The following is a 113,893-nucleotide window of genomic DNA, read 5'->3' on the forward strand; positions in this document are numbered from 1 at the left end:
GGTCCGATCAGCAGCACACCCGCGAGGAATCCGGCCAGGTGGGCCTCCCAGGCCACGCCTGCGTCTCCGGCTCCAGGGATCAGCGCCCCGCCCGTGAAAGCCATGATCACATTGATGAGGATCCACGCGCCGCCCATGCCCGTCACGGCCTGCGACAACATCCTGCCCGGACGCCCCTGCCCGCCGATCAGACGCGCCGCCGCGCCCATCAGGCCGGAGGCCGCACCCGACGCGCCCACCATCGCGGCGTCCTGTCCCCAATGGAACGCGGCGAAGCCCAGACAGGCCAGCACGCCGCACGTCAGGTAGAAGAGGAAGAAGGAGGCCACGCCGCTGGCCCTCTGGCCCAGGTAGCGCCCGACCGGCGCGCCGAACGCCAGCACGAAGGCGGCGTTCATCAGCGCGTGGCTCCAGCTGCCGTGCAGAAACTGCGAGCTGAGCAGGCCGACGTAGTGGCCCTCCAGCAGGCGCGCCGGCGAGAACGCCAACACATCGGTCGCGAAGGGAAAGGCCCTCTGCAGCATGTAGAGGACGACGATCGACACCGTGAGCGTCACCACGGGCCAGGGCGCGTTGACGATCGGCTCCGGCGACGGCCGGTATCGGGGCTCGTCAGGCTTCGGCGATCGCGATCCGCCCGGCGCAGGGGCTTCGAAGTAAACAGCGTTCATCGGCACCTTATGTAAGATGTCTCGCGGGCATACGCGAGCGCGGCGCTTTCGCGCCTTGCCGACGCCGCAGTGCTTCGCGATGTTGCGCGGCTCGATTTCTAGGAACCGCGTTCTCTTGATGACCCGTCTCTGGGGCCTGCGCCCCGTTCTCGCCGCAGCGATCGCCCTCTCCCTCGCGCAACCCACCCTGGCTCAGGCGCCCGTCGCCGCGCCGGCGCAGGCTGTCGCCCGGCTTGCGCCCGGAGAATGGCCCCAGGCCCGGTCCGACCTGAAGGCCGACGCGGCCTATCGGTTCGGCGCGCTGCCCAACGGCATGCGTTATGCGATCCGTCGCCAGACCGTTCCGGCCGGCCAGGCCGCCTTCCGGCTGTGGTTCGCCACCGGCTCGCTGATGGAGACCGACGCGCAGCAGGGGCTGGCCCACTTCCTCGAGCACATGGCCTTCAATGGCAGCAAGGAGGTGAAGGAAGGCGAGATGGTGAAGATCCTCGAGCGCCTGGGACTGGCGTTCGGCGCCGACACCAACGCCTCGACCGGCTTCTCCGAGACCACCTACAAGCTGGACCTCCCCCGCACCGACGCCGAGACGGTCGACACGTCGCTGAAGCTGCTGCGGGAAGCCGCGTTCAACCTCACCATCGATCCGGCGGCCGTCGATCGCGAGCGCGGCATCGTCCTGGCGGAAGAGCGCGCCCGCGACACCCCCGGCTACCGGGTGCTGGTGGCGCGGATGAACTTCCAGATGAAGGGCCAGCGTCTGCCCACCCGCCTGCCGATCGGCAAGGTCGAGGTGCTGCGGACCGCGCCGGCCAGCCAGATCGTCGACTATTATAACACCTGGTACCGGCCAGAGCGGGCCGTGTTCGTGGCGGTGGGCGACTTCGACGTCGACGCCATGGAGGCCAAGATCAAGGCCGCGTTCGGCGCCTGGACCGCCAAGGCGCCCGCGCGGCCCGAGCCCGACCAGGGCCCGGTGGCCCCGCGTGGCCCCGAAGCCAAGCTGGTTGTCGACCCCGGCGTCACTCAGACCCTGCAGGTGACATGGCTGAGCCCGCCCGACCTGTCTCTGGACACCGAGGCCAAGCGCCGTCGCGACCTGATCGAGAACCTGGGCCTGTCGGTGTTGAACCGCCGCTACTCGGCCCTGTCGCGCGGTGCGAACCCGCCGTTCCTGGGCGCCGGCGCCGGCAAGTTCGAACAGGACGACGCCGTCGAGGTGGTCTCCGTCGGCGTCAACGCCGAGGCCGGCCGCTGGCGTGAGGCCCTGGCCGCCGCCGAGCAGGAGCAACGCCGGCTGACGCAGTACGGCGTCCAGCAGGGCGAGCTTGACCGTGAGATCGAGGAGGTCCGCGCCAACCTGAAGGCCGCCGTCGCCGGCGCCGCCACCCGCCGCCCCGCCGACCTCGCGGCCGAAGTGCTGGAGTCGCTGTCGGACCACACCGTCGTCACCTCCCCGGCCGAAGACCTGGCCATGTTCGAGCGCGCGGTCGCCGGCCTGAAGGCCGAGACCGTCAACGCGGTGATCAAGTCCACCTTCCGAGGCCAGGGCCCGCTGGTGTTCATGGCCTCGCCCACGCCCATCGAAGGCGGCGAGCCCGCCGTCCTGGCGGCGCTGACGAGTTCGCAGAAGGTCGCGGTCGCGCCGCCCGCTCAGCAGCTGGCGCTGACCTGGCCCTACGAAAGCTTCGGGCCGCCCGGCAAGGTCGTCGAGCGCCGTGAAGTCGCCGACCTGGGGCTGACCTTCGTGCGCTTCGCCAACGGCGCGCGCCTGACCGTCAAGCCCACCACCTTCCGCGACGACGAGGTCCTGGTCCGCGTGAATGTCGGCTCCGGCATGCTCAACCTGCCCCGCGACCGCCAGAGCCCGTTCTGGGCCTCCAGCGCCCTGATCGAGGGCGGTCTGAAGAAGATCGGCGTCGAGGAGATGGAGCGTGTGCTCGCCTCCAAGGTCTATGGCGGCCGCTTCAACTTCAGCGACGACGCCTTCGTTCTGTCGGGAAGCACCCGCACCGGCGACCTGCCCACGCAGATGCAGGTGCTGGCCGCCTACCTGTCAGAACCGGCATGGCGCGACGCGGCCTTCGCGCGCATCCAGGCCGCCGGCAAGACGATCCATGACCAGTACGAATCCACCAACAACGGCGTCCTGTCTCGTGACCTGCCCGGCCTGATCCATTCGGGCGACCGGCGCTGGACCTTCCCGTCGCGCGAGCAGATCGCCGCCGGCAAGATCTCCGACGTCCAGGCGGCGGTGGCGCCCGATCTGAGCCAGGGTCCCATCGAGGTGGTGATCGTGGGGGACATCAACGTCGATCAGGCGGTCGCGGCCACCGCCTCCACCTTCGCCGCCCTGCCCGCCCGGGCCGAGCCCAAGCCCATCCCGGCCGCACAGCGCGCCGTGGCGTTCCCGAAGGGCGCGCCCACGCCGGTCACGCTCACCCACAAGGGGCGCGCCGACCAGGCCATCGGCTACATCGCCTGGGCTACCACCGACTACTGGACCAACCCGCAGCGGGCGCGCGAGACCGCGGTGCTGCGCGAGATCATGAAGCTGCGGATCACCGATGAACTCCGCGAGGCGCAGGGCGTCACCTACTCGCCCGACGTGAACTCGCAGCACAGCCTGGTCTGGACCGGCTGGGGCTACATCGCCGCCAACGTCGAGGCGCCGCCCGAGAAGCTCCCGGGCTTCTTCGACGACGCCCTCAAGATCGCCGCCGATCTCCGGACCAAGGAGGTCGAGGCCGACGAACTCGAGCGGGCCAAGAAGCCGCGCATCGAGTCGCTGCAACGCGCCCGGGTGACCAACGGCTACTGGGTGAGCGAGCTGTCCGGCGCCCAGTTCGACCCGCGCCGCCTGGACCTGATCCGCGAGATCATCCCGGGCACGGAGAAGGTCACGGCCGCCGACGTGAAGCGCGCCGCCGAGCAGTGGCTGAAACCCGAGGCGGCCTACCGGGTCGTGGTGACGCCCGCGGCCGGCGGCGCCGCCGCGCCCTGACCTTCCCTCCCTTGATGGGGAGGGACAGGCCGCGCCAGCGGCCAGGGTGAGGGCGTGAAGGCCAGAACGCGGGCGTAGGGGAGTATCGCTACTCCCGCGATCTGTCCCTCGCCCTCAAGGGCGGGACGCTACGCCGCCGCCCGGCCATCCTCGTAGACCGGCGCATCGTCCGCCGGCAGGAACGCCTTGCCGCGGATCGCGTCCGAGATCTTCTCGGCGATCATGATCGTGGGCGCGTTGGTGTTGCCGCCCACCAGGGTCGGCATGACCGACGCATCGACCACCCTCAGGCCGCTCAGGCCCTGCACGCGGCAGTCGGCGTCGACCACCGCCATGGCGTCGCCCGCCGCGCCCATCCGGCAGGTGCCGACCGGATGATAGATCGTCTCGGCCGAGCGCCGGATCCACGCGTCGATGTCGGCGTCCGACTGTACGCCGGCCCCCGGCGAGTACTCATCCTTGATGTAGGGCTTGAGCGCGGCCTGGGCGGCCACCTCGCGCATCATCCGCACGCCCTCGCGCATGGCGCGGCGGTCTTCCTCGGCCGAGAGGTAGTTGGCGAAGATCGCCGGATCGGCCAGCGGGTCGGAACTGCGCAGACCCACCTTGCCGCGAGACTCGGGGCGAAGCTGGCAGACGTGGAACGTGAAGCCGTCCTTCTGGACCGCCACCTTGCCGTGATCCTGCATGATCGCCAGCACGGTGTGGACCTGCAGATCGGGGCGGTCGAGGTCGGGCCGCGAACGCAGGAACGCGCCGGACTCCAGCATGTTCTGCGCGCCCAGACCCTTGCGCTGGAACAGGTACTCCAGTCCGATCGCCAGCGTCTTGATGCCCTTGCGCATCGAATAGATCGTGATCGGCTTGGGGCACTCCCACGACATGCAGACGTCCAGGTGGTCCTGCAGGTTCTCGCCCACGCCCGGCAGCTCGTGCACCGACTTGATGCCGTGCTTCGCCAGGTCTTCCCCGCGGCCGATGCCCGACAGCTGCAGGATATGCGGCGACTGCACCGCGCCCGCCGACAGGATCACCTCGGCGTCGGCGTAGACCGTCTGCGGCCCGGCCTCGGTGACGATCTCGACGCCCACGGCCTTGCCGCCCTCGACCACGATCCGGGTCGTCCGGGCGCCGGTCAGGCAGGTGAGATTGGGACGGTTCAGCGCGGGATAGAGATAGGCCCGCGCCGCGCTCCAGCGCTCGCCCTTGTGGATGGTCAGCTGATACGGCCCCCACCCTTCCTGCTGATAGCCGTTGAAGTCCTTGGTCAGCGGGTGGCCCGCCTGGGCGCCCGCTTCGATGGCGGCGCGATAGATCGGATTGGGCGAGGCAGCCTTGGAGACGTGCAGCGGGCCGTCGCCGCCGTGCCACGCGTCACCCCCGCCCTGCAGGCTTTCCGAGCGCTTGAAGTAGGGCAGCACGTCGGCATAGCCCCAGCCGCCCAGGCCCATCTGGCGCCACTGGTCGTAGTCGCGCGCGTGGCCGCGGATGTAGATCATGCCGTTGATCGACGACGAGCCGCCCCAGCCCTTGCCGCGCGGCCACCAGAGTTTGCGGTTGTCGAGGTTCGGCTCTTCCTCGGTCCAGAAGCCCCAGTTGAACGGCCCCTGCTTGCTGATCAGGCCGCCCACGCCCGCGGGCATCGTCACCATCAGCGACTTGTCCTTGCCGCCGGCCTCCAGCAGCAGGACCTTCGTGGTCCCGTCCTCGGTCAGGCGGTTCGCCAGCACGCAGCCCGCGGAACCCGCGCCGATGATGATGTAGTCGTAGCGATCGGCCACGGCGGCCTCCCTAAACGTCGTTCAGTTCCGGGCAACCTGACAAAGCCGGCTCACCGAAACAAGGCTGCCGCCCAACAAAAATGACGCCAGCGTCACCTTCCCTCAGGTGAGCGCGCTCTAGGCCATCCCCAGCCAGAGGATCGCGAGCAGGAAGAACGTCAGCGCGATGAACGAGAAGATCAGCAGGAACCAGGTGCGCCATAGGGTCGAGAACCACCGCAGCCCGTAGGCGCCCTGCAGCTGGTAGTACATGTGCATGGGGACGATGACCGTTGAGGCTGCAAGCGCCAACCCGCCGATCGCGCCGCCGACCCGGCCAAGCGCCGCCACCACCATGATCAGAAGCGACATGAACGTCAGCGAGTAGAGAACGAAGACCCCATGATCATATAGCGTGAAGCCGCGTTTCCAGAGGAAGAGCAGCGCCACGAACGGGATCGATATAGGGATCAGCAGGAACGAGAACTTGTAGAAGGTCTGCTGCAGCTTGTAGATCGCCAGCTCGGGGTTATCGAGCTTATGCTTGATCTTCTCGTCCAGCTTCTTCGAGCCGGTCGAGATGCCCAGATTGCCCGACTCCTTCTTCAGGTCGGCCTTGATCTCGGTCTGGATCTCTTCGCGAATTTGCCCCACCGGCACGCCATTGTCCTTCCCGACACGCTGCTTGGCCAGGGCGACGTTCTTCTCCGCAGTCCTGACAGCGGCTTCGGCCACCGCCTTTTCCTCGGGTGGCGCATTCGCCAGCGCGACCTTGGCGTTGGCCAGTTCGCTGTTGCGCCGCGCCAGGTCGACCGCGGCGGCCGCCTGCTCGCCCAGTTCCCCGCTCTCGGGCGCCGGCGCGTAGCTCAGGGCCATGAACATCACGAACACGGTGAACAGGAACATCGCCAGCGGCGAGACGTAGCGGGTTCGCTTGCCCAGGCACCATTCGCGGGTCAGCTGGCCCGGCCGGAAGACCAGCCGGGGCAACGTGCGCCATGTGCGGCTGTCGAAGTGCATCACCCCGTGCAGCAGTTCTTCGCCCAGGTGCAGCAGGGTGCGGTGGACGTGACTGGCGTTGCCGCAGTTGTGGCAGAACCGTCCGATCGTCTCGGTCCCGCAGTCGGCGCAGGCGCTGTGGGGATCGCCGGCCTTGCCGGTCGGCGTCTCGAACGTCGAGCCGATCAGCCCGCCCGTCGCGGCGCCGCCGACCGCTTCCAAATCCACCATCACTGCCCCCGCAACGCCGGCGGAATGTGACGGGATTGGCCTCGGGCAGCAATATTGCTGCCCGATAACAACCGGATCCGGCGGTCAGGCGCCGTTGCTTCTAGCGCCCCTGCCAGTTCGGCGCGCGCTTCTGGGCGAACGCCAGCGGGCCCTCCTTGAAGTCCTCCGACGTGTAGAGCGCGGCGATCGCCGGATACTTGTTCTGCCCCTTCAGCGCGGCCTCCAGGCTGGGCTCGTCGAGGCCCTTGTAAACCGCCTCCTTCGAGGCGCGGATCGACATCGGCCCCAGCTCGCAGATCGACTTGGCGAGGGCGCGGGCGGCGTCCATCAGGTCCTGCGGCGCGGTCACCTCGTGGACGAAGCCCAGTTCCTTGCCCTCGGCGGCCGAGACCCGGCGCGCGGTCAGGATCATGCCCATCGCCCGCTTGGTCCCGATGGCGCGCGGCAGTCGGTGCAGGCCCCCGGCCAGCGCCGCCAGGCCCACCCGCGGCTCGGGCAGCGCGAACACCGCATTCTCCGACGCCAGGATGATGTCGCACGCCAGCGCGATCTCGAACCCGCCGCCCATGGCGACGCCGTTCACCGCCGCGATCAGCGGCTTGGTCAGGTCGAACCGCGAGGTCAGGCCCGCGAAGCCCGACGGCGGGCTCTTCATCACCCCGCCGGTCGCCTGGTGCTTGAGATCGTTGCCGGCCGAGAAGGCCCGGTCGCCCGCCCCGGTGACGATGCCCACCCACTGGTCAGGATCGGCGGCGAAGGCGTTCAGCGCGTCGTCCATCTCGAAGTGCGCCGGCGAGTGCATGGCGTTCATGACGTCCGGCCGGTTCAGCGTGATGACCGTGACCGGCCCTTCCCGGTCGACTTTGATGAATTCGTAGGTCATGGCGTTCTCCCGTTTGGCGTCGACCCTCGGGGGGCGCCGTCACGTCCGTCAAGCCGCGGGTCGGCTAAAGCGCCTCGACCAGAGCCACGGCCAGCGCCCCGGCCAGCGCGTTGCGCAGGTCGCCGCCCGTCGCGCCATTGAACAGCCGATCGACGTCGGGATGGTCGATGAACTCCAGCTCCAGCAGACAGGCCCGGCAGGCGTTGGACGAAGTCCCCAGCTTCACATCGCGCAGGGCGCCCAGCCCCGCCATCTTCACCCCCGGCGGCGGGGCATAGGCCTCACCGTTCGCGGCCTGGGTGTAGCGCGCCGAGCGCAGCTTGCACTTCGGGTCGTAGGCCTGCATCGACGAGAGCGCCGCGGCCACGATGGCCCCCGCGAACGCCGCATCCGCCGCCACATTCAGGTTGCGCAGCCCGCTGGACGGCACGCCGGGGCCCTCCTGAGGCGAAGCGCGGCCGGCGGTCAGCACCGTCTTGGCCTGCATGTACTTGCGGTCGATGTAGGCCTCTGTCCCGCGCACGGTCCCGTTCCAGCCGTTGAAGTGAAGGCTGAGATAGAGGTCGGCGTCATAGGCGGCCGCCTTCCCCGCCCGGTCATCGAGCGAGAGGTTCACGTCGGCGTCGCGGGTCATGAAGACGTCCAGCGACTTTCCCAACGCCGCCGCCCGCTCGCGACCCGAACCGTTGGTCAGCGACCACCGGATCCGACGCGCCACATCCAGCGTCAGGGTCTTCTCCATCACCCCGCTGGGCGACTGCGCATGGTTCCAGTCGCTGCCGCCGATGTTCTGGCTGCCGCCGTGTCCGGGATCGAGGACGATAACTCCCATCTGCCCCTCCATCGCTGAGGCGCAGACGTTCCCACGGCGAAGCTGACCGAGCAATCTTCAGTTGCGCGGCCGGCTCGGTTCACCCCTGCGGCGCAGCTAGGCGACCTGCGTCAGCTCGCGCCGATATCGCTTCCAGTTCTCGACATAGTGGGCGGAGCCCATGGCCATCCGCGCCGCCTGCTCGGGCGAGAGCTCGCGCACCACCTTCCCCGGCGCGCCCATGACCAGCGAATTGTCCGGGATCTCCTTGCCCTCGGTGATCAGGCAGTTGGCGCCGATCAGGCAGTTCTTCCCGATCACCGCGCCGTTCAGGATCACCGAGCCGATCCCCACCAGGGTGTTGTCCCCGATCGTGCAGCCGTGGAGCATCACCATATGGCCCACGGTCACGTTCGCGCCGATAGTCAGCGGCGAGCCGGTGTCGGTGTGACAGACGCTGCCGTCCTGGATGTTCGAACCTTCGCCCACGATGATCGGGTCGTTGTCGCCCCGAAGCGTCGCGCCCCACCAGACCGACGCGTTCTTCTTCAGAATCACTCGGCCCATAACCGCAGCTGTCGGCGCAATCCAGTATTCGTCATCATTTGGTAGCTCAGGTGTCACATTGCCTAAGTTGTAGACAGCCAATTCCTCACCCCTCTTCTTTCGGCGATCGGGCCTTTAACGACTCGTAAAGGACGTTACCCTCATTCTAGTCGGGCGATTCGAGCAGGCGAAAGCCTCTCGAAGGCCGCCGCGGAGGTTTCGCCTCCGTGTTCTCGCGCTGGACGGAGTGGATGGCGCCGGGTCTGTTGTTCCATCGGGTTGTTTCACCCGGATCCGCAGATAGCGAGGGACCGCCCAAGTCCTGTTTGGGACGTCTCGCACGCCGCCGCCGCATCGTTCTCACCCAAGCATTCGAAGGGCGCTCCCACACGGGACGCCCTTTTTTCTTGCCCCCTGAGGAGGCCTTATGAGCAAGCGGGCTCTGAAGCGACAAGTGCGCGAAGGCGCGTTCGACGCCGGTCAATTTGCGGGGGACGATAAGATTCGCCGGTTGCCCGTCGACAGGGGCTGGTCACCGCTCCAGCACCACAACGACGACCGCGAACAGGCCTATCTCAAGACGATCAAGGCCAAGTCGCCCGGCCAGCAGCAACTGATCGACGCCATCGACGCCAAGAACCTGGTTCTGGCGCTGGGCCCGGCCGGCACCGGCAAGACCTACCTCGCCATCGCCAAGGCGGTGGAGGCGCTGGAAGCGGGCCGCGTCGGCCGCATCGTCCTCTCACGCCCCGCCGTCGAGGCGGGCGAGAGCATCGGCTTCCTGCCCGGCGACGCCGAGGACAAGCTCGCGCCCTACCTGCGCCCGCTCTACGACGCGCTGTCGGACCGCCTCTCGATGAAGCGGGTTCGGGCGCTGATGCAGGAAGGCGCCATCGAAATCGCGCCGGTCGGCTTCATGCGCGGCCGGACGCTGAACAACGCCTTTGTCGTGATCGACGAGGCCCAGAACTGCACCTACACCCAGCTCAAGATGCTGCTCACCCGGCTGGGCTGGCACTCGACCATGGTCGTGACGGGCGACCCGGACCAGTCGGACCTGCTGCCCGAGTTCTCGGGCCTGGGCCCCGTAGCCGCCAAGCTGGAAGACGTCGGCAACATCGCCGTCGTCCGCCTGGCCGACCGCGACATCGTCCGCCACCCGCTGGTCGCCGAGATGCTGGGGGTTCTCTAGCCTCCAACCTCTGAACGTCATGGCCGGGCTTGTCCGGCCACCCAGAAGCGCCGCCGGTTCCTTGGGGACCGCGGCGGCGCCGCTGCGGCGCGCAGATCTCGACGCCTGCGTTTCTGCCCCCGGACAAGCTCAGGAATGACGCGAGGCGCTTGGGGAAACTAAGCCGCCGGCTGGTCCTCGAACGCGGCCATCTGGTCGCCAAGCGCCTTCTGGAACGCCGGCCTCGCTTCGCAGCGCATCACATAGGCCGCCAGGTTCGGATGCTCTGCGACCAGATCGGTGTGGCGGGGGATGCGCAAGACCGTGACCATCATCAGGTCGCCGACGGTGAACCGGCCGTCCAGGTAGTCCTTGTCGCTCAGCGCCGCCGACAGCTCGGCCAGGCGCTTTCTGACCATGGGTTCCAGCGCCGCGCGGCGGCCCGGCATCCAGGGCTGGTCGGCGAAGAACAGGTCCATGCTGGTCAGCTCCTGGATCACCGGCTCGATCGTGTTCAGCGCCGAGAACAGCCAGCAGGTCGCGCCCGCCCGCCGCTTGGGATCTCGCGGCAGCAGCGCCTCGCTCTTTTCGGCGACATGCAGCGCGATGGCGCCGGACTCGAACATGACGAGGTCGTCCTCGACATAGATCGGAATCTGGCCGTAGGGCTGCATGGCGCGAAACTCCGGCAGGTCGCGCTCCGGGCCCACATTCACCAGACGCGGCTCATAGGGCAGACCGGCCTCCTCAAGCGCCCAGCGCACTCTCAGGTCGCGGACCAGCCCACGGGCGAAATCAGGAACCCAGCGGTACGAATAGACGGCGATCATCGGGTCTGCTCCTTGAGATAGGCTTCTGCGCTTTCGAACACCGAGCTCCACCCGCCGATGTGGCTGTCGCGCAGCGCGATGTCGGTGAACGGGGTCTGGTGGAAGGTCTGCCGCGTACGGCCGTCACCCAGGTCTTCGAAGGTCATTGTGACCACGGTCACCGGTTCGGGCTCGCCGTTACGCCATTGGAAGGTCTTCACGATGCGGCGGCCGGGCTCGACCTCGAGGTAGCGTCCGCCCATGGTCCGGTCTCCGTCGGCCGGCATGTGGACCGTGGCGCTCCACTCGCCGCCGACCCGGAAATCCAGCTGCACGTCGACGCAGCGCGAGCCGCGAGGCCCGTACCATTCGATCATGTGCTCCCGCTGCGACCACATCGCAAAGACCAGGGCGACGGGCGCCCTGAAGGTGCGCTCAATGAACAGCTCGTCGTCGGCCGTCGGGCGGCGCGCCACGTCACTGGGCATCGGCCGACCCCTTCACCAGATCGGCCAGATAGGCCTCCATCTTGTCGAAGCCGCCCTCCCAGAAGGCCCGGTAGCGGGCGAGCCAGCCGTCCAGCTCCTTCAACGGCTCCGGCTGGAGTCGGCACGGGCGCCACTGCGCCTCACGCCCCCGCGAGATCAGGCCTGCCCCTTCCAGCACCTTCAGGTGCCGCGAGACCGCCGGCAGGCTGATATCGAAGGGTTCGGCCAGCTCGCCGACGGTGGCCTCGCCTGTCGAGAGCCGCGCCAGAATGGCGCGCCGCGTCGGGTCGGCCAGCGCCGAGAACGTGGCGGTCAGCGGATCTACGGACATCGCACTTAGCACTCTCGTTAAATAACGTACTCGTTAAATACAAACGGCCGTCCCCCGTCAAGCCCGCCCTTGCGGACTTGAGGCCGGCCGAATAGATAGTTCGTCAACCTAACTAGTTTGGCGCCTATGCGCGACACGCCCGCCGACATCATCGCCCTGGCCGAAGCGCTGCGTCCCGCCGTGCTGCGTCTCTCGCGCCGCCTGCGTCAGGAGGCGCAAAAGGCCGGCCTGTCGGCGCAGGACGCCATGCTGCTGGGCCATATCCGCAAGCACCCCGGCATCGGTGTCAGCGGCCTGGCGGAAGCCGAGCGCACCTCGCGCCCCACCATGAGCGCACACGTGAAGCGTCTTGAGGCCGCCGGCCTCGTGGCCCGCAGCGACCACGCCGACGACGGGCGCCGCTCGGGCCTGGCGATCACGGCCGCGGGGACCCGCAAGCTCGATATCATCCGCCGCGAGCGCAACGACTGGCTCGCCGCCCGCCTTTCGCGCCTGACGCCCGCCGACCGCCAGATCCTGGAGGCTGCCGCCCCCGCCCTCCTCCGGCTGATCGACGCATGAGTCCGTCCGACGAGACCGTCGAGGGCGCGCCGCCGCCCGAGGCCGCCACCCCCAAGGACACCGGCGCGATCACCCGCGGCTGGGTCGTGCCCGCCATCATCGGCTCGGCCCTGCTGATGCAGACCCTGAACGCCACGGTGATCACCAACGCGCTGCCGGCCATGGCCAAGAGCTTCGGTGTCGAGCCCGTGCGGCTCTCCATCGCCATCACGGTCTACATGCTGTCGGCGGCGATTTTCCTGCCGCTGTCGGGCTGGCTGGCCGACCGGTTCGGGGCCAAGCGCATCTTCCTGGCCTCGATCGTCCTCTATGCGTCGGGCTCCCTGGCCTGCGCCTTCGCCGGCAACCTCGAGACGATGATCGCCGCGCGGTTCATCCAGGGCGCGGCCGGGGCCACCCTCATGCCCGTCGGCCGCCTGGTCCTGCTGCGCACGACGCCCAAGTCCGAGTTGGTCGGCGCGATGTCGGTGGTCACCATGCCGGCCCTCTTGGGGCCGGTGATCGGCCCCGTGTTGGGCGGCGCCATCGTCACCTTCGCCGACTGGCCCTGGATCTTCCTGATCAACCTGCCCATCGCGGTGGCCGGCTTCTTCCTGGTCCGCGCTTTCGTGCCCGAAGTGAAGGAACAGGCGGTCCCGCGCATCGACACCCCCGGCATCCTGCTGACCGGGCTGGGCCTGGCCGCCCTGATCTTCGGCTTCGAGAACATCGGCCGCGACACGCTTCAGCCGTGGGTGGTTGGAGGCCTGTTCGCAGTGGGCGCGCTGAGCCTCGCCGTCTATGGCTGGCACGCCAAACGGACCCCGCACGCCGTCATCGACCTCTCCATCTTCCGCAAGAAGACCTTCGCGGCGGCGACCATCGGCGGCGGCTTCATGCGGACCGCGATGGGCGCCAACCCCTTCCTCCTGGCGATGCTGCTGCAGGTGGCGTTCGGGATGAGCGCGTTCGCGGCCGGCACGATGACCTTCGTCTCGGCGGTGGGCGCCCTGGCCATGAAGACCACCGCCCCGCCCATCCTGCGCCGGTTCGGCTTCCGCACTGTGCTTCTGGTGAACGCCGTCATCGTGGGCGCGGGCTTCGCCGTCATCTCGCTGTTCCGGCCCGAGTGGCCGCACTGGGTGATCATGGTCGTGCTGGGCGTCAGCGGCTTCTTCCGCTCGCTGCAGTTCTCGTCCCTGAACGGCCTGGCCTACGCCGAGATCGAGTCCGAGGAAATGAGCCGCGCGGCCACCACGTCGTCGATGGTGCAGCAGCTGGTGCAGTCCATCGGCATCGGCCTGTCGGCCAGCCTGCTGCACCTGCTGATGACCCTGCAGGGCGAGACCCGCCTGACCGCCGAGGTGGTCGGGCCCGCCTTCGCGATCGCCGGGGCCTTCACCATGGTCTCCATGCTGTGGTTCTGGCGTCTGCCTGCGGATGCCGGGGATGAGATGAACGGTCGAAAGGCGACCTAGGAAACACCTCGCGCGCCGATTATCCTGTCAGCTGGATTTTCTGCTGCCAGAGCCGCCTTCCATGAAATTTCTTGCCGCTGTCGCCGCTGCCATTCTCGCGACAGCCACCCCGGCCCTGGCCGCGGCATCCAGCGCGCCCGCTCGCCCCGAGGCGACCCAACGCGTCGTGCTGCCGACCGACGTGCGGCCCGACCGCTACGCGATCCGCGTCACGCCGGACGCCGCCGCGCTGACGTTCACGGGGCACGTCGACATCGACGTCACCGTCGTCAGGCCAACCAGCAAGATCGTGCTCAACGCCGCCGACCTCACCTTCGGCACGGTCACCCTTTCGGGCGTCGACGGCGCGCCGAAGATCATCCTCGACGACGAGGAACAGACCGCCGCCTTCGACTTCGGCAAGACCCTGGCGCCCGGCAAGCACCGGCTCTCGATCGACTACGCCGGCAAGATCTATCAGCAGGCCTCGGGCCTGTTCGCCCTCGACTATGAGGACGCCGCCGGCGCGAAGAAGCGGGCCCTCTTCACCCAGTTCGAGAACTCCGACGCCCGCCGCTTCGCGCCCATGTGGGACGAGCCCGGCGTGAAGGCCGTCTTCTCGCTGGCGATCGAGACCCCCGAGGGTCAGATGCCGGTCTCCAACATGCCGGTCGAAGAAGCGGTCACGCCGCCCGGAGGCTTCACCACCGTCTACTTCGCCGACAGTCCGAAGATGAGCAGCTATCTGCTGTTCATGGCGCTGGGCGACTTCGAGCGCGTCTCGCAGAAGGTGGCCGGCGTGGACGTGGGCGTGGTGGTCCGCCGCGGCGACACCGAGAAGGCGAAGTACGCCCTCGATGCGGCCGTGAAGCTGCTGCCCTACTACGACGAGTGGTTCGGCACGCCCTACCCGCTGCCCAAGCTGGACCTGGTGGCCGGCCCCGGTCGCAGCCAGTTCTTCGCCGCGATGGAGAACTGGGGCGCCATCTTCTACTTCGACTATGCGCTCCTCTTGGATCCCAATCTGTCCACCGAGGCCGACAGGCAGAACGTCTTCATCACCGTGGCCCACGAGGTGGCCCACCAGTGGTTCGGCAACCTCGTCACCATGGGCTGGTGGGACGATCTCTGGCTGAACGAGTCCTTCGCCTCGTGGATGGAGAACAAGGCCACCGACCACTTCCATCCCGAATGGAACGTCTGGCTGCTCACCCAGGCCGGGCAGCAGAGCGCCATGCGCCTCGACAGCCGAGCGGGCACGCACCCGGTGATCGCCGAAATCCCCGACGTCTTCGCCGCCGCCAACGCCTTCGACAGCATCACCTACAACAAGGGCCAGGCGGTGGTCCGGATGCTGGAAACCTATGTCGGCGAGGAGGCCTTCCGCGCCGGCGTGCGCCGCTACATCGCTAGGCATGCCTACCAGAACGCCGCCAGCGACGACCTGTGGAAAGCGCTGGACGAGGCCGCGCCGGGCAAGGCCGTGGCCGACATGGCCCACGACTTCCTGCTGCAGCCCGGCGTCCCGCTGATCCAGGCCCGGGAAGCCGCCGGCGGCATCGCCCTCACCCAGGGCCGCTTCGCCGCCGACGACAGCCAGAAAAGCCCCCAGACGTGGCGCACGCCGGTCAAGGTGACGGGCCACGACGGCAAGAGCTGGCAGGGCGTGGTCAGCGCGTCTTCCGCCGTGACGGCTCCGGTCCCGGCGCCCGCGGTCGTGAACGCCGGCCAGACCAGCTACGCCCGCACGGCCTACGCGCCGGCGCTGTGGGCGAAGCTCGCGCCCCGGTTCGCCGCCCTTCCCGCCGCCGACCAGCTGGGCCTGCTCTACGACAGCCGCGCCCTGGGCGAGGCGGGCGTCGCGCCGATGAGCGACTTCCTGGCGCTGGCCAGGAACGCCCCCGCCGACGCCGATCCGATCGTCGTCACCACCCTGGCCGACCAGTTGGCCGCCCTGGACTGGCTGTATGGCGGCCGACCCAACCAAGCCGCCTTCCGCGCCTTCGCCGGCTCGCGCCTCGCGCCGATCGCCCAGCGCCTGGGCTGGGACGCCAAGGCCGGTGAGGCCGACAACGTGGCGGGCGCCCGCCGCGCGGTGCTGGTGGCTCTTGGCCAGTTCGGCGACCCCGCGGTCGTGGCCGAAGCGCGCCGCCGCTTCGCAGACCCCGCCGCCCTCACCGGCGCCGGTCGTCGCACCGTCCTCGACATCGTCGCGGCCAACGCTGACGCTTCAGCCTGGGAGGCGATCTACGCCCAGGCCAAGGCCAGCAAGGACATCACCGACCGCGGACGGTTGTTCAGCTATCTGGGCGCCAGCCGGGACCCGGCCCTGGCGGATCGCGCCCTCAAGCTCGCCCTGTCCGGCGAAGTCACCTCGTCCGAGGCGCCCGGCATCATCGCGGCGGTGGCCGGCGAGTTCCCCGAGAAGGCCTACGACTTCGCCATCGCCAACCGCGCGAAGGTCGACGAGCTGCTCGAACCCACCAGCCGCACGTCCTACTACGCCGACTTGGCCCAGGGCTCCCGCGACCCGGCCATGCTGCAGAAGCTGGAGACGCTGGCCGCCACCGTCCCGGCCTCGGCCCGCGGCGAGGTGAAGAAGGCCGAAGGCGCCGTCCGCTACCGCGTCGGCGTCATCGCCAAGCAGGTCCCCGAGATGGACCGCTGGCTGGCCACAGGCGCGGTTCGGCCGCCAGCGGCAAAGCCCGCCGCACGCGCAGCATCGCGCCCGACGCCGCCGGCCTCACAGCGCGTATGGGGAACACCCGGCTCGCCCTGAGCCGCGATTACTCCGCCGCCAGCAGCGCCTTGCCGGCCGTGAACGACGTCTTGAGCGCCAGTTCCGCCTTGGCCTGCTCGTACTCGTCCGCGAGGCGGGCCACCAGATCGGCCACGCTGGGCACGTCCTTGACCGCGCCGATGCCCTGGCCGCAGCCCCAGATGTCGCGCCAGGCCTTGGACTTCTGGTTCCCGCCCGAGCCGAAGTTCATGGCCGACGGGTCCGACTTGGGCAGGTCGTTGGGGTCCAGCCCCGCCGCGATGACCGAGGGCGCCAGGTAGTTGCCGTGCACGCCGGTGAAGAGGTTGGTGTAGACGATGTCCTCCCCCGTGCTCGCGACGATCATGTCCTTGTACCCTTGGGCGGCGGCCGCCTCCTTCGTGGCGATGAACACCGAGCCGGCGTAGCCCAGGTCCGCGCCCATCGCCTGGGCGCCCAGGATGGCGTGACCGGTGGCGATGGCGCCCGACAGCGCGATCGGACCGTCGAACCACTCCCGCAGGCTCTGGACCAGGGCGAACGGCGAGAGCGTCCCGGCATGGCCGCCCGCGCCCGCGGCCACGGGGATCAGGCCGTCGGCGCCCTTCTCGATCGCCTTGCGGGCGAAGCGGTCGGTGATCACGTCGTGCAGCACGATGCCGCCTGACGCGTGGACCGCCTGGTTCACGTCCTCGCGCGCGCCCAGCGAGGTGATGACGATCGGCGCCTTCCACTTGCTGGAAGCCTCCACGTCATGCTCCAGCCGGTCGTTGGTCTTGTGGACGATGTGGTTCACCGCGAAGGGCGCCGAGGGCGTGTCCGGGTGGTCGCGGTCCCAGATGGCCAGCTCTTCGGTGATCTGGTGCAGCCATTCGTGCAGCAGCGAGGCCGGCCGCGCGTTCAGCGCCGGGAACGAGCCCACGATCCCCGCCTTGCACTGGGCGATCACCAGCTCGGGCACCGAGATGATGAACAGCGGGCTGGCGATCAGCGGCAGACGGAGACGGTCGCGGAGAACGGGCGGCAGAGCCATGGCGTGCGGATCCTCGGACTTGGTTATATTTACGTTGTAAGTTCAGACTTGCCGGGGCGCAAGAGGCCCGGCCGCGCGGCCCGGTCAGGCCGCCGACGGAAACGTCGGGAAGCGGTCCATGGCGGGCACGATGTCACAGCTGAAGTCCACCTCGAGCGACGGGTCAGGCTCGCCGACGCCGCAGTAGGCCCGCTTGACGTGGTGTGAGCCAAGCTTGTCCTTACGGACGAACACCGCGCCGGGGATCGGGTTCATCCGCTCCAGCACGTGGTCGGGGATGGCGTCGCCGACGACGATCTCCTCGGCCCCCCGCTGCGCGCACTCGATCAGGGCGGTCTCGACGGCGGCCAGCCGGGCGATGTCGTCGTGATCGACGCCCACGTCGGGCTGATCCTCGTAGGCCAGCAGGCGGCGCAGGATCTGGTAGGCGTTGGACCAGTTCTTCGCGTGCGCCTGCAGCTTCGCGGCCACCGCCATCCGCTCGCAGACGAACAGGTTGATCGCCGCCCCCACCCCGGCCGCGTCCGGCAGCGCGCCCGGATTGAACTGCCGCGCATACGACGCCATCAGCTCCAGCCCGCCGCGATAGGTGTCCCAGGACTCCATCGCCTCGGCGTTGCCCACATGGACGTTGGCGCCCTTGGCGACCGAGGTGGCGACGATGTGCGGGGCGCGCGAAAACAGCACGTCGCCGTTCGACAGCGCATGCGCCAGCATGAAGAAGTAGCTGTAGGCAAACCGCGGCACGGGCCCGGCGATGGCCGGCAGCGCCGAGCGCTTCACCAGCCAGCATTCCGGGAACACGTGGTTCTGGATCACGAAGGCCAGGCAGTTGCCGAACTGGCCAGTTGCGAAGCGCTGCTCGTCCTCGTCGAAGTCATAGAACTTGCCGGTGATGGCGTTGTCCTTGGTCTCGTCCATCAGCAGCCACGGCGCCTGGATCATCACCAGCGCCGGATCGTCCTTCAGACGCCGCGCATAGGCGATCAGCTGGTCGGGGACCGCCAGGTCGTCGTCCGAGATGCTCACCACCACCTCGCCGCGGGCCTCGCGCAGCGTCGTCAGGATGTTGGGATGGGCCCCGAGGTTCTTCGGCTGGCGGATCACCCGCACCTGCGGATGGGCCGCGGCGTACCGCGCCAGGATCTGCGGCGTCTCGTCCGTGGAACAGTTGTCCGAGACCACGACCTCGTAGTCGATCCCGGCCGCGTCGAACGCCTCCAGGTGATGGGTCAGGTAGCGATCCAGGTAGCGGGCGCGGTTGTAGGTCGCCAGGCACAAGCTCAGCAGCGGCGTGGTGGGCGATCCCGACATTGCCGGAGACTCCGGGAGGCGCCGCGAGTCGTCAACGCAGGGGCGCAACGACCCTGGTCCGCGCGACCCGATTCCTCCCCCTGCGTGATCTTGACGGTCGTGGCGGGGCGCGCGCAATTCGCGCCATGGCCGACATCGCCCGTCTCGACCCTGGAATCACGCCGGCCGGCGAGGACGCCTGGCGCGCCCTGGTCGCCAAGACCCTGGGCGACAAGCCCTTCGAAAGCCTGACGAACACGACCGTCGAAGGCCTGCCGATCGCCCCGCTCTATGCGGCGGCCGACCAGCCCGCGGCCTTCCCGACGCGCCCCTTCGACGGCGAGCGCCCTTGGGAGGTGCGCACGCTCTCGGCCCAGGCCGATCCGGCCCGCGTCAACGCCGAGCTGCTGGCCGACCTCGAAGGCGGGGCCGCCTCGGTCATCGTCCGCGGACACGCCACCGCCGAGGCGCTCACCCGCGCGCTGAAGGACGTCATCGTCGAGCTGGCCCCCGTGGGCCTCGACGCCGGCTTCCACGGCGCCAAGGCGGCCGATGGCCTGCACGCGGTCGCGAAATCGTCGCCGGGCGCCAAGCTGAACTTCCACATGGATCCCCTCAGCGCCTTCGCCGAGGCGGGTGTCAGCCCCGGCCCGATCGAAAGCCACCTCGTCAGCTGCGCCACCGTGGCCGCCCGCCATATCCAGACCTACCCGCAGGCCCAGCTGTTCCTGGCGTCGGGCCGCGTGGCGCACGAGGCCGGCGGCGGCGAGGCGCTGGAAGTGGCCGTGGCCGCCGCCTCCGCCCTGGCCTACGCCAAGGCCCTGGTCCGCGCGGGCGTCCCCGTCGCCGACGCGTTCGGCCGCATCACGCTCGGCCTCAGCGCCGACGCCGACTACTTCCTGACCCTGGCCAAGCTGCGCGCCGCCCGCGTCGTCTTCGCCCGCATCGCCACCGCGTCCGGCGGCCAGGCCGAGGCCCGCGTCGAGGCCCGCACCTCGCGCCGCATGCTGACGGCCCAGGACCCCTGGACCAACATGATCCGCCTGACCGCCGCCGGCTTCGGCGCGGCGGCCGGGGGCGCCGACGCCGTGGTGCTGGGCGCCTTCACCGACGCCATCGGCCTGCCCACGGCGTTCGCGCGGCGCCAGAGCCGCAACACCCAGCTGGTCCTGATGGAAGAGGCCGCCATCGGCCGCGTCGTGGATCCGGCGGCAGGCTCGGGCTACTTCGAAAGCCTCACCGACCAGCTGGCCCGCGCCGCCTGGGCGAAGTTCCAGGCCATCGAAGCGGCCGGCGGGATCATCGCCGCCCTGGAAAAAGGCCTCATCGCCCGCGAGGTCGCCGCCGCCGTCGAGACCCGTGGCGACCCGAAGATCCTGGGCGTCACCGCCTATCCGCCCACCGACAAGCAGGCTGTCGAGGTCGATCCCGGCCCGCCCGCCGCCCTCGACCTCGCCGGCGCCCGCCTGCCGGGCCCCGACGGCAAGTGCCCGGCGCTGACGCCGGTGCGGACGTCCGAAAAGCACGAGGTGGCGGCATGAGCGCGTTCCCCGACTTCGCCACCCTGCCCCTGGACGGCGTCGGCCTGACGGTCGCCCCGCCCCAGGCCGCGCCCTGGTCCACGCCCGAGGGCATCGACGTCCGCGCCGCCTACGGCCCCGACGACATCAAGGGCATGACCGAACTGGGCGGCTTCCCGGGCCTCGCGCCGTTCGTCCGCGGCCCCTACCCGACCATGTACGCCACCAACCCCTGGACGGTGCGCCAGTACGCCGGCTTCTCCACCGCCGAGGACTCCAACGCCTTCTATCGCCGCAACCTGGCCGCCGGTCAGAAGGGCCTGTCGGTCGCCTTCGACCTGGCCACCCATCGCGGCTACGACAGCGATCACCCCCGCGTCACCGGCGACGTCGGCATGGCGGGCGTGGCGATCGACTCGATCCTCGACATGCGCACCCTGTTCGACGGCATCCCGCTCGACCAGATGAGCGTGTCGATGACGATGAACGGCGCGGTTCTGCCGATCCTGGCGCTCTACATCGTGGCGGCCGAGGAACAGGGCGTCCCGCACGAGAAGCTGTCGGGCACGATCCAGAACGACATCCTGAAGGAGTTCCTGACCCGGAACACCTACATCTACCCGCCGATCCCCTCGATGCGGATCATCGCCGACATCTTCGCCTACACGTCGAAGGAGATGCCGCGGTTCAACTCGATCTCGATCAGCGGCTACCACATGCAGGAAGCCGGGGCGACGCTGGACCTGGAGCTGGCCTACACCCTGGCCGACGGCATCGAATACGTCCGCGCCGGCGTGGCGGCGGGCATGACGGTCGACCAGTTCGCGCCGCGCCTGTCGTTCTTCTGGTGCGCCGGCATGAACATGTTCATGGAGGTGGCCAAGCAGCGCGCCAGCCGCCTGCTGTGGGCCAAGCTGATGAAGGCCGAGTTCGACCCCAAGGATCAGCGCTCGCTGGCCCTTCGCGCCCACACCCAGACCAGCGGCTGGAGCCTGGCGGCCCAGGACGTCTTCAACAACGTGCCGCGCACCGCTATCGAGGCCATGGGCGCCACGGGCGGCCAGACCCAGAGCCTGCACACCAACAGCCTCGACGAGGCGCTGGCGTTGCCCACCGACTTCTCGGCCCGGATCGCCCGCAACACCCAGCTCTTCCTGCAGATGGAGAGCGGCCAGAACCGGGTGATCGACCCCTGGGGCGGCAGCTACTACGTCGAGCGCCTGACGGCCGACCTGGCCGAGCGCGCGCTGACCCACATCGCCGAGGTGGAAGCCCTGGGCGGCATGGCCAAGGCCATCTCCGAGGGCCTGCCCAAGCGCCGGGTCGAGGAAGCCGCCGCCCGCACCCAGGCCCGCATCGACAGCGCCCAGCAGAGCGTGGTCGGCGTCAACCGCTACAAGCCCGACGTGCCCGACGACATCCCGGTGCTGAAGGTCGACAACACCGCCGTCCGCAACGCCCAGATCGAGAAGCTCAACCGCCTGAAGCGCGAGCGCGATCCCGAGGCCGTGGCCGCCGCGCTCGACGCCCTGACCGACGGCGCGGCCGGCAAGGCCAACCTGCTGGAGCTGGCGGTGAACGCCGCCCGCGCGCACGCCACCGTGGGCGAGATCAGCTACGCGCTCGAAAAGGTGTTCGGCCGCCACAAGGCTCACGCCGACGCCGTGAAGGGCGTCTACCTGCGCGAGGCCGGGTCCACGCCCGCCGGCGAACGCGCCAAAGCGATGGCCGAGGCGTTCCGCCAGGCCGACGGCAAGAAGCCCCGCATCATGGTCGCCAAGATGGGCCAGGACGGCCACGACCGCGGCCAGAAGGTGATCGCCTCGGGCTTCGCCGACCTGGGCTTCGAGGTCGAGATCGGCGACCTGTTCCAGACACCGGCCGAAGCGGCGGCTGAAGCCGTGGAGACCGGGGTGCACGCGGTGGGCGCCAGTTCACTGGCCGCCGGCCACCTCACCCTGGTGCCCGAACTGAAGGCCGAACTCGCCAAGCTGGGCCGGCCCGACATCCTGGTGTTCGTGGGCGGCGTCATCCCGCCCGAGGACTACAAGGCCCTGGAAGACATGGGCGTCTCCGCCATCTTCCCGCCAGGCACGGTGATCCCCGAGGCCGCGATCACCGTCCTGGACCGCCTGAACGAACAGCTGGGCTACACGCAGTAGGCGGCCCCCCTTCGTCGGTAAGGCAGACTGCGCTAGCCTTTGCGGATGCAGCTCAATCACCTGCACCTGCATGTGGTCTCGGTCGACGAGGCGGCGGCGTTCTACACCGGTCACTTCGGATTCCGGCCGCATGTCCGCCAGGACGACGGCACCCTGTTCCTGCGCGACGCGGGCGGCCTGGATCTGGCGCTGGCGGCCGGACCGCCCGACAACTTCCCGCCCTGGGCTCACTTCGGCTTCAGGCTGGACAACGCCGATGCTGTCCGAAGCCTCTACGCCCGCCTCCAGGCCGCCGATGTCACCATTCGCCACCCTCTGGACGAAGAACCCGACTTCGTCTGGTTCCGATGCGCCGATCCCGACGGCCACCTGATCGAGGTTTACTGGGAGCCCTAGACTACGCCGCGCCAGTGGCGCCGGGCCTCAGCGCTCATCCCGGCACAGCAGCCAGTAATTCACCGGCGTCGCGACCCGGCTGAGCAGGGTCGAGGTCACCAGGCCGCCCATGATGGCGATCGCCAGGGGCGAGTAGAGTCCCGAACGCTCCAGCGCCAGCGGCAGCAGGCCCAGGATCGCCGTCACCGAGGTCAGCAGCACCGGCAGGAAGCGCACCTCGCCCGCCTTTTCGATGGCCTCGCGCGTCGCCACGCCCTGGCGGCGCAGTTGTTCGGTGAAATCGACCAGCAGGATCGAATTCTTGATCTCGATCCCGATCAGCGCGATCAGGCCGATGGTGGCCGTGAACGAGAGCGAATTCCCCGTCAGCCACAGCGCCGCCACTGCCCCGAACAGCCCCAGCGGGATCACCCCGGCGACCACCACGGCGGTGCGGAACTTGCCGAACTCCAGCACCAGCACCGCCAGGATTCCGAAGATCGCGATCAGGATCGCCGCGCCCAGGCCCGAGAAGCTTTCCGCCTGCGCCTCGGCCTGGCCGCCGAACTCCAGCACATAGCCGGGCGGCAACGGCAGGTCGCGCTTCAGGCGCGCAGCGACGTCATCGGTGACGCCGCTGGCCAGGAAGCCGGTCGCCACCTCGCTGCTCACCGTCACGGTCCGCATCCGGTCGAACCGGTTGATCCGCGCCGGGCTGGTGGTGAACCGTGGCTCGGCCACCGAGGCCAGCTGGGTCGCCGCCCCGGCGGTCGGCAGATAGATGCGCTTGAGCGCGTCCAGTTCGTTGCGCTCGCCCATGGGCAGCCGCACCCGCACCGCATAGTCGTCCCCGTCGGGATCGCGGAACCGCGCCGTCTCCTCGCCCGACAGCGCCAGGCGGGCCGCCCGCCGCGCCGCGCCCGCCGGTATGCCTAGGGCCGCCGCCTTGGCCTCGTCCAATCCAAGGTCCAGGTCGGTCCGGTCGAGCCGCAGGGGATTGTTCACGTCCCGCGCGCCCGGCGTCGCCTTCAGGATCACCTCGGCCCGCGCCGCCAACGCCTTCAGCACCTCCAGATTCTCGCCTCGGATTCGCACCGCGATCGGACTGTCCACGGGCGGGCCGTTCTCGAAGGTGATCACGCTGATCCGAGCGCCGGGATAGCGGTCGAAGTCGGCCCGCAGGCGGTCCAGCAGCTTCAGGCTCTCCCCCGGCTCCCAGGCCTTCATCGAGGCGAACACCTCGGCGTAGCTCGTCTGGGTCTGGCGCTGGTTCTGGTTGTAGAAGATCTGCGGATTGCCCCGGCCCAGATTGGCCGCCGCCCAGACCACCTTGGGCTCGCGCGCCAGCCGCGCCTCGACGAACCGCAGGACTTCGTCGGTTCGCCTCAGCGAGGTCCCGTCCGGGGTCTCGATCCGCACCAGGAACTGCGGGGTCTCGGCCGGCGGGAACAGGCTCGACCCGATAGCGCGCAGCATCGGCAGCGTGCTCAGGCAGATCACCCCCAGCACCGCCAGCGTCACCCAGGGCCGCGCCAGCGCACGGTGCAGCACCGGGGTGTAGAGCCGATGGATGCCGCCGTTCACCCACTGCAGGACCCGGTTGCCCTCGGGATCCTCATGACGTGACAGGAAGCGGCTGGCCAGGAACGGGATGATGGTCAGCGAGACCAGCAGCGACGCGCCCACCGTGCACAGCACGGTCATCGGCAGCGAGCGGATGTAGGCCCCCGCGCCGCCCGGCAACGCCAGCAGCGGCAGGAAGGCCAGCATCAGCGTCGCGGTGCAGCCGATCACCGCCAGGGCGATCTGCCGGGTCGCGGTGATCGCCGCCTCGGTGCGGTCCATGCCCATGCGAAGGTGCCGGGCAATGTTCTCGGTCACCACGATGCTGTCGTCGACCAGCAGGCCCAGCGACAGTACGAAGCCCGCGATCGAGAGCTGATTCACCGTGAAACCCAGCATCTGCAGCATCGCCAGGCCGATCAGCAGCGATAGCGGGATCGACACCATCACCACCCCGCTGGCCCGCAGGCCCAGCGGCAGCAGCGTGATCAGCACCAGGCCCAGCGCCAGCCCGAAGTCGCGATAGAGCGCCCGCAGCCGATGATTGACGTTGTCGGCCTGGATGAAGGCCCGCTCCAGCTTCACCCCGCCGGGCAGAATCTTCTCGAACGCCGCCAGCTCGGCCTCGACGCCCTCGGTCACCCGGCGCACATCGACGCCGTCCTTCTGCGCCACGGTCACGAAGACCGCCCGCTTGCCCTGGAAGCGCGTCAGGTGGTTCGCCTCCTGCTGCGCCCAGCCGACAGTCGCCACGTCGCGCACGCGCACCACCTGGCCGCCCGCCTCGCGAACGGGCGCGGCGGCCACCGCCTCCAGGTCGCGGAAGGCGCCCCCGGTCTTGACGTTGAACCGCCGCTCGCCGGCATGCACCGCGCCGATCGGCGCTTCCGCGCCGGCCGCGCGCAACGCGTCCGCCACGGCTGTCGCCGGCAGCCGAAGTTCCGCCAGCCGCGCGGTGTCCAGTGCGACGCGCACCTCCGAGGGCGGCGCGCCCCAGATCTCGGCCCGTCGTACGCCGGGCGCGCGGTCCAGCCGCTCCCTGAGCTGATCCGCCGCCTTCTCCAGCCGCCGCGTCGGCAGCGTCTCGCTGACCAGCGCCACCTGCACGATCGCCACTTCGGTGGTCCGCGCCCGGCGCACCTCCAGCTCGACCAGCCCCGCGGGCAGCGAGGGCCGCAGCGCGTTCACCTCGCGCACGACCTCGTCGTACTTCCGCTCCGGATTCACGCTCCAGTCGAATTCGACGTTCACCGAGCCCGCGCCATCCAGGCTGGTCGAGGCGATGTCGTCCACGTCGTCGAGGCCGGCCAGCACGTCCTCGATCGGATCGACGACCAGTTGCTCGATCTCGGCCGGCTCGGCGCCCGGCATCACCGCCCGCACGAACACCACCGGGATCGGGAAGTGTGGGTCCTCCGAGCGCGGCGTCGTCATCAGCGCGTTCAGACCCAGCAGGGTCAGCAGACCGAACGCGACCAGCGTGAACTGCCAGCGACGAACCGCGAAGTCGGCGATATCGAACCTCACCGGGCGGCCACGGCCGGCAGCTTTGCGGGATCGACCACCAGCACGGCCTGGCCGTCACTGACGAACCCCGCCCCGGCTGTGATCACCCTGGCGCCCGGCGGCAACCCGGAGACCCGCGCGAAGTCGCCCTCGAAGCCCTCGAACGTCACCGCCCGGCGGCGGGCCTTGCCCTGGGCGTCCACGACCAGAACGCTGGCGGCGCGATCCTTGGCCTCGAGAATGGCCTCGGCCGGAACGCGCGTCGCCTGGGCGCCGACCTCAGATCCCACGGCGACGCTCGCGCTCGCCACCTGGCCGCTCAACGCCTGGGCGCTTGGCGGCAGGGCCACCTCGATCTCCACGCCCGCGGTCAGCGCGTTCGCGCTCCGCCCCACACGCAGCACCTGTCCGACGACTGTCGCAGCCCCGCCCCCGAGATCGACGCGGACTGTATCGCCCACCTTCACCCGGCCGGCCTGCCGATCCGGCGCGTTGGCCCGCAGGACCAGCCCGCTACGCTCGTCGGCCACGGTGATCACCGTCTGGCCCGGCTGAACGACCTCGCCGGCCTGCGCCGTGCGGGTGAGCACCACGCCCTCCACCGGCGAGACCAGGCTGGCCCAGCGTCGATCGAACGCGGCCGCCGACATCCCGGCCTGGGCCGCCTTCAAAGCGCTGGCGCTGTCGTCCAGCCGCTGCCGGCTGACAAAGCCCTGGTCGAAAAGGGTTCGGGCGCGCGCCATGTCGCGCTCCGCGCGCTCCAGATCGGCCTTCGCGCGCTGCTCGGCCGCCGCCACGCCGGTGGGGTCGAGCCTGGCCACCACCTGACCGGCGCGGACCCTGTCGCCCGCCTCGACGTCCAGCCGGGTCATGACGCCCGGCACGCGGAAGGACAGATCCATCTCGCGACGCCGCTCGATCCGGCCGGTGAAGGTCAGGGTCTCGGACCCATTCGCCGCCCCGATCTGCACCGCCTCGACCGGGGCCGGCGGCGGCGCTGAGTTTGCGGGCGCGTCGGCCTTTCCGCACGAGGTCAACATCAGCGTCAGGACTGCCGACATTCCCATCCAGCCCCGATCGCGCATCTCGTCCTTCATAGCCGATCAATGATCGTCTATCAGTGATCGACGATCGGTTTCGTTGTCAAGCGGCGGCAACGGTGACAGGAGCAACACCATGAAGGCGGGGACGAGATCGCCGCCCAAGCGCAAGGGGCTGGGGCCGGAGCGGCGGGAGGAGATCCTCGACGCGGCGCTGCGGCTGTTCGCCCAGTATGGCCTCTACGGGGTTTCAACCCGCCAGATCGCGAGCGCCGTCGGCATTTCCCAGCCCACGCTCTATGCCTATTTCCCTTCGAAGCATGACCTCGCCGCCGCGCTGCATGACCGGGCCTTCACCGACCTGCACGCCCGGCTCGTCGCCAGCCTGGCCCTGCCGCGCACGCGCGACGGCTTCCGCGTGGCGCTTCGCATCTATGTGGACTTCGGGTTGGACAATCCGGACGCCTACAGATTGGCCTTCATGCTGGAAGACCCGCTAGGCAGAACACCGCGCCCGGACGATCACGCCGTGCCACCCGCGGCCCATGCCACGTTCGGCGTGATGCGCACCTGGGTCGGTGAACTTCACGCGAAGGGGTTGGCCAGTTCGGATGACCCCGAACGTCTCGCCCAGTCGCTTTGGGCGGCGCTGCATGGCCTGGTCGCCCTGCTCCTCGCGCGCCCTCAGTTCCCCTGGGTCGAGTGGGAGACCCTGATCCAGGGCCACATCGACCTGCTGCTCAACGCCGCCGTCACGGTCGACCCCCGCCGCGCTTGAGCGCCAGCCGCCCGACCTACTTCGTCCAGTACGGCGTCTTGGCCTTGAACCAGCTCTTGGAGACCTTGCCGTACATCACCAGGTTCTCGTCCACCGCCTCGGCGACCGCGAAGTCAACAGCCGTGCTGCAGAGCGAATAGGCTTCCAGCGGCGTGAGGCCCTTCTTCGCGACCAGGAACTTCACCGTCTCCTCGACGGCGCGCCGCAGCGCCACGTCGAGGTCCAGATCCATGCCCATGATGTAGTAGTTCTCCGCGTCCTCGGCCCACGGGATCATCCCCTTCCCCACGCCCTTGTGGACGATGAACTGCAGCGTCGGCGTCAGCGACGCTTCGATCGCGTTGCCCGAGACCTCGCCGTCGCCCTGTTGGGCATGGCTGTCGCCCGTGACGAACAGGGCGCCGGGCTGCAGCACCGGCAGGTAGAGGGTGGAGCCCGCCACCAGCTTGGCGAAGTCGAGATTGCCGCCGAACTCGCCGGGCGCGCGCGAACCTACTTTCCGCGGCTCGCCGGGCGCCACCGCCATGATCCCCATGAACGGCTTCAGGGGGGTCTCAACCCCGGGCGCGTTCAGGGCGACGTTCCGCTTCATGTCGAACTTGATGATCCGCGCGGAACGCTCCTTGAGGATGGTCGGAGCGACGCCGCCGGGGCCGGGGCTGTTCACGCCATAGGGCACACGGTGCTCGAGCTTGAGGATCCGCACCTCCAGCATGTCGCCCGGCTCGGCGCCCTCGACAAAGATCGGCCCGGTCAGGATGTGGCCGGCCCAACCGTTCTGCACGGTGGCCTTGGCGATCGCCTTGACGTCGTCGAGGACCTCCTCGGGCCTGATCCCGGCCTGGCCGAAGAAGGCCACGGGATCCTCGGTGACGCCGCCGTGCGAGATCGTGTCGATGCGCACGACCTGCCCCGACTTGATCTTGAGGACAGGCGGCGTATCGGCCGAGATGAAGCCCCGCTTCACATTCTCCACCGTCGAGCGGAGGACGTGGTCGGGCTTCGGCTGGGCCGCGGCAGGCGCCATGGAGGTGAGCGCCAGGGCGGCGGTGGCAAGAAGGACTCGGCAGATCGCGGTCATCGACATTCCTCTCGAAGGATGATGGCGACGTCCCGCCTCGGCGGGACGCCGGGCAATGGGGTCAGTAGGCGATGCGGACGCCGACCTTGAAGGCGCGGCCGATCAGGTCGTAGGCCGTGCCGTTGATGCTGATGGCGACGATCGGCGGCTGTTTGTCGAACAGGTTGTCGACGGTGAGATAGCCCTGCACCCGCTTCGCGGGTTCATCGATGAAGGTGTACTGGACGTTGGCGTTCCAGTAGGTCGCCGCGGGCCAGTAGTTCTGGTTGATGCTGTTGGACAGCTTCGCCGTGGCCAGGAACTCCGGCGAGCCGGCGGTCAGCCCGTCCAATCCGATCGCCGTGGCGCTGAAGCGGATCTCGTTCGTGTAGCGCACCATCAGATTGGTGGTGAGCCGCCCGTTCCGATAGGTGGCCAGGCCGTTCCAGGACCACCGGGGCGTGCCCGTGACGCCGGACGTATCGATGTCGGTGGTCGTCGTGATGGTGCGATATTCCGCGATCCAGGTGCCCAGGGCCCGCACGCTCAGCTGGCCCGGCAGGTCGAAGGCCTCCAGGGGCACGGCGTAGGCCACCTCGATGTCGACGCCGTGCGTCTTCAGGGCGTTGAGGTTCTGCTGCGGGACGTTCACGCGGCTGACGCCGATCGGGCTGCTCGAGTCCAGCACCACGAACTTCGAGAGTTCCGGATCCTTGCGCAGCAGCACCGCGTCCAGGATGTCCTGGATGTTCTGGGTCGCGATCACGTCCTTGATCTCGATGTCCCAGTAGTCGACCGAAAGGCGCAGGCCCGAGCTCCAGCCCCAGCTTGGCTGAAAGACCAGACCGGCCGTCAGGGTGTCGCCGGTTTCCGGGACCAGGTCCGGGTTGCCGACGGTGTTGGACTTTGTGAACCCCGAGGCCCCTGTGACCCGGTTGACCACATTGGGATTGCCTTCCGAGCCCGGGTTGAACAGTTCGTTGATGTTGGGGGCGCGGATGTCCCGCGACCGGGTGGCCCGGAAGCGGAGGAAGTCGGTCACGTCCCAGGTCCCGCCGACCTTCCAGGTGGTGACGGCCCCAGACGTCGAGTAGTCGGTCCGACGCACCGCGCCGTTGAGCTCCAGCGATTTGGCGAGCGGCATATCCCGTACGATGGGAACTCCCACCTCGGCATAGGCCTCCTTCACCTCGATCGCCCCGTCGTAGAGCGAATAGTTCTGGTTCATCAGCGCCAGTTTCTGGCAGTCGAGGCAGTTCACCACATCGGCGGTGTCACGCCTCCATTCGACGCCCGCGGCGACCGAGACCTCGCCGGCCGGAAGCCGGAACGGCGCGCCCGCGATGTTGGCCGCGATGTCGTACTGGCGGAACTGCATGTCCGCGTTGGAGGCGGAGTTGAAGTACTTCAGCGCCGCCTGGTTCTGCTCCAGGTTGGTCCCGAAGATGTCGTAGGGCACGCAGTTCGGCGACAGGTTGGCGATCAGCCGCGCCTTCACGATGGCGTTCTGCGCGTTGAAGTACGGGGCGGTCGCGACCGGGCCGCACATCGGCTGGCCGTCGGGGCCGCGAACAACATAGGCCGAGTGGGCGCGCCATCTGTGGTGGTTTACGCAACCACTTCGCAGAACAATCGACAGCTGGATGCAGGCATGAGGCCGGTTACTGGGCTGAACACCTGGGGCCAAGGCCCGGAGCAGGATCGACGTCGAAGACTGCCGAACGTTGAGCGCGCGTGAACGGGCCAAGCCCACGTTTCACCCAAAGGTCAGCCAACCGGGTCGCAGAGTCGCGCATCGAAGTCGCCGCTGGCGATCGAGGGCGCGAGCGGCGACCCCGCCCCCGATGCGGCCGAGGGCCCAGTTCAGCCCCTCGCCGCGCGCCGACTCTAGTTCCCCAGCGGCGTGTTCTCGTTCGGGCCGTCGCTTTGCTGGCGGCGGCGGTTGGGCAGCATCGATTGGGCCGCGGCCAGTTCCATGCGGTCCAGACCGCCGTCCCCGTTCTTGTCGATCTTGGGGAACGCCATGGCGATCATGTTGCCCATCTGGCCCTTGAGCTCAGTCTTCTGGAGCTTGCCGTCGATGTTGTCGTCCATCATGCCGATCAGGCGGGTCTGGGCGAAGCGGGCGTCGCTGTCGACCTGCTTTTCGGCCGTCTCATCCAGCCAGCGGAAGGAGAGCGAAGTGAACAGCATCTCCTCGTGGCTCTGCTCGCCCCAGGTGACCTTGATGTTCGGGTCCGGGTTGGCCGGGTTGGTCTTGGAGTTGTCGTAGACGTAGTTGGCAATCAGCCGCGAGCCGGCCGGGATCTTGATCGGCTCGGCGAAGGTATAGCTGCGCTGCCAGTTGAAGTCGTAGCGCGGCAGGGTGAGCAGCAGCTTCTTCTTGCCGTCGGGCGTCTGCAGCCACAGGTCGGACGAGTAGGCCCGGTAGTGGGCGTGCGGGAACGCCGAGTAGAGCAGCGCGTCGTTGGGGAACTCTACGTAGGCCACTTCCTTGTGGCGCTTGCTGTTCGGAGCGATCGTGATGGTCGGGTCGATCACCACCACGCCGCGCATGATGTACTTGGGCATGTCCTCGCGGAAGTAGACGCCGATCTGGGTGTTATCGACCGTCTCCTTGCCGTAGGGCGTGTAGTGCATCTGGTAGCCGACGGCGCCGCCGGCCGGGAGGTAGGTGCCCACCTCGCCCGAGAACACGTTCGACTCGGCGCCGACCGCATAGCCGCCGACCGACCCGCGCCAGCGGGTTTCCGACGCCGTCTCGCCAGCCTTCGGCACATCCTTCATCCAGCCGGTGAGCACATGGTGCACGGCCTGGCGGTCGCCCGGCTTCACCGTCGTGGCGCGGATCCACTTGCCCTGGGTCAGAGGATTCTCGGTGAACGGGCGCTGGTAGTCGACGATGCCCGAGGCCGGAACCTTGTAGGCCGGGATGTTGAGGATCAGGTCGGGCTTGCCCAGCGGCCATTCCGCCGCCGTGTGCCGCGTGCCGGCCAGCGGGTCGGCGCCTTCGCCGCGCGGCGCACCAGCCTCGACCCAGTGGACCAGCGTCTTGATCTCGGCCGGGGTCAGGTTCTTCGTGTCGGAGAATTTGCTGACGTGCGGATCGGCGTTGTAGGGCGGCATCCGGTCGGTGCGGATCACCTCGCGGATCATCGGCGAGAAGCCCTTCACCATCTCATAGCTGGTCAGCTTCATCGGGCCGATGCCGCCGTCCTGGTGGCAGCCGACGCAGTTCTTCTCGAGGATCGGCGCCACGTCTTTGACGTAGGTGAGCTTGGCGCCCGCGCCCCGCGAGGGGAACGCGATCGGGGCGCCCAGCGCGCCCGTAGCCGCGGGAGCCGCGCGCCCGGCGGCGAGGGCGTCGAGCGCCGCGGCCACGCCACTCACCGGGCCGCGGTAGGCGACGGTCCAGGTCTTGGGGTTGATGACGTAGGCTTCGGCCGAGCGGGTGACGCCCAGGCTCTCGCCGATCAGCTGGTTGGGATCGAGCAGGACCGGCATGACGTAGCCGACGCTCGAAGCCTCGGCCAGGATCGCCTCGCGACTGTCCTTCAGACTGGAGTTCAGGAGCCGGAACTCGACGCCCTTGGCGCCATAGCTGTCGGCCAGGGTCTTCAATTGCGGCGCGAGGCCACGGATCACCGCGTCGCCGTTGGCCTGTGTGACCAGCACCACGGCGCTGGCGTCGTTCATCCGATACAGCTCGTGGGCTTCCAGGTTGGCGTCCACCAGCATGAAGTTGTCGACGCTGGCCGGCGCCGTGGCCGAAGCGTTGACCTGCGACCCCGTCAGGGCCGCCTGCTGGGTGTCGCTGGCGCAGCCGGTCACGAGCGCCGTGGTGGCCAGAAGGCCGATCAGGCCGAGACGCGTGGTCATGGTAGCTCCCCAATCTCTATCGTTCGGCGGACGCGCCAAAGCGTGAGCCGCTCGTCATCTTCGCCGCAGCAGATTACACCATTATTTCGAAAACCTTTTGCGCCCCTAAGAGGGGGCGGGGCACGTCCGGGCTCAGTCGCCGCCCTGGACCTTCCCGCCCTTGGCGCCGACGATCATCTTGACCAAGGCTTCCGTGACCTTGGGCTCGAGACCTTCGGTGTGGCCCTTGTCCATCCGCACCACGTCGGCGACGACGCGGCCGTCCCTGCACTTGGGATAGACGTAGACCTCGCTCTTCCCGGGCCCGGCCTTCATGCCCCAGACCTTGTAGCCGGCGCGGCTGAAGTCCCAGACGTGCCCGGGCTTGTCATCGACGATGTCCTTCTCGCGGATCCGCGCGCCGCAACCGTACTTCGTCGCCCAGGGCGAGGTTTCCGGCAGGCTGTCGATCTCCCACTGGCCGACTGCGAAGATGTGGCTGAAATCGCAGGCGGGCGGCGTGTCGTTGGCCATCGGGTTCGGACCGGCGGGACGCGGGTCAGGCGGCGAGCCATCGGCCTTGGGCGGGCCGAACTGCTTCACGAAGGGCGCCTGGCCGATGCGGCCGCCGGACAGGCTGAGCCAGCCGTCGACCTTGCCCTTGAAGTAGTCGCTGCAGACGATGCGGCGCGAGGTGAACCCGCCCTGGCTATGCCCGGCCAGCCACATCGACTTCACATTGGCCTTGCCGAAGCTGTCGAAGACGAAGTCGGTGATGTTCTGCAGGTGGGCGTCGTCGGCCGCACCGTCCCAGCGGCGCACCGGCGTGGCCGTCGCCGCCGTGGGCGTGGCCACAACCAGCCGGTGCTTCTGGACGTAGTCCGAGGCGGGGAAGTAGTGACGCTGCCAGTTCCCGACCGACCCGGCCCCGTGGAGATTGAGGATGAAGGTGACCTTCTCGCCAGGCTTCAGGTCGCAGGGATAGTCCAGCCAGAACTTGCGCCCCGTCTTGGCGTCGGTCGCGTTGCCCAGGTCGGCCAGCGGTCCCGGAACGCAGGCCGTGCCCTCGCACCTCACGGGCTGCGGCGTCGTGCACGCCACCCCGCCCACGTCCCGCGCCAGCGCCGGTCCGCCTGTCGCCAGGACTCCCAGCGCCGCCCCCAAGGCAATCTGCAACGTCTTCATTGTGGCTCGCTCCCTGATTGGTCCGCGTAGTGGCCGCAGCACTTTGCCGCCTTATTTCAGGGTCTCCCAAGCGCTCAGGTCATCCGGCGCGGTTGACGCCGCCGGGCCTCGCCGCCGATCCTGCGCGGGGGAGTATCACCATCATGGCGTCGAACGAGATCTGGCAGTGGCCGGCCGTGGACACGGCGGCGGCGATCCGAACCGGCCAGGTCAGCGCGCTGGAGGTGACTGAAGCCCATGTCGCCCGCCTCCAGGCCGCCAACCCGGCGCTGAACGCCGTCGTTGTCGACCTGACCGACCAGGCCCTGGACGCCGCCCGCGCCGCCGACGCGGCCCAGGCCTCCGGCGCCGAGCTTGGGACGCTTCACGGCGTGCCCGTGACCATCAAGATTAACATCGACGTCGAGGGCCAGGCCAACTCCAACGGCGTCGTGGCGCTGAAGGACAACATCGCCCCGGGCGACGCGCCCGTAACCGCCAACCTCAGGCAGGCCGGCGCGATCATCCTGGGGCTCACCAACACGCCCGAGTTCTCGATGCGGGCGTTCACCGACAACCCGCTGCACGGCCAGACGTGGAACCCGTGGGACCGCGCGATCACCTGCGGCGGGTCCTCGGGCGGCGCGGCCGCGGCGGTGGCGGCCGGGATCGGCTGGATCGCGCACGGCAACGACATCGGCGGCTCGCTGCGTTGGCCGGCCTTCTGCACCGGCACCGCCACCATCCGCCCCAGCCAGGGACGCGTGCCCGCCTTCAACCCCTCGGCGCCGGTCGAGCGCCCGCCGATGGCGCAGTTGATGTCCGTCCAGGGCCCCCTATGCCGCGATGTGGCCGACGTGCGGCTCGCGCTCTCCGTGATGAGCCGCCGCGACGTTCGCGACCCCTGGTGGGTTCCCGCCCCCCTCGAGGGCCCGCCCGTCCGCAAGCGGGTCGCGAAGGCGAAGATCCCCGCCAGCATGGACTGCAACGCCGAGGTCCTGGCGCTCATCGACCGCGCCGCCGGTTGGCTGGCGGATGCCGGCTACGAGGTCGTGGAGCTCGACGTCCCCGACATCGACGAGACGTTCAAGGTGTGGGTCGATCTCATCTCGACCGAGATCACGGTGATGCAGCTCAAGCAGTACCGTGAACAGGGCGGGCCGCTGTTCCAGGGCGCGCTGGACGGCATCCTGACGATGGCGACGATCCTGGACGGGCCGGGCTACATGCAGGCCGTGGCCTACCGCGCCCGCCTGATGCGACGCTGGTTCGAGTTCCTTGAGGAGTGGCCCATCATCCTGGCGCCCGTCTCCGTCCAGCCGACGCCGGCCTTCGACGCCGACCTCGTCAGCACCGAGGCGGTCCGGCGCATCTTCAGCAACGACCTGCGCTTCAACATGGCCGTCAGCGCGCTGGGCGTGCCGGTCGCCACCACGCCGATCGGCTACGTCGACGGCGCGCCGATCGGCGTCCAGCTGATCGGGCAGCGCTTCCGCGAGGATGTCTGCCTGGACGCCGCCGCCGCGATCGAGGCCCGGCTGGGACTTCCCGTCCACGACCTCTGGGCGCGCTGACCCAAGCCTTTCGAGCCGGCTTGCACCGCCTCGCACCGGGCTGCATCGCGATGCAACCTAGACTCGGCCCAAACAAGCTTCACTATACAACTTTCTGGTGTATTTCGATTGACTCGGCCGCGGCGCGGCGCGTAGCGTCAGCTCGGCTAGTACAAATGTTCAGGAGCTTTTCTCCAAGGTGGGGCAAGTAACTTGCACCGCCCTTTCCAGTGCTGCGAAGCCAACAGCCTAGCAAACGAGGAGGACGCGGATGGCCAAGCAACCGCGCGCGAAGACCGATTTTGTCATCAAGGACCTGGTGGTCAGTATTCCGTCCGCCACCGGCGCCGGAGGACGTTCTTTCCTTCCCGCCGATGACGGCGAACCTTTGCCCTGGTGGATCTCGCCGGTGGCCGGGGTTCTGGGCAAGGAGCACATCCTGGAGATCGCCCGCGAGACGGTCCGCGTGGCCCTGAAGGACCAGGCGGCGCTGGACAGCATCGGCCTCGCGTTCCAGGCGGGCGCCCGTGAGGGCAACCCGGCGCTCCGCGAAGCGATCCACGACGTCGGCTCGGCGGTGGTCGCCAGCGCGGTGTGGGCCGACCTTGCCCGGGCCGGCGCCCGCACCAACGGCGCCGGCGGCGGCGTGGGCCTGCCCAACCCGGACTGCGTCGGCTCGTCGCTCGAGACCATCCCCACGCCGATCACGCCGATCGTGCACGTGGGCATGGAGGCCCACCGCGTCTCCGATCTGCCCAAGATGCGCAAGCAGCTCGCGATCGCCGTCGAGAAGCTCGACAAGATCTCGGCCAGCTACGCCCCTCGGGGCGATGACATCCCGGCGGTGAAGAAGCACCTCGAAGGGGCGCTTCAGAGCCTCGGGCGCTGAGGGATCGGCCCGCCATGGCCGGACGGCTCGCCGAGCTCTCGCTGCGGGCCATCCGCACCGTGGCGGCGCTTCCCACCTCTGACGTCAGCCTGATCGCCCGGCGGCTCTACGCCTATGGCGCGGCGCCGTTCGGGCGTGACGCCGAACTCGCCTTCGGACCGGGAGACAACGCGCTCTCGGTCCTGGGTCTCGCCCCCGGCGGCGCGGTGCGTGAGCGGCTGGCGCAGCCCTACGAGGCTTCGACCCATCCAGGCTGGCTCAGCTTTCGGCGCGTAGGCCGCGACGTGGGCGAGACGCCCGACTGCAAGCTCTATGTCAGCCCGCGCCCGGAGGCCCTGGCAGACGCTTTCCCGGTCATCGCTGAGACCTTCGCCCGCCTCGACGTCGGGTCGTTCAAGGTCGGCCGCGGCGCAGCCGGACTGCTGCGGGCGGACAAGATCGTGGCCTATTTCGACGACCCGGATCATCTCGGCAGGGTGGCCGTGGCCCTGGCGCGCGCCCTTCGCGGCGCGCCGCCCCAGGGCGCAGCGTTCACCGCCGAGATCGCCGGCGACGGGCTCCTCTCCTGGGGGCGAGACCCCTGCCCCGTCGCCGGCGCCCAACCCCAGAGCTGGCGCTCGTGGATCACCGACCGAATGGCCGAGGCGATCGTCGCGGTCCGCCGGCCGGGTGTTGACCCGACGCCGGCCGTCTCGGCCCACCTGGCCGAGCAGGGCGTCCGCGACTGGGTGATGGCATGAGCCAGCCTCACACCGGCCTCTCGGACATCCTGTTCATGCTGCCGCCCGACGCTCAGCTTGTAGAGGTCGGCGACCTGTCGCTGCGGCTGCAGGCCAAGATCGGCCCCGCGCCGCCCGGGCACGTCGTGGTGAGCCGGCCGGGATTCCGGGTAACCACCCGGCTGGTCAGCGCCGAACTCGCCCGCCTGATGGGCCGCTTCCGCGAGCCGCGCAGCTTCGTGGACGCCGTCCTCGACTTCAGCCAGGCCGAGGCGCGGGACCCCTTCACGACGCTGGAGGACGCCTTCGACGCCCTGGCCACCCTGGTCGACGGCCGGGTGCTGGTGCCGGCCGATTCCCCCGAGGCCCAGGCCATCGCCCCCAGCCTCGCCGCCGGCCAGGCGTTCGGCGACTACGAGATCGTATCCCTGGTCCAGGCCCTGGAGGACAGCGAGGTCTATCGTGCTCTGGCGCCCGACGAGACGCCGGCGGCCCTGAAGATCGCCCGGTCCGGCGGCAAGCTGTCGTTCGCGCGTGAGACCCGCATCCTGGAACAGTTGGGCGGCGGGGACAGCCCCCGGCTGCTGGAGTTGGGGGAGGCGCACGATCGACGCTTCCTGGCCATGGAGTGGCGGTCGGGGGCGCCCATCGCCGCGGCCGCCCAGCAGGCCCGCGCCAGCGGCGACCGCCGTCGCCTCCATCGGATGGTCAGCGAACTGCTGGCGGCCTACGGGCGACTCCATGCCCGCGGCGTCGTCCATGGCGACATCCATCCGGGCAACATCCTGATGGCAGAGGACGGGCGCATCACCCTGCTGGACTTCGGCCGCGCCCGCGTGGGCGTGACCGGCGGGGCCGACATCTCGCGCGCTGGCATAACTCACTTCTACGAGCCCGAGATGGCGGCGGCCCTCGCCGCCGATCGTCTGCCGCCGGCGGCCACGCCGAAAGGGGAGCAGGCCGCCGTCGCCGCATTAGCCTATCTGCTGCTGACGGGCCTGCCGACGGTGGACGCCACCGCCGAGCATGCCGAGCTCCTGGTCCGGATCGCGCGCCGCCCGCCCCTGCCGTTCACCGCCCGCGGCATCGACGCCTGGCCCGCGGCCGAGGCGGTGCTGGCCCGAGCACTGGCCAAGGACCCGGCGGAGCGCTTCCTCACGATGGCCGCCTTCGCCGAGGCCTTCGCCGAGGCCGCTCCGGCCCGCCATCGGACCCGCCGCCCGCCGGCTGCAGACGCCTTGCTGGGCGCAGCGCTGGATCGCGCCGGGCAGGTCTGGGCCGACGCCAGCGAGCCGGAGGCGCTGCGCCTGGGCTGGCTGGCGCTGCGCGCGGCGCTGGCCTGGGACGACGCCGACCTGCTGGCCGCCGCCGACGTCTGGTCGGCCCGCGCCGGCGACGGCTGGACGGCCCAGGCCGCGCGCGCCCACGTGGCCCGTGCGCGCTGCGACCGATCCGGCGAGGCCCGGGCGCTGGAAGCCTTCACCCAACGCGCGCCGGTCGGGGACGCGCCGCTGGCCGTGCTGGCGCGGCTGATGGAGGGCGCGGGCGCGCGCGACATCGACCCCACTCCCTTCGCGACATGGGCCGCCGATCGGCTGTACGCGGCGATGGTGGCGGGCCGCCCCGTGATGGGCCACCACCTGGCGCTGGCCCGCGCGGGCCTCCTGCCGCAACCCGACATGCTGGGCGCGCTGGCCGCGCTGCCGCTGGGCGCCGGCGACACCGACCTTTGGGCCCTGGCCCACGACGCCTACGCCGAACCGGCCTTCGCCGAGCGCGCCGCAGTCGCGGCCCGACGCTCCAACGACATCTACGACCTTCTGCGCGTCCATCAGCTCACCGGCGAGGCCGACTGGCTGACCGCCGCCCGGCGCCAGGCGCACACCGCCGCACGCCACGCGGCGCCCGGATCGCCCGACCTCGGCGTCGCCTTACGGCTGATCGAGCTGGAGACGCCATGCCGCAGCCTCCGGCCTCCGTTCGATTGGCTCTAGACTGACCTTACGGAGAGCGAGGAACTTCCGCGGCAACGATCTTAATGCTCGCGAGGAAAGACTATGGGCGAAGCCTACATCATCGACGCCTGCCGCACGCCGCGCGGTATCGGCAAGGTTGGCAAGGGCGCCCTTGCGGACCATCACCCGCAACACCTGGGCGCCACCGTCCTGGCCGCGCTGCGCGACCGCAACAACCTGAACACCGCCGACGTCGATGACGTGATCTGGGGCACCTCGTCCCAGCGCGGCAAGCAGGGCGGCGACATGGGCCGCATGGCGGCGCTCGACGCCGGCTATGACATCAAGGCCTCGGGCGTCACGCTCGACCGCTACTGCGGCTCGGGCATCACCGCGGTGAACCTGGCCGCGGCCCAGATCATGTCGGGCATGGAAGACCTGGTGATCGCCGGCGGCTGCGAGATGATGTCGTACACGGCCTCCAGCGCGCCGAAGCCGGATCCGGAAGCCGGCCCCATGCTGATGGACTCGGGCAACCTGCGCCTGCGCGCCAAGCACCCGCAGAGCCACCAAGGGATCTGCGCCGACGCCATCGCCACCCTGGAAGGCATCAGCCGCGAGGCGCTGGACGAGTTGGCCTATGTCAGCCAGCAGCGCGCCGCCAAGGCGATCGCTGAGGGTCGCTTCGACCGCGCCCTGATCCCGGTGCTGCGTGAGGACGGCTCGGTCGCCCTCGACCACGAGGAGTTCCCCCGTCCGCAGACCACGCTGGAAGGCCTGGCCAGCCTGAAGCCGTCGTTCGAAGCGATGGCCAACATGCCGCTGGACAGCAAGGGCACCACGTTCGCGGGCCTGATCAACCAGGTCTACCCCGACCTCAAGATCAAGCACTTCCACCATGCCGGGAACTCCTCGGGCGTCGTGGACGGCTCGGGCGCCGTGCTGCTGGCCTCGGCTGATTACGCCAAGAAGAACGGCCTGAAGCCCCGCGCCCGCGTCGTGGCCATGGCCAACGTCGGCGACAGCCCGACGCTGATGCTGAACGCCCCGGTCCCCGCGGCCCAGAAGGTGTTGAAGAAGGCCGGCCTGACGGTCGACGACATCGACCTGTGGGAAATCAACGAGGCTTTCGCGGTGGTCGCCGAGAAGTTCATCCGCGACCTGAAGCTCGACCGCGAAAAGGTGAATGTGAACGGCGGCGCCATGGCGCTGGGCCACCCGATCGGCGCCACCGGCTCGATCCTGATCGGCACCATCGTCGACGAGCTGGAGCGCCGCGACCTCAAGCGCGGCCTGGTCACCATGTGCGCCGCCGGCGGCATGGCTCCGGCCATCATCGTCGAGCGCGTCTAGTGGCGGTGTTGAGCCGCCAGCGTCGCTTCGTCACGCCGCAAGCCGACGAGACGATCGAACAGCTGGCGGCTCGCGCCCTGCCGGACGAGCCGCTGGAGTCCGCGGTCGACCGCATCAAGGCCTGGAACCTGCACATCTTCGCGATGCGCCGGCCGCCGGGCCTGATGCTGGGGTCGGACGTGGTCTTCGTGGAGCCGCCGGTGGCCCAGGCCTAAGGCCGCCGCATGGATGAGGCGATCATCGTCGGCGCCGACATCGTCGCCGGCCACGACGGGTCGGCCGAGATCGTCGTGCGGCTGCTCTACCCAGATGGGTGCGAACTGCCGGTCGTGCTGGACGAGGACACGGGGTTGAAACTGATGGAGGCCTGCGGGGCGTCGAGCCTCGAAGACCTCTACGGCCAGTCCTGGCGCAGGATCGTGCCGGACGCCTGAGGGAGAGACCCTCAAGAGGGAGACTTGGGATGTTCGACGTGATCGTGCGCGGCGGGACCGTGGTGGATGGGTCGGGGGCTCCCGGCTTCCAGGGCGACGTCGCCATCAAGGACGGCAAGATCGCCGCCGTCGGCCAGGTCTCGGGCGAGGCGCGCCAGATCGTGGACGCCACCGGACGGGTCGTGGCCCCCGGCTTCATCGACCCGCACACCCACTTCGACGTCCAGCTGCTCTGGGACGGCGCGGCCCGTCCGGCGCTGGAGCACGGCGTCACCTGCGTGGTCCCCGGCAACTGCTCGCTGTCGCTGGCGCCGCTGAAGGCGCACGACCGCCGCGCCGTCGTCGGCATGTTCCAGCAGATCGAGGAGATGCCCCCCGAGGCCTTCACCACCGCCTTCGAGTGGACCTGGGAAGACTTCGCCGGCTACCGCGCCGCCATCGAGAAGAGTCTGTCGATCAACGTGGCCCCGCTGGTGGGCCACAGCGTCATCCGCCTCTGGGTGATGGGCTCCGCCGCGCAGGAGCGCGCCGCCACGCCCGACGAGATCGCCAAGATGCAGGACCTGCTGCGCGAGTGCCTCGAGGCGGGCGCCGTGGGCCTGTCGACCAGCTTCGTCGATGTCGACGAGAACGGGCGCCCGGTGCCCAGCCGCTTCGCCCAGTTCGAGGAACTGGACGCGCTGTCGGCGGTCCTGGGCGAGTTCGGCCGCATGCTGCAGTGCGTGCCGGAGTTCTACGCCACCGACATCACGATCGCCCGCATCGACCAGCTGGCCGAGCTGAGCCTCAAGCACAACATCCCGACCACCTTCTCACCGCTGTTCGACACCTCGGCGGTGCCCGACAACGCGCCGCGCGCCATCAAGCGGGTCGAGGAGCAGTTCGCCCGCGGCGCCCGCGTGTGGCCCCAGATGCAGACCCGGCCCATCGACATCAGCTTCAGCCTGCTGCGCCCCAGCCTGTTCTTCGCCCGCCTGCCCCGCTGGGTGCGGATCCTGCGCCAGCCGCTGGAACAGCGCCTGGCCGCGCTGCGCGACCCCGACACCGTTGGAAAGATGGTCGCCGACCTGGGTCCCGACGGCGGCGAGGCGATGATGGGCCGCCTGGTGGTCCGCGGCGGCGACGCCGCGCCGGCCGAGATCGTCGGCAAGACGCTGTCCGAGGTGGCCAAGGCCCGCGGCGAGGTCCCGGCGCTGGCGCTCATCAACCTCAGCCTCGAGAACGGCCTGGACGTCGCCTTCCTGTCCGCCAGTCAGGGCCACCAGCTCACCGACCGCATCGGCCCCATGCTGGCCCACCCGCTGGTCCACATCGGCGCCAGCGACGGCGGCGCGCACCTGTCCTCGTTCTCCACCTACGGCGACACCGGCTACCTGTTCTCCGAGTTCGTCCGCACGGCGGGCGCCATGAGCCTGGAGAAGGCGGTCGCCAAGATCACCTCCGAGACGGCTGACATCTGGGGCCTGAAGGACCGCGGTCGGCTGCAACCCGGCCTCGCCGCCGACATCGTGGTCTTCGACGCCGACACTATCGACCGCTGCGAAGAAGTCCCGGCCTTCGACATGCCGGGCGACGGCATGCGCTACGTCCGCGCCGCGCGTGGCGTCGACACGGTGCTGGTCAATGGCGAAGTGGCCTATACGGGCGGCGCCTACACCGAGGCGAAGTCGGGCGTCGTCTGCGTCTGACCGCCGGCTGAGAGCGGAACGGATGCGAATCCACATCGCCACCGACCACGCGGGCCTCGACTTCAGCCGCGCGCTGCAGCGGCGCCTGGCCGACGCGGGCCATGAGGTGATCGACCACGGCCCGCAGACCTACGACCCGCTCGACGACTACCCGAGTTTCTGCATCGGCGCGGCCGCGGCGGTGGTCGCCGACCAGAAGGCCGGCGTGGAGGCCCTCGGCGTTGTCTTCGGCGGATCCGGCAACGGCGAGCAGATGGCGGCCAACAAGGTGGAGGGCGTTCGCGCCGCCCTCGTCTGGAGCCGCGCGACGGCCGAGCTGGCCCGCCAGCACAACGACGCCAACGTGATCGCGATCGGCGCGCGCCAGCACAGCGTGGAGGAGGCGATGGCGTTCATCGACGTCTTCATCGCGACCCCGTTCAGCGGCGAGGCGCGCCACGCCCGTCGCATCGCGCAGCTCGCCGAGTACGAGACGACGGGCGCGATCGCGGGCCACGAAATCCGCTGAGCCGGTTGAGCGGCGTCCGCGAAATGTCGCGGCGGCGTGTCACGAACCGACCCCTCGGGCGTTAGCGATCACAACCATCGCCTTCAAAGCCCAGGGATACCCACCATGCCCACCGACAAAGGCGCGCCCCCGCGCGCCAACGAGACGACTGCCGGCGCCGGCGGCGAGACCCACCAGACGGCCTCAGCGACCGATGCGCGGCTGACCACGAACCACGGCGTCCCGGTCAGCGACAACCAGAACTCGCTGAGGGGCGGCGCGCGCGGCCCGACCCTGCTGGAGGACTTCATCCTCCGGGAGAAGATCCAGCACTTCGACCACGAGCGGATCCCGGAGCGCATCGTCCACGCCCGCGGCTCGGCCGCCCACGGCTACTTCGAGCTGACCAAGTCGCTGTCGAAGTTCACGCGCGCCAAGATCCTCACCGAGGTCGGCGAGAAGACCGAGGTGTTCGCCCGCTTCTCCACCGTGGCCGGCGGCGCCGGCTCGGTCGACACCCCGCGCGACGTGCGTGGTTTCGCCGTGAAGCTCTACACGAAGGAGGGCAATTGGGACCTCGTGGGCAACAACATCCCGGTGTTCTTCATCCAAGACGCCATCAAGTTCCCCGACCTGGTCCACGCGGTGAAGATGGAGGCCGACCGCGGCTATCCGCAGGCCGCCAGCGCCCATGACACCTTCTGGGACTTCATCGGCCTGATGCCCGAGAGCACCCACATGATCATGTGGGCCATGTCCGACCGAACCATCCCGCGCAGCCTGCGCATGATGGAGGGCTTCGGCGTCAACACCTTCCGGCTGCTGAACGACAAGGACGAGGCCACCTTCGTGAAGTTCCACTGGCGGCCCAAGCTGGGGACCCAGTCCACCTGCTGGGACGAGGCCGTGAAGATCGCCGGCGCCGATCCGGACTATCACCGTCGCGACCTCTTCGAGGCCATTGACACCGGAAACTTCCCCGAGTGGGAGTTCGGCGTGCAGCTGCTGAGCCAGGAAGACGCCGACGCGCTGCCCTTCGACATCCTGGACGCCACCAAGCTGATCCCGGAAGAGCTGTTCCCGATCCAGGTGGTCGGACGGATGGTGCTGGACCGCAACCCCGACAACTTCTTCGCCGAGACCGAGCAGGCCGCCTTCCTGCCCACCAACATGCCCCCCGGCATCGACGTCTCGGAAGACCCGCTGCTGCAGGGCCGCCTGTTCTCCTACCAGGACACCCAGCTGTCCCGCCTGGGCACGGTGAACTTCCACCAGTTGCCGATCAACCAGGCCAAGGGCTGCCCCTTCCAGAACTTCCAGCGCGACGGCCACATGCAGACCCAGGTTTTCCAGGGCCGGGGCAACTACGAGCCCAACAGCCTGGCCGACGCTGGCGAGGACGGCGGGCCGCGCGAGGATCCTGTGGGTGGTTTCCGCAGCTTCGCGGCGCCCGTCGAGGGGACCAAGGTGCGGCTGCGCGCCGAAACCTTCGCCGACCACTTCAGCCACGCCCGGCTGTTCTATCGCTCGCAGACCCCGATCGAACAGGCGCACCTGGCCAGCGCCCTGGTCTTCGAACTGTCCAAGTGCAGCTTCGAGCACGTCCGCAACCGCATCCTCGGCAATCTCCAGAACGTCGATGAAGACCTGGCGGCCCGCGTCGCCGACGGTCTCGCCATGCCGCTGCCGCCAAAGAACGCCGCGGCCGTCGAGCCCATCGACATGGACGCCTCGCCCCTGCTCCGCATCGTGGGCAAGTACCCCGAAACCCTGCAGGGCCGCGCCGTCGGCATCCTGGTGACGGACGGGGCCGATGGGGCTGTGGTCGAGGCCGTCAAGGCCGCGGCCTTGGCCGAAGGCGCGGCGGTGAAGATCATCGCGCCCAAGGTGGGCGGGGCGAAGCTCAAGGGCGGCAAGCTCATGAAGGCGGATGGCCAGTTGGCCGGCATGCCTTCGGTGCTGTTCGACGCCGTGGCCCTGGTCCTGTCCGAGGAAGGCTGCGCCGATCTCCTCGGCGAGAGCGCCGCCGTGGACTTCGTCTCCAACGCCTTCGTGCACCTCAAGGCGATTGGCTTCACGCCCGAGGCCCAGCCGTTGCTCGACAAGGCGAATGTCGAGGCCGACGCCGGGATCGTGGATCTGTCAGGCGGGGCCGACGGCTTCGTTGCTCCCGCCCGCACCCGCCAGTGGGATCGGGAGCCCAACGTCCGAAAACTCGCCTAAACAACAGGCCGCCGCGGGGCGCGAACACTTAACAAGACGTTAACGCGCCCCGCGAAAGTCTTTAGACCAAGACTACGCGCCCATCTTCCGCCCCATTTATTCTGCAACTCGCGGAACAATGTACTGCAACCCTTTGTTGGAGGGTTGGCGTCGCAAAAGGCGGCGTCCCGAATAGGAACAAGCCTCACTATAAACCTGGGTGCGATCACTATGTTCGCCAGCGCCGTGACATCGAATGTGGGACTAGCCCGCGAGCTCTCCGATGCCCGGGCCCGGCTTGCCGACCAGGAACGCCAGATCCAGGAACTGAATCACCGGGTCGCCAACAGCCTGCAACTGGCCGCCGACATGCTGGTGTTCGAGCAGTTGCGCTCGCGCGACCCGCTCGCCCAGGCGGCGCTCGAGGCCAGCCGCGCGCGGCTGGTCGCCGTGGGCGAGCTTCACCGCTATCTGTACGAGCACGCCGACGCGCCGTCGGTCGAGATGACCCCGTTCCTCACCGGCCTCTGCCAGGCGGTGTCGGCCTCCACCGGGCTCAAGTGCCGGGTCCAGTCCGACCTCACCAGCGTCCCCGGCGATATGGCCCAACAGCTGGCGATCGCCATCAACGAGTTCGCGATCAACGCCGCCAAGCACGCGTACGAAGGTAAGCCGGGCGGGCGTCTGACGGTCACGAGCCGTCGGGACGGTCACGAACTGGTCCTGACCGTCGCCGACGAAGGTAAGGGCATGAGCGACGGCCGATCCGCCAACGGCGGCCTGGGCATGTCGATCGTGGCCGCCATCGTGCGCGACCTGAAGGGCGTGCTGACCGTCCAGAGCGACCGCGGCGCCGCCTTCACGATCCGCACGCCCCTGCCGTCGGCGAGGCGTGCCCTGGTCGAGCGCTCGTTCCAGTCCTGGGCTGATCTTTAGCTGGACGCCGGCGACCTCGGGGGCCTTCGCGACTCGGCCGCTGCGCCTGCACCTGAGCGCCTGCGACACTGCAACCCATCGCCGAACGACCTCGCGAGGCCTAGACCCCGCCCCCCGCTGTGAGCCGCAGCCGGCGAGGCGCTTTCCCTTCGCCGGTCGTCGCCTCGCCTCGTCGTTGCCGGCCAGGGACCTGACCGGGGGCATGACCTCCGCCGTTCCGGCACGCCGACGTTCAGGAGTTTGGTCTGCGTGCGCACCCGCGCAGGCTGATCTCCGGGCCGCCGACCCGGTCCCGCCGCCAAGCCCCTCGGGGCGCTAGGTGTCTGTGGATCGGGTCGGCGTGACCCACGCGCCGGCGTCTACTGGGCCGTATCGGCCAGCTGGGGATACATGCAGATCAGGTTCTTGGCGCCCTGCTTCAGCTCTTCGATGGCTTCATCCACGTGCGCCCGCTGGGCCTGCAGCTGCTCGATCCGCTTCTTGTGGATGCGCAGCGCCTCGGCGTCCTGAGCGGTGGCCCCTTCCTCGTCGTAGGTGTCGAGGATGTCCCGGATCTCGGCGATCGACAGACCCACGCGGCGGCCGCGCAGGATCAGCTGCAGTCGCGCGCGGTCCTTGTAGGAATAGACCCGCGCCGTGTCCCGGCGGGCCGGCGAGAGCAGGCCCTGCTCCTCATAGAACCGAAGCGCCCGCGGCGTGGCGTTGAACTCGCGGCACAGCTGGGTGATCGAATAGGTCCGGTACGGCGGACGCTTCAGGTTCAGCAGCAGGCTCATGGCGCTCTCCCTCACAGCCCCAGCACGAGCCGGGCGATGATGTCTCTTTGGATCTCGTTGGAGCCGCCATAGATCGAGGCGGCCCGGTTGTTCAGATAGCGTGGCATCGCAACAAGGCCCTCGTGGGGCCCCACGGCTTCGACGTTAGACCCCGGCTCGCGCGCCTGGGGCTGATCGACATGGGCATAGGCCCCAAGGGCGGCGATGGAGATCTCATCCAACCGCTGCATGGCCTCTGTGCCATTGATCTTGAGCATGGACGACGCCGGCCCGGGGTTCTTGCCGCCCGCCAGCGAGGCCAGAACCATCCGCTCGGCCATGTCGATGGCGGTGATGGCGATCTCGGCTTCGGTCAGCCTGCGCCGATGACCGGCATCGTCCCCGTCGGCTGCTTCGGCGATCTTCTGAGCGCGGCCAAGACCCACCTGAAGTCCCGGCGCCGAGCCGCCGCCCCGCTCGAACTCCAGCAGGTACTTGGCCACCGTCCAGCCCTGGTTCTCCTCGCCGATCCGGTTGGCCTTCGGGACCCGGACGTTGTCGAAGAAGACTTGGTTCACCTCGTGCTCGCCGGCCAGCGTGATGATCGGCTTCACCTCGATGCCCGGAGTGTTCATCTCCAAGAGCAGGAAGGTGATGCCCTGCTGCGGCTTTCCCTCGGTCGAAGTTCGCACCAGGCAGAACATACGGTTCGCGAAATGCGCGTGCGTCGTCCAGATCTTCGAGCCGGAGAGAACGTAGTGATCTCCGTCGCTTACGGCTCGCAATTGCAGCGATGCGAGATCCGAACCCGAGCCGGGTTCAGAGTAGCCCTGGCACCAGTAGTCTTCGCCCGACAGGATGCGCGGCAGGTAGTAGGCCTTCTGCTCGGGCGTGCCGTAGCCCATGATCACGGGCCCGACCATCTTCAGGCCCATGGGCGACAGGCTGGGCGCGCCGGCTCGGGCGCACTCGGCCGAGAAGATCGAGCGCTGCACCTCGTTCCAGCCCGGACCCCCGTACGCTTTGGGCCAGGCGGGCGCCGCCCAGCCGCGTGCGTGCAGGATGCGCTGCCAGGGCAGGCTGAACCGGGGTTCGCAGAACACGCTGGTGAGCCCGGCGCCGGCAGCCCGAAGCTCCGGAGTCAGGTTCGCGTCGAGAAAGGCTCGGACCTCGGCCCGGAAGGCGAGGTCCTCATCACGTAGCTCAAGATCCATGGCGCCGCCGCGTCGTGCACGAGGAATTTGCGCACCTCGCCAGCTTGCGGCTCCGAGCGGCTCAGAACAAGCTATCGGAAGTAATAGGAATAACCCTACGGCATGCGCGACGCCGCCGCTTTCCTCCAGGAATCCGAGGCCTTGGCCCACGAGATCGTGGCGGCCGGCGCGCGCATCGGGCTGCCCTTCGTCGCCGCCGCCGCCGACATCAGCTCGGCCCAGCCGCCGTTAGGCGTCGATGGCCGGCCGCTGGCCGAAACCGTGTTCCGCTGGATCGATCCGACCCTGCGCTACTGGGAAGACCACAGCTTTGCGCTGAAGGCCGCTTTCATCCACGCCGCGCGCGCCTGCGCTGAGCCCTACTACTTCGACGGCGGTCGGTTCGGATCATGGCGGACCAACCCGTCTCTCGAGATAATCAACAGCGAAGGCCCCATAGACACTTACAACGTCGCCTCGGCGATCGTCAGTCCGGTCTACCTGCCCGGCGGGGTGATCGGAGCGGTGGTGTGGGCCACACCCGACCCGGCCATCGACGTGGTGCAGGCGTTCACCGCGAATGCGGCCGGTCTGCACGTCCTGGCCCTGCGGTTCGTCGCCACCTACGAGGACGCGGTGGCCGGCCGCGACCAGCCCCCTGCCCGGCTCACCCGCCGCGAGATCCAGTGCCTCAAGTGGGCGGCTGCCGGGAAGACGGACTCCGAGATCAGCGAGATCGTCGCCATCTCTTTGCCAACAGTCCGCTTTCATGTGACCAACGCGGCCCGCAAGTTGGGTGTCGCCGGACGCTCACAGGCCGTGCAGCGCGCCGCCACCTTGGGCTACATCGGCCAACGGGAGCCTTCGCGACCATAGGACCCATGCGCGCTCGCCCTTCAAGCGAGTAGACTCGACCAACGCGAGATTCGGAAAGGGACGGACGGGAGATGCGGCCCCGCTATCGTCGTGCGGGCGTCGGGGCCTGCGCGGCCTTGATTCTCGCGACGGCAGCGCCTGCCGGCGCCGGCTCGCGCGCGCCGACGGGCAAGGACGCATCGGCGTGGTCGGCTCTGGTCGTCGAGGCTGAGGCTGCGCAGATGTCGGGCGACTGGCGCAGGCTGGAGCGGGCCACACGCAAGCGCGCCGCGATCGAAGAGCGGACCTACGGCCATGAGGCGCCCATCACCGCGACGTCCTGGTCCTGGATCGGCCAGGCCCTGGTCCACCGCGGCCGCGACGCCGAGGCGGAGCCCTATTTTCGCAGAGCGCTGGCCGTCGATCGCCGCGCGCTGGGCGGGGCGCATCCCCAGACCCTGATCGCCATCTCCAACCTCGCCGCCCTGCTCGAGCGACAGGGTCGGTTCGGCGAGGCCGAGCCACTGCGTCGCGAGTTGTACGACGCGGGCCGGAGCCGGTTCGGAGCCCAGAGCGCCGCTGCGGCGGCAGGCGCGGTCGCCTTGGGCGACGTGCTACGGGCCCTGGGCCGGGCGGCCGAAGCCGAGCCGCTCTATCGCGCCGCGCTGGAGATCGACACCCGATTGGCCGGTGAGGCCGACCCCCGCGTCGCCGCCGACCTCGGGGCGCTGGCGGCCGCCCTGGACGATCTGGGTCGCCACGCCGAGGCCGAGCCGCTCCACCGGCGCGCCCTTGCGCTCCGCCGCCAGGCGTTCGGCGAGCGCGACGCCGCGACCGCCCAGGCCTACGCGCGGACCGCCGCCAACCTCGATGCTCAGGGCCGCCACGCTCAGGCCGAGGCGCTCCACCGGCTGGCTCTGGCCACCGACCGCGAACTCCGCGGACCGCGCCACCCCACGACGGCTGCCGACGCCGCCGCGCTGGGCTCGAACCTGACCGCCCAGGGCAAGGGCATCGAAGCCCAGGCCCTGTTGCGCGAGGCCCTGGCCATCCGCCGCAAGGTGCTGGGCGAACGTCACGCCGACACGGGCGCCAGCTATGGCGCCCTGGCCGCTGCGCTGGCGGCGAGCGGCAAGCGACGCGAGGCCGAGGCGCTGCACCGCAAGGCGCTGGACATCACTCGCGCGGCCCGGGGCGAACGGGCGCCGGCCACAGCCACCCTCTACGCCGGGCTGGCGGGCGACCTCATGGCGCGCGGCCGCCACGACCAGGCCGAACCGCTGCTGATGAAGGCCCTGGAGATCCGTCGTTCCACCCTGGGCGAGCGCCACCCGGACACCGGCCGCGCCTACGACGCCCTGGCCGAGGCCCGACATCGACAAGCCGCCAACGCGGGCGCCGAGCAGATGTCGGCGCGCGCCGTCGCCATCGTTCGCGCGCGCCGCGTCGCCGATCGCCTCGCCGTCGGGCTGGGCCCCGACGCGGCGCTTCGGCGGGCGCGCGGCGGCGAGGATTCGGCGGCCGACGGGCGGCCCACGTTCCGCCGCTACCTCACCGTGGCCTGGGACGCCTCGCAGCAGACGCCCGGCGAACTGCCGCGCCTGCAGGACGCCGCGTTTACCGCCGCCCAGGACCTCAACGTCTCGCCCGCCGCCCGCGCGCTGGCCGAGACCACCGCCCGCGTCGCCTTGGGCAAGACCGCCACCGCCCGCGACGCCCGCGTCCGCCAGGCGCTGGCCGGTCAGGTTCAGGACCTGGAAGGCCAACTGGTTGAGGCGCTGCCCCAGAACGACCCCGGCGAGGCCGCGCGGATCGGCGTGGCGCTGGATGCGGTCGGCCGCGAGCTGGCCAGCCTGGACGCCCGCCTCGCACGCGACAACCCGCGCTATGCCGAGACCGTTTCGCCGTCTCCGCTCTCCATCTCCCAGGTGCAATCGCGCCTGCGGGCCGGCGAAGGCCTGCTGCTGATCGTCTCCACCGGCGAGGACGTCCATGTCTTCGCCGTCTCGCGCCAACGCGCGGCCTGGAACCGCATCACCAGGGTCCAGGCCGACCTGGAGCGCCGCATCCGCACGCTGCGCTGCCAGGTGGATGACGGCGCCTGCACCGGCCGCCGGACGGCCTCGGGCGAGAGCCAGGCGGCCTTCGACGGTCAGGTCGCCTTCGGCGTCTATCGCGACCTGATCGCGCCGCTGGAGCCGGCGCTGGCGGGCGTCGACCGACTCTACGTCACCAGTTCCGGCGCGCTGGCCGGCCTGCCGCTGGCGCTGCTGCCGACCCGCGATCCAGGGGCGGGGCCCGCCGCGCTGGCCAAGGCCAGCTGGCTGGCCGACCGCTACGCGCTGACGACGCTCCCGTCCGTGGCCAGCCTGCGCGCCTCTGCGCCCAGCCGGCGGGCCACCGACAAGCGCTGGTCCTTCGTGGGCTATGGCGACCCGACGCTGAAGGGGTCCAGCCCCGAGCGCCGACTGGCCGACCCGAAGGCGCTGGGCGCCGCGTTCGGCCCCCTGCCCGGCGCCGCGGACGAGCTGCGCGCCATGGCCCGGACGCTGGGCGCGCCGCAGGCCAGTCTGCGCCTTGGCGGACGGGCCACCGAGGCGGCGCTGAAGGCCTCGCCGGACCTGGCCCACGCCCGCGTCGTCGCCATCGCCACCCACGGCCTGCTCTCGCACGAGATCGGTGGCGTAGACGAGCCAGGCCTCGTGCTGACCCCGCCCGTGCGCGCCACGTTTCAGGACGACGGCGTCCTCACCGCCTCCGAGGCCGCGGCGTTGGACCTCTCCGCCGACTGGGTGATCCTGTCGGCCTGCAACACCGCCGCCGCCGACGGCACGCCGGGGGCCGACAGTCTATCGGGCCTGGCCAGGGCCTTCCTCTATGCGGGCGCCCGCGCCCTGCTGGTGAGCCACTGGCGCGTGTACGACGACGCGACCGCCGCGCTGACCGTGCAGACGCTGGCGATCCAGCGCGCCAATCCGCGCCTCACCAAGTCGCAGGCTCTGCAAAGGGCGATGCGCGCCGTGCGCACGGGGCGGCTTCCCAGCGGCGCCCCGCTGCCCGGCTGGCGGCCGGAGTGGGCGCATCCGGCCTACTGGGCGCCGTTCGTGCTGATTTCCGCGGAAGGCTGAAACCCACGCGGCGATTGCGCATCGGGGGAGACAAGGCTTGCCGGTTGAGCGGCCGGGGGGCATGACGTCAAGATGGTGACGCCTTCACCGCGTGTCTGGACCCTCGCGCGACTTTCGCTCGGCTTCACGCTGGAGCAGGTGGCCGCCGGGCTTGCGGACCTCAGCCCGATGGACGCGCTGCTGGTGCTGGCGGTCAACCAGGCCAACATCGCGCCGCTCACGCGCGATCCCGCCGCCCGCCAGGCCTATGGCGATCTCGAGCACGCTGCGCCCGACGATGCGCGGCGCCCGGCCAGCGTCAACGCCATGGCGAACTCGCTGGGCGTTCCGTTCGAGACCACGCGGCGACGACTGAAGAAGCTTGAAGGCCAAGGCGTCTGCCGGATCGTGCCCGGGTCGGGGGTCGTGATCCCGGAATCCTTCCTGACCTCACAGCCCTATCTTCAGAGCGTCATGTCGGCCCACGAGCGGTTGGTGAGCTTCTACGGCCGGCTGCTGGACGGCGACCTGCTCGATCCCCTGCCCGAAACCCACTACGGCGTCGATGACGGCGTCCCCCTGCGCGGCGCGGCGCGGTTGATTTCCGACTACCTGCTGCGCGGCGTCGACGGCCTGCTGCGCGAGGGCGGCGACGTGGCCTCGGCCCTGATTTTCCTGGCGATCCTGGTCGCCGCTCTGGACGAGGCGCCCTGGCCGCCGCAGACCGCCGCAGACCCGACGCCAACGCCCTTCGGCGCGATGACGGTATCCGACGTGGCGCGGCGCCTGCGGATGCCCGGCGAGACCGTGCGGCGGCACGTGCTGGGCCTGGTGGACGCCGGCCTCGTCACCCGTACGCGCGACGGCGTCACCGTCGCCCAGGATATCCTGAGCCGCCCCGCCATGCAGGCGCTGGCCGAGGAGCATGCCGCCGCCGTCCAACGCCTGTTCGCCGGCCTGGCGGAACGCGGCGTCGTGGCCGCGTGGGAACAGATGGGGGCGGGCATCGCACCCCGCCGGCGCGCCTGAGCGGTTGCGGTCGGGGCCGGCGCCCCGTACGCTCGGGATATCACGTTCGTGGAGTTTGCCTCATGCGTCCGGTTCTGATCGCCCTCGGCCTCGCAGTTCTTGCCACGCCGGCCCTGGCGCTGACCGTCACCACGGCGCCCAACGTGAACCAGCAGCAGCACCTGCGCCCCTCGCCGGCCGCGCAAGGCGTCGACATCCGCGACTCCTACCTCGGCGGCGGGGGCGGCCCGGCCGGCCTCAGCTACAGCCAGGGCTCACGTTCCAACACCGATGCGCCGCGCTTCTACTACAACAGCTACGACGCCTTCGGCCGCTTCAACGGCGTGGTCTCGGCGGACGACCGCTATGACACCCCGCTGAACCGGCGCTTCTCGCCGTCGGAACGCGACCTGAACCGGCTCGCCCCGCGGCGCTGACAAGGTCACCGACGGCGGCCCCTCGGATGCGCGCCGCCCGGCTGGGTCGCCTCTGCGCTTCCTTCTGGAGAGCCGCCGTTCTGGGCCTCGTCCTGACGGCAAGCCCGTTGGGGCCGGCCGTCGCCAGCGACAAAAGAACCGAAGCGCTGCAGGCCGAGATCAAGGCGGCGCGCTATGAAGCTGCGCGCGCCGACAGCGACTCGCCGGAACAGGTTCGCGCCCTGGAGAAGCTCCTGGAGCTGGAGATCCGGCTGCATGGGAGCGAGTCTCCCGAGATCATCCCAACGATCCGACATCTCGCTTCGACGGTTGCGCTCGATGACCCCCAGCGCAGTCAGAAACAGATCCCGTTCCTGCTTCGGATCCTGAAGATCCAGACGGCCGCCGGACCGGCGCTGGCGGCCGCCGCCGACGCCACGCGCGCGGACCTCGTCCTGTACCACGACGTCTCGGGCCAGTTCGCCGCGTCGATCCCCCACCTGCGCGCCCGGGTCGACTACCTCGCCCGCACGAATGACGATCGCCTGCCCGAGGTCGCGCTCGACCTGTCCGAGCATCTGCTCAAGGCGGGCGACGGAGCCGGAGCCCGCGCGGCGCTCGTAGCCCTGCCCCGTGACTGCCTGGACGACTGGGCGCCCGCGTGCGCCCGGGCCAGCGACCATCTGTTCGACCTCAGCCTGGAGGCGGACGATGTCGAGACCCTCGACCGTCTCGGCGCCGGGCTCGTCCGGCGGCTCCGGGGCGGCGCCTGTGAGCCTAGGCTGCTGCGCAATCTGTCGATCTACTTCGGCTACAAGGGCGACGATGACGCTGGTCACGACCTGTATGCCGGCCTGCTCTCCAACCCTGCCTGCGGGCCTGACGAGCGCGACGAGATCGTTCAGTGGCTGGAGCTGGGCTACAGCGACTACGCCGCGGTCGAGCCCCTGCGCCGCAAGGCCCTGGAGGCGGCGGAGGGCGGCGAGGCGCGCGCCGATGCGGCTCGGGCCCTGGGCATCAACCTCTGGTCCCAGAGGCGGCCCGAGGAGGCCTCGCCCTATCTGCAGGCGGCGCTCGACCATCATCTGGAATCGCGGGGCGCCGAGCCCACGACCTTGGGCTACACTGCCGTGTGGCTCTCCAGGACCTATGAAGAGACCGGCAAGGCCGGGCGCGCGCTCGAGGTGATCATCGCGGCGTCGGCGCATCCGTCCGTGGCCAAGGCGGCCGCCGCCGAGCCGCTGTCGGACGTCCTGTCCACGTCGCGGGCGAGGCTGCTGGCCGCCTCCGGTCGACAGGCCGAGGCGCTGGAGGTGCTGCGCAAGCGGCGATTGGCGCTGCAGGACCACGCCTGGGTCTACAATCTGCCGGACGCCGTGCGCGAGCTTGGCGACGTGATGGCGCTGGCCGGAGATCCGGCCCGTGGCCGCGACGTCATGGCCGGGCTCGCGAAGCGTTTCGGCCGGGATCCGAATGTCCCTCGCCCCGAACGCCAGGCCATCCGCCTCATGGCGGCCGAGTCGGCCTCGAAGGATCCCGCCACGCGGCCTGCGGCGCTGGCCGAAGTCCGGGCCATCCTCACCGACATCGAGGCGTTGAAGCAGGGCCTTGCCGGCGCCGCAGATGCGACGGGCGCCAGCGCGCGCGAAGCCCTTTCGGGCGACCTGATCCGCTCCGACCACGGACGGACGGCGGCCCTCGGTCTGTTGCTGACGGTGGGCTATGCGGAACGCGAGCGGACCCGAGGGCTCGAGGCCGAGACCTTTCTCGCAGCGCAGGACGTGGATGTATCCGCCGCGGCCCGCGCCCTGGCTCAGTCGGCGGCCCGGATGGCGGCCGGATCCGGCAAACTCGGAGAGGCCGCCCGCCTCCAGCAATCGCTGTCGCGAGAGCTCCAGACGGTCAGCGCCGAACTGACAGACGCGCTGACCGGGGATGACCCCGCCGAGATCGCGCGTCTCGAGGAAGAGATGCGACGCGTCGCCGCCCGTCTGGCCGCCGCGGACGAGCAACTCCGCAAGCGTTTCCCGCAGTACGCGGAGCTGGCGTCGCCCAAGCCGCTGTCGCTGCGCGAGGTCCAGGCTCGGCTGCGGCCCGGCGAAGGACTGCTTCTGACCGTCGACCTGTGGAACGACGTCCACGTCTTCGCGGTGTCGAAGACGAAGATCGCGTGGAGCCGACTTGAGGGCGGCTCGGACGCCGTCGCCGAACGCGTCGCACGCCTGCGCTGCCAGGTCGACGAGACCACATGCGGCAAGGCGCTGTCGGGTCGGCGTCGGGGCGACCTGGCGCAGATGGCGACGGCGGCCGACGACTCCATCCCCGAGTTCGACCTGAACGCCGCCCACACGCTCTACCGCGACCTGATCGCCCCCGTGGAGCCGGCGCTGGAGGGCGTGACGGAGCTCTTCATCACGGCAGGCGGTGCGCTCAGCGCGCTTCCGTTCGGCCTGCTCGCGACCGAAGCGCCGAGCGGCGACGCGCAGACCGGATCGGCGGCGAGACTGGCGTCGACGGCGTGGCTGGCCGATCGCTATGCGTTGACAACGCTTCCGTCCGTTTCGAGCCTGCGCGCGTTCAACGTGGTCCGCGACGCCCAGACGCGCGGCGAGACTCTTCGCGGTTTTGGCGACCCGGTGCTGACGGGCGAAGGCTTCGTTCTCGCCCCGGCGGACATCCATCGGGGCGACACAGGGCGCCAGGCGCTGGCCAACCCAGAGATGCTGCGAAAAGGCCTCGCCCCCCTGCCCCACACCCGCAGCGAACTGCTGGCGATCGCCCGCAGCCTCGGCGCCCAGGCCTCCAGCCTGCGGCTGGGCGACGACGCGACCGAGGCGGCGATCAAGTCGGACGCCACCCTGGCCTCGGCGCGGATCGTCGTGCTCGCGACGCACGGCCTGATCCCCACATCGATCAACAGGCTGGACGAGCCCGGGCTCGTCTTCACGCCGCCGTCCACGGCTTCGTCGCTCGACGACGGCTATCTCTCCGCTTCGGAGGCGGCGGCCCTGAAGCTCTCGGCGGACTGGCTGATCCTTTCGGCCTGCAACACGGCCGCGCCTGACGGAAAGCCGGAGGCCGAGAGCCTGTCGGGCCTCGCCCGGGCTTTCCTCTATGCGGGGGCCAAAGCGCTGCTGGCCAGCCACTGGAGCGTGCTGGACGACGCGACCGAGGCCCTGATGATCGAGACCTTGGCCGCGCAGCGCGCCGACCCGACCCTCAACGGCGCGCAGGCGCTGCAGCGGGCGATGGCGTCTGTCCGCACCGGCCGCCGGCCCGACGGCGCCCCGATCCTGGGCTGGCAGCCCTACTGGGCCCACCCGGCGGCCTGGGCGCCGTTTGTCCTGATCGGCGCCGGGGAGTAGCGGGCGCGGCCTCTCGGGCCTACCGCTGCTCCCACCAGTACGGCGCACGCTTGCGCTCGCCGGTGACGACCTCGTCCATGGTCAGCGGGTCGTAGAGCCGGCCGCCCAGCATCACGCGGTGGACCTTCTCGCTGTTGCGGATGTCGGCGGTGGGGTCGGCGTCCAGCACCACCAGGTCGGCCAGCTTGCCGGCCTCCAGCGAGCCGATGTCCTTGGCCATCCCCAGCGACCGCGCCGGCGCGATCGTGCCCGCCTGCAGGGCCTCTATCGGCGTCATGCCGCCGCGCACGAACGACCATAGCTCCCAGTGGGGCCCGAGGCCCGACTGCTGGCCGTGGGCGCCGATCGAGACGGGCACGCCGCGCTTGGCCAGCTTGTGCGCCTCGCGCGCGCTGTCGTCGTCGACGTAGTCGCTCTCCGGGGCGATCTCGCGGCGCACGTTTTCGGCGGCCAGCCGGCTGGGCGGGATGTGGCGCCTGAGGATCGGCTGCTCGAACACGTCGGTGTGCGCGCGCCAGTAGGGATCGGCCGCTAGCCCGCCGAACGTAACGACCAGGGTGGGCGTGTAGTAGGTCTTGCTCTGCGAGAAGAAGCTGAGGACGTCCTCGTAGAAGGTCGACAGCGGGACGTTGTGCTCGACGGTGGAGTTGCCATCGGCGATGTGGGTCATGTCCAGGCCGAACAGCGCCCCGCCCTCGGCCACCACCTGCATCCCCTCGCGCCGCGCCGCCTCGGTCAGTTGCTGGCGCTGTTCGCGGCGGGGCTGGTTGTAGTTCTTGATGCTGTGGGCGCCCTGGGCCTTCAGCCGGCGAACGTGGGCCAGGGCGTCGTCCAGGCTGTCGATCTGAGCGTAGTTGCCGGCCTGCTTGGCGCCATAGACGATCGTGCCGGTCGAGAACGTGCGCGGGCCCAGGATCAGACCGGCCCGCTGCATCTCGGACGCCGCGAAGATCTCGGTCGAGGGGTACGACGGGTTGTGCGCCGTCGTGTTGCCCATGGCCAGGTTCAGGATCATCGACCAGTTCTGCTGGGGCACCAGCTCGTCCACGCCGTGCGGGCCGTGGGCGTGGGCGTCGATCAGGCCCGGGATGATGGTCTTGCCGGCCAGGTCCACGACCTTGGCGTCCGCGGGTATGGAGACGGCGCCGGCCTTGCCCACGGCCACGATCCGATCATCGCGGATCACGATGACGCCGTTGTCGATCACGCCGCCGTCCGCGGCCGCCATCGTGACGAGCCGCGCACCGGTCAGCGCCACCGTCCCCTTTGGCCGGTCTGCCGGCGCGTCCATCGATAACGATACGCCCGTCTTCGGCGGCTGGAACTTCGCGGTCCCCTCGCCCGGAGGCGCCGAGGGGAACAGGTCCTTGGCGGCCGCCGTGTAGACCACCGGGCCCAGGCTCCAGTGCAGCTGGGCCCCGCCGCCCGACCAGTTGACGTAGTCGGCCCCGCCCACCGAGGCGCGGGTCACCGGCAGGGGCCCGCCCTTCAGATCGACCGCCACCTCTTGGGTCCCGGGCATCAGCGGCATGACGCTGACCTCGTAGTTCTGGCGGAAGGCGAACAGCGCGCCGTCCGGCGACACGAAGTAGTCGCTCACCAGTTCGCCGGCGGCATGGACCCGCCTGGCTTCGCCGTTCAGGTCGGTGGAGACCAGCTGCAGCTTGCCGCGCTCGCGTCCGACCATGAACACGCGGTCGCTCGAGCCGCCGAACTGCGGCGACGAGAGGTCCTTCGAGATCCGGACGGCCGCGCCGCCGGCGGCCGACACACGGTAGACCCCGGGATTGTCGGACCATTCGCCCGACGTCAGGCCGCCGCCGTCGCCCTTCTCGAACACGATCGTCTTGCCGTCGGGCGAGAACACCGGCCGGGCATAGTGGCCGGGCTGCGTCGTCACCGTGCGCGCCGCGCCGCCGCCCGCCGGGATCACTTGGACCTGGCCCAGGCCCTTGTCGGTCCAGCTGACGAAGGCGATCTGCTTGCTGTCGCGCGACCAGGCCGGGAACAACTCCATGCCCTCGGTCGCCTTGGTGAGGCGCCTGGGCTCTCCCCCACCCATCGGCTTCACATAGAGCCGGCCGAGGGTCTCGAAGACCACGATCTTGCCGTCGGGCGAGACCGCCGCGAAGCGCGGGATCTTCGTCTGAATGCGGTCGGGCGCGACGGTGATCTGCGGGTGCGGGCCATCGATGACGCCGCGGGTGTCGTTGACGCGGAACGGGATCACCGCGCCGTTCGCGCCGTCGGCGTCCACGCGCCGGATCTTGCCGCCGGCCCAGAAGACGATGGACTTGCCGTCGGGCGTCCAGGCCATGTTGGGATAGAGGCCGCTGACCGCCCACACCTCCTGAACGTCCTGGTCCAGGGCGTCGTAGACCTTGCGCTCCACGCCCGAGGTCAGGTCCTTCACATACAGCTTGGACTTGGTCCGCTCGCGCCGGACGAAGGCGACCTTCTTGCCGTCGGGCGACGGCGCCGGCCGCACCGACCCGCCCGCGCCCGAGACGGCGGTGGAGATCTCACCCGTCTCCAGGTCGTAGCGCTCGATGTTGAACAGGTCGGTGTTGGAGTCCTGGGCGTACTCGAAGATCGGGCCCGGCGTGATGTTGCGGGTGTAGAAGATGGACTTGCCGTCCCGCGCATAGACAGGCTCGCCCAGCTCCTTCTGGTGCTGCTCGTTCGGCCGCTTCACCAGGACGACGCCCGCCCCGCCCGACACGTGATAGAGCCACACCTCGCCGGTCCCCAGCGAGCGGCCGGTGGTGAAGTGCTTCTTCGCGGCGATGAACCGGCCGTCCGGGCTCCAGGTGGGCTGGTTCAGGAGCCGGAAGTCTTCCTTGGTCACCTGGCGCTTGTCGGACCCATCGACGTTCATGATCCAGATGTTGTCGCCGCCGCCCCGGTCCGAGGTAAACGCAATGCGCTTGCCGTCAGGCGAGAAACGCGGCTGCACCTCCCAGGCCAGGCCTTCGGCGATGCGCCTGGGCGTACCCCCCGCAATGGGCATCACATAGATGTCGCCCAGCAGGTTGAACGCGATCGACGCGCCGTCGGGGCTGACGTCGAGGTCCATCCAGGACCCCTCGTCCACGTTGATCGGGACCTGACGGACGACGGCGCCCGGCGGCGCGTTCACATCCCATTTGGCCGGCTTTTCAGGCGGCGTCTGGGCGTGGGCCTGCGACAGGCCGAACACAGCGGCGAACACGCCCGCGAGCTTGGACTTCATGACACCCTGCCTCTCAAGTCGGGGCCAAGGCCCGTGCAAGCGTTCTAGGCAGGCTCGCCGCGCGCCACAACGGCTCCGCCGGTGCGCGTCGGCGCTTGGTGGATAATTGGCGGACGGCTAAGCATGCCCTCCGTCCCGTTCGCCTGAGGCCTGAAAGCGTTGCCGAGCGTCAGCATTCTGATTCCCGCTTTTCGGCCCACTTACCTGCGCCAGGCGATCGCAAGCGCCCTGACCCAGGGCATCGAAGACTTCGAGATCATCGTCAGCGACGACAGCGCCGGACCCGACATTCGGCCCATCGTGGAACAGTTCCGCGACCCCCGCATCCGCTACGTCGCCACGCCCGGGCGCCTGGGGGACACCGGGAACTGCGCGTTTCTCTGGAACGAGGCCCGCTACGACCTGCTGGCGTATCTGCTGGACGACGACCTGCTGATGCCGCACGGCCTGGCCGAGATGCTGGTCCAGGCGCAGGCGCGTCCAGACGCCTCGTTCTACTTCGGCCACCGCTACATCATCGACGCGGGCGGGCGCGTCCTCTCCGAGCCCCAGTTCCTGGCGAGTGACGTCGTGGCGCTCGACCAGGCGCGAATGGCGGCCACCCTCGTCGGCGGCGTCCGCAATCCTGTCGGCGAGTTCTCGAACATCCTGATCAACCGCGCCGCCGGCGTCACCGCCGACGACTTCGTGCGCTACATGGGGATCGACATGCAGGTCTGTGGCGATGTGGCGTTCTATCTGAACGCCACGCGCGTCGGCCCCGCCATCGGCATCAAGCGCCCGGTCGCCGCGTTCCGCCGACACGGACAGCAACAGTCGTCACCCAGTTACAATCCCATGTTCGCGCTGGGGATCTGCGAGTGGGAGCTGTTCATCCGGGGAGAATATGACGCCGGGCGGCTCCCGCAGCCGCTGGCCCTGGCGGCCATCGACAAGCTCGACGCTGCGTACGCCAATTGGGGCCGCGACCACCCTTCGATCGGGATGATGACGCCCGGGCTGAAGGCGTTGCGGGGGCGCGTCGCGGGGGGTGAGACCGGCGTTCTTGACGAGGCGTTCCGGGTCCAGTGGCAGACGCTCGTCGACACGGTCCGAGCCCAAAAAGCGGCTTCGCTCGCTGGCTCATGAGGCGGCTCGCCGGAGGGCGCGCGTCGGAGTGCGCGCGTGGGAGGGAAATTGCAGCTCGCCCGGTTCACCTGTCGGGCGCCTGTGATAGATGGGCCGCGTCGGCGCGTCGCCGCCGCCCTGTGAGGCCAGCCTATGGGTCAAGATCTCAGCCGTGACGCCAACATAGACTTCAGTGCGACGCGGCTCGACTTCGAGGCTTTTCGTCAGCTTGCGCGCAATCCCAACCTCGACCTGAACGAGCGCATCGGATACCCGGCCGACTACCGTCAGGGTCGGGAAGACGCGGTCTTCCGAGATATTCTGACAAAGCTGCCGGTGCTGACCGAGTCGGAGGGCCGTACCGTCGTCGATATCGGCGCAGGCTGCGCCAACCTTCCCCGCATGCTGATCGACCTCTGCGTCCAGCGCCGCCACAGGCTGGTTCAGGTCGACAGCCCGGAGATGCTGAGCCAGTTGCCGGATGTGGAGAGCGTCACATTCAAATGTGACGGAGCCTTTCCGGCCAACTTCGCGACCGTCGCGCCGCTGACGCCGGACGGAGCCGACGCCGTGCTCGCGTACGGCGTCCTGTCCGTCGTCTATCTCGACGGCAATCCCTTCGAGTTCATGGACGGGATCTGCGCCCTGCTCGCGCCGCGCGGTCGAGCCCTGGTGGGCGAATTGCCCAATATGTCCAAGCGTCGGCGTTTCTTCGCCAGCGAGACGGGAAAGGCTTTCCACCGCGCCTTCACGGGCCAGGACGAAGATCCCGTGGTGACCTTCAACGCCCCCGCAGCCGGCATCGACGACGCCGTTCTCGCCGGCCTCGTGCAGCGCGCTCAAGCGGCCGGCTTCGACGCCTATGTCGTACCCCAGCACCCGGACCTGCCCATGGCGAACCGGCGCGACGACCTGTTGATCCAGAGGCCCTGAACGTGATTGCCAGCGAAATGCCCGAGCGCATCATCTTCGTCGGAGGCCCGCCGCGATCCGGGACGACCGTGACCCACGCGCTGATCTGCACGTCCGACCGGGTCAGCGACTACAACCCCGAGATCAGCTTCTTCCGCGGCCTGCCGATGGCCTACCGGAACGGACGCGCCGCCTGGGCCGGACACACCAGCGGGTTCTTCAAGGACCCGGAGGAATTCCGCCAGCTGATGCGGCAGACCTGCGACCTGTCGATCGCGCACCTTTGGAACGCGCTGGGCCGCAAGCCCATCCTGGCGGTCAAGGATCCGCACCTGACGCCGCTCTTCCGCGACCTTCACATGCTCTATCCCGAAGAGGCCCGGTTCGTGGTGGTGGCCCGCCATCCCCACGACGTCGTCCGCTCGCGCCAGGAAGTGCACGAGAAGGCCGCAACGGGCCGGCCGTTCAGCCTGGCGGACGTACAGGCCGTCGCTCGCGAGTATGTCAGCTATTACAACGCGATCCTGTCGTACGACTTCAAGGGCCACGCCCTGGTGTTCCGCTACGAGGATCTGAACCAACCCGAGGTCCAGGCCCGGATCGCGGCATGCGTCGGCGTCGAGGGGTTCGACACGTCCAAGCTCTGGCGGTCGTCGACGCCCGAAGCGGCCGACGACGCGTGGGGTTCTCCCAAGTACTACAAGGGCCTTGACCTGGAACCGCGCCTCTCACCCCTGGCGCCGGAGTTCGCGCAGGCGGCGACCACGATCTGTGCGCCGATGCTCCCGAGGCTCGGATACGCCTAGGCTGCGACGTGGCCGACATCTCGCCAAGCCACATGAGGCCGGCGCCTTCCGCGTCGCAATCAACAGGGAACGGCCGCGGATTTCGAGCGAGCGATAGCGGCGCGTCACATCCATGGTCTAGGGCTGGGGCCGCAAGTCCCGATTGATCGACGAAAGACCGACCGATGACGCTTCCCGCCCTTCGCGGCCTGGCCGCCGCCGCGACGCTCGCCTTCGCCGCCCTGCCTGCGGCCCAGGCCCTGGCGCAGAATGCGAAGCCGAAGCTGATCGTCGCCATCAGTATCGACCAGTACAGCGCCAACCTCTTCGACGAGTGGCGCGGCGTCTACAAGGGCGGTCTGGCGCGTATGGCCGGCGGCGTCGCCTATCGCAGCGGCTACCAGACCCATTCGGGCACCGAGACGTGTCCCGGACACTCCACCCTCCTGACGGGCAAGCATCCGAACAAGACCGGGATCGTCGCCAACGCCTATCTCGACCCGACGACCCGGCGGCCCGTGTACTGCGTTTCGGACTCCAGCGTCGCCCTGGCCCATGACGCCAAGGCCAGCCCCGTGGGCCCGGCGCGCCTTGAGGCGTCCACCCTGGGCGACTGGCTGAAGGCGGTCTCCCCCCAGAGTCGCGTCGTGGCGGTTTCCGGCAAGGACCGCGCCGCCATCACCATGGCCGGCCACAAGGCCGACGGCGTCTTCTGGCTGTTCAGCGGCTATGGCTTCACGACCTACGTCCCACCGGGCGGCGACGCGGCCCAGGCGCTGGCCCCGGTCGCGGCGACCAACCGGCGGCTCGCGCCACGCTGGACCCAGGCGCCGACGTGGACCTACCAGACCCCCGCCTGCCGGGCCGCCGCCACGACGGTGGAGATCGGCGGGAAGACCTGGGAGTCCAAGCTGCCGCCCGACGGCTACGCCGCCTCGATCCCGGCGGCCCTGATCAACTCGCCGGCCGGCGATGAGATCACCGGCGAGGCGGCCCGCGACCTCATCAAGCACTACCGCCTCGGTCAGGGTCCCGCGACCGACCTGCTGGCCGTCAGCTTCTCGGCCACCGACTGGGTCGGCCACCGGTATGGCACGCGCGGGCCTGAGATGTGCGAGCAGATGCATCGCCTGGATGCGACGCTTGCCAAGCTGTTCGTCGACCTCGACGCGCTCAAGATCCCGTATCTGGTCGTCCTCAGCGCCGACCATGGTGGCTCCGACATTCCGGAGCGCCTGCGAACTCAGGGCTATCCCACCGCCGGTCGCGTTTCGGCGTCCGCGGTGATGGGCCGCGTCAACACCGCCCTGATGGCTGAGTTCAACCTTCAAAAGCCGCCCCTGGCCGGATCGCCTGAGGAAGCCATGCTGCTCGAGGTCGCCGGCGTCGAGCGGGACAAGCTGATGGCTGCGGCCGTCCGCACTCTGGCCGCCCAGCCCGAACTTGCCGCCGTCTTCACCCGCGATGAACTGCTGGGCACCCCCATCCGCAAGGGCGCGTCGCCCGAGGAGGTGAGCCTGAAGGAGCGGTTCGCCATGAGCACGCATCCGACCCGCTCGCCCGACATCCTGGGCGCCCTGCAGCCGCTGACCAGCCTGGGCACGGGCGTGAACGGCGACTCCCGGGCCGGTCACGGCTCACCCTGGAACTACGACCGCCGCGTGCCGATGCTGTTCTGGTGGAAGGGCGCCAAGGCCGAGGACCGCTTCATTCCCGTCGAGACGGTGGACATCGCCCCGACCCTCGCCGCCGCCATCGGCGTCACGCCCCCCAACGACATCGACGGCCGATGCCTGACCCTGCCGGCCGGGAGCGGCGTCGTCTGCCCGAAGGCGCCTTAGCGCCCAGGCGTCAGCGCTTGCGGGCCACCCAGTCGCAGATGAGGTCGGCCATGTCGTCGCGCACCTTTCGGCTGTCCTCGAAGTAGTGCGCGCCGGTGATCATGTGCAGCTCCTTGTCGGCCGTCCCCAGGCTGTCAAAGATCTTCCGCGCGTCCGACGGGAAGACGCCGGTGTCGGCCAGCCCCTGCACCACCATCGACGGCAGCCGGAACTTGGCGAGCTGGTCGGCGCCTTTGCACTTCGACGTCTCGAGGCTCCACATGGAAAGCCAGGTCTTCAGGGTGTTGGCCCGTCCGATGGAGGGGGTTTTGTTCGCCACCGCCGGATGGCCGCGGTAGCACATGGGCGTCTGCCGCTCTGACGGGTCGATCGTCCCGTCCATCATCCGCAGGTCGCCCCAGCACCGGAACAGCGGGAACAGCCGGTCCGGGACGCCCGCGGCGTTCAGCCGGGCGAGCTCGGCCTTGGTCCAGTCGGTGATCCGCTGGTTGCGCGCCCGCTGGGCCGCCCGGTAGCGGGTGATGAACTCCGGGGAATACGGGGGGCCGTTGTCGGGGTTGAACGGGTTGAGGCTCTCGTCGGTCAGCGTCGGGTCGTTCTCGTCGACCACCGAGGCGTCCATCCAGTCGGTCAGAACGTCGGGCCGGCCCTGGTGGGCGTTGAGCGACACGTAGAGGTCGGCCTGCGGCAGGGTGTTCAGCGCCTCGAGGCCCGCGCCCCTCACCAGGTCGCCCAGCGTGGGCGCGATGGCCTCGGCCTGGTAGGCGCCCATCAGCGACCCGCCGCCCGAGTTGCCCAGGATCACCACCGTCTCGACACCCGCCTGCTCCTTCAGCCAGCGCACGCCGACCCCGATGTCGATCACCGCATGCTCCAGTAGGAACAGGTCCTCGGCGCCCCGGTATCGGGTGTTCCAGCCCAGGAAGCCGTAGCCGCGCGCGGCCAGGTAGGGGGCGATGTAGTGCTCGGAGAAGTCGACGTTGTAGTGCGTGGCGATGAACGCCGTCTTTGGCCGCTGCCCTTTCGGCGTCGTGTAGACGCCCTGGCAGGGATGGCCGCCGGCCATGATCCGCGGCGAGGTCGGCGACACGAGGCCCAGGAACTGGCGGTCCAGCATCGCCAGCAGATCGGTGTCATCGATCACGCGGTCTCTCCCTGTCGCTGGCGACGCATCCGACGCGTCGCAAGCTAACCACTGTTCCCGACCCCGGTCAGTCCGGATCGGTCGGCGCCGGCGGAATTCTCCGCGAGCCAGTCCCGCAAGAGCCGGTTGGTCTCGTCCGGCGCTTCGAGGGTCGGCAGGTGCCCGCAGGCCGGGATCTCGACAAATCGCGCGTGCGGAATGCCGGCCAGGATCTCGTCCTGATGGGTCTGCGTGGTGATGCCGTCCTGGGCGCCGCGGATCACCAGCGTCGGGACCTTGATCGCCGCCAGCGACGGCCGGCTGTCGATCCGGCTCATGATGGCGCGCTGCTGGACCAGGAACCGCTCGGCGCCGGTGTCGGACGCCATCTGTCTGACCCGCGCGAGCAGCGGCCCCTCCCCCCGGCGATCGGGCGGCAGCAGGATCGGCACGCGCTCCTCCACAACCTGGTCGAACCGCCCCGCCTCGACCAGTCGGAGGTAGCCCTGGCGCCGCTCGGTCTGGGCCGGACCGTCGTTGGGCGCGAGCGTGGCGATCAGCACCAGGCTGAGCACGCGCTGCGGCGCCTGACGCATGACTTCGAAGGCGGTGAAGCCGCCCATGGCGTGGGCGATCAGATGGAACTGATCGGGCGCCCCGGCCAGGAGGCGCGCGGCCATCCCGGCGATGGTGTCGTCCCGACCGTGATCGGCGAAGATGACGTCGTAGTCCTGCGCCAGGGCTTCGACCTGCGGGGCCCAGACATCGTCCGTCAGCAGTTGTCCGGACGCGAAGACGACCGTCGCACGCGCCATCACACCACCTGGTTCACGAGGGCCTCGCCAGCCATCAGCCGGCGGCAGTTGTCGAAGGCCACCACGAGGCTGCGGTCCAGCGTCTCGGGCGTGAGCCACGCCTGGTGGGGCGCGACGACCACATTGGGCAGGGTCAGCAGCGGATTGTCCGGCTCCACCGGCTCTGAGGCGAACACGTCCAACCCCGCGCCCCGCAGATGACCCGACCGCAGCGCCTCGACCAGCGCCGCCTCGTCCACGAGGCCGCCGCGCGCCGTGTTCACGAGGATCGCTCCGGGCTTCATCGCCGCCAGCGCCGCGCGGCCGATCAGGCCCTCGGTCTCCACGGTCAGCGGGACGTGCAGCGAGACGATGTCGGACGCGGCGAGGAGGTCCTCCAGCGTCACGAACCGACCGGGCAGATGCGGCTTCGGGCTGCGGGCCGTGTAGACGACCTGCGCGCCCAGGGCCTCCAGCGCCACACCCAGCCGCGACGGCGACGCGCCATATCCGACAAAGCCCACCGTGCGGCCCGCAATCTCGCCCGCGCCGTCGATCAGGTCGGTGTCCGGCGACCAGCCCTGGCCGCGCCGGGTCAGGGGATCGAGGTACGAGAGCCGGCGCAGCACCGACAGCATCAGGGCCAGCGTCATCTCGGCCACGGCCTGACTGTTGGTCCCGGGCATGTTGGCGACAGCGACACCGGCCGCCTTGCACGCTTCGAGATCGATGGTGTTCACGCCCACGCCCAGCTTCTGCACCAGACGAAGGCGCGGCGCGCCCGCGATCATCGCCGCGGTCACCGGCTTCAGCACGTGCAGCAGCACCTCGGCGTCGGCGATCTCGCGCGCAAACCCGGCGTCGTCGGTCTCGTCGACCACCACGGCCTCGACACAGGCAACGGCGGCCTGGTCCGCCAGCATGGCGCGAAAGCCCGCGCTGGCCCGGTAGTGCAGAACCGATTTCATGTGCGGACTACCTCTGGGGAAAGGCGCCTAGCCTTGGCCCGGCAAGCGCCGACGCGAGTCTCCGGAGCATGATCCCGCCGCCTCGCCCGCTTGCCGCCGGTCGTTGTCTTGCCGAGAGGGACTGTTCGCTTGCGAAGCATTCTGCTCCTATCGCACAAGATTTTGGCCCAATGACAAACCAGCTTTGTCGGGACCGTCTCCCCGGCCGGCCGGCATCGAGAAGGAGGACGTCATGAACAGGAATCGGGAATTCGAGATCCGGGGCGTGAACCACATCGCCCTCGTCTGCAAGGACATGGCGCGCACGGTCGAGTTCTACCGCGACGTCCTGGGCATGCCGCTGACCAAGACCATCGACCTGCCCAACAACATGGGACAGCACTTCTTCTTCGATATCGGCAACGGCGACTCGCTGGCCTTCTTCTGGTTCCCCAACGCCCGCGACGGGGTTCCCGGAGTGTCGGCGCCCAGCAGCCTGCCCGGTCAGGGCGGGCTCGCCTCCGCCCACGGCTCGATGAACCACTTGGCTTTCGACGTGCCCGCCGAGAAGTTCGACGAGTACTGCGAGCGCCTGCGGTCCAAGGGCATCGCAGTTTCGCCGGTGTCCAACCACGACAATTCACCCAGCCAGATCTCGCCCACCGTCACCGACGACGTCTTCGTGCGCTCAATCTACTTCTTCGACCCGGACGGCGCCCTGCTGGAGTTCGCCGCCTGGACGAAGCCCATGGGCCCGAAGGACGTCGCGCACGAAGCGGCGCGGGCCGACGGGTCGCGGAGTGTCAATCTGGTCCTGAACCCGGACGGCTCTCCGCGCGAGCCCGGCCGCAAGGTCGCCGAGCCCGCCGAATAGCCGTTCCGTCCGGCGCCTGCCCTGGAGCATTCCATGACCGACGAGGCCGTCCGCGCGCTGGCCAAGCGCTTTTTCGACTGTGTCGAGGCCGGCGACGTGGACGGCCTCGTCGCCTGCTACGCGCCCGACGCCCACATCTGGCACAACACCGACCGCGCGGAGCAGACCCCGGCCGAGAACCGGGCCACGCTGAACCTCATGGTGGCGCGGATCCTCGACCGGGAATACGCCGATCGGCGGCTCCAGGTGTTCCCCGGCGGGTTCGTGCAGCAGCACGTACTCAAGGGAACCCGCGCCCATGACGGCGTCCGGGTCGAACTGCCGGCCTGCATCGTCTGCCAGGTCGCGGACGGCAAGGTCACCCGCCTGGACGAGTACTTCGACAGCGCCCAGGTCGCCGCATTCCGAAAATCCGCCTGATCCGCACAGCCCAGGAAAACCCCATGCCCGTCCTTCGTCAGGTCCCCCGCGACCAGGTCACCTCAGAAGTCGTGACCGCCTACTATGATCGTCTGTTCGGCCCTGACCGCGATCCGGTCGCCAATCCGGGCACCGCCACCGGCACGCCGGGCGACTGGTGGACCGTGTTCGCGCTCGCCCCCGACATCTTCAAGCACGCCGTCGACGGGTTCGCGGTCTATCGCCACCCGGCCCGCAAGATCGACCCCGTGCTGCGCGAACTGGGACAGACCCGCGCCGGATGGGTGAAGGGCAGCCAGTTCGTCTTCTCCCAGCACTGCAAGTCGCTGCGCGCCCTGAACGTGCCCGACGAGAAGATCAACGCGATCGCCCACTGGACCGTCTCGGACGTCTTCAACGACCAGGAACGCGCCGTGCTGGCCTACGCCGACTGCCTGACGGCCGCCGACGGCCGCACGCCCATTGAGGTCTTCGACAAGCTGAAGACCTTCTGGAGCGATGAGCAGATCTTCGAGTTCACCTACATTACCACCCTCTACGCCATGCACGCGGTGATCACGCGCGCGCTGCGCATGGAGTACGACAACCGCGACGAGCCGATCGTCGAGGTGGCCGCGCCTGAGGGCTTCAACGCCCAGGACTTCCTCAGCACGCCGCAGCGCAAGACCTGACGGCGCCAAGCCAGGGACTGGTGCGGGCGGTCGGACTCGAACCGACACTCCATACGGATGCGGATTTTAAGTCCGCTGCGTCTACCAGTTCCGCCACGCCCGCGTGCGCTTCGGGTACGACGTTTGCCGCGGCGGCGTCCACCCGTTCGTCATCTCCGAGCGTGGCCTTGCCGGTCGAACTGGCCCATCATGCGGCGCTTCAGGGAAAGAGGAGGATGACCATGCCCAGACTGACCATCGCTTTATCGGCCCTCGCCCTGATTGTGGCGGCGCCCCAGGCGGCGTCGGCGGCCGGGCTGGGTTCGCTGTATTCGTGCGACGCCGAGGGCAGCGCCAATACCACGGGCGCGGTCGTGGGCGGACTGGTCGGCGCGCTGGCCGGCAGCCAGATCAGCAAGAAGAACGAGGCCCTGGGCGCCGTGATCGGCGCGGGCATCGGCTCGGCGATCGGCAACAGCATCGGCTGCCGCATGGACCGCAAGAGCCGCGTGGACGCCCAGACCGCGTTCGAGACCGCGCTGAACACCGGCCGGCCCCAGACCTGGTCCGACCCGACGACCGGCGCCCGCGGGCGCATCGAGGTGGTCGGCGACGCGGGCGGGTCCAGCTACGGCGGCGGCCAGACCTACACCAGCCGCTGGCGCTACGCCCAAGGCGTCTCGCCCGCCACCCGCGTCAGCAACGCCGGTGGGACCTATGTGGCCACCGGACGGATCAACATGCGCGCCGCGCCCAACACCTCGGCCCCGATCGTCGACCGGCTGCAGGACGGCGAGGAAATCCAGATCGGCGGCTCGGCCGCGGGCGGTTGGCTGGCCGTGATCGAGGGCGGCCTGGTCCAGGGCTACGTCTCGCGCGGCGTCGTTCGCCCGGCCGGCGGCGGCGGCGGCGATTGCCGCGCCGTGCGTCAGACCATCACCGAGCGTGGCCAGGGCAGCTACACTGAACGCTACACCGCCTGCCGGGACTCAGGCGGCGGCTGGCGCGTCGAAGCGGCCTAACGGTCCGCCACGGCGGCGGCGACCCGACGGGTCATCGCCGGCAGCGGCCGTTCGCCATCGCCGACCAGGGTGAAGGGCGCCCAGAAGTAGGGGTGCGCGTTGTTCGGGTCGGCCTGCAGGGCCGCCTGCGACCGCTGCAGCCCCTCGGCCATGGTCGGCGCGCCCGAGGCGAACAGCCCGGTCATCAGTTTGACCGACGCCTCGGAGTCCACCGACCAGTGGCTGACCACCAGCGCGCGTGAGCCGGCATAGACCATCGCGCGGGTCAGACCGCCCAGCGCCTCGCCGCCGCCAGTCAGGCCCGTGCGGTCCACGCCCGCGCCCCGGCCGCCTGTGTCGCAGGCCGCCAGCACCACGAGGTCGGCGTCGATCTTGAGGTTCAGGATCTCGCTGGTGTCGAGCAGCGCGTCGGAGTCGCCGACGCCCAGCGAGGTGACCAGCGCCGGTTCGGGCACGCAGGCGTCGGGCTGGGGCAGCAGGCCGTGGGTCGCGAAGTAGAGCACCTGGTAGTTCGCCAGGTCGTCCCGCGAACGCACCGCATCGTCGCTGAACTGGGCGCCGGTCACGACCGAGCCGGGCGTGCCCAGGCTCTGACCCACTTGCCGCACCTCGGCCGCCGTTTCGGGCAAAGCCTCGATGCGCAGGAGCGCGTTGCGCGTCTCGCCGCACACCCGCTCCAGCACCGCGCTGCGCCGCAGGATCGAGCGGGTCACCGAGGTGAAGGCCCGTTCGTCGCCGCGCGGCAGGGCCGGGTCTCCGAAGCCCAGGTAGGGCTGCTTGGCCGCCGACGGCGCAAACGCCCGCGACTGCAGGAAGCTGGCGCCCGAGACCACAAGCGACGAGCGCACGCTCTTGCCCAGCCAGGCCGTCTTCACATAGTCGGGATCGCCCTTGGCGTCGGCCTTCACGGGCGTCGTGTCGGTCACGAAGAGCGCCACCGGCAGAGAGACCAGCGGCCCGTCCGCCGCGTAGATAAGATGGCGGGCGCCCAGAACCTCGGCCTTCACCGGACCGAACAGCTTGTCGAACAGCGCCGCCGAACTGGCCACGTCGAACGGGATCAGCGACTCCGTCGGCTCCAGCGGCTGGCGCAGGCGGGTCACCGCCGCCTGGACCGCGCTGCGTCCCATCGGCACGGCATAGGGCTTCACGGTCTTGGCCGTCAGCAGCACGCCATAGGTCTTGCCGTTCAGCGGCAGCAGCCTGAGGTAGGCCTCGTCCGCCTTCAGCGCCTTCTGAATGTCGGCCGCCGAAGCGCCCGGCGCGACCAGCTGGTTGTAGCGGGGATTGGCCGCCAGCATCTGCGCTTCCAGCCCGTCGGCCTCGGCCTGGGCGGCCTTCAGCGCGGCGTCCATCTGCTCGCGCACGGCGTCGGTGTAGCTGTTCTCGGCTTGCAGCGCGGCGATCTGGCTCTCGGTAGCCCGCACGCGGCGGCGCGCGTCCTCGAACGCCCGCGACAGCCCGGCGATCTGGCCGTCTCCCGCCGCCACCCGCGCGGCCAGGCGGTTGACGGTTTCGGCCGTCGCGCTGGAGACCACCGTCTCGGCGGCGTCGAAATAGAGGGCCCCGTACTCGGCGGCCTTGGCCGGATCCTCGCCCATACGCTTCAGCAGCAGGTCGAAATAGGGCTGCGCCGCGTCGGCCGAGGCGCCCAAGCCCCCGCGCTGGGTGCGGAAGATCTGCATGGCGCGGCCGAAAGTGGCCAGCGCGTCCGCATCACGCCCCGCCGCCACCTCGGCGCGGCCCAGGTCGAGCAGCAGCGCGCCCTCGCCCGAGCTGCCCGCGTGACGGGTGCGCAGGACGCTGATCGCACGGCCGTAGCCGGTCACGGCCTGCCCGGCCCGGCCTTCCCGCAGGTCCAGGCCCGCGAGATCGGCCTCGACGCGCGATTGCAGCCAGGCGGTCAGCCGGCCCAGCGCCACGCTGCGGGCCAGGATGTCGCGCGCCTGGCCCAGCGAGGCTCGCGCCTGGGCGGTGTCGCCCAACGCCGCCTGCGACGTGCCGATGACTTGCCAGGCCTGGGCGTCCTGAATGACCAGCTGTTCGGCGACCGTCACCCGGGGCGGCTCGATCTGGCTCTGCGCCACCGAGGGCGTGTTGAGCTTGCGCGCCGTGCCGGTGTCGATGACCACCGCCCCGACCGCCCGAGCCGCGCTGCTCCCGCTGGCGGCGGCCGCGACCGGCGAGGCGGCCCGCAATTGCAGGGCGCTGCGGGCCGCCGTGATCGCCTCGGCGAACCGGCCGCGATTGCGCAGGTGCAGCGCGCGGTAGTTCAGGCTGCGGGCCCGCGTCAGGGCGTCGTCGGGCGCGATGAGGCCCTCCGCTTCGGCGAAGTACGCCTCGGCCTCGTCGAACCGGCCGTTGTTCGAGATGTTCATGGCCAGGTTCAGCAACGCGTCCGCCCGCTGCGCCGGCGGGGCGTTGCGCGCCTCGCCCTCGTTCACCAGGGCCCGGAAGACGGTCTCGGCCTCGTCGAACCGCCATTCGTTGTTCTGTACGTAACCCCGCGCACGCAGGCGCTCCGGGTCCGCCGCCGCCGCAGCGTCCGCCGCCGCGAGGCCGCCCAGGTTGGGGAAGTCGGCCGCGATCTCGGCCTGGGCCGCCGAGGTCCGCACCTCGGTCGAGGCCGGCGCCTTGGCCAGTCCCAACGCCACCTTCAGGCCCGTCTCGATCACGTCCGACAGCGGCGCGAGCCCTTCGGCCACCGTGACGCTGCCGCCCTTTTCGGCCACGAACACCACATACGGCGCGCCCTGCGCACCGCCCATCCGGCAGGTGGCGAGCGTCGCCGGCAGGCCGCCGGGCGCGGTCTCAGGCGCCGAACATTCCGCGCGCGTCCGCAGCGCCGCCGTCCAGGCCGCCTTTTGGCCTGCCGGCAGCTGGTAGATGCGACCCAGCGCCGACGAGTAGCCGCGGCAACGCAACCGCCAGGCCTTGGCGTCAGCCCCCTGCCCCAGAGCGTCCTGATAGTCGCGGACGGCCTCGCAGACGGCCCCGCTGGCGCCGCTCTGGCCCAGGGGGAACAACTCGGGAAGCGGAGCCGCCGCAGCGGCTCCCGCGGTCAACATGCCGGTCAGGCCGGAGAGGAGCGCCACGCGCATGATCATCGCCTTCATTGGGGGTCTTTCCGCCAGATCTCTTCGTTGCCCGCGCCCGTGGTCACGGTTTCAGCCTCGCGCTCGTCGTCGTCGATCGGCGGCGGCGGGGTCAGCACCGGCGGGTCGATGGCCGCCCGAGGCGCGGCCGGCCGGAACTGCTGGACGCGGAACTGGCTGGACGGCGTCGAGATCGCGCACCCGATGCCCAGCAGGCACCCGTTGATGCGGATCTGCCCCTGGCTGGTGTCGCCCTCCAGACGCGCGATGCGGCTGGAGAACGCCCCCGCCGCCCCGATCGCCAGCACGCCGTCGCCGGAGTCGAACGCGCCGAACAGGTCGGCCACCTGGGCCTTGCCGATGGTCAGGATCGGAGCATTGGCCTGGACGCCCGCGCCGGTCAGATATAGCCCGCCTTCGAAGCCGAAGACGCCGGTGTTCTGCTGCACGATCCGGTCGTTGGCGGTGAGCGTCACATTGCCCGCCACGAGAAACAGCTTGCCGATCTCGTCGCCCTGCGCCGCCACGCCCACCGGCAGGCCGCGGCCGATGTCGATCTGGGCGGGAGGAAGGTCGTCCACGAGGTCCAGGAACCGCTGCGACCCCATCAGGATGTCATTGGTCGCGTGCAGGGCGACGCTCTCGAACGCCCTCACGTTCGTGAACCCCGCCAAGGGATCACCCTGAGCCGTCCCGAGCCCGCCAAGGATCGAGATCCTGCGCGGCGTCCAGAGGGAGTCGGCGGTCGGATCGCCGATCCTGAGAGAACCGTTCGGGCCGACGACCTCGATCCGGCCGCGGACAAGGACCTCCTGCCCGTTGCGGGCGTAGATGTTCAGACGGGGAACCCGCGTCGGGTCGAGCGTGAGGTCGTCCACGAAGAAGGTCCCGTATGTCGGGACCGGCACATTGACCGTGGGGGCCTGCAGCCCCGCGTAGAGGTTGAGCGAGTTCGTGACCCGGATGCGCTGGAACTCGGCGTTGTTCAGGCCCAGCACGTCCGAGCCGCCCAGGAGGAAGTGGCCGGACACCCCTTCGATGGTCAGGTTGGTCGCGGTGAAGCTGTTGAGCAGATCCATGGACACCACCCGCAGCGTCGCGTCGCCGCTGATCGCGACGTTGCCGATGCGGGCCGACACTGCGTTGAGCGACAGGGTCGGGCTGGTGATCGTTGCGATGTCGGCAGGCCCGGCGGTCCCGATCGATGTGGAGGTGCGACCGATCAGCGAATTCGCGGTGACGCCCCCGGCAGATCGCAGGTCGAGGTCTACGCCGTTGACGCTGTTCAGCGTGATCAACTGATTGGAACTGACACGCGTGTATCCGTTGGTGTTCAGCGTGCCGATGTTGATGTTGCCGTCGCTGAACACCTGCGACTGGTTGCCTGCGGTGATCGACCCGATATTGGCCCGCTGGGCGTTGAACACGAAGAAGTCCCGCCCGACGTTGGCGGAAGCGATGGTCAGCACGTTCAGCGACACGGTCCGTCCGGTCTGGGCGGCGCCTCGCTGGATGTTGATGTCGGTGTTGGACGTCATCGGGCCGATGTTCACGGTCCCGGCTGTGTCGATGAAGGTGTTGCGCGCCAGGATGCCCCGGTCACCTGAACTGGTGCCGCCGGGGATGTTGATATCGTGGGCGGCGATCAGCAGGCCCTGGCCGGCGCGGATGCGGCTGGCGGAGAGGTTGCCGAGGCTGCCCGAGCCCGTCAGGTAGACGTTCACGTTGCCGCCGGCATTGATCTCGCCGAGGCTGACCGAGGCCGTGGTGACGCCGGCCACCTGCGACGCCTCGGCGTTCACCTGCCCAAGCACGATGTTGCGGCCCGTCGAGATCGTGACCTGGCCATAGTTGTTCTGCGACGACTGCCCGACCAGGAGGCCCGGCGCATTGATCAGCTGGCTGGTCAACGCGGCCCGGCTCATCGCGATGAGGTAGACGTTGGCCCCTGTCGTCTGGCCGGCCAGATTGAGCGCCTGGGTCTGCGCCGTGCCCGCCGCGGCGTTCGGCACCAGGAATGTGAAGAAGGCCAGATCGTTGTTGCCGATTGGGACGAACTGGATCTCGTAGCTATCGACGCCGCCATAGGCAGCCGTACCCAGGTCCCCGGCGTTGATCACCGCGCCCGCACCCGCGGTTACACGGGGCGCGACGAAGGCCAGGTGGCCCACGGCGATGAACCTGGCGCCGCCTTCGATCGTGACAGGCCCGCCGTTCCCGGCCCCGGAGAAGGGGATGTTGACGTTGCCTGGGGTCAGGAAGGCGGTCGTGTTCACCGCGGCGCTGGTGGCCAGCAGGCCGCCGACATCCGCCCGCGTGCTGGGCCCGAACGCGACGCCCTGGGGCGAGTAGAACCAGACATTGCCGCCGGTCGGCCCCGGCCCGACGTTGGCCGAGTGGATCGCCTGAACCGTCCCGTCGATGTTGATCGGCCCCCCGGTCACGCGGTTGAGCACGATCCAGTTGCGCTGGTCGAAGTAGAACCGGACGCTCTCGTGGTCGAACAGGTCGAAGCTGGACCAGTCGATGATCGTGCGCTGAGCGTTCAGGTTGACGGTGACGAGGTCGTCGCCGTTCGAGACGATGTTCGGCTGCGCGCCCCCGGCGCTTATCTGGGGGATGCCGCCATTGTGCACCGGCAGGGCCAAGGCGGCGGTGGCCGCCAGCAGCGTGGCCGCGGCGCCGGCAAGGAGGCTGTGGCGCAAGTTCATGGCGACACGCGCATGATCATCGCCTTCATTGTGGGTCTTTCCGCCAGATTTCCTCGTTGCCCGCGCCCGTGGTCACGGTTTCGGCCTCGCGCTCGTCGTCGTCGATCGGCGGCGGCGGGGTCAGCACCGGCGGATCGATGGCCGCCCGAGGCGCGGCCGGCCGGAACTGCTGGACGCGGAACTGGCTGGACGGGGTGGAGATCGCGCACCCGATCCCCAGGAGGCAGCCGTTGATCCGGATCTGCCCCTGGCTGGTGTCGCCCTCCAGCCGTGCGATCCGGCTTGAGAACGCCCCGGCCGCGCCGATCGCCAGCACGCCGTCGCCCGAGTCGAACGCCCCGAACAGGTCCGCCACCTGGGCCTGGCCGATGGTCAGGAGCGGCGCAGTGGCCTCGACGCCTGCGCCGGTGAGATACAGGCCGCCCTCGAAGCCGAAGACGCCGGTGTTCTGCTGCACGATCCGCTGTTTGGCAGCCATCGTGAGGTTGCCCGCCACCAGGAACAGCTTGCCGATCTCGTCACCTTGCGCGGCGACGCCCAGCGGCAGCCCGCGGCCGATGTCGATCTGGGCTGGCGGAAGGTCGCCAATGAGATCGAGGAACCGCTGCGAGCCCAGCAGGATGTCATCGCCGGCTCGCAACTCGACCCGGTTGAAGGCCCGAACCGCGGTGAACCCCGCCAGGGCGTCGCCGCTGGCCGACCCCAGCCCGCCGCTCACCAGGATACGCCGCGGAAGCCAGATGCTGTCGGCCGCGCCGTCGCCGATCGTCAACAGCCCGCCCGACGCCGTCGGCCGCAGAAGGCCGCGGATCAGGATGTCCTGCGTGGTCTTGGCGAACAGGCGAAGGTCGGGGATGCGCGTGGGATCGATGTCCAGGTCGTCGATCACCAGGTTGTTGGTGACCGGGAACGCCCCGTCGATGCCGCCGAAGATCGACATCGAGGTGTTCACCCGGAAGCGCCCGATCTCGGCATTGCTGATGCCGCGCGCCTGACCTGAGCCGCCCACGGTGGCCTGGCCCGGCGTGAGGATCCGCAGGGTGGCGCTGTCGGCGGTCACGTTGCCGGTCAGCGTCAGGTCCTCGAACGTCAGCCGTGTGAGCCCGCCGGTGGTGACCGAACCCAGCGTCATGTTGGTGCTTGAGGCCATCAGCACCTCGGTCGAGCCGTTGGCGGCGCCCAGCGTGAAGGCGCCCGCCGTCGAGGCCCTCACCGAGGTCGCGGTCAGCGATGTCGCGTTCAGCGTGTCGCCGACGAGGCTGATGATGTTGCCCGAGGTGACCGTCCCCAGCCGCAGCGTCGGCAGCGTCGACGGCTCGTTGACCGATCCGTTGAACTGCAGCTGGTTGCTGAACACGTTGAAGTTGGTGCGCGTCTGAATCCGCGGCACATCGATGACGCCGCTGACGTCGAGGTTCAGGCCGCCGAGGTTCACGCCCGTGTCGCCCGCGGTGATGCCCTGCGCGCCGACGGTGACGTTGTTGGCCACGATCAGGCCGGCCTGTCCGGCCCGGATGCGGTCGACCGTCAGGTTGCCCGCGCCCTGGGCGCCGGGAAGCACGACGTTGACGTTGCCGGTGGCGTTGATGACACCCAGCCGGACGTTTCCGGTCAGGGCGCCGACGACCGGCGACGACAGCTCGTTTACCTGGCCGTTGACGATGTTGCGGCCGGTGGTGATCGTCACCTGCCCATAGTTGTTGAACGACGACTGGCCCACGAGCAGCCCCGGGGCATCGATCAGCAGGCTGCCCAGTTGCGACCGGCTGATCGCCGACAGGTAGACGTTGGCCCCAGTCGTCGTCCCTTCGATGGTCAGCGGCGTGGGGGCCGTCGAACCGCCCGCGACGCCGGGAACGATGAAGTCGAAGAACGACAGGTCGTCGTTCGCGATGGTGACGAAGTTGATGCGAAAGCTGTCGACGCCGCCGTAGGCCACCGTGCCATAGTCGCCCGCATTCACCGTCGATCCTGCGGCGGTCTTGACCACGGGGGCGATGAAAGCCAGGTGGCCGCGGGCGACGAACGTCGCGCCCGAGGCGACGGTGACCGGTCCGCCGTTGCCCGACCCGGTGAAATCGAGGCTGAAGGACTGGTTGAGGAACTGCGTCGAATTGACAGCCGCCGTTGTAGCCAGCAGCGCGCCGCCGTCGAAGCGGGCGTTCGGGCCGAAGAAGACTCCCTGGGGCGAATAGAACCAGACGTTGCCGCCGGCGCGGCGGGGCTGATCCAGCGGGAAGCCCACGCTCTGGGACGACAGGATCTGGCCGTCGATGTTTATCGGGCCGCTGTTGACACGGTTCAGGACGATCGTCCGGTTGAACTGGAACGCGTACGAGACGGTTTCGCCGGGCGCGAGATTGAAGCTGTTCCAGTCGATGATCGTGCGCGCCGCGTTCACGTCGATCGTCATCAGCGTCGGTGACGCGGTGGTGATAACCGGCAGCGAGTCGCCGGGGGTGACCTGGGCGCTCCCGAAGGTGGGCAGGGCCTGCGCGCCGCCGGCGGTGGCGAGCGCCAGCATGGCCGCGCCCGCGGCGAGCGACTTACGAAGCGTGCCGAGAGATGTTCCGCTCATGACGCGTCCTCAGAAGAAGCGGGCGGTGAAGTTGACGAGCAGTCGGCCCGGCGGCTTGCTGCGGTCGAAGGCGCGCTTGTCCAGCGGGCGCGCATAGCTGACGTCCAGGACCCAGCGCTCTCGCACCGGCATCTGGAAGCCCACGCCGACGGATTTGACGGTCTGGTTGAAGCCGCCCCGGTCCTGGTCGCTGGTGTGGGCGATGTCGAAGAAGCCGTAGGGGCTGAACGTCCACCTGGGCGAAGGCTGGAACGGCCCGGCGCGCAGCTCGAAGCTGGCCGCGATCGCCTTGTCGCCCGAGATGTAGCCCGGATCGTACCCGCGCCCCACGGTGAGCGAGCCCACCGAGAACTCCTCATACGACGTGAGCGCCTGGTTGGCGTACTGGCCGCTCACCTCGACGTAGGCCTGCAGTTTGGGCGTGATCACCGCCTGGGCCGAGCCTTCCGCCAGCAGCGTCCAGGCGTTGGTCTTGGCCCCCGCCCGCGACAGCAGCCGGTCACCCTCGTCCGTCGCCCCGAAGCCCTCGATGCCGCGGCGAACGCCGACGTTGCCGCGCAGCACGATGGGCCGGTAGCCGATGTAGGCCGTCTGGTCGGCGTCCAGGCGGGCGTAGAACACCCGCAGGTCGTCGTTGATCAGCTTGCCGCCGCCCGACAGGCGCGTGTCCTGGTCGATGTACTCGAAGCCCGCCGCCGCCCAGACGTTCTCACGCCGCTTGCGGACCAGCGGATAGGCCGCCTCCACATTGCCGACGACGCTGACGCTCTTCAGGCCCAGGCCGGTCAACGCCCCACCGGGACGGCTTTCGCCGTAGGCCAGCCCGCCGCGCACCACCCAGCCGTCGCCGCCCAGCCGCGCCTCGGACAGCGCCTGGGCCACCCACTGTTCGTTGTGGAAGATGGTGCGGTAGCCGACCAGCGTCAGGCGTTCACCATAGCGGGTCCGCGCATTCAGGTCATAGCGCCCGAGAGCGCCCCAGCGGCCCGTCGCCTTGCCCTGCAGGTTCTGGACGTTGACGATCAGTTCTTCCTCGTCGCGCTCGACGTTGAGGTCGAGGTCGACGGCGCCGCGGCCGCCCGAGCTCGAGGGCCGCACCGAGGCGCGCACCTTCAGGCCGGGCACGTCCGAGGCCAGCAGGATGTAGCGCTGCACCCGCTCGATATCGAACGGCTTCATGCCCCGCAGCTTGGCGGCGTACTTCTCCAGCGCCGGCGCGGCCGGCCCGGCGTCGCCGCGCAGGCTGACATTGACGATCCGGGCCTCGATGACCTCCAGGGTCACCGCCCCGCCGTCGATGGTCTGGGCCGGGATCTCCACCCGCGCCAGCAGGCCGCGCGCGAACAGCGCGTCAGCGACTGCGTCGCGGATCCTGCAGAGGTCCGAGGCGTCCCCGCCCGGCTTGTTGAGAAACGCCGCGTACGCCGGGCGAAGCGCGTCGGCGGACACCGACTCCAGCCCGTTCAACGTGACCGAGGTCACGCTCAGCGCGGCCGGGTTCTCGGCCAGCGGACATGGCCCCTCACCGGGGTTTGAAAACAGGTCGGCCTGCGGCGCCGAGAGGCGCTCACTTCTGGCGGCCGGATTAAGCTCCTGCCGGCTCGGCGCAACGGCCTGAGCGTGCAGAAGTGTTGGCGCAACGGCGACAGCAAGCGTCGCCGCAGCGCCCAAACGCGCTACGGTAGCCCCCATACCCCAATCCTTTGGGGCGCCCCGTGCCGACGCCTTCGGCCCGCGAACGGACCATGCTGTCGAGGCTCGCCGCGCAAGCGGCTCCCCCCGACGTTCTAGAGTTCACACTGTTGCGCGAGCTTCGCAATGGTGAATCGTCGGTATCTTTACGGAACGGGTGGCCCGCCCAAGGGTTGGACAGCCGACCCCCATCCCGCTTCGCGAGGCCCCTGATGTACGTCCTTCCCGATCTTCCCTATTCCGAGGACGCGCTCGCGCCTTTCGTCTCGGCCGACACGCTGCGCACGCATCACGGGAAGCACCACAAGACGTACGTCGACAAGACCAACGAGCTCGCGGCCAAGGCCGGCCTCGCCGACCGGCCCCTAGAGGATGTCGTTCGCCAGGCCAGCCGGACGGGCGACAAGACCTTGTTCAACAACGCCGCCCAGGCCTGGAACCACGCCTTCTTCTGGCGCTCCATGCGCGCGCCGGGCGGGCCCCAGCCGAACGGCGAACTCACGCGCGCCATCGCCGAATCCTTCGACGGTCTGGAGGGGCTGAAGGAGGCCTTCGTCAAGGAAGGGGTCGGCCACTTCGCCTCAGGGTGGGTCTGGATCGTCATGACCTCGGACGGCCTGCAGGTGATCTCCACCCACGACGCCGACGACACCCTGGTCCGCGAGGGCCTGTTCCCGCTGCTGGTCTGCGACCTGTGGGAGCACGCCTATTACCTGGACTACAAGAACGACCGGAAGGCGTTCCTCGAGCGCTGGTTCGACAATGTCGCCAACTGGGATTTCGCGGCCGCCCAACTGTCCGCGTCCACCGGCGAAGGCGAGGGCTTCCGCTATCCGGCGAGCGAGTAGACGCGCCCGAGGCTGGCGAGGGAGAGCGCCCTCCCCTCCCTTGATGGGGAGGGACAGGCCGCGAGAGCGGCCAGGGTGAGGGAGTGTGGGCCGGGACTCAGGCGTCGGTGAGGATCAACACCTCCACCCTGATCGCTTCGCGATCTGTCCCTCCCCGTCAAGGGAGGGCCTGCGCCTACCCGCCCCGGTAGAACACCCTGTCCGTCCACTTCTGCGAGAAGCGGCCGTTCTTGTGGCAGGCCCGCTCGCGCGCGCTGCAGCGCACGCCGTCGGCCGGGCTCCAGACATCGTCGTGGCGCCAATCGTCCCGGTCGCGATCCTTGTCCTTGTCCTTCGAGCTGGCGACGATCGCTCCCAACACGATGGCGCCCAGGACCAGGCCGGCGACGGCGGCCCCGTTGTTCTTGCCGTCCTTGTGGTGCACGTCGTCGACCCGCAGGTCGTAGGTCCGCCCGGTGCGATAGTCGTATGTGCAGTTAAACCCGAACCGCGACTCGCCGCCGTTGCGGTCCTCGAACTCCCCGCGACCACTCACCACCGCCTCGTTGCGTCCCGCGTCGCGGCTGTTGGAGTCGGTAATCCGCACCCCACGGGCCTGGGGGTATCGGTCCTGCACTTCGTACCGGATCGCCGTCCCGCAAGCGCGGGCCGGATCGCGATCCTGCGCCGTCACGACGCTCGGCGCGAAGGTGGGCGCGAGGATCGCGCCCATGGCCAGGAAACTCGCAACGCGCATCGCACACCTCTGATCGCCAGATGAAACGCCCCCCAGTGTGCGCGCCCCGGGGGCGTGGCTGCAACGGCCGATTGTCCGGACGTGAGCCGCGCCAGGGTCGGCGACGAGCCTCCGCTGCGGCTTGACCGCCGCGGCGCCGGGCGTGCAAGGCGCGCACATGATCCTGACCCTCGCCTGCGACGACCGCCCCGGCATCGTGGCCCGCGTCTCGACCCTGTTGTTCGAGCGCGGCGCCAACATCCTCGACGCCCAGCAGTACGACGACGACCAGACGGGTCGCTTCTTCATGCGCGTGGTGTTCGATCCGGGCGCGACCGGAGCCGACGAATGGCGCGCGCATCTGCGGCCGGTGGCGGACGACTACGCCATGACCTGGACCCTGCGCGGCCGCAAGGAACGCCGCCGCGTCATGATATTGGCCTCGCAGCAGGACCACTGCCTGGCCGACCTGATCTGGCGCTGGCGCCAGGACGAGCTGCCCATGGACCTGACCGCCGTGGTCTCCAACCATCCGGCGTCCACCTACCCGCACACCGACCTGCAGGGCGTGGCCTTCCACCACCTGCCAGTGACCGCCGAGACCAAACCGGCCCAGGAGGCCCAGCTCCTGAAGCTGATCCGGGACACCGGAACCGAGCTGGTGGTCCTCGCCCGCTACATGCAGGTGCTGTCCGAGGATCTGGCGGGCCAGCTGGAGGGCCGCTGCATCAACATCCACCACTCGTTCCTGCCAGGCTTCAAGGGCGCGCGCCCCTACCACCAGGCTCACAGCCGCGGCGTGAAGGTGATCGGCGCCACGGCCCACTTCGTCACCGCAGACCTCGACGAGGGCCCGATCATCGAGCAGGACGTCGAACGCATCAGCCACCGCGACACGCCCGCCGCCCTGATCCGCAAGGGCCGCGACATCGAACGGCGCGTCCTGGCCCGGGCCGTGCGCTGGTTCCTGGAAGACCGCGTCCTGCTGAACGGCCGCAAGACCGTGGTATTCACCGACTAGATGACTCGCCTCGCCCTGGTGATGATCGCGCGTGACGAAGCGCACGCCATTGCGCGCGCGCTCGCCAGCGCCCGCCCCCACGTCGATCGCATGATCGTGCTCGACACCGGGTCCGTGGACGACACCGCCGCCATCGCCGCCAGGGAAGGCGCCGAGGTGCGCGACTTCACCTGGATCGACGACTTCTCGGCGGCCCGTAACGCCGCGCTCGCTCAATCCGACGCCGCCTGGAACCTGGTGCTGGACGCCGACGAGTGGGTCGCGGGCGGCGCCGAGACGCTGAAGGATCTGCCCGCCGCCGGCAGCCTGGGCCTCGTGCGCCTGGACAATCAGACGGACACACCCGGACGGGAAGCGGCCAGCGCCTGGCTGCCCCGCCTCCTGCCCCGCGGCGTCCGCTACCAGGGCCGCGTCCACGAACAGCCGGTCGGCGCCTCGCGCAGCGTCCGCACCAGCCTGGTCCTGGGCCACGACGGCTATACCGCGGCCAATCTCGAACGGAAGGCCGGGCGCAACGAGGCGCTGCTGATGGCCGAACTCCAGGCTGCGCCGCAGGACGCCTACCTCTGGTACCAGCTGGCCCGTGAGCATCAGGTCCGCGGCCGTCCGCCACAGGCGGCGCTGTGTTTCGCCGAAGCCCTGCGGCTGGCGCCCCTCGACACGCCTTGGCGCCACGGCCTGGTCGTCCGCGCGATCACCGCCTTCAAGACCGCGGGGCAGCTGGACCAGGCCCTCGAACTCGCCGGCGCCGAGATCCCCCGCTGGCCGAACTCCCCGGACTTCTACTTCGCCCTGGGCGACCTCTACCTCGAGTGCGCAAACCAGGCGCCGGAACAGGCGGCGACGGAGTTCCTGCCCATCGTGGAGTCGGCCTGGCAGCGCTGCCTCGAGATCGGCGAACAGCCCGTGCTCGACGGCGCCGTTCCCGGCCGTGGCAGTCACATGGCCGCGCACAACCTCGCCATCTTCTACGAAACCCTGGGCCAGCCCGAACGCGCCGCCCGGCACTACGCCCTGGCCGAGACCCTGAAGGCCGCACGCCCGACCTAGACGAACTTCGGCTTGCGCTTCTCGCGGTGGGAGGCGAGCCCTTCGGCCGCTTCGGGCCCGGTGAAGCCCAGGAACTCCATCGCCAGCGACGCGTCGAACGTCGGCCCGGCGGTGCGCAGCCAGTGGTTCAGCGTGTGCTTGGTCCAGGCGATGGCGCGCGTCGCGCCGTTGGCCAGCTTGGTCGCCACCTCCAGCGCCTTGGCGTCCAGCTCCTCATCGGAGACGCACAGCGAGACCAGCCCGATCCGCTCGGCTTCCTGCCCGTTCAGCGGGTCGCAGGTCAGCAGGTAGTACTTGGCCTTCGCCATGCCGCAGAGCAGCGGCCAGATGATCGCCGCGTGGTCGCCCGCCGCCACGCCCAGCCGGGTGTGGCCGTCGATAATCCGCACGTCGGGGGTCACGATGGACACGTCGGCCAGCAGCCCGCAGACCAGCCCCGCGCCCACCGCCACGCCGCGCATCGAACTGACCACCGGCGTCTGGCAGTCGATGATGTTCATGACGATATCGCGGGCCTCGCGCATCACCCGCACGCGCACTTCGAAGTCGTCGACGATCTGCTCGATCATCCCGAAGTCGCCGCCGGCCGAGAACGCCGTGCCCTCGCCCGTCAGGATCGCGCAGCGGGTGTCCGGGTCAGCGTCCACGTCGCGCCACACCTCGGCCAGTTCGCGGTGCATGACCGCGTCGGCGGCGTTCAGCTTGCCCGGATTGCTCATCACGATCCGCAGCACGCCGGGCGCCGGCCGCTCGAACTTCAGCCGCTGGTAGCGGGCATAGCGGTCGGCCATCTGGCCCTCCCCAAAACTGCCGTCCTCAGAAGATCGTGTAGCCGCCGTCGATGACGAAGCTGTCGCCCGTATGGAACCGCGACGCGTCAGAGGCGAGATAGACCGCGATGCCGGCAAAGTCCTCGCCCTCGCCCCAGCGGCGCATGGGCACCCGGCCGATGGCCTTCTCGTTGAACTTGTCGTTCGACTGCAGCCCCGAGGTCATGTCGGTGGCGATCCAGCCAGGCAGGATCGAATTGGCCCGGATGCCGTAGCGGGCGTACTCGACCGCCAGGCCCCGGATCATCGACAGCACCCCGCCCTTGGTGGACGCATAGGCCTGGTTTCGCGGCGCGCCATGGATCGCCGAGGTCGACGACGTCACCACCAGCGAGCCGCCGGGATCACCCCGGCCCGCACGCTCGATCATGTGCTTGGCCGCCTCGCGGAACGTCCAGAAGACGGCGTCCAGGTTCACCGTCGTGACGCGGCGCCACTTGTCGGTCGTCATCTCATGGAACGGCGCGCCGCCGCCGATCCCGGCGTTGGCGGCCACGAAATCCAGGCGGCCGAACTTGGCCAGCACCTCGGCGACGGCGGCCACCACGGCGGCCTCGTCGTTCACGTCCACCGTCTGGACCAGGACCTCGCCGCCGTAGCCCTTCAGCGTGGCCTCGGCCTTGGCGTTCTTGGCCGGGTTCTGGCCCCAGATCGCCACGTTGGCGCCGGCCGCGGCCAGGCCCTCGGCCATGCCCAGGCCGATCCCGCCGTTGCCGCCGGTGATCAGCGCGACCTTGCCCGTCAGGTCGAAGGGATTGAACGCCATCTCGAATAGTCCTCCCGCATTTGGGTTGGACTTCTCACGGGCGCCCCCCCGTCGGTCAAGGCTTCGTCGGTGAAGGCTTCCCGCTGCGGCGCGCTTCGTGCCACCCTCCCTCCCCGGGGGGCGAAATGCGACGACAGACGGTACTGGTGCTTTACTTGGCCAATTCGGCGCTGGACTCCCCCGTGGTCGGCTGGAGCCGCTACGACGGGACCGGCGGGACTCGTCACATGGCGGGCGACGACGACGAGCCGCCGTACCGCACCGGCCTCGACGCCCTGAAGGACGGCTGGCGCCTCTTCCAGGCCTCGCAACTGCTGCCGCACCAGCGCGGCGCGGAGTTCGACGTCAGCTATCTCAAGTACGAATTCTGGTTCGAACAGCTCTCGGAGGTGGAGGCGTGAACGACCTGCCCCTGCTCGGCGCACACGACATGGCGCGGTTCGCCGCCCGCGGCTTCCTGCGGATGGACGCCGTGGTTCCGCCCGACATCAACGCCCAGTTCCTGCGCGAGATGGGCGACATCGCACCGCCCGAGCCCGGCCGCAAGCTGCGCCGCACCTACGGCGAGATGCTGGCCAACGCCGGCGTCCCCGAGGTGGGCGCGGGCGTTCCGTTGGCCCGGACCTATCCGGCAGGATCGGCCATGGCGCGATTGTTGGCGCTCCCGGTCGTCGCGGGCGCCATCCGCAGCCTCGTGGGCGACGATCCGGTCTTCGACCACCACTTCCTGCACGTGACCTTCCCGCCCGCCTATCACGCGGCCGGCGGCGGGGAGAATGTCAGCCAGCATACCCACCAGGACTCGACCATCGACCCCCGGCAGGCCTTCGACCTGCAGATCATGTACTACCCGCACGACGTCACGCGCGACATGGGCGGCACGCGGTTCATCCCCGGCACCCACCTGCGCAAGGTCAGCGAGGCCGCGCTCGGCCGCTACCAGAACGTCCGCGGCCAGCAGCACATGGTGTGCGAGGCGGGCACGCTGCTCTTCCTGCACTCGGGAATCTGGCATGGCGGCGGCGTGAACCTGTCGGACCGCACGCGGACCATGTTCAAGGTGCGGATCAACCCGGGCTCCTCCCAGGTGGCCAAGTTCGACCTTTCCACCCTGGAGCGGCCGACGGGCCAGCGGCCGATCTTCTACCTCAAGGGGCCGCAGCCGCTCAGCGTCGAGCAGATCCTGATGACACCCGAGCCCTGGTTCGAGGACGACACCGGCCGGTTGGAGTTCGTCAACCGCGTGAAGTTCTGGCGCTACCTCACCGGCGACGCCGGCTACGACGCCGACTACTGGCTCACCCGCCTGGAGAATCTGGCCACCGCTTAGGCTAGGCGGTCGGCGCCAGGATCAGGCCCCGGCGGGCGCGCGCGAGATCGTCGTTGGCGCTGGGCATGGCCGCGGGCCGCTCGCCGTTGAGCCGGCGCCAGACATGGCCGAACAGCGCCCGGACCTCCTGGGCCGCCGCCCCTTGCGGGTCGCTCTCCAGCACCGAACGGCCCTGGGCGAAGGCGGTCTGATAGACCATCCGCGCCCGCATCGCCGTGGGCGCCACCGGCAGGTGCGCGAACCGCAGGGCCTCGAAGGCCTTCAGCACCGAGGGCGGCTCGACGCCGGCCCGCGACGGCGCGCACTGGTTCAGGACGATCAGCCCTTCGCGGCCCAGCCGCTGGACCACCGCCACCGACAGCACCGCGGCCGCCAGGTCCAGGTAGGTCGGCCGCGCCACCGCCAGGCACAGGTCGGCCACCTTCACCGCCTCGGCCACGTCGGCCTCGGGGGCGGCAGGGGTGTCGATCACCAGGAGGTCCACGCCGGCCCGGCGGCTGGCCTCGGTAAGGGCGAAAAGCTTCGAAGCGCTGGTCTCCACCAGCAGGTTCGCCGCCTCGTCGCGGCCGCGCAGCACCTCATGGGCGCTGCGCATGGGATCGGCGTCGGCCAACACGGCCCGGACGCCCAGCGCGCGCGCCGCCAGGGTCAGATTGACCGCGACGGTGGTCTTCCCCGCCCCGCCTTTGCGGGACATGACGGCGAGCGTTTTCACGACCAACCCTCGAGCGACTGCGAGCGCGTCGGCCACGCCCCTCTCTCTTGAGCTCATCTAATGCACAAGTTATCCACAGGCGGAAGCCCAGACCCCGCGATGCGACGAAGGGTCTATTCCCAAGCAAAGACGGGGATATAGGTCGTTCGTCCCCAGCGCGGCTGTGGATAGGCCGCTGTCCTTACTGGGTCCGCATCGGCTGGTTGCGCTGGGCCGCTTCGGTGTCGGCCTTGGCGTCGACCGCACGCTGGTCCCAGTCAGCCTGGCTCATGCAGACCCGCTGCGGCATGCGGCTGCCGAGCACCGGCTCCTTCTTGCAGACCATGTCCTTCTTGTCCGGCTTGGCGGCCTTGGTGGGCGTGGCCGGGGCGGCGGCCTCGCCGGCGGCGGGCGCGGCGGCCATCAGGGCGATGGCGAAGACAGCGGCGATCATCGGAAGGGGCTCCAGAGAGGCAACAGGCGATGACTCATCTGATATCAGCGGCCCGTCGTCGCGCAACGGCTCCGCGACCAACGGTTCAGAACAAGGCCGGCTTCTGGCTCTGGGCCTTCTCCACCTTGTCGCGGTCTTCGATGCCGCGCTCGGTCCACTCGCCCTGAGTCAGGCAGATGCGGACGGGCATGCGCGTTCCGACCAGCGCCTCCTTGCGACAGACCAGGTCGTCCTTGCGGATCCTGTCGGGCGCCTTGGGGGCCGTCGTCGTGCGCAGGGCCGGCGCCTCAACGTCCTCGGCGGCGGGCTGGCCGGCCAGGTGGGCGACCACGATCAACATTGCCAGCATCGGCAGGGTCTCCCGGCGGGCCGGGGCCCGTCACTCTGCGTCAGGTGATATCAGGCGGCCCCCTTCAGGCAACCTCGATCTCGCGCACGTTCTCGATTCCCGCGCCCTTCAGCGCCACGATCAGCTCGGCGACGGCGCCGGCCAGCGCGTCGGGATCGCGCGAACGCACCACCAGGTTCGATCCGAAACCGTCCGGGCTGAAGAACGGATAGCTGCCCAGGCTCATGTCGGGGTGCGCCTTGGCGACCGCTTCCAGCGGGGCTGCGATCACGCCCTCGCCCGAACCCTCGACGCGGACCGTGCGCGACACGGTCGGCCGCCCGCCGCGCATCCTGGGCCCCACATCCTCCAGCATGCCGCGCATGATCGACGGCACGCCCGCCAGGGTGAAGACGTTGCCGATGGTGAAGCCGGGCGGCCCCTGCACCGGGTTCTTCACCAGCGCGCCGCCCACCGGCACGCGGGCCATCCGCCGCCGCGCCGCGTTCAGCTCGGCCCCCCAGCGCTTCGTCATCATCTCGATGATCTCGGGATGCTCTTCCAGCTCGACCTCGAACGCGGCAGCCACCGCATCGGCGGTGATGTCGTCGTGCGTCGGCCCGATCCCACCTGTGGTGATCACGTAGTCGTAGCGCGTGCGCAGCGCGTTCAGCGCATCGACGATCTCGACCAGCTCATCCGGCACCGTCCGCGTCTCGGCGAGGTCCACGCCGATCACCGCCAGATAGCGCGCGATGTCGCGCGTGTTGGTGTCCTGAGTCCGTCCGGAGAGGATCTCATCCCCGATAACCAGTACGGCGCAGGTGACGCGGTCGGGTGCGGTGTCAGTCATGTCTCCCAGTTGGCGCGACCGCTCCGGGCGGTCAAGGACCGACGGCGGATGGCGCTCCAAAGGTTCCCGTCCGCGCCACGCGCCGTTAAGGGCTCCCGCATGCAGTTCCCCTCCCCCCTCGTCCGCGGAACCCTGGTCAGCCGCTACAAGCGCTTCTTCGCCGACGTGGTGCTGGAGGACGGGACGCCGATCACCGCCCACTGCCCCAATCCCGGGGCGATGCTGGGACTGAACACGCCGGGCCTCCCCGCCTGGGTGTCGAGGTCGGACGACCCCAAGCGCAAGCTGGCCCATACCCTGGAGCTGGTGGAGGCGGACGGCGGACTGGTCGGCATCAACACCATGCACCCCAACCGTATCGTCGCCGAGGCCCTGGCCGAGGGCGGCGTGCCCGAGGTGGCCGGCTACGCCACCCATCGCCGCGAAGTGAAGTATGGCGCGAACTCCCGCGTCGACTTCCTGCTGGAACACCCCGAGCGGCCGCCCTGCTGGCTGGAGGTCAAGAATGTCCATCTGCGCCGAGCCGGCAGCCTGGCCGAATTCCCCGACTGCGTGGCCGCCCGCTCGCTGAAGCACCTGCACGAGCTCACCGCCATGGTCGAAGCCGGGGAGCGGGCGGTGATGCTGTTCGTCATCCAGCGCACCGACTGCGACGCCTTCCAGGCCTGCGCCGACCTGGACCCCGCCTACGCCCGTGGCCTCACCGAGGCGGCCGCCCGCGGCGTCGAGGTGCTGGCCTACCGCTGCGCCATCGCCCCATCCGGCGTCACCCTCGCCGACCGCATACCCTGGCTGGGCGCCAACCTGGCGCCCTGACCCACGCGCGCGATAGCCGGACCCTAGGGAAACGGCGTTAGCTGAGTCGATGACCGCCGCCGCGCCTGCGCCACACCCCCTGCTCACCGCGCCCGTGGCGCCCACCCTGGCCCGCCTGGCGGCGCCGAACCTCATCGGCATGGTGGCGTCGACCGCGGTCTCCATCGCCGAGACGGCCTACATCGGCGCATTGGGCCCCGAGCCGCTGGCGGCGGCGGCGCTGGTGTTTCCGATGTTCATGCTGATGGGAATGATGAGCGGCGGCGCGATGGGCGGCGGCGTCTCGTCGGCCGTCAGCCGCGCCATCGGCGCCGGCGACATCGCCCGGGCCGAGGTTCTGGCGCGGCATGGCGCCCTGATCGCCCTGGGGTTCGGGCTCATCTTCACGCTGACCCTGACCTTGTTCGGAGGCGCGCTGTTCCACCTCCTGGGCGGACGCGGCGAGACCCTGCGGCTGGCGGTGACCTACGCCGGCGTCGTGTTCTCGGTCGCCGTGGCGATCTGGCTGCTCAACGTCATGGCCTCGGTCCTGCGCGCCACCGGCGACATGGCGCGGCCTTCGGTGGTGATGGTGGGCGGCGCGGCGCTCCAGGTGGTGATCGGTGGCTCGCTCTGTTTCGGCTGGGGGCCCGCGCCGGCCCTGGGCCTGATGGGCGTGGCGCTGGGCCAGGCCACTACGGCCTTGCTGTCGACCACGGCCTTTCTGGTCATCCTCAGGTCACCGCGGGCCAAGATCCGGCTCCGGTTCCTCGGCCCCCTGCGCCGCGACGCCTTCGCCGACATCCTGAGAGTGGGTGCGCCCGCGCTGCTGTCGCCGCTGCAGACCGTGGGCGCGGTCCTGATCCTGACCGCCATCGCCGCCCGGTTCGGCACCGAGACCCTGGCCGGCTACGGCATCGGATCGCGGATGGAGTTTCTGCTGGTGCCCATCGCCTTCTCGGTCGGCGTCGCGGCCCTGCCCATGGTCGGCATCGCCATCGGCGCCAACCAGGTCGCCCGCGCGCGCCGTGTGGCCTGGACCGCAGGCGTCATGGGCGGCGCGGGCCTCGGGCTGATCGGCATCGTCCTGGCGATCGCGCCGGGCCTGTGGGTCAGCATCTTCACGCGCGATCCCGGCGTCGCCGCCGCCGCGTCCCTCTATCTCCGGTTCGCGGGACCGGCTTTCGTGTTCTTCGGTCTCAACCTCGCGCTCTACTTCGCCGCCCAGGGGGCCGGGCGCATCGGCGGACCGCTGCTGGCCGGGACCCTGCGGCTGGTGGTGATCGCCGTCGGCGGCTGGGCGCTGCTGGCCAACGACGCGCCGGACTGGACCCTCTTCGCGCTGGTGGCGGCCGGCATGGTCACGGCCGGCACAGCCTCGGTCGCCTTCGTCGCCATGACCCCATGGGGGCCGCGCCCGACCACCCGGTCCGCCTAGATCGACCGCGCCTTCAGCGGCGGCGCCCTGTCGCGCCCGTGACCAAGCGGTTGATTTTCCGTGCTAGGATCGCGACATAGGCGCTCCTGGAGCCTCCCATGACAGACACCCTCGACGGCGAATACCGCACCGGCCAGATCAAGCTGCACGGACCCGAGGGGTTCGAGGGCATGCGTAAGGCCGGCCGGCTGGCCGCCGAATGCCTCGACATGCTGGAGCCCTACGTCGTTCCCGGCGTGGTCACCGAGAAGCTGGACGATCTGGCGCGCGAGTTCATCCTGGACCACGGTGCCCTGCCCGCCTGCCTGGGCTACCGCGGCTACACCAAGACCGTCTGCATCAGCCCCAACCACGTCGTCTGCCACGGCATCCCCGGCGAGCGGACGCTCCGCGAGGGCGACATCGCCAACATTGACGTCACCGTCATCGTCGACGGCTGGCACGGCGACACCAGCCGCATGTACGGCGTCGGCGCCGTCGCGCCCCGGGCCAAGCGCCTGGTCGACGTGACCTACGAAGCGCTCGAGCGCGGCCTGGCCCAGGTGAAGCCCGGCGCCCGCACCGGCGACATTGGCGCGGCCATCCAACAATACGTCGAGAGCATGCGCTGCTCGGTGGTGCGCGACTTCTGCGGCCACGGCCTGGGCCGCGTGTTCCACGACGCCCCCAACATCCTGCATTTCGGTCAGAAGGGCACGGGCGAGGTCCTGAAGGCCGGCATGTTCTTCACGATCGAGCCGATGGTGAACCTGGGCAAGCATCCGGTGAAGCTGCTGGCCGACGGCTGGACGGCGGTCACCCGCGACAAGTCGCTGTCGGCCCAGTGCGAGCACTCGGTCGGCGTCACCGAGGACGGCGTCGAGATCTTCACCGCCTCCCCCACCGGCCAGTTCCGCCCCGCCATCCAGGCGGCCTGATCCAACAAACGCGTGTCATCCCGGTTTTGGCCGCAGGCCGAAGACCGGGACCTATGACCGGGCGCAGCGACGCAGCTGCCCTGCTGAGCTGGAACGCGTGTCCCGGTCTTCGCTGCGCGAAACCGGGATGACAAGCGGTAGGTAGAGGCGCGAGACTGCCCGCATGAAACTCGCGCTCAGCCTGGCCGCCGCCATCTTCGCCACCGCGCCCACGGCGCTCGCGCCCGGCATGAGCTCGTCGCTCGTCGGCATCGGCTTCATCTGCGGGGCCGAGGACGCCGCCGCCTCGACGGTGGGGGCCGCTACCGGCGTGATGCTGCCCGGCATGGGCAACGGGACCTACGCGGTCGACACCGCCAACTCGGACGCCGCGGCCTGGTTCAACCACGCGCTGCGCCTTTACCACGCCTTCGCCCACGACGAGGCCAAGGCCGCGTTCGCCCGCGCCGCGGCGCTCGACCCCAACTGCAGCCTCTGCGCCTCGGGCGTGGCCCTGTCCCTGGGCCCGACGCTGAACACCGGCATCACCCCCGCCGAGACGGTGATCGCGCGTGACGCCGCCAGGCGCGCGCTGGCCCTGGCCAAGCCCGACGACGTACGCGCCAGGGGCCTCGCGACGGCGCTCCTGGCCCGCTACGCCGAGACCCCGCCGCCGTCGGGCGGGCGCGAGAAGGCGTTCGGCCGCGACCTGGACGAACTCTACAAGGCCAACCCCAGCGACGTCCTGGTCGCCAACCTCGCGGCGCATGCCCTGATCATCCCGGCCCGCCAGGACGACCTGTCGGGCGTCGCCCGCTCGGTAGAAATCCTCGAGGCGGTGCTGAAGGCCAACCCCGACGACGCGGCCGCCATCCACTACTACATCCACGCCACCGAGTTCGCGCAGCGCGCGCCCCTGGCGCTGTCCTATGCCGAACGTCTGGCCGACCTGGCCCCCGGCTCGGGCCACCTGGTCCACATGGGCACCCACACCATGATGCGGGTCGGCCACTACGAGGACGTCGCGCTCTCCAACGCCCGGGCCCTGAAGGTCGACGTCGAGAGCCAGTCGACCCTGCCCACCTCGGGCTCGCTGGCCCAACGCTACTACCTGCACAACTACCTGTTCGGTCTCTCGGGCGCGCTGATGGCGGGCGACGAGGCGCTGGCGCTGCGCTACGCCGACCACGCCGAGAAGGGTTTCAAGGCCGCCGGCCTGCCCCGCAACCGCGTCATGTCGCGCGCCCGCAGCCTCGTGGCGCTGGGCCGCTATGCCCCCGACCGCGCGCTGGCCGTGCCGCAGGGCCCGGACGACGGCCGGTTCCTGCGCATCTATCGCCACTACGCGCGGGGCGAGGCCTTCGCCATGAAGGGCGACGCCGCCGGCGTCCGGCGCGAGGCCGAGGCGATCCGGGGCGTCATCGCCCAGGGCGCCCAGACCGGCGACTTGGGCGGCGAGTCCGAGATGGCCGCCGTCGCCGAGGGCGTCCTGCGCGGTCGCGCCGCGATGGTGGCCGGAAAGCCCGAGGAAGCCGTGCGCCACTTCGCCCAGGCCGCCGCGGCCCAGGAGAAGGCCTATCCGGTGCCCAAGAACTTCGACCCGCCGCCCTGGTGGTATCCGGTCCGCCGCAGCCTGGCCGCCGCCCATCTGAAGGCCGGCCGCAACGCCGAGGCTATCCGGGAAGCCAAGGTCAGCCTGGTCGAGTGGCCACAGGACGGCCTGGCGCTCCGCATCCTGGAGAAGGCCGACAAGGCCCAGGCCGCCCAATGGCGCGCCCAGGCCCGCAAGGCCTACGTCGGCGACGTGGCGAAGATCCCGCTCGAACTCACCTGAGCAACACCCGCCGCCTTGCGGCGCCGGGCGCGGCGCCTACCTCTCGACCATGATCCTGCGCAGATGAACCGGCCGCATCCGCACGGCCGACGAGGCGAAGTACCGCGACTACATCGCGGCCACGGGCGGCGTCGAATACGAGCGCACGCCCGGCAACCTGGGCTGGCAGATGGTGTTCCGCGACCTGGGCGACGGGACCAGCGAAGCCTCGACCCTGTCCTGGTGGACCGACCTCAACGTCATCCGCGGGTTCGCCGGGGAGGCCTACGAGCGCGCCGTCTACTACCCGGAGGACGACCGCTTCCTGCTGGACCGCCCGCCGGGCGTCGACCACTTCCGCGTCGTGGACGGCTCGGGGCCCCTGAAGGCCTGACGCCCTACCGCTCGGACAGCAGCTCTTCCAGCAGCGCCGTACGCTCCCGCGTCAGATAGGCCGATAGCGCGGCCGGCATGGTCGCCGGATAGGCCGCCTTCGCGAAGGCGAGCCACGCGTCGCGATAGCGGATCCATACCCGCTCGGTGTCGCGGACGCCCTTGAGGGTGACCGTCCCGAACTCGGGCTCCCCCGCCGCCATCAGCTTGCGGTAGGCGGCGTTCAACTTCGCATCCTCGGCCTGGTTCTGAGCCGCCGTCGCCGCGGGCAGCCGCCCGGCCGCGAGCTGCCCCAGCAGCGTCTGGAACGCCGCCCACCGGGCTGCCTCCTCTTCCAAAGCGAACGCGCCGCGGCCGGTGCCCGACAGGTCGATCTCGTTGCCCGCGCGGGCCTCGGCGTAGGCCTGCGCAGCCGTCTCGAGCGCCGCGAACGCCTGCTTCTGCGGCGGCGTGTAGCGGGCGGTGATCCGCGCCAGGTCGGCCTTGCGCTTCACCTCGGCGAACCGCTGCTCGTGCGCGGCGCAGACACCCATGGCGTAGCCGCTGGTGATGTCCTGGCAGTAGTGGAACGGGGTCTTGCCCGGTTTGCTCTTCAGCGCGGTCAGGCTGGCCACCCGGCCATCGTGCTCGGCCGGCGCCGCCTGCAGCCCGCACGACAGGTGGATCGCGAGGTCGATGTCGCGCGGCACGCCCGAGCCGTTGGCGTAGATCACCATCAGCAGCTCTTCGCCGTCGAAGTGGCTGTCCGCCTCGCCGCCGCCCGCCGCCGAGTTGAGGATGGCGCATTGCCGCGCCTTCACCGGATCGGCCTTCATGCCGATGCCATAGTAGAGCGCCTCGGCGTCACACCCCTTCAGGCCCGGCGCCGCGCGTCGGGCGTCGGCGACGTCGGCCGACGGAACGGCCCGGCCCTTCACGCGCCGACAGATCAGCTGGCTCTCGCTGGGTCTGGCGCCCGCCTCCACCTGGTCGCCCCAGTCCTCGGCCGGCGCCGCCGCCGTCAGCGAGACTGCCGCCAGCGCCAGCATGGCCCGTCGAAGCCGCGTCATCATCACCCTCCGTCGCATCCGCCGAAGCGTAACGCGCCGTAAGTTACACATCCCTCACTTGCCCCTTCGGGCCGCGTTGGGGCAGCCTGCGACTGGGACGGGGTGGAAGTCGGATTAGCATGCTGTCGATCAAGGGCCTGACGCACGTCTACCCGAACGGGACGCGCGCGCTGGATGGCGTCGATCTCGAGATCGGCAAGGGAATGTTCGGCCTGCTGGGCCCCAACGGCGCCGGCAAGTCGACCCTGATGCGCCTCATCGCGACGCTGCAGGCGCCGACCGCGGGATCGATCCGCTTCGGCGACATCGACGTGGTGGCCGAGCCCGAGAAGCTGCGCCGGACGCTGGGCTACCTGCCGCAGGATTTCGGGGTCTATCCCCGCGTCTCGGCCCTGGACCTGCTGGACCACATGGCCGTCCTCAAGGGCATCGCCGGCAAGGGCGAGCGCAAGGACACCGTCGAGACCCTCCTCGCGCAGGTGAACCTTTGGGATGTGCGCAAGAAGGCCGTCGCCGGCTATTCCGGCGGCATGCGCCAGCGCTTCGGCATCGCCCAGGCGCTCATCGGCCAGCCCAGCCTGATCATCGTCGACGAGCCCACCGCCGGCCTCGACCCCGAGGAGCGCAACCGCTTCCTCAACCTGCTGGCCGAGATCGGCGAAAACGTGGTCGTCATCCTGTCGACCCACATCGTCGACGACGTGGCCGAGCTCTGCCCTCGCATGGCCGTGCTGGCCGCCGGCCGCATCCTGAAGGAAGGCGCGCCCGCCGACCTGATCTCCGAGCTTTCCGGCAGGGTGTGGACCAAGACCGTCGACCGCGGCGATCTGGCCGCCGAGGGGGCCAGGAACCGGATCATCTCCAACCGGCTCTCGGCCGGCCGCACCGTCATCCATGTGGTCGCCGATAGCGCGCCCGACTCCGACTTCCGCGCCGCCACCCCAAATCTCGAGCACGTCTACCTGACGACGCTCGACGCCTCCCGCCGCGCGGCTTAGGCGCCCATGTTCGGCAAGATCGCCGCCTTCGAGCTGCGCTACCAGCTCCGCCAGCCGATCTTCTGGATCGTCGGCCTGATCTTCTTCCTGCTGGTGTTCGCGGCCACGGCCGTCGACGTGATCTCGATCGGCTCAGGCGGCAACGTTCACAAGAACTCGCCCCGCGCGATGGGCGAGATCCTGCTGACCATGACGATCTTCTTCATGTTCGCCTCGACGGCGTTCGTGGCGAACGTGGTGGTGCGCGACGACGAGACGGGATTCGGGCCGATCATCCGCTCCACGCGGATCGGCAAGTTCGACTACCTGTACGGCCGCTTCACCGGAGCCTTCGGGGCGGTGGCCCTTTCGTTCCTGTTCGCGCCGTTGGGTATCCTCGTGGGCTCGATCATGCCCTGGGTCGATCCCGAGACGATGGGGCCGAACACCGTCGGCCACTACGCCTACGCCTATTTCTGGCTGGTGCTGCCGGGCCTGTTCCTGACCTCGGCGATCTTCTTCTCGCTGGCCACCGCCACCCGATCGATGATGGCCACCTATCTGGGGGTCGCCGCCTTCCTCGTGGCCTACCTCGTGGGCAACGCCCTCCTGGCCGATCCCGACAAGCTGCAGTTCGCCGCCTACGTCGAGCCGTTCGGCCTCGCCGCCTTCGACCTGGCCACCCGGTACTACACGGCCTCCGAGGCCAACTCGATCATGCCCCCCATCGCCGGGCCGCTGCTCTGGAACCGGTTGATCTGGACGCCGGTCGCGCTGGCCATCCTGGCGATCGCCTATTTCGTCTATCGCTTCGAGACGCGCGGCGGCCACGCGAGGAAGGCCCAGAAGGCTGCGACCGATCCGCCGCCGACGCCCAAGCCGCTGGCGCGGCCCAACCTGCGCGCCGCCGCCATCCCGCAGTTGCTCGAACGCACCAACTTCGAGATGGGCCAGGTGTTCAAGAGCCCGGCCTTCGTGATCCTGGTGTTCATCGGCCTCTTCAACGCCGCCGGCGGCCTCCTGCTCGGGGCCGAGCTTCAGGGGGCTGCGCTCTACCCCGTCACCCGCTGGGTGATCACCAACCTGCAGGGCAGCTTCACCCTCGTCGTGGTGGTGATCGCCATCTACTACGCCGGCGAACTGGTCTGGCGCGAGCGCGACCGCAAGACCCACGAGATCATCGACGCCACCCCGGCCCCCGACTGGACCTTCATCGTCCCCAAGACCCTGGCGCTGGCCCTGGTGCTGATCGTGACGCTGCTGGTCAGCGCCGTGGCCGGCGTCGCCGTCCAGGTCTCCAAGGGCTTCTTCGACGTCCAGCTCGAGAAGTACGTCTTCTGGTACGTGTTGCCCATGGCCCTGGACTGGACGCTGGTCGCGATCCTGGCCGTCTTCTTCCAGGCGATCTCGCCGCAGAAGTTCATCGGCTGGGGCCTGATGGTCCTCTACATCATCGCCACCATCACGCTGGCCCAGCTGGGCTTCGAGCACAGGCTCTACAACAAGCCGATCATGTTCGTGGTCCCGCTGTCGGACATGAACGGCCAGGGCGACTTCGCGACGTTCGCCGCCTGGCAGCGCGCCTACTGGACCGCCTTCCATGTGATCCTGCTGGTGCTGATCTACGGCCTGTGGCGCCGCGGGACCGAGGTCCGGCTCCTGCCGCGGCTGAAGCGTCTGCCGCGCCGGATGTTGAGCTTCGCAGGCATCGTCGGCGCGGTCGCCGTGGGCAGCTTCGTGGGCCTGGGAATCTACATCTTCATCAACACGAACGTGTGGAACGAATACCGCACCAACATCCAGGACGAGGAATGGCAGGCCGACTACGAAAAGGCCTTCCTGAAGTACGAGAAGCTGCCCCAGCCGTCGGTCACCGACGTCCACCTCGACCTCGACCTCTATCCTGATCAACCCCGGCTCGAGACCGAGGGCGTCTACCAGCTGGTCAACGACACCGGCGTGCCGATCCGTGAGCTGCACGTGCGCCTGGCGCGCGACACCAAGGCCCTGCAGATGGCGGTGAACGGCGCCAGCCGCGTGCGGACGTTCGACAAGTTCAACTACCGCATCTTCACCTTCGACCGGCCCCTCCAGCCCGGCGAGCGCACCGCCCTGTCGTTCGAGACCGTCATGCAGCAACGCGGCTTCAGGAACCGCGGCAACACCACGCGCATCGTCGACAACGGCACGTTCGTGAACAACTTCGAGTTCGGCCCCAGCATCGGCATGAGCCGCATGGGGATGCTGCAGGACCGCGCGAAACGCCGGAAGTACGGCCTGCCGCCCCAGCTGCGACCGCCCAAGCTGGAGGACGTGAACGGCCTCGCCCGCAACTACGTGGCAGACGCCAACTGGGTGAACGCCGACATCACGGTCACCACCGACGCCAGCCAGACGCCCGTGGCGCCGGGCTACATCACCTCGGACACCACGCGTGACGGGCGGCGCACCATCCGCTTCCGCACCGAGGCCCCGGTGCTGGACTTCTTCTCGGTGCAGTCGGCCCGCTACGCGATCAAGCGCGAGGTCTACAAGGGCGTCGAGCTGGCCATCTACTACGACGCCCAGCATCCCTGGAACGTCGACCGGATGATCGGATCGCTGAAGACCGGCCTCGACTACTACCAGGCCAATTTCAGTCCCTATCAGTTCCGCCAGGCCCGGATCATCGAGTTCCCCGCCTACGAGGCCTTCGCCCAGGCGTTCGCCAACACCATGCCCTACTCCGAGGCGATCGGGTTCGTCACCGACAACACCAAGCCCGACAAGATCGACTACGTGACCTACGTCACGGCCCACGAGCTGGCCCACCAGTGGTGGGCGCACCAGGTGGTCGGCGCCGACGTCCAGGGCGCCACCAGCCTCTCGGAGACGCTGGCCCAGTACTCGGCGTTGATCGTCATGGAGAAGACCTACGGCGCCGACGGCATCCGCAAGTTCCTGAAGTTCGAGCTGGACCGCTACCTGCGCTCGCGCTCCGGCGAGCTGGTCGAGGAGCTGCCGCTCTACCGCGTCGAGGATCAGCCCTACGTTCACTACCGGAAGGGCTCGCTGGTCATGTACCTGCTGCGCGACCGGATCGGCGAGGCCAAGGTCAACGCGGCCCTGCGCCAGCTGCTTCAGCAGTACGCCTTCAAGGGCGCGCCCTACCCGCGCTCCACCGACCTCGTGGCGGCGCTGCGCACGCAGGCGGGGCCCGATCCCGTGGCCCAGCAGCTGATCACCGACCTGTTCGAGAAGATCACCCTCTACGACCTGCGCACCCGCACCGCCCAGGTGAAGGCGCGCGCCGACGGCCGCTATGACGTCGTCCTCGAGATCGAAGCCAAGAAGGCCTATGCCGACGGCAAGGGTGCCGAGACGGCCGTGGCGATCCCGGCCGGCGAGGTGTTCGACATCGGCGTGTTCGACGCGGAACCCGGTAAGCCGGGCTTCGCGCACAAGAACGTGCTGTCCCTCCGCGCCGTGCCGCTCCGGTCGGGCGTGCAGCGGCTGACGGTCACCGTGGACAAGCCGCCGAAGTTCGCGGGTGTGGATCCCTACAACAAGCAGATCGACCGCAATTCGGACGACAACGCCATCCGGGTGTCGGGCGGCTGAGCCCGCCCGGCAGCTAGTCGGAGAAGGCCGGCCGGGCCGCCCGGAACATGCCGCCCAGGGCGAAGAAGCCGGTCAGCATCAGCAGCCAGGCCGACGGCTCGGGCACGATGCCCGAGGCGCGCGCCCCGGCGAAGTCCACTTCGTCGATGAAGATCCAGGTGCTGCTATCGGTCCCCATGTTCGTGGCGGCCAGGCGGACGAACCGCGACGTGAAACCCAGGCCGCTGAAGGTCAGAAACCCGTGCGGCGCCGACGACAGGTAGTTGCGGTTGTTGGCCGTGTCGGGCGGCGAGAAGATCGAGCCGCGGCTGGTCCAGGTCACGCCGTCGTTCGACGAAAACAGGTCCAGCGAAGGCAGAACGACGTCGGTCGGATCGTCTTGGGTCGTGCCCACCGCGATGCTCGAGAAGCTGATCAGCGACCCGAAGTCGAAATCGATGTTCACCACAGAGTCGGTCCAGCCGACCCACGGCTCGGGCGGGTTGCCCCAGCCTTCGTTGCCCAGCACGCCGTCGATCAGCTCCTGGCCGGTGCTGTCGGTGTAGCAATAGGTGCCGCAGTCCGTGGCCGCGCCGTTGAACGTGTACCCCAGCGGATTGATCTCTGCAGCGCGCGCCGGCGCGGCGATCGCAATGGCCGCCACCGCGGCGGCGGCCCCCAGAACTCCAAGAACCGTACCCGTCTTCATCACTAGCACCCCCCATTTGTGACCACAGGGTGCGGCGTGACGGCGATCGCGGCATCCCCCGATTGGGGGCGTCGGTTGAGGGACTTGCCAGATCGGAACAATTGCGGAACAACTGGCGTCACCATGGCCCGTCCCCACGCCGTCGAAGACGCCGCCCCCCAGCCCGACCTGTGGCGCACGCCGCCGGCGCCGGCGACTGCGGCGCATCACCTGGGCCATCGCGAGCGGCTTCGGGAGCGCGCGGCCGCCGGCGGCCTGGCCGCCCTGCCCAACTACGAACTGCTGGAGATGCTGCTCTTCCGCGCGATCCCGCGCGGCGACGTGAAGCCGCTGGCCAAGCAGCTTCTGGCCCGCTTCGGCTCGCTTGGCGGGGTCCTGGGCGCGACGCCAGAGGAGCTTCGGACAGTCAAGGGCGTGGGCGAGGCCGTCGCCATGGACCTCAAGCTGATGCACGAGGCCTCGCTGCGTACGGCCAGGGAGAAGGTGGTCCGTCGCCCGGTGATCTCGTCATGGGCCGCGCTGCTGGCCTATGTGAAGACCGCCCTGGCGCATGAGGCGCGCGAGCAGTTTCGCGTGATCTTCCTCGACAAGAGGAACCAGTTGATCGCCGACGAGATCATGAACCGCGGCACCGTCGATCACGCCCCGGTCTATCCGCGCGAGGTGGTCCGCCGCGCCCTGGAGCTTTCGGCGAGCGCGCTGATCCTGGTCCACAACCATCCCTCGGGCGACCCGACCCCGTCCGGCGCCGACGTCGACATGACCCGCGAGATCGTGAACGCCGCCCGCCCGATGCGCATCGCCATCCACGACCACCTGGTGGTGGGCCGCGACGGCGTCGCCAGTTTCAAGGCGCTGGGGCTGATGTAGCGGAGCTTTCGGTCGGCCCGGCGTCAGGGCGGCGAGACCGATGATTTGAACGATCGGTTTACAAAGCCACGCCCCGCCGGAACTATGGCCCCAACGGTCGCAAGCGCCGAGGACGACAGGGCAGGAAGCATGACGAGTGCGATGGAAGGCGGAACTGCGCCTGCGGGCGCGCCTTCGGTCTGGACCAAGCTGGCGTACGGGTTCGGGTCCGTCGCCTATGGTGTGAAAGACAACGGCTTCAACTACTTCCTGCTGCTGTTCTACAGCCAGGTGATCGGGGTCGACGCGCGCCTCGTGGGCCTCGCCATCACCACCGCCCTGGTGATCGACGCGATCAGCGATCCCATCGTCGGCTACTGGTCCGACAATTTCCATTCGCGGTTCGGCCGGCGCCACCCGTTCATGTACGCCTCGGCCATCCCGGTCGCGGCAACCTACTTCCTGATGTGGAACCCGCCGCAGGGTTGGTCGGACGAAGCGCTCTTCGTCTACCTGCTGGTCATGGCGGTGCTGATCCGCACCTTCATCACCTTCTACGAAACGCCCAGTTCGGCGCTCGCGCCGGAACTGACCGATGACTACGACCAGCGAAGCTCGCTGCTCAGCTTCCGGTTCTACTTCGGCTGGACGGGCGGCAACGTCATGTCTGTGCTCATGTTCATGGCGCTGTTCCCGATGTTCGTCACGGCGACCATCCCGGACGGACGGTTCAACCGCGAGGCCTATGAGCTCTACGGCATTATCTCGTCGGCGCTGATCTTCCTGGCGATCATCGTCTCGGCCGGCGGCACACACTCCCGGATCCGTCATCTCAAGCCGCCGCCGCCCAAGCGCAGGATCACCCTGGGCGCCGTGTTCCGCGAGATCATCGAGACGCTGGTGAACCGCTCATTCGTCTCGCTCTTTTTCGCCGCCCTGCTGGGCGCGGTGGCGACCGGACTGTCGGCGGCGCTGGCCTTCTACTTCAGCATCTACTTCTGGCGTTTCGATCCGCAGCAGATCGGCTGGATCACGTTCAGCGTCTTCGGCTCGGCGATCATCGGCTCGCTGATGGCGCCCTACATCACCCGCACGCTGGGCAAGAAGCGCGGCGCCATCATCATCGGGCTGGTCGCCTTCCTCGGCGCGCCCCTGCCGGTCACCCTCAAGCTGTTCGGCGTCCTGCCCGACGACCCGGCCTTCAACTTCCCGGTCGTGGTCCTGACCACCATGATCGACACCGGGCTGATCATCTGCTTCCAGATCCTGTCGTCGTCGATGTTGGCCGACCTGGTCGAGCAGGCCGAACTTCGGACCGGACGCCGCTCGGAGGGCCTGTTCTTTGCGGCCTCCACCTTCATCCGCAAGACGGTCCAGGGCGTCGGCGTGATCGCCGCCGGCTTCGTGCTGACCCTGTCCGGGTTCCCGACCGGCGCCTCACCCGATCAGGTGTCGGACGAGACGCTGTGGAGGTTCGGGGCGCTGTATGTCCCCACCATCCTGTCGATCTGGCTGGCGATGATCGCCATCATGAGCACCTACAAGCTCAGCCGTTCGGACCACGAGGAAAACCTCCGCAAGCTCGCCGAGGCCCGCAAGGTTTCCTGAGCTGAAGGAGCCCCGGGCGCGCCGTCAGCGCCCCCGGGGATTCCGCCTCATTCCACCTCGAAGCTCAAGCCGGCATGCGCCTGCAGCCGGTCGACCAGGCGTCCCTGCAGCGCCGCCGCGGGAGTGAGCACCCCGCCTTGCACGTCAGGCGCGCGCACCAGCGCGATCGCCGTCTCGGCCAGCATCTTGGACGTCGAGCCATAGCCCGGGTCCTTGTCGCCCTTCACCGAGACCCGCACCTGGCGGCCGTCCTTGGCGATGCCGACGAACAGGATGTCGTAGAAGCCCGCCTCGCGCTCTTCCTTGGTCGGGCCCTCGCCGGGCTTCGGCGGGCCGCCGGGGATGCTGCCCAGGTCGGTAAAGCCGGGCCCGCCCGCGCCGGGCGCCCCCATCACCATCTCGTCGTAGACGAAGTCGGCGCCGTACGAATGGCCCATCAGGAAGTTCGAGCGGTGGACGTTCTTGGTGTTGATCACCGCCATCATGAACGGCGCCACCGGGCCCACGTCCGGGTCCTCCTCGGCCGTCTGGCCGGCCGGCTGGGCCGGGCCCTCGAAGCCGGGCGTCAGGCCGAACGGGCTCATCATGATCGCCAGCAGCGAAGGGTCCTTCTGGATCGCCGCCATGGTCGCCGCGCCGCTGGCCGCCGTGCCGCCCGACAGGCCGCCGCGCATGCCCCGCACCCGGCCCTTCACGCGCGGGACCACGCCGCCCAGCTTCGCCTTCGCCGTCTCCTGACAGAACCAGACGCCGGCCTCGAACGGGATCGAATCGAAGCCGCAGGAATGCAGGATCCGGGCGCCCGAGGCCTTGGCGGTCTCATGGTGCGCGTCGATCATCTTGCGCATCCAGTTGGGCTCGCCCGACAGATCGAGATAGTCGGTCCCGGCCTTGGCGCAGGCGGCCACCAGCGCGTCGCCGTACAGCTGATAGGGTCCAACCGTGGTGATGATCGCCTTGGCCCGCTTCACCATCGCGTCCAGCTGCGCCGGATCGTCGGCGTCGGCCACCACCAGCGGCGTGTCCTTGGGCGCCCCGATCTCGTCGCGCACCGCCTCCAGCTTGGCCTGCGAGCGGCCCGCCATGGCCCACTTCACCTCCCCGCCCACGCCATAGCGCTGCGCCAGGTGCTCGGCCACGAGGCGGCCGGTGTAGCCGGTGGCGCCATAGACGATCAGGTCGAACTCGGCGTTCGGGTTCATGGGGAGAGGTCCTTCCGCTTGAGGGTCGCGACCTTACAAATTTACACCGTCATCTCAATAGCCGCGAGGCCCGGCTTGCGACGCCGCCATGCGGTGGCGAAGCCGATAGAAACCGCTATTCAGGGAGCATGACACCCGAGCTCGGCATCATCGAGGGCTTCTTCGGCCGGCCCTACACCTGGGCGGATCGCGCTGACATGGTCCGCGCCCTGGCCCCGGCCGGGTACGGCTTCTACCTCTACGCCCCCAAGATCGATGCGCACCTGCGCCGCCGCTGGCGCGAGCCCTATCCGGACGCCACGCTCGGAGAGCTCGCCGCCTTCGCGCAGGTCTGCCGGGACACAGGCGTGCGGTTCGGCGTGGGCCTGAGCCCCTACGAACTGTTCCTGAACTTCGACAACGCCGCCAAGGCCGACCTCGCCGCCAAGCTGGACCAGCTGGACAGCCTGGGTCTGGCCGATCTGGGCGTGTTCTTCGACGACATGAAAGGCGACCTGCCCGAACTGGCCGGGCGACAGGTCGAGATCATCCACTGGATCGCGGCGCGCACGGCGGCGTCCCGCGTCATCGCCTGCCCCAGCTACTACACCGACGACCCGGTGCTCGACCGCGTCTTCGGCCAGCGCCCGGCGAACTACCTGGAAGACCTCGGCGCCGGTCTGGATCCGAAGATCGAGTTGATGTGGACCGGCGAGGAGGTCTGCGCGCTTGAATTCTCGCCCGGCCACCTGGCCCGCGTGGCCGAGCAGATGCGGCGCAAGCCGTTCCTCTGGGACAACTATCCGGTCAACGACGGCCCGCGCATGAGCCCGCATCTGCACCTGCGCGCCTTCACCGGCCGGCCCGCCGCCATCGGCGCGGAGATCGCAGCCCACGGGATCAACACCGCCTCCCAGGCGGTGCTCTCGCGCATCCCGGCGCTGACGCTGGTCGAGAGCTATCGCGACGGGGCGGACTACCAGTACCTGGCCGCGTTCCGGCGCGCCGCGCACGACGTCCTGGGCCCTGAGCTGGCGGACGGCGTCGAACGCACCCTGCTCCTGCTCGAGGACGCCGGCCTGGGCGGGATCACGCCGGAACAGCACCAGCGCCTGCGCACCCGCTTCGCCGCCTTCGACCATGCGGCCGCCCGCGAGATCGTGGCCTGGCTGGACGGCCATTTCGCCATCGGCGCCGACGAGCTGCAGACCCAGTGATCGGGCGCCGGTCGCTGTTGATCGGCGTGGCCGCCGCGGCGGGCGGGCTGTTCCTCGTGCGCGACCGCCTGCCCTGGCCGCCGCTGACGCCCCGCTTCCAGAACGGCCGCGACACCCCCTGGCAGCCCATTCCGCACGGCGGGATGATGGAGATCGCGGTCGCCGTGAACGGGACGCCGATCCATGCGGTCATCGATTCCGGGGCACAGTTCAGCGCCGTCGACCGGGCGCTGGCCGAGCGACTGCAGCTGGAACGCAACGTCGCCGCCCCACTGATCGCGTTCGGCGTGAGCGGCGGGCCCATGCTCACCCACACCGTCCGGCTCGACCTGGCGCTGCCCGGCCTGGCCGTCGGGGATCTGCGCGCCGCGGCCCTCGATCTGGCGCCGTTGGCCCAGGCCACGGGCCGTGAGTTCCAGATGCTGATCGGTCGCGACCTGCTGCGGCGCGTGGTGATCGAGGCGGACTTCCCGCTGCGCCGGGTGCGTTTTCTGGCCCCCGGCGCCTACACGCCCCCGCCGGACGCCCGCACCATCGTGCTGGCCGATGGGGGCCGGGGCCCGATGATCCGGGTCCAGGTCGAGGCCGCCGCGCCGATCGAGGTGCTGGTCGACACCGGCTCGGCCGGCGTCCTGGCCCTGTCGGAGAACGCGGCGCGTGAGGCGGGGCTGCTCGCGCCCGGCCGCGCCATCAGCCAGGCCCATTCGGTCAGTCTGGGCGGCCTCAGCCTGGACCGCCGCGTCACGGCCCGCGCCGTCACGATCGGCAACCTGACGCTCCGCGACGTGGACATTCAGGTGTACCGCCCCGCCGCCAACGCGCCCGCGCCGTCGGGTCTGCTGGGGACCGGACTGTTCTCGCGCTACCGGATGGCGCTCGATCTGGCGGCCGATCGCCTGCACCTCGTCCAGCCCGCGTTGATGATCGTCCGCTAAGCCCGGGAACAACCCCGGCGGCGACCCGTTCGGCTCCCCACAAATCCCAACGGGAGAGCATCCATGAAACGCGCCTTCATCCTTGCCGCGGCTGCGACCGCAGCGCTGACCCTGGCCGCCTGCCAGAAGACCGACCAAGCCGCCAACCCGGCTGACCCCGGCACGACCAACGACGCCGTCAACACCGCCCAGGACGCGACCAGCGCCGCCGTCGGCGCCACCTCGGCCGCCACCATGGGCCAGGTCTCCACCGACGCCTTCGTCACCAACGCCGCGATCAGCGACATGTACGAGATCCAGGCCGGCGAGATCGCCCAGAAGAAGGGCCAGTCGGCCGGCGTGAAGGCGTTCGGCAAGATGATGGCTGCCGATCACGCCGCGCTGTCGGCGGAAATGAAGCCCCTGGTCGCCGCGGCCGGCAAGACGCTGCCCACCGGGCTCGACGAACGCCGCAAGGGCCTAATCGACAACCTCAATGCGGCCAACCCCGCCGAATTCGACCAGGTCTACCTGAGCCAGCAGGACGCCGCCCACTCCGAGGCGCTGACCCTGATGCAGGGCTACGCGGACAACGGCGAAGACGCCGGGCTGAAGGCCGCCGCCGCCAAGGCCGTGCCCAAGATCCAGGGCCACCTCGACCAGGTGAAGAAGCTGCAGGCCGCACCGGCCGCCCCTGCCAATAAGTAGATTTCTCCCCGCAGACCTGGGCCGCGCCTTGTGACGGGGCGCGGCCCGTTCCTTTTTGACGATCGCGTCCGGCCTGATAAGCCCTCCGGGTGACCATCGCACAGCCAGAGACCTCAGACCCGCGCTCGGCGCCGGGCGCCGTCCCGGTGTTGCTGCTGCTTGTCTTCCTGAGCCTGATCGGCTTCGGCGTGGTGATCCCCCTGCTGCCGTTCTTCGCGACGGCCTTCAACGCCCCGCCCTGGCAGGTGTCCCTGCTGTTCGCGACCTACTCGGCCGGGCAGTTCCTGGGCGAGTTGTTCTGGGGCCGGATGTCGGACCGCATCGGCCGCCGTCCGGTGCTGCTGATCACCATCGCCGGCTCCGCCGTGGGCTACCTGGCCCTGGCCTACGCCCCCGGGATCTGGATCGCCGTCCTGGCGCGCGGCGCCGCCGGATTCTTCGCCGGCAACATGTCGGCCATTCAGGGCTACATCGTCGACGTCTCGCCGCCCCAGAAGCTGGCGGGACGACTGGGCCTGATCGGCTCTGCGTTCGGCGTGGGCTTCGTGGTGGGACCGGCGCTGGGCGGCCTGCTCGCGCGTCCCGAACTGGGGGCGGCCGGCTTCCGGCCGCCGCTGCTGGTGGCCTCGGGCCTCTGCCTGCTGGCGATCGTCGGCATCCTGGCGTTCGTGAAGGAAAGCCGCCGCCTCGACGGCCCGCCGCCCCCGCGCAGCCACCCGTTTGCGGCCGTCGGCGAAGGCCTCCGCAATCCCGTCTCGGCGCGGGCGTTCGGGGTCATCTTCTTCGCGTTCTTCGCCTCCTCGTCGCTTTGGTCGAACCTGGGCCTGTGGTTGGACTCCCGCTTCAGCTGGGGCCCGCGAGAGGTGGGCCTGCTGATGGCGTTCACCGGGGTCGCGGCCGCGGCCAGCCAGGGCGCGATCGCGGGCTTCTCCGTGCGCAAGCTCGGGGCCGGCGCCACCATCGTCATCGGCGCGTTGCTGGCCGCGGTCTGCTACGCCGCCATGGCGATCTCGCCGACCGCCCTGGTCGCCTCGGTCCTGCTGTGCGCGGGCGTGGTCGGCAACGCGCTCTGGCAGCCCGCGGCCACCGCCATCGTGTCGCGCGCCACCCACCCCGACCGCCAGGGCGCCGTGCTTGGTGCTGCCAGCGCCTCCGGTTCGCTGGCCCGGGTCGCGGGCCCGATCGTGGGCGGAGCGCTGTTCTCCGGTATCGGCCCCTGGGCTCCGCTGGTCTCAGCGGGGCTCTGGATGCTGCCGGCCGCCTGGCTGGGCTGGCGGGCGTCACAGACGCTGAGGGCCGGCCGCGACCCCGGCTGATGGCCTTCCCCTTTCGCGCAGTCGGCCTATCCTGCCCCGCAGCGGTCTAGAAGAACCGGTTTGTTGGGAGGCTTCACGATGCTGCGTCCAGGGCTGTTCGCCGTGGCGCTCGCCGCCCTGTCCGGGCCGGCGGCGACCGCGGACTACAAGGCGCCGCGCACCGCCCACGGCCAGCCCGACCTGCAAGGCGTGTGGAGCAACGCCACCATCACGCCGCTGACCCGGCCCGCCAATTTCGGCGACCGGCTGGTGCTGACGCCGGCCGAGGCCGCGGCGATCGAGAACGCCAACGCCGAGATGGTCGCCCGCGCCGACGCGCCCACCCCGCCCGACGCTAAGGTCACCGACCTCAAGAACGCCGACTGCGGCCCCGACGGGATCTCCGGGCTGAACTGTGGCTACAACCAGGGTTGGAAGGACAGCGAGGCCAACCTCGTCGAGTTCAACGGCGAGAAGCGCACGTCCATCCTGATCTCGCCCGCCAACGGCCAGTTCCCGCCGCCCACCCGGGAAGCCATGGAGCGCCGCCGCGGTCGCACGTTCGGCGGCGCCGACGGCCCCGAGGCGCGGGGCCTGGGCGAGCGCTGCATCCTGTCGTTCGGCTCCTCGGCCGGCCCGCCGATGCTGCCCAACGGCTACTACAACAACGTCTATGAGATCGTGCAGACCAAGGACGCGGTCCTGTTCCAGGTCGAGATGGTGCACGACACCCGCATCGTGCGCCTGAACGCCCAGCACCACCCGTCCAACCTCAAGACCTGGATGGGCGACAGCATCGGCCGGTGGGAAGGCGAAACCCTGGTCGTCGAGACCATCAACCTGCGTCCGGAACAGGGCCTGCGCGGCGGCTCCAGCGACAAGGTCAAGGTCACCGAGTGGCTCACCCGGATCGGCCCCGACAAGATCCGCTACAAGTTCACCGTCGACGACCCCGGCGCCTATACCGCGCCGATCTCGGGCGAAGTGGCGTTCAACGCCACCAAGGGGCCGGTCTACGAATACGCCTGCCACGAGGGCAACTACGCCATGGAGGGCATCCTGGCCGGCGCCCGCGAGACCGAGAAGCAGAGCCGCGATCAGGCGGGCGCCCTCGGCCCGGCCCGCGAGGACGGCGAGTAGTCGTCTTCCCTCCACGCCTCAGCCGCCCTATCTGCGTTGCCTGCGACGCTGGGAACGCGGGGGTGGAACGCGAGAGTATGCCGATCCCAGCGCCCCGATCGGACCGCCCGATGCGCCTAACCGTTGCGACGCCGCGCCAGCGCGCCCCGCAGGTCGCGCGCGAGGCGGATCCACAGCAGGATCAGGCCCGTGATCACGACCGGCAGCGTCAGCACGGCCGCCGCGATGATCAGCGGATGGTTGAAGTTCTCGCCGTCCCTGAAGTCCAGGATATGGATGCGCCAGAAGGCGTCATAGAGCCGCCAGACGTTCGAACGCCGGCTGACCACTTCGCCGGTCTCGGGCGAGATGTAGAAGCGCGTCTTCTCGGCATCGTCGAAGTCGACGGCCCACAACGGCCCGGGCTTGCCCGCCTCCTGAGGCGGGGTCGCGAACCATTGCGGGCCCCCCGGCCGGCCCTTGCCCTCGTACTGCGCGCCCGCCAGGAACCGCGCCTCCTTGGCCGGAAGCGGCGTCACGTGCCGGCCCGTCGCCGCGTCGACCACGTGGCTTGCGCCGTCGGCGTCCTTCAGAACCCAGAGCGGTCCGCGCAGGGTGGACTTCAACGTCGCCTCCACCGGCGTGACCCCCATGGCGGCGGCGGCCTGGTGATAGTTCACGAGCCCCTCGGCCGGCAGCGCGTCCGGCTGGAACTTGGCGAGGTGATGCTCGCTGCGCACCGTCTCGATCGGGATGGCGGTCATCACCACGCCGCCCAGCACCCAGCCCAGCACCTGAAGACCGACGATCAGCGCCAGCCATTTATGGATCTGGGTCGACAGCCTGAGCATCACGCATCCCCCGAGCGGGCGCAGCGGCGCCCGATTCCCGTCACCAGTAGAGCCTAGGTCCCGCCAGCATGCGCCCCCGCGCCCCCGCTTTTCTCGACCGACGACAGGTCCTCTCCGGCGCCGCCGCGCTGAGCGCCGCCGGTGCCCTGCCCGGCTGGGCGCGGAGCCAGACGCCCGGGATCACGCCCCGCCAGACGCTGTCGGGTAAAGAGATCGCGCTGACGATCGACCATGCGCCCCTGCGCATCAACGGCCGCGCGGGGCACGGCATCGCCATCAACGGCACGGTCCCCGGCCCGCTGATCCGGCTCAAGGAAGGCCAGAACGTCCGCATCGCCGTCACCAACCGGCTGTCCGAGGACACCTCGATCCACTGGCATGGCCTGATCTTGCCCTTCCAGATGGACGGGGTGCCGGGCGTCAGCTTCCCCGGCATCAAGCCCGGGCAGACCTTCGTCTACGAGTTCCCCATCGTTCAGGCCGGGACCTACTGGTACCACAGCCACTCGGGCCTCCAGGAGCTGGAGGGTCACTACGCGCCGCTGGTGATCGACCCCAAGGGCGCCGAGCCGCAGCCCTACGATCGCGAGCATGTGATCGTGCTGTCGGACTACAGCTTTACCCACCCCCACGTGCTGATGAAGAAGCTCAAGCAGGAGGGGGGCCACTTCAACCGACAGAAGCAGACGGTGGCGGGGCTGCTGGCGGGCAAGGACCAGTGGTTGAAGGACCGGGTCGAATGGGCGGCCATGCGAATGGACGCCACCGACATCCTCGACGTAACGGCCTCCACCTACCACTACCTGGCCAACGGCCACGGCCTCCAGGACAACTGGACCGGCCTCTTCACGCCCGGCGAGCGGGTTCGCATCCGGCTGGTCAACGCCGCCGCCATGACCCTCTTTAATGTCCGGATCCCGGGTCTCGCCATGACCGTCGTCCAGGCCGACGGCCAGGATGTGCGGCCGCTCGAGGTCGACGAGCTGCAGATCGCCAATGCCGAGACCTACGACGTCATCGTTACGCCCACGGAGGATCGGCCCTACGCCCTGGTGGCCGAGGCGGCCGACCGCTCGGGCCTGGTCCGGGCCACGCTGTCGCCGCGCCCCGGCCTTGTCGCCGACGCGCCGCCCCTGCGCGCCCGCCCGATTCTCACGATGAAGGACATGGGCATGGACATGGCCGGTCACGCGGGCATGGACCATGGCGGCGGCGGGCACACGATGTCGATGCTGGACCCGAAGAACGCGCCGCAGGTGCGCCAGGGCCCCGGCGTTCAGATGATCTCGCCGATGCCCGTCGATCGGGTCGCCGACCGCCCGACCGGCCTCGAGACCGAGCCCGGTCGCATCCTGACCTACGCAAGCCTCATAGCGCTGCAGCCGAACCCCGACACGCGCCCGCCGTCGCGCTCGATGGATATCCACCTGACCGGCAACATGGAGCGGTTCATGTGGGCCTTCGACGGCGAGAAGTTCAGCGAGATCACCAAACCCATACCCTTCCGCCGCGACGAACGGGTCCGCGTGACCCTGGTCAACGACTCCATGATGAACCACCCGATCCACCTGCACGGGCACTTCATGGATCTGGTGAACGGCCATCCCGGCCAACATCCGCGCAAGCACACGATCAACGTGATGCCCGGCGGCAAGGCGACCTTCGACCTCACCGCCGACGCGCCCGGCGACTGGGCGTTCCACTGCCACATGCTGCTGCACATGCACGCCGGCATGTTCAAGGTCGTGACCGTACGCCCCCTGGATGGAGAGGCCGCGTGATCCGCCTCGCAATCCTGGCCGCCGCGCTCGCGACCCCCGCCCTCGCCCAGCCCCCAGATCCCGACGCGGGCCACAGGACGCCTGAGGCGACCGCGGCGGACCCGCACGCCGGTCACATGATGCCCGCGCCGCCCGCCGCATCCGATCCCCATGCGGGTCACAAGACGCCCAAGGCGAAGGGCGCCGATCCGCACGCCGGCCACAACATGCCCGTGGCCGGGGAGCAACCTGCCGATCCGCACGCGGGACACAGGATGCCGGAGACGAGCCCACGGGGCTCGACGGACCCGCATGCGGGTCACCGGATGCCCGAGGCGAAGGGCGCCGACCCGCGCGCCGGCCACAACATGTCGGCTCCCCCGGGCATCGCGGGCAACGCACCGCCGCCGCCGATTCCGGCCGACCACGCCGCCGACCGCATCTTCCCGCCTCAGGTGATGGCCGCCGCTCGCGAGACCCTGCGCCGGGAACATGGCGTCATGAGGTGGACGACGGTGATGGTGGAAACGGCCGAAATCCGCCCCACCGGTGACGGCACAGGTTACGGCTGGGAAGCCAGCGCCTCCTACGGCGGCGATATCCACCGCGCGATGCTGAAAACCGAGGGCGACGGCGCCGGGGATGACCTTGAGGCCGCCGAGGTCCAGGCGCTGTATGCGCGCGCCATCGGGCCCTATTTCAACCTGCAGGTCGGCGTGCGTCAGGACTTCCAGCCCCGTCCCCGCCGCACCTACGCGACCCTCGGCGTCGAGGGCCTCGCCCCCTACTGGTTCGAAGTCGGCGCCCAGGCCTTTCTCTCCGACAAGGGCGACATCTCGGCTCGTCTGGAGGGCTCGTACGACCTGCGCCTCACCCAGCAGCTGATCCTCGAGCCCCGCGGCGAACTCAATCTCGCCGCCAGTCGCGACCGGGCCATCGGCGTGGGCTCTGGCGTCACCGACCTGGAGCTGGGTCTGCGCCTCCGCTACGCCTTCACCCCGGAGTTCGCGCCCTATCTCGGCGTGAACTGGGAGCGCAAACTCGGCGATACCGCCGACCTCGCCCGGCTCGCCGGCGAGTCCCGCAGCGACACCCGCCTCGTGGTCGGCCTGCGCGCCTGGTTCTAGCGGCCGCCCAGGGGCGCGGCCTCCGCCTCCCTAGGCTCGGGAGGCAGAGGCCCTGGTCGCGCTAGTGCGCGCGCCCTTCCAGGTCTTCCTTGACCGTTCGAGCGCCGGCTTCGGCGATCGCCTGGGCCTTTTCAGCCAGGGTTGCGCCGTCGCCTTCCGGGCCGGTCTGGCGATGCAGTTCGTCCTTCACCTGCTCATAGGCGCGCTGGGCCACGTCCTT

The 113,893-nt window shown here is 69.7% G+C and carries 93 protein-coding genes and 1 tRNA gene (2 of these 94 only partly in view); 54 read left to right on the forward strand and 40 right to left on the reverse strand.

Translation table 11 applies throughout. The annotated features are described in order from the left end of the window. Positions 1–671, reverse strand: the 5' portion of a protein-coding gene (locus ACQ66R_RS04420; protein ID WP_430419575.1) for a rhomboid family intramembrane serine protease. 34 nt of this gene lie to the left of the window's left edge; 671 of the gene's 705 nt are visible here — the first part of the coding sequence; the start codon lies at positions 669–671; its stop codon lies off the left edge, out of view. Positions 672–789: 118 nt separating this feature from the next. Here ACQ66R_RS04420 and ACQ66R_RS04425 point away from each other — a divergent pair, with 118 nt between their 5' ends. Beyond that, entirely contained in the window at positions 790–3,672 is a 2,883-nt protein-coding gene (locus tag ACQ66R_RS04425; protein WP_430419577.1) for a M16 family metallopeptidase, read from the forward strand. A 128-nt stretch (positions 3,673–3,800) separates the two neighbouring features. Here ACQ66R_RS04425 and ACQ66R_RS04430 read toward each other — a convergent pair whose 3' ends face one another. The 5 genes from ACQ66R_RS04430 to ACQ66R_RS04450 form a co-directional block, all read right to left on the reverse strand. Next, the gene (locus tag ACQ66R_RS04430; RefSeq protein ID WP_430419578.1) at positions 3,801–5,453 is read right to left on the reverse strand and encodes a choline dehydrogenase; all 1,653 of its coding nucleotides are present in this window, start codon (positions 5,451–5,453) and stop codon (positions 3,801–3,803) included. Positions 5,454–5,570: 117 nt separating this feature from the next. Continuing rightward, positions 5,571–6,662 carry a DUF3667 domain-containing protein gene (locus tag ACQ66R_RS04435; protein ID WP_430419580.1) on the reverse strand — a complete coding sequence of 364 codons (1,092 nt, stop codon included), beginning with the start codon at positions 6,660–6,662 and terminating at the stop codon, positions 5,571–5,573. Between the two features lie 100 nt (positions 6,663–6,762). Continuing rightward, complete coding sequence (locus ACQ66R_RS04440; RefSeq protein WP_430419582.1) at positions 6,763–7,545, reverse strand: enoyl-CoA hydratase-related protein; 783 nt, start codon at positions 7,543–7,545, stop codon at positions 6,763–6,765. Between the two features lie 64 nt (positions 7,546–7,609). Beyond that, positions 7,610–8,377, reverse strand: coding sequence for an N-acetylmuramoyl-L-alanine amidase family protein (locus ACQ66R_RS04445; protein ID WP_430419584.1), 768 nt, complete (start codon positions 8,375–8,377; stop codon positions 7,610–7,612). Between the two features lie 96 nt (positions 8,378–8,473). Continuing rightward, positions 8,474–9,004 carry a gamma carbonic anhydrase family protein gene (locus ACQ66R_RS04450; RefSeq protein WP_421938029.1) on the reverse strand — a complete coding sequence of 177 codons (531 nt, stop codon included), beginning with the start codon at positions 9,002–9,004 and terminating at the stop codon, positions 8,474–8,476. A gap of 325 nt (positions 9,005–9,329) precedes the next feature. Here ACQ66R_RS04450 and ACQ66R_RS04455 point away from each other — a divergent pair, with 325 nt between their 5' ends. Next, on the forward strand, positions 9,330–10,094 hold the full coding sequence (locus ACQ66R_RS04455) for a PhoH family protein (protein WP_293362651.1): 765 nt from the start codon (positions 9,330–9,332) through the stop codon (positions 10,092–10,094). A gap of 158 nt (positions 10,095–10,252) precedes the next feature. Here ACQ66R_RS04455 and ACQ66R_RS04460 read toward each other — a convergent pair whose 3' ends face one another. The 3 genes from ACQ66R_RS04460 to ACQ66R_RS04470 are packed head-to-tail and all read right to left on the reverse strand — an operon-like array spanning position 10,253 to position 11,701. Continuing rightward, positions 10,253–10,903 (reverse strand): glutathione S-transferase family protein, encoded by a 651-nt coding sequence (locus ACQ66R_RS04460; RefSeq protein WP_430419587.1) that lies wholly within the window; start codon positions 10,901–10,903, stop codon positions 10,253–10,255. Next, positions 10,900–11,370 carry an SRPBCC family protein gene (locus tag ACQ66R_RS04465; protein ID WP_430419589.1) on the reverse strand — a complete coding sequence of 157 codons (471 nt, stop codon included), beginning with the start codon at positions 11,368–11,370 and terminating at the stop codon, positions 10,900–10,902. Before ACQ66R_RS04465 ends, ACQ66R_RS04460 begins: the two co-directional genes overlap by 4 nt. Next, positions 11,360–11,701: an ArsR/SmtB family transcription factor gene (locus ACQ66R_RS04470; RefSeq protein WP_430419591.1), complete on the reverse strand. Its 342-nt coding sequence runs from the start codon at positions 11,699–11,701 to the stop codon at positions 11,360–11,362. Before ACQ66R_RS04470 ends, ACQ66R_RS04465 begins: the two co-directional genes overlap by 11 nt. Before the next feature lie 126 nt (positions 11,702–11,827). Between ACQ66R_RS04470 and ACQ66R_RS04475 the strand changes: the two genes are divergently transcribed. From ACQ66R_RS04475 to ACQ66R_RS04485, 3 genes are all read left to right on the forward strand, one after another. Continuing rightward, positions 11,828–12,262 (forward strand): MarR family winged helix-turn-helix transcriptional regulator, encoded by a 435-nt coding sequence (locus tag ACQ66R_RS04475; protein WP_430419593.1) that lies wholly within the window; start codon positions 11,828–11,830, stop codon positions 12,260–12,262. Continuing rightward, a complete protein-coding gene (locus ACQ66R_RS04480; RefSeq protein ID WP_430419595.1) occupies positions 12,259–13,719 on the forward strand; it encodes an MFS transporter in 1,461 nt (486 codons plus the stop codon). The genes ACQ66R_RS04475 and ACQ66R_RS04480 overlap by 4 nt, the downstream gene beginning before the upstream one ends. A gap of 61 nt (positions 13,720–13,780) precedes the next feature. Beyond that, positions 13,781–16,477 (forward strand): M1 family metallopeptidase, encoded by a 2,697-nt coding sequence (locus tag ACQ66R_RS04485; protein ID WP_430419597.1) that lies wholly within the window; start codon positions 13,781–13,783, stop codon positions 16,475–16,477. Between the two features lie 7 nt (positions 16,478–16,484). Here ACQ66R_RS04485 and ACQ66R_RS04490 read toward each other — a convergent pair whose 3' ends face one another. Beyond that, positions 16,485–17,489 carry an NAD(P)H-dependent flavin oxidoreductase gene (locus ACQ66R_RS04490; protein WP_430419599.1) on the reverse strand — a complete coding sequence of 335 codons (1,005 nt, stop codon included), beginning with the start codon at positions 17,487–17,489 and terminating at the stop codon, positions 16,485–16,487. An 84-nt stretch (positions 17,490–17,573) separates the two neighbouring features. Then, complete coding sequence (locus ACQ66R_RS04495; RefSeq protein ID WP_430419601.1) at positions 17,574–18,803, reverse strand: glycosyltransferase family 2 protein; 1,230 nt, start codon at positions 18,801–18,803, stop codon at positions 17,574–17,576. A 125-nt stretch (positions 18,804–18,928) separates the two neighbouring features. Between ACQ66R_RS04495 and ACQ66R_RS04500 the strand changes: the two genes are divergently transcribed. From ACQ66R_RS04500 to ACQ66R_RS04510, 3 genes are read left to right on the forward strand one after another with little or no spacing between them, the layout of a single operon-like run. Then, positions 18,929–20,323, forward strand: a complete 1,395-nt coding sequence (locus tag ACQ66R_RS04500) for a methylmalonyl-CoA mutase family protein (protein ID WP_430419603.1) — start codon at positions 18,929–18,931, stop codon at positions 20,321–20,323. Next, the gene (gene scpA, locus ACQ66R_RS04505) at positions 20,320–22,464 is read left to right on the forward strand and encodes a methylmalonyl-CoA mutase (RefSeq protein ID WP_430419605.1); all 2,145 of its coding nucleotides are present in this window, start codon (positions 20,320–20,322) and stop codon (positions 22,462–22,464) included. Before ACQ66R_RS04500 ends, scpA begins: the two co-directional genes overlap by 4 nt. Positions 22,465–22,509: 45 nt before the next feature. Further along, a complete protein-coding gene (locus tag ACQ66R_RS04510; RefSeq protein WP_430419607.1) occupies positions 22,510–22,860 on the forward strand; it encodes a VOC family protein in 351 nt (116 codons plus the stop codon). Positions 22,861–22,887: 27 nt separating this feature from the next. Here the strand turns inward: ACQ66R_RS04510 and ACQ66R_RS04515 are convergent, their stop codons facing one another. Both ACQ66R_RS04515 and ACQ66R_RS04520 read right to left on the reverse strand, forming a co-directional pair. Then, on the reverse strand, positions 22,888–25,929 hold the full coding sequence (locus ACQ66R_RS04515; RefSeq protein ID WP_430419609.1) for an efflux RND transporter permease subunit: 3,042 nt from the start codon (positions 25,927–25,929) through the stop codon (positions 22,888–22,890). Next, entirely contained in the window at positions 25,926–26,969 is a 1,044-nt protein-coding gene (locus ACQ66R_RS04520; protein ID WP_430419611.1) for an efflux RND transporter periplasmic adaptor subunit, read from the reverse strand. Before ACQ66R_RS04520 ends, ACQ66R_RS04515 begins: the two co-directional genes overlap by 4 nt. A gap of 115 nt (positions 26,970–27,084) precedes the next feature. Here ACQ66R_RS04520 and ACQ66R_RS04525 point away from each other — a divergent pair, with 115 nt between their 5' ends. Continuing rightward, positions 27,085–27,726 (forward strand): TetR/AcrR family transcriptional regulator, encoded by a 642-nt coding sequence (locus tag ACQ66R_RS04525; RefSeq protein WP_430419613.1) that lies wholly within the window; start codon positions 27,085–27,087, stop codon positions 27,724–27,726. Between the two features lie 16 nt (positions 27,727–27,742). Here ACQ66R_RS04525 and ACQ66R_RS04530 read toward each other — a convergent pair whose 3' ends face one another. The 4 genes from ACQ66R_RS04530 to ACQ66R_RS04545 all read right to left on the reverse strand — a co-directional run bounded on the left by ACQ66R_RS04530 (position 27,743) and on the right by ACQ66R_RS04545 (position 33,829). After that, positions 27,743–28,807, reverse strand: coding sequence for an acetamidase/formamidase family protein (locus ACQ66R_RS04530; protein WP_430419615.1), 1,065 nt, complete (start codon positions 28,805–28,807; stop codon positions 27,743–27,745). A 61-nt stretch (positions 28,808–28,868) separates the two neighbouring features. Further along, on the reverse strand, positions 28,869–30,335 hold the full coding sequence (locus tag ACQ66R_RS04535; protein WP_430419617.1) for a TonB-dependent receptor domain-containing protein: 1,467 nt from the start codon (positions 30,333–30,335) through the stop codon (positions 28,869–28,871). A 338-nt stretch (positions 30,336–30,673) separates the two neighbouring features. Then, positions 30,674–32,665 carry a hypothetical protein gene (locus ACQ66R_RS04540; RefSeq protein WP_430419619.1) on the reverse strand — a complete coding sequence of 664 codons (1,992 nt, stop codon included), beginning with the start codon at positions 32,663–32,665 and terminating at the stop codon, positions 30,674–30,676. Between the two features lie 132 nt (positions 32,666–32,797). Beyond that, positions 32,798–33,829 (reverse strand): hypothetical protein, encoded by a 1,032-nt coding sequence (locus tag ACQ66R_RS04545; RefSeq protein ID WP_430419621.1) that lies wholly within the window; start codon positions 33,827–33,829, stop codon positions 32,798–32,800. A gap of 143 nt (positions 33,830–33,972) precedes the next feature. Between ACQ66R_RS04545 and ACQ66R_RS04550 the strand changes: the two genes are divergently transcribed. The 11 genes from ACQ66R_RS04550 to ACQ66R_RS04600 all read left to right on the forward strand — a co-directional run bounded on the left by ACQ66R_RS04550 (position 33,973) and on the right by ACQ66R_RS04600 (position 46,024). Next, the gene (locus tag ACQ66R_RS04550) at positions 33,973–35,382 is read left to right on the forward strand and encodes an amidase (protein WP_430419623.1); all 1,410 of its coding nucleotides are present in this window, start codon (positions 33,973–33,975) and stop codon (positions 35,380–35,382) included. Between the two features lie 250 nt (positions 35,383–35,632). Then, positions 35,633–36,250 (forward strand): hypothetical protein, encoded by a 618-nt coding sequence (locus ACQ66R_RS04555; protein ID WP_430419625.1) that lies wholly within the window; start codon positions 35,633–35,635, stop codon positions 36,248–36,250. Positions 36,251–36,264: 14 nt separating this feature from the next. After that, complete coding sequence (locus ACQ66R_RS04560; protein WP_430419627.1) at positions 36,265–36,990, forward strand: hypothetical protein; 726 nt, start codon at positions 36,265–36,267, stop codon at positions 36,988–36,990. Next, positions 36,987–38,963 (forward strand): protein kinase domain-containing protein, encoded by a 1,977-nt coding sequence (locus ACQ66R_RS04565; RefSeq protein ID WP_430419629.1) that lies wholly within the window; start codon positions 36,987–36,989, stop codon positions 38,961–38,963. The genes ACQ66R_RS04560 and ACQ66R_RS04565 overlap by 4 nt, the downstream gene beginning before the upstream one ends. A gap of 63 nt (positions 38,964–39,026) precedes the next feature. Then, the gene (locus ACQ66R_RS04570; protein WP_430419630.1) at positions 39,027–40,277 is read left to right on the forward strand and encodes an acetyl-CoA C-acetyltransferase; all 1,251 of its coding nucleotides are present in this window, start codon (positions 39,027–39,029) and stop codon (positions 40,275–40,277) included. 8 nt (positions 40,278–40,285) lie between these two features. Continuing rightward, complete coding sequence (locus ACQ66R_RS04575) at positions 40,286–40,492, forward strand: hypothetical protein (protein WP_430419632.1); 207 nt, start codon at positions 40,286–40,288, stop codon at positions 40,490–40,492. Positions 40,493–40,501: 9 nt separating this feature from the next. Then, positions 40,502–40,711, forward strand: a complete 210-nt coding sequence (locus ACQ66R_RS04580; RefSeq protein WP_430419634.1) for a hypothetical protein — start codon at positions 40,502–40,504, stop codon at positions 40,709–40,711. 29 nt (positions 40,712–40,740) lie between these two features. After that, entirely contained in the window at positions 40,741–42,399 is a 1,659-nt protein-coding gene (locus tag ACQ66R_RS04585) for an N-acyl-D-amino-acid deacylase family protein (protein ID WP_430419636.1), read from the forward strand. Positions 42,400–42,421: 22 nt separating this feature from the next. Next, positions 42,422–42,907 carry a ribose-5-phosphate isomerase gene (locus tag ACQ66R_RS04590; protein WP_430419637.1) on the forward strand — a complete coding sequence of 162 codons (486 nt, stop codon included), beginning with the start codon at positions 42,422–42,424 and terminating at the stop codon, positions 42,905–42,907. A gap of 105 nt (positions 42,908–43,012) precedes the next feature. Beyond that, positions 43,013–45,109, forward strand: a complete 2,097-nt coding sequence (locus ACQ66R_RS04595) for a catalase (RefSeq protein WP_430419639.1) — start codon at positions 43,013–43,015, stop codon at positions 45,107–45,109. Positions 45,110–45,319: 210 nt separating this feature from the next. After that, positions 45,320–46,024 carry a sensor histidine kinase gene (locus ACQ66R_RS04600; protein ID WP_430419641.1) on the forward strand — a complete coding sequence of 235 codons (705 nt, stop codon included), beginning with the start codon at positions 45,320–45,322 and terminating at the stop codon, positions 46,022–46,024. 359 nt (positions 46,025–46,383) lie between these two features. On the opposite strand, the gene ACQ66R_RS04605 is transcribed toward ACQ66R_RS04600, so the two are convergent. Continuing rightward, the gene (locus ACQ66R_RS04605) at positions 46,384–46,800 is read right to left on the reverse strand and encodes a MerR family transcriptional regulator (RefSeq protein ID WP_430419643.1); all 417 of its coding nucleotides are present in this window, start codon (positions 46,798–46,800) and stop codon (positions 46,384–46,386) included. A gap of 11 nt (positions 46,801–46,811) precedes the next feature. Further along, on the reverse strand, positions 46,812–47,993 hold the full coding sequence (locus ACQ66R_RS04610; protein ID WP_430419645.1) for an acyl-CoA dehydrogenase family protein: 1,182 nt from the start codon (positions 47,991–47,993) through the stop codon (positions 46,812–46,814). A gap of 102 nt (positions 47,994–48,095) precedes the next feature. On the opposite strand from ACQ66R_RS04610, the gene ACQ66R_RS04615 reads away from it, so the two are divergent. The 5 genes from ACQ66R_RS04615 (at position 48,096) to ACQ66R_RS04635 (ending at position 56,723) form a co-directional block, all read left to right on the forward strand. Next, positions 48,096–48,848 carry a helix-turn-helix transcriptional regulator gene (locus tag ACQ66R_RS04615; protein ID WP_430419647.1) on the forward strand — a complete coding sequence of 251 codons (753 nt, stop codon included), beginning with the start codon at positions 48,096–48,098 and terminating at the stop codon, positions 48,846–48,848. 71 nt (positions 48,849–48,919) lie between these two features. After that, positions 48,920–51,955 (forward strand): tetratricopeptide repeat protein, encoded by a 3,036-nt coding sequence (locus tag ACQ66R_RS04620; RefSeq protein ID WP_430419649.1) that lies wholly within the window; start codon positions 48,920–48,922, stop codon positions 51,953–51,955. A 72-nt stretch (positions 51,956–52,027) separates the two neighbouring features. Further along, on the forward strand, positions 52,028–52,963 hold the full coding sequence (locus tag ACQ66R_RS04625) for a hypothetical protein (RefSeq protein WP_430419650.1): 936 nt from the start codon (positions 52,028–52,030) through the stop codon (positions 52,961–52,963). Between the two features lie 62 nt (positions 52,964–53,025). Beyond that, positions 53,026–53,379 carry a hypothetical protein gene (locus ACQ66R_RS04630; protein ID WP_430419652.1) on the forward strand — a complete coding sequence of 118 codons (354 nt, stop codon included), beginning with the start codon at positions 53,026–53,028 and terminating at the stop codon, positions 53,377–53,379. Between the two features lie 26 nt (positions 53,380–53,405). Next, positions 53,406–56,723, forward strand: a complete 3,318-nt coding sequence (locus ACQ66R_RS04635; RefSeq protein WP_430419654.1) for a CHAT domain-containing protein — start codon at positions 53,406–53,408, stop codon at positions 56,721–56,723. Positions 56,724–56,742: 19 nt separating this feature from the next. Here the strand turns inward: ACQ66R_RS04635 and ACQ66R_RS04640 are convergent, their stop codons facing one another. Next, positions 56,743–59,955, reverse strand: a complete 3,213-nt coding sequence (locus ACQ66R_RS04640) for an amidohydrolase family protein (protein ID WP_430419656.1) — start codon at positions 59,953–59,955, stop codon at positions 56,743–56,745. A gap of 159 nt (positions 59,956–60,114) precedes the next feature. On the opposite strand from ACQ66R_RS04640, the gene ACQ66R_RS04645 reads away from it, so the two are divergent. From ACQ66R_RS04645 to ACQ66R_RS04660, 4 genes are all read left to right on the forward strand, one after another. Next, positions 60,115–61,083, forward strand: a complete 969-nt coding sequence (locus ACQ66R_RS04645) for a glycosyltransferase family 2 protein (protein ID WP_430419658.1) — start codon at positions 60,115–60,117, stop codon at positions 61,081–61,083. A gap of 132 nt (positions 61,084–61,215) precedes the next feature. Continuing rightward, positions 61,216–61,995 (forward strand): hypothetical protein, encoded by a 780-nt coding sequence (locus ACQ66R_RS04650; RefSeq protein ID WP_430419660.1) that lies wholly within the window; start codon positions 61,216–61,218, stop codon positions 61,993–61,995. 2 nt (positions 61,996–61,997) lie between these two features. Continuing rightward, a complete protein-coding gene (locus tag ACQ66R_RS04655; RefSeq protein WP_430419662.1) occupies positions 61,998–62,780 on the forward strand; it encodes a sulfotransferase in 783 nt (260 codons plus the stop codon). 164 nt (positions 62,781–62,944) lie between these two features. Continuing rightward, on the forward strand, positions 62,945–64,600 hold the full coding sequence (locus tag ACQ66R_RS04660; RefSeq protein ID WP_430419664.1) for an alkaline phosphatase family protein: 1,656 nt from the start codon (positions 62,945–62,947) through the stop codon (positions 64,598–64,600). Between the two features lie 10 nt (positions 64,601–64,610). Here the strand turns inward: ACQ66R_RS04660 and ACQ66R_RS04665 are convergent, their stop codons facing one another. Genes ACQ66R_RS04665 through ACQ66R_RS04675 form a run of 3 tightly spaced genes read right to left on the reverse strand, consistent with a single transcriptional unit; the run spans position 64,611 to position 67,485 of the window. Then, positions 64,611–65,744: a hypothetical protein gene (locus ACQ66R_RS04665; RefSeq protein ID WP_430419666.1), complete on the reverse strand. Its 1,134-nt coding sequence runs from the start codon at positions 65,742–65,744 to the stop codon at positions 64,611–64,613. Between the two features lie 44 nt (positions 65,745–65,788). Next, positions 65,789–66,538, reverse strand: a complete 750-nt coding sequence (locus tag ACQ66R_RS04670) for an alpha/beta fold hydrolase (RefSeq protein ID WP_430419668.1) — start codon at positions 66,536–66,538, stop codon at positions 65,789–65,791. After that, positions 66,538–67,485, reverse strand: a complete 948-nt coding sequence (locus ACQ66R_RS04675) for a 2-hydroxyacid dehydrogenase (protein WP_430419670.1) — start codon at positions 67,483–67,485, stop codon at positions 66,538–66,540. Before ACQ66R_RS04675 ends, ACQ66R_RS04670 begins: the two co-directional genes overlap by 1 nt. A gap of 232 nt (positions 67,486–67,717) precedes the next feature. Here ACQ66R_RS04675 and ACQ66R_RS04680 point away from each other — a divergent pair, with 232 nt between their 5' ends. From ACQ66R_RS04680 to ACQ66R_RS04690, 3 genes are read left to right on the forward strand one after another with little or no spacing between them, the layout of a single operon-like run. Then, positions 67,718–68,338, forward strand: a complete 621-nt coding sequence (locus ACQ66R_RS04680) for a VOC family protein (RefSeq protein WP_430419672.1) — start codon at positions 67,718–67,720, stop codon at positions 68,336–68,338. A 33-nt stretch (positions 68,339–68,371) separates the two neighbouring features. Continuing rightward, a complete protein-coding gene (locus tag ACQ66R_RS04685; RefSeq protein WP_430419674.1) occupies positions 68,372–68,758 on the forward strand; it encodes a nuclear transport factor 2 family protein in 387 nt (128 codons plus the stop codon). Between the two features lie 23 nt (positions 68,759–68,781). Beyond that, positions 68,782–69,429 carry a carboxymuconolactone decarboxylase family protein gene (locus ACQ66R_RS04690; RefSeq protein WP_430419676.1) on the forward strand — a complete coding sequence of 216 codons (648 nt, stop codon included), beginning with the start codon at positions 68,782–68,784 and terminating at the stop codon, positions 69,427–69,429. 18 nt (positions 69,430–69,447) lie between these two features. Here ACQ66R_RS04690 and ACQ66R_RS04695 read toward each other — a convergent pair. After that, positions 69,448–69,532 (reverse strand) — tRNA-Leu (locus ACQ66R_RS04695). A gap of 118 nt (positions 69,533–69,650) precedes the next feature. Here ACQ66R_RS04695 and ACQ66R_RS04700 point away from each other — a divergent pair. Further along, positions 69,651–70,430, forward strand: a complete 780-nt coding sequence (locus tag ACQ66R_RS04700) for a glycine zipper domain-containing protein (protein ID WP_430419678.1) — start codon at positions 69,651–69,653, stop codon at positions 70,428–70,430. On the opposite strand, the gene ACQ66R_RS04705 is transcribed toward ACQ66R_RS04700, so the two are convergent. The 4 genes from ACQ66R_RS04705 to ACQ66R_RS04720 are packed head-to-tail and all read right to left on the reverse strand — an operon-like array spanning position 70,427 to position 80,506. Further along, positions 70,427–73,546 (reverse strand): CHAT domain-containing protein, encoded by a 3,120-nt coding sequence (locus ACQ66R_RS04705; RefSeq protein ID WP_430419680.1) that lies wholly within the window; start codon positions 73,544–73,546, stop codon positions 70,427–70,429. The genes ACQ66R_RS04700 and ACQ66R_RS04705 overlap by 4 nt on opposite strands. Next, complete coding sequence (locus ACQ66R_RS04710) at positions 73,543–76,236, reverse strand: beta strand repeat-containing protein (RefSeq protein WP_430419681.1); 2,694 nt, start codon at positions 76,234–76,236, stop codon at positions 73,543–73,545. The genes ACQ66R_RS04705 and ACQ66R_RS04710 overlap by 4 nt, the downstream gene beginning before the upstream one ends. A gap of 25 nt (positions 76,237–76,261) precedes the next feature. Beyond that, positions 76,262–78,814: a filamentous hemagglutinin N-terminal domain-containing protein gene (locus ACQ66R_RS04715; protein ID WP_430419683.1), complete on the reverse strand. Its 2,553-nt coding sequence runs from the start codon at positions 78,812–78,814 to the stop codon at positions 76,262–76,264. 9 nt (positions 78,815–78,823) lie between these two features. Beyond that, complete coding sequence (locus ACQ66R_RS04720; protein WP_430419685.1) at positions 78,824–80,506, reverse strand: ShlB/FhaC/HecB family hemolysin secretion/activation protein; 1,683 nt, start codon at positions 80,504–80,506, stop codon at positions 78,824–78,826. Positions 80,507–80,718: 212 nt separating this feature from the next. Between ACQ66R_RS04720 and ACQ66R_RS04725 the strand changes: the two genes are divergently transcribed. Further along, positions 80,719–81,354, forward strand: a complete 636-nt coding sequence (locus tag ACQ66R_RS04725) for a superoxide dismutase (RefSeq protein ID WP_430419687.1) — start codon at positions 80,719–80,721, stop codon at positions 81,352–81,354. Positions 81,355–81,529: 175 nt separating this feature from the next. Here ACQ66R_RS04725 and ACQ66R_RS04730 read toward each other — a convergent pair whose 3' ends face one another. Beyond that, entirely contained in the window at positions 81,530–82,090 is a 561-nt protein-coding gene (locus tag ACQ66R_RS04730) for a hypothetical protein (protein ID WP_430419689.1), read from the reverse strand. 157 nt (positions 82,091–82,247) lie between these two features. On the opposite strand from ACQ66R_RS04730, the gene purU reads away from it, so the two are divergent. Next, the gene (gene purU, locus ACQ66R_RS04735) at positions 82,248–83,090 is read left to right on the forward strand and encodes a formyltetrahydrofolate deformylase (protein ID WP_430419691.1); all 843 of its coding nucleotides are present in this window, start codon (positions 82,248–82,250) and stop codon (positions 83,088–83,090) included. After that, on the forward strand, positions 83,091–84,140 hold the full coding sequence (locus tag ACQ66R_RS04740) for a glycosyltransferase (protein ID WP_430419693.1): 1,050 nt from the start codon (positions 83,091–83,093) through the stop codon (positions 84,138–84,140). Here the strand turns inward: ACQ66R_RS04740 and ACQ66R_RS04745 are convergent. Further along, complete coding sequence (locus ACQ66R_RS04745; protein ID WP_430419694.1) at positions 84,137–84,931, reverse strand: enoyl-CoA hydratase/isomerase family protein; 795 nt, start codon at positions 84,929–84,931, stop codon at positions 84,137–84,139. The two genes, ACQ66R_RS04740 and ACQ66R_RS04745, sit on opposite strands and share 4 nt — an antisense overlap. A 25-nt stretch (positions 84,932–84,956) precedes the next feature. Continuing rightward, the gene (locus tag ACQ66R_RS04750; protein ID WP_430419696.1) at positions 84,957–85,736 is read right to left on the reverse strand and encodes an SDR family NAD(P)-dependent oxidoreductase; all 780 of its coding nucleotides are present in this window, start codon (positions 85,734–85,736) and stop codon (positions 84,957–84,959) included. Positions 85,737–85,861: 125 nt separating this feature from the next. Between ACQ66R_RS04750 and ACQ66R_RS04755 the strand changes: the two genes are divergently transcribed. Both ACQ66R_RS04755 and ACQ66R_RS04760 read left to right on the forward strand, forming a co-directional pair. After that, on the forward strand, positions 85,862–86,137 hold the full coding sequence (locus ACQ66R_RS04755; protein ID WP_430419698.1) for a hypothetical protein: 276 nt from the start codon (positions 85,862–85,864) through the stop codon (positions 86,135–86,137). Further along, a complete protein-coding gene (locus ACQ66R_RS04760; RefSeq protein WP_430419700.1) occupies positions 86,134–87,066 on the forward strand; it encodes a phytanoyl-CoA dioxygenase family protein in 933 nt (310 codons plus the stop codon). Before ACQ66R_RS04755 ends, ACQ66R_RS04760 begins: the two co-directional genes overlap by 4 nt. Before the next feature lies 1 nt (position 87,067). Here the strand turns inward: ACQ66R_RS04760 and ACQ66R_RS04765 are convergent, their stop codons facing one another. The 4 genes from ACQ66R_RS04765 to ACQ66R_RS04780 all read right to left on the reverse strand — a co-directional run bounded on the left by ACQ66R_RS04765 (position 87,068) and on the right by ACQ66R_RS04780 (position 89,395). Continuing rightward, positions 87,068–87,838, reverse strand: coding sequence for an AAA family ATPase (locus ACQ66R_RS04765; RefSeq protein ID WP_430419702.1), 771 nt, complete (start codon positions 87,836–87,838; stop codon positions 87,068–87,070). Positions 87,839–87,962: 124 nt separating this feature from the next. Beyond that, positions 87,963–88,214, reverse strand: coding sequence for a hypothetical protein (locus tag ACQ66R_RS04770; RefSeq protein WP_430419704.1), 252 nt, complete (start codon positions 88,212–88,214; stop codon positions 87,963–87,965). 85 nt (positions 88,215–88,299) lie between these two features. Continuing rightward, positions 88,300–88,563, reverse strand: coding sequence for a hypothetical protein (locus ACQ66R_RS04775; RefSeq protein ID WP_430419706.1), 264 nt, complete (start codon positions 88,561–88,563; stop codon positions 88,300–88,302). Between the two features lie 64 nt (positions 88,564–88,627). Then, the gene (locus ACQ66R_RS04780) at positions 88,628–89,395 is read right to left on the reverse strand and encodes a competence/damage-inducible protein A (protein WP_430419708.1); all 768 of its coding nucleotides are present in this window, start codon (positions 89,393–89,395) and stop codon (positions 88,628–88,630) included. Between the two features lie 99 nt (positions 89,396–89,494). On the opposite strand from ACQ66R_RS04780, the gene sfsA reads away from it, so the two are divergent. The 5 genes from sfsA (at position 89,495) to ACQ66R_RS04805 (ending at position 94,731) form a co-directional block, all read left to right on the forward strand. Further along, on the forward strand, positions 89,495–90,211 hold the full coding sequence (gene sfsA, locus ACQ66R_RS04785) for a DNA/RNA nuclease SfsA (protein WP_430419710.1): 717 nt from the start codon (positions 89,495–89,497) through the stop codon (positions 90,209–90,211). A 49-nt stretch (positions 90,212–90,260) separates the two neighbouring features. Continuing rightward, on the forward strand, positions 90,261–91,628 hold the full coding sequence (locus ACQ66R_RS04790; protein WP_430419712.1) for an MATE family efflux transporter: 1,368 nt from the start codon (positions 90,261–90,263) through the stop codon (positions 91,626–91,628). Positions 91,629–91,726: 98 nt separating this feature from the next. Continuing rightward, positions 91,727–92,545 (forward strand): type I methionyl aminopeptidase, encoded by an 819-nt coding sequence (gene map / locus ACQ66R_RS04795; protein WP_430419714.1) that lies wholly within the window; start codon positions 91,727–91,729, stop codon positions 92,543–92,545. Positions 92,546–92,708: 163 nt separating this feature from the next. Then, positions 92,709–94,358, forward strand: coding sequence for a hypothetical protein (locus tag ACQ66R_RS04800; protein ID WP_430419716.1), 1,650 nt, complete (start codon positions 92,709–92,711; stop codon positions 94,356–94,358). A 169-nt stretch (positions 94,359–94,527) separates the two neighbouring features. Further along, on the forward strand, positions 94,528–94,731 hold the full coding sequence (locus tag ACQ66R_RS04805) for a hypothetical protein (protein ID WP_430419718.1): 204 nt from the start codon (positions 94,528–94,530) through the stop codon (positions 94,729–94,731). A 4-nt stretch (positions 94,732–94,735) separates the two neighbouring features. Here the strand turns inward: ACQ66R_RS04805 and ACQ66R_RS04810 are convergent, their stop codons facing one another. Beyond that, complete coding sequence (locus ACQ66R_RS04810) at positions 94,736–95,779, reverse strand: lysozyme inhibitor LprI family protein (protein WP_430419720.1); 1,044 nt, start codon at positions 95,777–95,779, stop codon at positions 94,736–94,738. Positions 95,780–95,898: 119 nt separating this feature from the next. On the opposite strand from ACQ66R_RS04810, the gene ACQ66R_RS04815 reads away from it, so the two are divergent. Continuing rightward, positions 95,899–96,777, forward strand: a complete 879-nt coding sequence (locus ACQ66R_RS04815) for an ABC transporter ATP-binding protein (RefSeq protein ID WP_430419722.1) — start codon at positions 95,899–95,901, stop codon at positions 96,775–96,777. 6 nt (positions 96,778–96,783) lie between these two features. Further along, on the forward strand, positions 96,784–100,356 hold the full coding sequence (locus ACQ66R_RS04820; RefSeq protein WP_430419724.1) for an ABC transporter permease/M1 family aminopeptidase: 3,573 nt from the start codon (positions 96,784–96,786) through the stop codon (positions 100,354–100,356). 13 nt (positions 100,357–100,369) lie between these two features. Here the strand turns inward: ACQ66R_RS04820 and ACQ66R_RS04825 are convergent, their stop codons facing one another. Beyond that, on the reverse strand, positions 100,370–101,044 hold the full coding sequence (locus ACQ66R_RS04825) for a PEP-CTERM sorting domain-containing protein (RefSeq protein WP_430419725.1): 675 nt from the start codon (positions 101,042–101,044) through the stop codon (positions 100,370–100,372). 123 nt (positions 101,045–101,167) lie between these two features. Here ACQ66R_RS04825 and radC point away from each other — a divergent pair, with 123 nt between their 5' ends. Together radC and ACQ66R_RS04835 are read left to right on the forward strand one after the other, a co-directional pair. Continuing rightward, complete coding sequence (gene radC / locus ACQ66R_RS04830; protein ID WP_430419727.1) at positions 101,168–101,914, forward strand: RadC family protein; 747 nt, start codon at positions 101,168–101,170, stop codon at positions 101,912–101,914. Between the two features lie 129 nt (positions 101,915–102,043). Beyond that, entirely contained in the window at positions 102,044–103,501 is a 1,458-nt protein-coding gene (locus ACQ66R_RS04835) for an MFS transporter (RefSeq protein WP_430419729.1), read from the forward strand. Positions 103,502–103,548: 47 nt separating this feature from the next. On the opposite strand, the gene ACQ66R_RS04840 is transcribed toward ACQ66R_RS04835, so the two are convergent. Continuing rightward, positions 103,549–104,703: a saccharopine dehydrogenase family protein gene (locus tag ACQ66R_RS04840; RefSeq protein WP_430419730.1), complete on the reverse strand. Its 1,155-nt coding sequence runs from the start codon at positions 104,701–104,703 to the stop codon at positions 103,549–103,551. Positions 104,704–104,831: 128 nt separating this feature from the next. On the opposite strand from ACQ66R_RS04840, the gene ACQ66R_RS04845 reads away from it, so the two are divergent. The 5 genes from ACQ66R_RS04845 to ACQ66R_RS04865 all read left to right on the forward strand — a co-directional run bounded on the left by ACQ66R_RS04845 (position 104,832) and on the right by ACQ66R_RS04865 (position 109,956). Next, positions 104,832–105,899, forward strand: a complete 1,068-nt coding sequence (locus ACQ66R_RS04845; RefSeq protein WP_430419732.1) for a beta-N-acetylglucosaminidase domain-containing protein — start codon at positions 104,832–104,834, stop codon at positions 105,897–105,899. Beyond that, on the forward strand, positions 105,896–106,834 hold the full coding sequence (locus ACQ66R_RS04850; RefSeq protein ID WP_430419733.1) for an aspartyl protease family protein: 939 nt from the start codon (positions 105,896–105,898) through the stop codon (positions 106,832–106,834). Before ACQ66R_RS04845 ends, ACQ66R_RS04850 begins: the two co-directional genes overlap by 4 nt. Positions 106,835–106,897: 63 nt before the next feature. Beyond that, positions 106,898–107,521: a DUF4142 domain-containing protein gene (locus tag ACQ66R_RS04855; RefSeq protein ID WP_430419734.1), complete on the forward strand. Its 624-nt coding sequence runs from the start codon at positions 106,898–106,900 to the stop codon at positions 107,519–107,521. 89 nt (positions 107,522–107,610) lie between these two features. Next, positions 107,611–108,837: an MFS transporter gene (locus ACQ66R_RS04860; protein WP_430419736.1), complete on the forward strand. Its 1,227-nt coding sequence runs from the start codon at positions 107,611–107,613 to the stop codon at positions 108,835–108,837. Between the two features lie 78 nt (positions 108,838–108,915). Further along, positions 108,916–109,956, forward strand: coding sequence for a hypothetical protein (locus ACQ66R_RS04865; RefSeq protein ID WP_430419738.1), 1,041 nt, complete (start codon positions 108,916–108,918; stop codon positions 109,954–109,956). Positions 109,957–110,072: 116 nt separating this feature from the next. On the opposite strand, the gene ACQ66R_RS04870 is transcribed toward ACQ66R_RS04865, so the two are convergent. Further along, on the reverse strand, positions 110,073–110,786 hold the full coding sequence (locus tag ACQ66R_RS04870; protein WP_430419740.1) for a PepSY domain-containing protein: 714 nt from the start codon (positions 110,784–110,786) through the stop codon (positions 110,073–110,075). Positions 110,787–110,854: 68 nt separating this feature from the next. Between ACQ66R_RS04870 and ACQ66R_RS04875 the strand changes: the two genes are divergently transcribed. Beyond that, complete coding sequence (locus ACQ66R_RS04875; RefSeq protein ID WP_430419741.1) at positions 110,855–112,567, forward strand: copper resistance system multicopper oxidase; 1,713 nt, start codon at positions 110,855–110,857, stop codon at positions 112,565–112,567. After that, a complete protein-coding gene (locus tag ACQ66R_RS04880) occupies positions 112,564–113,673 on the forward strand; it encodes a copper resistance protein B (RefSeq protein ID WP_430419743.1) in 1,110 nt (369 codons plus the stop codon). Before ACQ66R_RS04875 ends, ACQ66R_RS04880 begins: the two co-directional genes overlap by 4 nt. 61 nt (positions 113,674–113,734) lie before the next feature. Here ACQ66R_RS04880 and ACQ66R_RS04885 read toward each other — a convergent pair whose 3' ends face one another. Next, positions 113,735–113,893, reverse strand: partial view of a DUF3618 domain-containing protein gene (locus ACQ66R_RS04885; protein WP_430419745.1) — the 3' end only. 678 nt of this gene lie beyond the right edge of the window; 159 of the gene's 837 nt are visible here — the last part of the coding sequence; its start codon lies beyond the right edge, outside the window; its stop codon occupies positions 113,735–113,737.

The sequence above is a fragment of the Phenylobacterium sp. genome, assembly GCF_965284355.1.
In the GTDB taxonomy this organism is placed as follows: Bacteria; Pseudomonadota; Alphaproteobacteria; order Caulobacterales; family Caulobacteraceae; genus Phenylobacterium.

What these genes read in the sequence shown, in the direction of transcription:
- ACQ66R_RS04740 (WP_430419693.1), top strand. Translation starts at nt 83,091, where the DNA reads ATGACTCGCCTCGCCCTGGTGATGATCGCGCGTGACGAAGCGCACGCC.
- ACQ66R_RS04535 (WP_430419617.1), bottom strand. Translation starts at nt 30,335, where the DNA reads ATGTGCGGCCCGGTCGCGACCGCCCCGTACTTCAACGCGCAGAACGCC.
- ACQ66R_RS04820 (WP_430419724.1), top strand. Translation starts at nt 96,784, where the DNA reads ATGTTCGGCAAGATCGCCGCCTTCGAGCTGCGCTACCAGCTCCGCCAG.
- ACQ66R_RS04730 (WP_430419689.1), bottom strand. Translation starts at nt 82,090, where the DNA reads ATGCGCGTTGCGAGTTTCCTGGCCATGGGCGCGATCCTCGCGCCCACC.
- ACQ66R_RS04815 (WP_430419722.1), top strand. Translation starts at nt 95,899, where the DNA reads ATGCTGTCGATCAAGGGCCTGACGCACGTCTACCCGAACGGGACGCGC.
- ACQ66R_RS04705 (WP_430419680.1), bottom strand. Translation starts at nt 73,546, where the DNA reads ATGAAGGCGATGATCATGCGCGTGGCGCTCCTCTCCGGCCTGACCGGC.
- ACQ66R_RS04600 (WP_430419641.1), top strand. Translation starts at nt 45,320, where the DNA reads ATGTTCGCCAGCGCCGTGACATCGAATGTGGGACTAGCCCGCGAGCTC.
- ACQ66R_RS04455 (WP_293362651.1), top strand. Translation starts at nt 9,330, where the DNA reads ATGAGCAAGCGGGCTCTGAAGCGACAAGTGCGCGAAGGCGCGTTCGAC.
- ACQ66R_RS04660 (WP_430419664.1), top strand. Translation starts at nt 62,945, where the DNA reads ATGACGCTTCCCGCCCTTCGCGGCCTGGCCGCCGCCGCGACGCTCGCC.
- ACQ66R_RS04800 (WP_430419716.1), top strand. Translation starts at nt 92,709, where the DNA reads ATGAAACTCGCGCTCAGCCTGGCCGCCGCCATCTTCGCCACCGCGCCC.
- ACQ66R_RS04775 (WP_430419706.1), bottom strand. Translation starts at nt 88,563, where the DNA reads ATGCTGGCAATGTTGATCGTGGTCGCCCACCTGGCCGGCCAGCCCGCC.
- ACQ66R_RS04670 (WP_430419668.1), bottom strand. Translation starts at nt 66,538, where the DNA reads ATGGCGCGTGCGACGGTCGTCTTCGCGTCCGGACAACTGCTGACGGAC.
- ACQ66R_RS04555 (WP_430419625.1), top strand. Translation starts at nt 35,633, where the DNA reads ATGGCCAAGCAACCGCGCGCGAAGACCGATTTTGTCATCAAGGACCTG.
- ACQ66R_RS04720 (WP_430419685.1), bottom strand. Translation starts at nt 80,506, where the DNA reads ATGGGGGCTACCGTAGCGCGTTTGGGCGCTGCGGCGACGCTTGCTGTC.
- ACQ66R_RS04495 (WP_430419601.1), bottom strand. Translation starts at nt 18,803, where the DNA reads ATGTCGGGATCGCCCACCACGCCGCTGCTGAGCTTGTGCCTGGCGACC.
- ACQ66R_RS04765 (WP_430419702.1), bottom strand. Translation starts at nt 87,838, where the DNA reads ATGAGCTCAAGAGAGAGGGGCGTGGCCGACGCGCTCGCAGTCGCTCGA.
- ACQ66R_RS04840 (WP_430419730.1), bottom strand. Translation starts at nt 104,703, where the DNA reads ATGAACCCGAACGCCGAGTTCGACCTGATCGTCTATGGCGCCACCGGC.
- ACQ66R_RS04685 (WP_430419674.1), top strand. Translation starts at nt 68,372, where the DNA reads ATGACCGACGAGGCCGTCCGCGCGCTGGCCAAGCGCTTTTTCGACTGT.
- ACQ66R_RS04745 (WP_430419694.1), bottom strand. Translation starts at nt 84,931, where the DNA reads ATGGCCGACCGCTATGCCCGCTACCAGCGGCTGAAGTTCGAGCGGCCG.
- ACQ66R_RS04545 (WP_430419621.1), bottom strand. Translation starts at nt 33,829, where the DNA reads ATGAAGACGTTGCAGATTGCCTTGGGGGCGGCGCTGGGAGTCCTGGCG.
- ACQ66R_RS04590 (WP_430419637.1), top strand. Translation starts at nt 42,422, where the DNA reads ATGCGAATCCACATCGCCACCGACCACGCGGGCCTCGACTTCAGCCGC.
- ACQ66R_RS04480 (WP_430419595.1), top strand. Translation starts at nt 12,259, where the DNA reads ATGAGTCCGTCCGACGAGACCGTCGAGGGCGCGCCGCCGCCCGAGGCC.
- ACQ66R_RS04490 (WP_430419599.1), bottom strand. Translation starts at nt 17,489, where the DNA reads ATGGCTCTGCCGCCCGTTCTCCGCGACCGTCTCCGTCTGCCGCTGATC.
- ACQ66R_RS04750 (WP_430419696.1), bottom strand. Translation starts at nt 85,736, where the DNA reads ATGGCGTTCAATCCCTTCGACCTGACGGGCAAGGTCGCGCTGATCACC.
- ACQ66R_RS04500 (WP_430419603.1), top strand. Translation starts at nt 18,929, where the DNA reads ATGGCCGACATCGCCCGTCTCGACCCTGGAATCACGCCGGCCGGCGAG.
- ACQ66R_RS04650 (WP_430419660.1), top strand. Translation starts at nt 61,216, where the DNA reads ATGGGTCAAGATCTCAGCCGTGACGCCAACATAGACTTCAGTGCGACG.
- ACQ66R_RS04435 (WP_430419580.1), bottom strand. Translation starts at nt 6,662, where the DNA reads ATGGTGGATTTGGAAGCGGTCGGCGGCGCCGCGACGGGCGGGCTGATC.
- ACQ66R_RS04445 (WP_430419584.1), bottom strand. Translation starts at nt 8,377, where the DNA reads ATGGGAGTTATCGTCCTCGATCCCGGACACGGCGGCAGCCAGAACATC.
- ACQ66R_RS04845 (WP_430419732.1), top strand. Translation starts at nt 104,832, where the DNA reads ATGACACCCGAGCTCGGCATCATCGAGGGCTTCTTCGGCCGGCCCTAC.
- radC (WP_430419727.1), top strand. Translation starts at nt 101,168, where the DNA reads ATGGCCCGTCCCCACGCCGTCGAAGACGCCGCCCCCCAGCCCGACCTG.
- ACQ66R_RS04440 (WP_430419582.1), bottom strand. Translation starts at nt 7,545, where the DNA reads ATGACCTACGAATTCATCAAAGTCGACCGGGAAGGGCCGGTCACGGTC.
- ACQ66R_RS04855 (WP_430419734.1), top strand. Translation starts at nt 106,898, where the DNA reads ATGAAACGCGCCTTCATCCTTGCCGCGGCTGCGACCGCAGCGCTGACC.
- ACQ66R_RS04690 (WP_430419676.1), top strand. Translation starts at nt 68,782, where the DNA reads ATGCCCGTCCTTCGTCAGGTCCCCCGCGACCAGGTCACCTCAGAAGTC.
- ACQ66R_RS04565 (WP_430419629.1), top strand. Translation starts at nt 36,987, where the DNA reads ATGAGCCAGCCTCACACCGGCCTCTCGGACATCCTGTTCATGCTGCCG.
- ACQ66R_RS04530 (WP_430419615.1), bottom strand. Translation starts at nt 28,807, where the DNA reads ATGACCGCGATCTGCCGAGTCCTTCTTGCCACCGCCGCCCTGGCGCTC.
- ACQ66R_RS04550 (WP_430419623.1), top strand. Translation starts at nt 33,973, where the DNA reads ATGGCGTCGAACGAGATCTGGCAGTGGCCGGCCGTGGACACGGCGGCG.
- ACQ66R_RS04460 (WP_430419587.1), bottom strand. Translation starts at nt 10,903, where the DNA reads ATGATCGCCGTCTATTCGTACCGCTGGGTTCCTGATTTCGCCCGTGGG.
- ACQ66R_RS04630 (WP_430419652.1), top strand. Translation starts at nt 53,026, where the DNA reads ATGCGTCCGGTTCTGATCGCCCTCGGCCTCGCAGTTCTTGCCACGCCG.
- ACQ66R_RS04485 (WP_430419597.1), top strand. Translation starts at nt 13,781, where the DNA reads ATGAAATTTCTTGCCGCTGTCGCCGCTGCCATTCTCGCGACAGCCACC.
- ACQ66R_RS04770 (WP_430419704.1), bottom strand. Translation starts at nt 88,214, where the DNA reads ATGATCGCCGCTGTCTTCGCCATCGCCCTGATGGCCGCCGCGCCCGCC.
- ACQ66R_RS04595 (WP_430419639.1), top strand. Translation starts at nt 43,013, where the DNA reads ATGCCCACCGACAAAGGCGCGCCCCCGCGCGCCAACGAGACGACTGCC.
- ACQ66R_RS04700 (WP_430419678.1), top strand. Translation starts at nt 69,651, where the DNA reads ATGCCCAGACTGACCATCGCTTTATCGGCCCTCGCCCTGATTGTGGCG.
- scpA (WP_430419605.1), top strand. Translation starts at nt 20,320, where the DNA reads ATGAGCGCGTTCCCCGACTTCGCCACCCTGCCCCTGGACGGCGTCGGC.
- sfsA (WP_430419710.1), top strand. Translation starts at nt 89,495, where the DNA reads ATGCAGTTCCCCTCCCCCCTCGTCCGCGGAACCCTGGTCAGCCGCTAC.
- ACQ66R_RS04580 (WP_430419634.1), top strand. Translation starts at nt 40,502, where the DNA reads ATGGATGAGGCGATCATCGTCGGCGCCGACATCGTCGCCGGCCACGAC.
- ACQ66R_RS04780 (WP_430419708.1), bottom strand. Translation starts at nt 89,395, where the DNA reads ATGACTGACACCGCACCCGACCGCGTCACCTGCGCCGTACTGGTTATC.
- ACQ66R_RS04620 (WP_430419649.1), top strand. Translation starts at nt 48,920, where the DNA reads ATGCGGCCCCGCTATCGTCGTGCGGGCGTCGGGGCCTGCGCGGCCTTG.
- ACQ66R_RS04470 (WP_430419591.1), bottom strand. Translation starts at nt 11,701, where the DNA reads ATGTCCGTAGATCCGCTGACCGCCACGTTCTCGGCGCTGGCCGACCCG.
- ACQ66R_RS04585 (WP_430419636.1), top strand. Translation starts at nt 40,741, where the DNA reads ATGTTCGACGTGATCGTGCGCGGCGGGACCGTGGTGGATGGGTCGGGG.
- ACQ66R_RS04570 (WP_430419630.1), top strand. Translation starts at nt 39,027, where the DNA reads ATGGGCGAAGCCTACATCATCGACGCCTGCCGCACGCCGCGCGGTATC.
- ACQ66R_RS04680 (WP_430419672.1), top strand. Translation starts at nt 67,718, where the DNA reads ATGAACAGGAATCGGGAATTCGAGATCCGGGGCGTGAACCACATCGCC.
- ACQ66R_RS04875 (WP_430419741.1), top strand. Translation starts at nt 110,855, where the DNA reads ATGCGCCCCCGCGCCCCCGCTTTTCTCGACCGACGACAGGTCCTCTCC.
- ACQ66R_RS04475 (WP_430419593.1), top strand. Translation starts at nt 11,828, where the DNA reads ATGCGCGACACGCCCGCCGACATCATCGCCCTGGCCGAAGCGCTGCGT.
- ACQ66R_RS04465 (WP_430419589.1), bottom strand. Translation starts at nt 11,370, where the DNA reads ATGCCCAGTGACGTGGCGCGCCGCCCGACGGCCGACGACGAGCTGTTC.
- ACQ66R_RS04835 (WP_430419729.1), top strand. Translation starts at nt 102,044, where the DNA reads ATGACGAGTGCGATGGAAGGCGGAACTGCGCCTGCGGGCGCGCCTTCG.
- ACQ66R_RS04540 (WP_430419619.1), bottom strand. Translation starts at nt 32,665, where the DNA reads ATGACCACGCGTCTCGGCCTGATCGGCCTTCTGGCCACCACGGCGCTC.
- ACQ66R_RS04605 (WP_430419643.1), bottom strand. Translation starts at nt 46,800, where the DNA reads ATGAGCCTGCTGCTGAACCTGAAGCGTCCGCCGTACCGGACCTATTCG.
- ACQ66R_RS04610 (WP_430419645.1), bottom strand. Translation starts at nt 47,993, where the DNA reads ATGGATCTTGAGCTACGTGATGAGGACCTCGCCTTCCGGGCCGAGGTC.
- ACQ66R_RS04865 (WP_430419738.1), top strand. Translation starts at nt 108,916, where the DNA reads ATGCTGCGTCCAGGGCTGTTCGCCGTGGCGCTCGCCGCCCTGTCCGGG.
- ACQ66R_RS04790 (WP_430419712.1), top strand. Translation starts at nt 90,261, where the DNA reads ATGACCGCCGCCGCGCCTGCGCCACACCCCCTGCTCACCGCGCCCGTG.
- ACQ66R_RS04635 (WP_430419654.1), top strand. Translation starts at nt 53,406, where the DNA reads ATGCGCGCCGCCCGGCTGGGTCGCCTCTGCGCTTCCTTCTGGAGAGCC.
- ACQ66R_RS04510 (WP_430419607.1), top strand. Translation starts at nt 22,510, where the DNA reads ATGCAGCTCAATCACCTGCACCTGCATGTGGTCTCGGTCGACGAGGCG.
- ACQ66R_RS04525 (WP_430419613.1), top strand. Translation starts at nt 27,085, where the DNA reads ATGAAGGCGGGGACGAGATCGCCGCCCAAGCGCAAGGGGCTGGGGCCG.
- ACQ66R_RS04710 (WP_430419681.1), bottom strand. Translation starts at nt 76,236, where the DNA reads ATGAACTTGCGCCACAGCCTCCTTGCCGGCGCCGCGGCCACGCTGCTG.
- ACQ66R_RS04725 (WP_430419687.1), top strand. Translation starts at nt 80,719, where the DNA reads ATGTACGTCCTTCCCGATCTTCCCTATTCCGAGGACGCGCTCGCGCCT.
- ACQ66R_RS04715 (WP_430419683.1), bottom strand. Translation starts at nt 78,814, where the DNA reads ATGAGCGGAACATCTCTCGGCACGCTTCGTAAGTCGCTCGCCGCGGGC.
- ACQ66R_RS04560 (WP_430419627.1), top strand. Translation starts at nt 36,265, where the DNA reads ATGGCCGGACGGCTCGCCGAGCTCTCGCTGCGGGCCATCCGCACCGTG.
- ACQ66R_RS04615 (WP_430419647.1), top strand. Translation starts at nt 48,096, where the DNA reads ATGCGCGACGCCGCCGCTTTCCTCCAGGAATCCGAGGCCTTGGCCCAC.
- ACQ66R_RS04805 (WP_430419718.1), top strand. Translation starts at nt 94,528, where the DNA reads ATGGTGTTCCGCGACCTGGGCGACGGGACCAGCGAAGCCTCGACCCTG.
- ACQ66R_RS04625 (WP_430419650.1), top strand. Translation starts at nt 52,028, where the DNA reads ATGGTGACGCCTTCACCGCGTGTCTGGACCCTCGCGCGACTTTCGCTC.
- ACQ66R_RS04520 (WP_430419611.1), bottom strand. Translation starts at nt 26,969, where the DNA reads ATGTCGGCAGTCCTGACGCTGATGTTGACCTCGTGCGGAAAGGCCGAC.
- ACQ66R_RS04825 (WP_430419725.1), bottom strand. Translation starts at nt 101,044, where the DNA reads ATGAAGACGGGTACGGTTCTTGGAGTTCTGGGGGCCGCCGCCGCGGTG.
- ACQ66R_RS04425 (WP_430419577.1), top strand. Translation starts at nt 790, where the DNA reads ATGACCCGTCTCTGGGGCCTGCGCCCCGTTCTCGCCGCAGCGATCGCC.
- ACQ66R_RS04755 (WP_430419698.1), top strand. Translation starts at nt 85,862, where the DNA reads ATGCGACGACAGACGGTACTGGTGCTTTACTTGGCCAATTCGGCGCTG.
- ACQ66R_RS04870 (WP_430419740.1), bottom strand. Translation starts at nt 110,786, where the DNA reads ATGCTCAGGCTGTCGACCCAGATCCATAAATGGCTGGCGCTGATCGTC.
- purU (WP_430419691.1), top strand. Translation starts at nt 82,248, where the DNA reads ATGATCCTGACCCTCGCCTGCGACGACCGCCCCGGCATCGTGGCCCGC.
- ACQ66R_RS04640 (WP_430419656.1), bottom strand. Translation starts at nt 59,955, where the DNA reads ATGAAGTCCAAGCTCGCGGGCGTGTTCGCCGCTGTGTTCGGCCTGTCG.
- ACQ66R_RS04810 (WP_430419720.1), bottom strand. Translation starts at nt 95,779, where the DNA reads ATGACGCGGCTTCGACGGGCCATGCTGGCGCTGGCGGCAGTCTCGCTG.
- ACQ66R_RS04675 (WP_430419670.1), bottom strand. Translation starts at nt 67,485, where the DNA reads ATGAAATCGGTTCTGCACTACCGGGCCAGCGCGGGCTTTCGCGCCATG.
- map (WP_430419714.1), top strand. Translation starts at nt 91,727, where the DNA reads ATGACAGACACCCTCGACGGCGAATACCGCACCGGCCAGATCAAGCTG.